This is a genomic window from Terriglobus sp. 2YAB30_2 (assembly GCF_052114765.1).
In the GTDB taxonomy this organism is placed as follows: domain Bacteria; phylum Acidobacteriota; class Terriglobia; order Terriglobales; family Acidobacteriaceae; genus Terriglobus.
The window spans coordinates 1-82,992 of the sequence record NZ_JBFRFJ010000020.1 but is presented as its reverse complement, the minus strand read 5'-3'; the positions used below and the strand labels follow the sequence as shown (position 1 = coordinate 82,992).

Genomic DNA, 82,992 nt, shown 5'->3' with positions numbered 1-82,992 from the left:
CTCAGAACTTCATCCACTCGAGGCGGCACCAGGTACCCTTGCTCCGGCGAATAGGGCAAATACCGTGACATACTCTCTTCTCGTATAAATAACCCCGAAAAGCAAGTACTCACACAGACTCTGAAGGCCCGCCCTATAAAGCAGCCTTCAATCCACCCGCATCGCTTTTGATGGGGATACAACGGTTCACAACTGTTTCGTTTAGAGACTGTGGCATGCGGCGATTCGGGATTATAGATCGGGCCTTCAGCCCTCTTAGCATTCCCCAACCTCCGTACCTGGGGCGTTGCCCAGGCTGGTATGGAACGCGCCTTCAGCGCTTAGTCTAGTGGCATGACACTCTTTGTTTGTCATTTCGGAGCGTAGCGGAGAAATCTGCTTTTTCTCTCGTTTTCTCTGCCCGGGTGCCCCACCTCGGGGTCCCCAGTGAACTTCGTTCGCTGGGGTGAACCCTCGCAACGCTAGGGTGGGCTAGAAACACCCCAAAATTCCTGACAAACAAAACGAATTGGCCGATCTGTCTTAGTTCGATCCCGGCTTGGCCGCGCCTTCGGTGGCACTGGTAGGCACTTCCATATCCTGTGAGGCGCGGGCGCGATAGAGGTGCTCACGCATGGCATCGCGTGCTCCTTCCGGATTACGCGCGCGGATCGCACGATAGATGGCGCGGTGCATCTCCGCTGACTCCTTGCGGTCGGTTGACTGTGCCACAGTCTTCGAACGGACGTCATACAGGGCCGCAGTGATGGTCTCCATCAGCGTGGCCAGGATGGGGTTTCCCGCGGCCACAGCGATGGTGCGGTGAAATCGTACGTCGTGGATCAGGTACTCCTGCGGCTGCTCCAGAGAGGCGTACATCTCGGCGACCTCTTCGGCGAGGGCCGCGATGTGCTCGTCAGTGGCGCGCTCGGCTGCAAGTGCGGCGAGGTCCGCTTCCAGCACAAGGCGTGCCTCGAACATCTGCCAGGGCAGGAAGCCGTGCAGCGCTCCCAGGACATTGAGTGAGTTGCGGTCCAGGGCTGGAGGGCCGTCGGAGACGAAGGTGCCGGCGCCGTGCCGCGACTTCAACACACCCATAGCCGATAGAAATCCGATGCCGGCACGGAGCGAAGAGCGGGAGATATCCAGCTTCTTCGCCAGTTCGCGCTCAGGCGGCAGGCGATCGCCGGGGCGCAGCTCGCCACGCGCGATCAGGGAACGGACGTGCTCCACCACCTGCATGGTGAGCTGCGAGTGTGGTTTCGCCGCAGTGCGGTTGTTGGATGTCTTCGTCGGCATGGTTCTATTCAAGTCCTTGCGGTCGATCGAAGCATACCACTTTGGTCCGGGGAATGGTCGAACTGGTTCAACCTATTCGGTGGCTTCGAGCGGGCGTCCCATCCGAGGCACCAGCAGATGAATGATCACGAGGGCCAGAAGGTACACAGTGCCGGCCATGGTGAAGATTAGCGTCGGGTGCAGCGAGAGGTTCTTCTTGACCACAGCGGTAAAGACGGCGCCGCCCAGTGCGCCCATCGCGCCTCCGAAGCCGACGACGGTCGAGATAGCGCTCGAAGGGAACATGTCGCCGGTGGTGGAGAAGAGATTGGCGGACCAGCCCTGGTGCGCAGCCGCAGCCAGAGCGAAGAGCGCAGTGGCCGGCCATGGATTGTTGGCGAACAGTGAGCCGGCGTGTGGCACAAAGACGATCGGAATGACGGAGATGGCCATGGAGAGCATGGCCGTCTTTCGGCCGGCGTTGATGGAGAACCCGCGCTTCATCAGAATGCCCGAGAGCGCACCGCCAAAGATGGAGCCCACCGACGAGAACAGATAGACCGTGACCAGGAACCAGTACTGCGCGCGCAGATCGAGCCCATAGTTCCGGTTGAGGAACTGCGGCAGATAGAAGAGATAGAACCACCAGACGCCATCGGTAAGTCCCTTACCGAGAGCAAAGGCCCAGGCGCGCCGCGTGAACAGAATAGAGAGGAAGCCCTGCTTCTCCGCGGGCAGTGCAACATACTGCTGCGTCAGCGTGTCCTGCGAAGGTCGCAGGCGGCCATAGGGGAACAGCAGCCACAGTACAAGCCAGCCCACGCCCATGGATCCGGTAGCGACGAAGGCATAGCGCCAGCCAAAACGCGCGGTCACAGCAGAGACCAACAGCGGGGCAACCAGGGAGGAGAAGTTAGTGCCGGAGTTAAAGATGCCCGTTGCCAGAGCGCGCTCTTCCGAGGGGAACCACTCGGAGGTGGCCTTAATGGCCGCAGGGAAGTTACCGGCTTCGCCCAGACCCAGGCAGACGCGCGCAATGTAGAAACCAACGACCGAGGTCACCAGGGAGTGGCTCATCGAGGCCAGACCCCATACGGCAATCGCTATGGCGTAGCCGGCCTTGGTGCCGAGCCGGTCCACAACGCGTCCGGAGATCAGCAGGCCGATGCCGTAGGCGATCTGAAAGAAGATGACGACATTGCCGAAGTTGTTGTCGAAGACGGGCTGATGGAACTTATCGGCCGCGGGGTTCCAACCCATGAAGGAGACACCGTGCAGGACGGGTTCAATCAACGAAAAGACCGAACGGTCCATGTAGTTGATTGTGGTCGCAAGGAAGAGAAGGAAGCAGACAACCCAACGAAGGTTGGACGAGTTCGATGGGCGAGTCACGGCAGCCATGCGATGGTCTCCAAGAGGATTTTTGGTCAGACCAGTATGGCCCTCCGGTCAGAGCATAGTTGACGGGGATGAGGGGTGGCAAGGAGTTTGGAGCCCGTTTTACGGAAATCGTTCGAAGTTACAACGAAATCTAAGACGGAAGTCGCTGGAAACAGACGGGATTCCCTGAAGTCGACAGTGGGAGGTAGAGCATTTTTCCTGTAGGTGTAGCGCAGGGCCGGTGTATCTAGAGCATTTCTCCTAATACAGTAGCTTTGGAAAAATCTGCGAATGCCGTTTTCTTCGCGGAAAAGGGCACCAACAGCCAAAACTCCGCTCTACTCCATTAGGAGAAATGCTCTAATGGGCGTTTTCTGCAATGAAAACGCCGCTGCACGCTCCTCCCGGGATACCCAGCAACAGGAACAATGCTCTAGAGTCTAGGGATGTTCGCGTAGAGAATCGAACCGAAAAAGGATGAGGTTTAGGGATGGGTGGAGAGGTTGTAGTGAGCAAGGCTGTCTTCGGCACGTTGCCGGACGGATCACAGGTAGAGATCTTCACGCTGAAGAGCGAGCAGGTTGAGGCTCGTGTGATGAGCTGGGGCGGCCGCCTGGTCAGCGTGAAGACGAAGGACCGTAATGGCGAGATGGCTCACATCTCGTTGGGCTACGACACGCTGGAAGAGTGGCTGCACGATACGGCGTTCTTCGGCGCTACGGTTGGACGGGTCGCGAACCGCATCGCCGGCGGCCGGTTTAATCTCGACGGTCAGACATTCCAGATTCCCCAGAACAACGGGCAGAATGCACTCCATGGTGGACCGCAGGGCTTCGACAAGAAGCTGTGGACGGCGAAGGAGGTGCCGCATGGCGTTGAGCTCTCGCTGGTCTCGGCGGATGGCGACATGGGCTTTCCGGGGACGATGACGGTCACGGTGACTTACACCCTGAAGGGAAGCGATCTGCATATCCACTATCGCGCGACCAGCGATAAGACGACCGTGGTCAATCTCACCAATCACGCTTACTGGAATCTGCGTGGCGACGACCGCGGCGACATTACCAACACACGCATCGTCATCAACGCGGATGCGTTTGTACCGACGGATGCGACGTCGATTCCGACGGGCGAACTGGCTCCGGTCGAAGGAACACCAATGGACTTCCGCACCGAGTATGCAATTGCAGACCGCGCCGATGCGGAGTTCGAACAGTTGAAGTTTGCTAAGGGTTACGACCATACCTGGGTGCTGAACGGAACTCCGGGGACGATGCGCGTGGCGGCACAGGCACACGAGCCCGAGAGCGGACGCACGCTCACTGTGACGACGACACAGCCGGGAGTCCAGTTCTATTCGGGCAACAATCTTAAGGGTGTGCTGGTCGGCCGCTTCGGCAAGGTCTATACCTTCCGGACCGGCTTCTGCTTTGAGACACAGCACTTTCCCGATTCGCCAAACCATGCCCACTTCCCATCGGTCGTGCTTCGGTCGGGAGAGGTCTTCGAGTCGGAGACGGTGTATGGGTTTGGGGTGAAGAGTTAAAAGTTGAAAGTTAAAAGTTAAAGCGTTAAGACCGTGCTAACCGAAAGCGCGTAGCTCGCGCGGATTGTCATCCTGAGCCGCAGGCGAAGGACCTGTTTCATCCACTCCTTTGTCGCCGCGAAGCGGCGACAAAGGGGTATCGCGCTACGCGCGATTGTCTTGCTTAAGCGCACGGCTTCAGCCGTGCGAACACATGCTGCGCAAAGCAAGCGGCTTTAGCCGCTGAGGGCTGTCTGTCGGAGAAGCAGACGCTACAAATGACAAACAGGAAATGTGCGGCGAGATGTAGTACTTCGAGGGTGGATGGATCTGACCTCAGCGGCTAAAGCCGCCGTCTCTATGGCTTCGTACGGGACGGCTGAAGCCGTCCCCTTAAGCAAGGCATTCGCACCTGCGGTGCGAAAGGATGTGCGCGTCGCGCACCCAGTTGATCAGTGCAATAAAGCAAGGAGCGCGCTTCGCTACAAAGCAAGGAACCTGATTCGCAACGAAATGACAAACAAAATGTCTGTCTGCTCTAAATCGCCAACTGCTGCGTTACCTTCCCCATCTCTTTCCACGGATCACGCTTAAGCCGCGGCTTCCATGTCTCAAAGTCGACAACCGTAAAGACAGGTCTCTCAGGAAGTTTGAGATCAGTCCATGGAAGCGGGAGAGAGACATGCGCCCCCTCGCGGGCGCGTGGGCTGAACGGAGCCACCGCCGTGGCTCCTCGTTCATTGCGGAGATAGTCCAGGAAGATACGGTTCGCGCGTGCCGCCTTGCTCATCTTGCTGAGATAGAGCCGCGGATTGTCGCGCTCCATCTGCAGCACGAACTCATGCGCCCACTCTTTCACCGCCGCATACTCGTGTTTCGGCTTGATGGGAATGACGACATGCAGCCCTTTACCTCCCGTGGTCTTGAGAAAGGAGGTAAGGCCAAGCTTCTTCAGGCGATCGCGTACGTCTGCGGCAGCATCGCAAAGCGTGCTCCATGAGATTGCCGTGTCGGGATCGAGATCGATGACGATGCGGTCGGGCCGTTCCAGATCGTCGTTCTGTGATCCCCAGGGATGGACCTCGAGCACTCCCATCTGTGCCAGGCCGGCGAGTGCCTCCGGTGTGGAGAGGGTGATGTACTGTTCGATCTTGCCGGTCTTTTTATCAGGTACAGGAGTTCCCGTAATTCCTGGAGGCAGCGTGTGATTCACATGCTTCTGGAAGAAGCAAGGTTTGCCGGAGCCTTCAGGGCATCGCACCAGCGATAGCGGGCGATTGGTGATGTGGGGCAGCATGTACGGTGCGATCGCCCAGTAGTAGTTAGCGAGCTGCTGTTTGGTGAGGTGGCTGGCGGCGTCGAGAATCTTATCGGGATGCGTCAGGCGGACAGGCGCGGAGTCTTCGGTTGTCTTCTTCTTCGTCGCCACTCGGGCTGCAATGGAACTTTGCGTCGTGGGTTTTATAGCTGCTTGTGTCATCGGCATCCTCCCTCTCTCCTGCTTCGCGGAGGGAGCGACCGTTGGCTCTTCGCGGCGCACCTCTTCCGCAGGTTTGTCTTCGCGAAGGCCCTGGAAGGCGGCCTGTCGTATGAGATTGTCGGCGGTCCAGGTAGTGAAGGTGACCTGAGCGACGAGCTCGGGCTTTACCCAGAGCACGCCCTTCTGGGCTTCGCTTGGGACCCGCTGGAAAGCAGGCTTCGCCTGTCGCAACGCATTTAGCTTGTCGCGCAACATCGCATGAGTCTTGGCATCGAAGCCTGTGCCGGTGCGGCCTGCATAGATAAGCTGCTTCTGGTCGTTGTAATAACCAAGTAAGAGTGCACCTACGCCGTGAATGGCATTGGAGGGGAGCGTGAAGCCTCCGACGACAAACTCCTGCTGGCGAATACACTTCAGCTTCAGCCACTCCGGCGAGCGTGTCGCGCGATGGGGTGCATCGCCGCGTTTGGCGACGATGCCTTCAGCATGGAGGCTGCAGGCGTTCTGAAAGATGGCATTCGCGTCGCCCTGCAGATGCTGCGAGATCTGGATCTGTGGATGGTCCAGCTGCGTCAGCAGCTTCTCGACTATGGCCTTGCGTTCGAGCAGTGGCAGCTCGCGCAGGTTGTGACCGTCGAGATGCAGCAGGTCGAAGACGAAGTAGGTGAGCGGCCGTCGCTCGCCATGCTCGAAGGAAGCCTGCAGATCGGCAAAGCTGGTGGTGCCGTCCGGACGTACAGCACAGAGCTCTCCATCGAGAATGGCGGTGGTGACTGGAAGCTTGGCCAGAGCGGTGGCGACAGGACGCATGCGATGTGTCCAGTCGAGTCCGCGCCGGGTGAATAGCTTTACCTTGCCGTGGTCGATGTGGGCCTGGATGCGATAACCGTCGAGTTTGAGCTCATGAATCCAGTTGGCGCCGGTTGGCGGAGTGAAAGCTTCTATGGCGAGCTGCGGCTTCAAAAAATCGGGAAGCTCCTCCTTGGGAAGCTTCCCGAGTGAGACTGCGCTTTTTGCGGCCTTGCCGGGTGGTTTGGGACTGCGAGGAGCCTCCTCAGGCGCCTTCGAGGGCTGCTTGTGCCAGGGCTGGTCGCTGGTGCTGGTCTCCTTGCTGTTCCAGACATGATCTTCGGCGGCGGCGATCTGTTCGAGGGAGCGGCCCGTAACCACCGAGTCCGGCTCAGCTTCAGTTACCGGCGGATCGTCCGGCCCGCGCTCGAAGTCGTCGTGTTCCTTGATGAGCAGCCAGTTGGGCTTGGCGCCAGGTTTGGTGTCGCCGGCGAACCGTCCGCCCTTCATACGGATCAACGCCCACTTTCCCTTCAACTTTTCGCCATGCAGGATGAACTTCAGCGACCCGCTCTTCAGGCCTTCATCGAAACTATGCCCCGGCTGCGGCTCCCAGGTGCCGTGGTCCCATACCATGACGGTGCCTCCGCCGTACTGCCCCTTGGGGATGATGCCCTCGAAGCCTCCGTACTCCATGGGGTGGTCCTCGACTTCGACGGCAAGGCGCTTGTCGGCGACGACATAGCTTGGCCCTTTGGCAACGGCCCAGCTCTTCAGCACGCCGTTCCAGCCGAGTCTGAAGTCATAGTGCAGGCGGGTGGCGGCGTGCTTCTGAATGACGAACGGCAGCTCGCTGGGCTTGGCGGTTTTGTGGCCGCCGGCAGGCTCGTCGGTGACACCGAAGTCGCGCATGGAGCGATACTTCGCAAGCTGCTCGTCGACTACCGAAGAGGCCGTTGGCATACGCTTCGCCGTGGCCTTGGCGGTAGTTTTGCGTGTTCTGGATTGCTTCGCTGCTTTTTTCGTGGCCATGTTGGAATCAGATGCCGCGGTGGGGATGAGGGTAACAGCCCTTTGGATGAGAAAACAGTTTGCCCCTTCTCCGGAGGACGATATGGTGGGTGTCATACCAAACTCCCTCGGAGGCAGAACCTTGTCGCTGCGCATTGAAGGCATCTCCAAGACATATGGAAACGGCGTGCAGGCTCTCAAGAGTCTGAGCCTGACGATCGGAAACAATATGTTCGGCCTGCTGGGGCCGAACGGCGCGGGGAAGTCGACCCTCATGCGTACCATCGCGACGTTGCAGGATCCCGACGAAGGTGCGATCTGGCTGGATGAGCTAAATGTAGTGCAGAACAAGGATGCAGTACGCCGGGTGCTTGGCTATCTGCCGCAGGAGTTTGGTGTCTACCCGAAGATGAGCGCCCTGGACATGCTGCATCACCTGGCGGTGATGAAGGGAATTACCAACGCCGGAGAGCGAAAGGACCAGGTAGAGGCGCTGCTGAAGCAGACCAACCTGTGGGATGTAAGGAAGAAGGCGCTCAGCGGATACTCCGGCGGTATGAAGCAGCGGTTCGGTATCGCGCAGGCGCTGTTAGGTAAGCCGCGGCTGATCATCGTGGACGAGCCGACCGCCGGTCTCGATCCGGCGGAGCGCAACCGCTTTCTCAATCTGCTTAGCTCCATCGGCCAGAACACGGTAGTGATTCTGTCGACGCACATTGTGGACGACGTGAAGGAGCTCTGCCCGCGTATGGCGATCATCGCCGGAGGGCAAGTGCTTCTGGAGGGTTCGCCGAACGAGGCGCTGGAAGTGCTGAGAGGCCGTATCTACAGCCATCTGGTAGGAAGCGAAGAGGAGATGAACGAGGTGCAGGCGCACTTCGACGTGATCTCCACGCAGATGACCGCCGGCCTTCATCAGGTGCGTGTCTATGCGGAGTCGGCGCCGGGGGATGGGTTCACGCCGGTTGAGAGCGATCTTGAGGACGTGTACTTCCTCAATCTGAAGCGCCACCAGAAGGTTGTCTAACCGGGAGAGATGACGATGAGTCTGTTTCTGAGTTTCCTCTCGTTTGAGCTGAAGCTGCGGCTGAAGAGTATTTCCACGTACGTCTACTTCGTTGTCTTCGGCCTGATTGCGTTTCTGTCGATCGCGGCCCCGGACTCGTTCGGCTTTGTCGGTGCCGGTAAGGTCATGCTGAACGGTCCTTATGCCTGCCTGCGCATGATGCTGAACCTGTCGTTCTTTGGCGTGCTGCTGATGGCGGGTATCTTCGGTCCATCGATTCTGCGCGACTTTCAGCAGAACACCTATCAGTTGCTCTTTACCAAGCCGATCTCAAAGTTTGCGTATCTGGGCGGCCGCTGGCTGGGCTCGATGTTGACGACGATCGGCATCTTCTTCGGCCTGGTCGTGGGCGAGGTGCTGGGCTCATTCGCGTGGTGGACAGACACGACGCGTGTCTTGCCGGTGAATGGCCATCTGCTGCTGGTGTACCTGAAGCTCTTTATTGACTATCCGGTGATTCAGGTCCTCTTTATCGGGAGCCTGTTCTTCCTCATCGCGGCGCTCACCCGGAATATCGTGGTCGTCTACCTGCAGGGTGTAGCCCTCTTTGCGGTCTATCTCATCCTGCTGGTTGCCGTGCAGTCGACGCGCAGCCTCGACCTGAACCGGCCCGGCATCTTCGATCCGGTCGGGTTTATCACCATTCGCGCGATTGCACGTTACTGGACGGTGGTTGAGCAGAACACCCTTATTCCCACCTGGAGCGGGGTCTTCCTGTGGAACCGGTTACTGTACACCGGTGTTGGCTTGCTCTGCGTGGCCGCGTCCTATCTGTTCTTCCCGATGCGAGCCGAGGGCCTTGGCGTAAAGGGGCGGAAAAAGAAGCAGAAAGACGACGAAGAAGAGCTGGAAGGTCCGCCGCGGCCGAGGTTCCATATCGTTCTGCCGAAGGTGCAGCAGATTTTCGGCGTCGCGACCAGCGTGGCGCAGGTGGTCAGCCTGACGCGCATCCGCATGAAGAACATCTTCAAGGAGATTCCATTCTGGGGAATCACCGTGGTGATGATCATCAATACGATGGCGAACAGCCACTTCGCCGGCAAGATCGACGATGCCGATGTGTGGCCGGTGACAGCCCTGATGCTGCAGGTGGTCGAGGGCAGTTCATTGCTCTTCCTGTTTATCGTGGCGACCATGTATGCCGGGGAACTGGTGTGGCGCGAGCGGGATACACACTTCCAGCAGATTCACGATGCTCTTCCAACGCATGAGTGGCTGGATTGGGGGAGTCGCTTCTTTGCCATGTGCAGCGTTCAAGTCGTGCTGCTGTTTGTGGTGATGCTTTGTGGTATCTCCAGCCAGATCATCGCGGGCTATTACAACTTTGAGATTGTGCAATATCTACAGGAGCTGTTTATCGTCACTTTTCCCACGGTGGCGCAGTTCTGCCTGTTTGCTCTGCTGGTGCAGAGCCTGGTCAGCAACAAGTATCTCGGCCACGCCATCATCATCGCATTCGCCATCGTACCGAGCTTCATTCAGGGAGGGGGATGGGAAGATCGTCTCTATCTGTTCAACTTCACGACCTCCTATACATACTCCGACATGAACGGCTACGGCCACTTCAAGGCCGGTCTCTTCTGGTCCCTGGCGTACTGGATCTTCTGGACGTTGTTACTGGTCGCAATTGCGATGATGGTTGGGCAGCGTGGTACAGATACCGCGTGGAAACAGAGATTGCAAAATGCGAAGCAGCGCAGGGGCCTTGCTCCATATGCCATTGTCTTTGCCGCGCTTACGGCGGCCAGTGGTGTCTGGTACTTCTACAACACGCATGTACTGAACTGGTATCACACGTCAAAGATGGACCGCCATCTTCAGGCTGAGTACGAGAAACAGTACAAGAAGTATCAGAAGCTGCCGCAACCAAAGATCGTAGCGGTGGATACGAAGGTCGATATCTTTCCCCAGACGCGTACGTTTGATGCGTGGGGGACATTCTGGCTGAAGAACAAGACGGATGCGCCGATTGGCGAGGTCCATCTGACCGACGGGGGGCAGAGCTTTTATGCGGCGAGTTTCGATCGCCTCAGTTCGCTCGCATTGGAAGACAAGAAGCTGGGCTATCGCATCTATAAACTTGCTCAGCCCCTGAAGCCGGGTGAGACGATGCGCATGTTTTTCCATGTGGGCTATGCCTCGCATGGTTTCCGCAATAACGGCGAGGTTGCACAGCTTGCCTATAACGGTACGTTCTTCGATTCAAGCTACATGCCAGGCATCGGTTACAACCGAGGGGCCGAGATTTCAAACCCGGTCTATCGCCGGGAGGAGAAGCTGGGGCCGTTTGAAGAGCTGGCTCCGCGCGGTGATGCCTACTACACCAACGTCAACTTGTTTACGCCTGACTCGGACTGGATCAAGTACCACACCATCGTGAGCACGAGCGGCGACCAGACGGCGATCTCGCCGGGATATCTGCAACGGAAGTGGACACAGGGGGGCCGTAACTATTTTGAGTACTCCATGGGAGACACGGAGACACTGGACTTTTATGACTACAACTCCGGTCGCTATGAGCTGAGGTCGGAGCCGTACAACGATGTGAATGTCGAGGTCTACTACGACAAGAAACATCCTTACGATGTGGACGATATGATCGCGGCATCGAAGGCCGGCCTGGATTACTACGGTAAGAGCTTCGGTCCGTTCCAGTTCAAGCAGTACCGCGTCATCGAGTTTCCCCGCTATCGCAACTTTGCGCAGTCGTTTCCAAATACGATTCCGTTCTCCGAGGGGATCGGATTTATCGGCCGGGTCGAGAAGCCAGATGATATCGACTTCACCTACTTCGTCACGGCGCATGAGCTTGGGCACCAGTGGTGGGCCCACCAGTTGATCGGCGCGCAGGTGAAGGGTTCGAACATGATGTCGGAGAGCCTGGCGGAGTACTCTGCGCTACGCGTCATGGAGAAAAAGTACGGCACGAAGAACATGCGTAAGTTCCTGCGTCATGAACTTGACGGCTACCTCCGTGGACGTGCCGGAGAGGTGCGGCATGAACCGCCTATCACCCTGGTGGAGAACGAGCCGTATGTCTGGTATCAGAAAGGCTCACTGGTCTTCTATGCGCTGAGCGACTACATCGGAGAAGACACGCTGAACTCCGCATTGAAGAGCCTGCTCGACAAGTGGAGGTTCAAAGGACCGCCTTATCCGGACACACGCGATCTGGTGGCGGCACTCCGCGAGAAGACTCCCGCCGACCTGCAGTATCTGGTGACCGATATGTTTGAAAAGATCACGCTTTACGACAACAAGGTCGAGAGAGCGACCGTGACCGAGACGCCCGATCACAAGTGGAAGGTGCACGTAGTAGTCAGCGCGAAGAAGATGTATGCCGACGGTGACGGCAAGGAAACGCCACAGCCGCTGCACGATCTGATCGAAGTCGGCGTGATGTCTGGAGTGAAAGATAAGGAAGAGCCGATCGAGGTGAAGAAGATCTGGCTAACACAGGAGAAGACCCCGGTGGACTTCGTCGTCGACAAGCGCCCGAACCGCGCAGGTATCGATCCATCTAGCAAACTGATAGACCGCAATCCGGAAGATAACCTGATGGACGTGGAGACGAAGTAGAGGCATCGCAAGCACATGTTCTGGACTGTTAGCGTCCTCAGGCGCGAGAGGGCATTCTCTCTACGGCACCGTGCACTTGGACTGCGCGGTGCACACCACCGGCAACTGACAGAGCTTTCCTGTGAAGTGATCCAGCCGGTTGAGCTTGATCGCCCCTTGCAGGAAGCCGGTGTTGGTGCATGCAGCTCCCGCTGCCACATCACGGCAGGCGCGGGTAGTGTACTTGTCGACCAGAGCCATGTCTGGAGCACTCAGGGTTGTTTCGTAATCTTCGATGGAGTTCAACAGCTCCGCAGGCGCCATCAGATCAAGGCGCTTCACCGGGCACTGTTGTTGCAGCAGATCATGAAAGTTCTTCCAAGCCTGCCTGGGTGTTGCATCAGGTGCGGCCAGAGCGGTAGCGGTCAGCAGGAGGGGCAGGAGCTTCTTCATCACCGGGGACTTTATTCAATCATTCCATTCTTCAATGATCAATCTGCTCAGGCTGACTTCTTCTTCGCACCCTTCTTCGCCACGGCCTTGGTCTCTTTCACGATCTCCATGCCATGCTTCGCATCGGACGCGGTCGCCTTCGCCGCGGGCTTCTTGCGGCCTGCCGCTGCAGGGGCTGCTTCCTGCTTGTTGCCGTGAACCGAGGCGCGCAACGCATCCATCAGGTTGATGACCTTGGCCATCGGCCGGTGTTCCTCTTCGACCGGCAGCGGCTGGTGGTCGACCTTGGCCTGCACCATGGCGCGCAACGCCGCTTCATACTCATCGTGCCACTTGGACGGATCGAACTTCTGCGCCTTGCGCTTGATTAGTTCCTGGGCGAGGTCGAGCTGGTCCTTTTCGACGGTGACGTCTTTGATCTCGCTGAAGTATTCCTTCGCATCACGCAGCTCTTCCTGGTAACGCATGGTGTAGGCCATCAGACCCTTGAGCTCTTTGTCCGCAGGTGCGGCAATGGCGACCAGATGCTCGCGGCCACCGAAGGCGATCTTGCCGATGCCGGCCTTCTTCATGCCGCGCAACGCTTCGCGGATGGTGGCGAAGGCTTCTGTCTGCGCGGTGTTTTCCGGGGCCACGAAGTAAGGCTTCTCAAAGAAGGCGGGGTCCAGCTCTTCGAGCGCGATGAACTGTTCCAGCGCGATCGTATTGCGCGAGGGAATGCGGATATTGGCGATCTCCTCCGGCTCGATCTGAATGTATTCGCCTTTGCGGAACTCGTAGCCCTTCACGATGTCGGACTTCTCAACCGTGGAGGCCGGCGTCGACTCGTTTGCCTCAGAAGCGCTGACCTTCTGGTACTTCACCCGTTCGCCGGTGGAACGGCTGATCTGATGAAAACGGATCTCGGACTTGGATTCCGTAGCGACAAAGAGTTTGACAGCGAATGAGACCAGGGAGATTTGAATGTGACCGGACCAGTAAGGACGAGCAGCCATGACGAGCCTTCCTCCAACAACGGCGTGAGAAGCCATTGTAGGCAGGAATGGATGCCTTTTTGCGGTTTTTCTTGGGTTTTCGACGAAATTCGGCGGAGTTTCGCCAGTCCTTCGCCACAAAGATTACCAGTTAGTTCATAGTGTTGGGGAGTGGTTAACCCCTCCTGGACGGCTCCCTGCGTCCTATCGTGGAGGGGCTGAGTTCACAGTGAACCGGTTCTCGATCGTCAGCTTGAGAACGCTTGCGTCGCTCATGATTTGCTTGCGATGCTTTATGCTGCAAACCCTCCTCTTGCCCCTGCCGACCACACGGCGTATTCACCCAACCATCATTAGGGCGTATGTCCCACCGGCCGGCACAATGCGCTGCATAGAATGCAGATGTGCTTATGCCGCTGCATGAGCCGCGATCTTTCTTTCGGAGATGTGTGGATGCTGGTCTCTCGTGCCGGACGTCTGGTTCTGCTCGTTGTCATGCTGTTGGCTGTAAGTCACGTCTGGCCGCAGGCCTCGACGAACCTCGCGAAAGAAGGCTGGTATGCCGATCCTGAGATTCGTATTTTTGCCGGGCAGTACTGGATCTATCCCACATCTTCAGATCCCAATCTGAAGCCGCGTGATGAGGCGAGCTTTAACTCGCAACAACAGAAGCTGCGGAAGGGACCGGTGGTGCACCCACAGTATCGTGCGCAGACTTCGCTGGATGCCTTCTCGTCGCCCGACCTGGTGCATTGGACGAAGCACACCGGTGTGCTGGATGCCCAGAATATTCCGTGGGCGGCTTATTCCATCTGGGCGCCGACCGCAATTCATCTGGATGGAAAGTACTATCTGTTCTTCGCCGCGAACGACATTCAGAAGGATGGCCGCGGAACTCCGGGCGGCATTGGTGTTGCCGTCAGCAATCACCCGGAGGGGCCGTTTGTCGATTTGCTTGGGAAGCCGCTGATCGGTGAGTTCCAGAATGGCGCACAGCCGATCGATCCGTTTGTCTACCAGGACGACGATGGATCGGTGTACCTGTACTACGGCGGGCAGGGCCATTGCAATGTGGCGCGTCTCTCGCGTGATCTCAAGCGTGTGATTCCGATGAAGGATGGAACGATGTTTAAGGAGATTACGCCGGAGCACTACGTCGAGGGACCGTTCGTGATCAAGCGCAACGGCGAGTATTACTTCATGTGGTCTGAGGGCGACTGGGGCAACTCCACCTACGGCGTCGCGTATGCAAAGAGCAAAAGTCCTACGGGACCATTCGAGCGCGCGGGCAAGATTCTGCAGACCGATCCGAAGATCGCGACTGGACCGGGGCATCACTCGGTGCTGCAGCTCCCGGGGAAGGACGAGTGGTTCATCGTCTATCACCGGCATCCGCTGGGTACGACTGACGCCAATCAGCGCGTGATGGCGATCGATGCGATGCATTTCGATGCGGAGGGGAACATCGTTCCGGTGCAGATGACGGTCGAGGGCGTAAGTGAAGTCCCGCTCAAACATGTAATGAAGTAATCTTCGCGGGATTGTGTCGATCTCTTCGAGCTAGAGCATTTCTCCTGTCGGTGTAGTGTAGGGATTCGTTATCTATGGGCGTTTTCCATAATGAAAACGCCGCTGCACTCCACTTCCGGGCTACCCAGCAACAGGAGAAATGCTCTAGCCCATGCACCGGGTGCCCCATGTCCCCTTAGGGACGTGGGCCCGGCTCTCCTGTCCCAGGCGGGTCAATTCTTACTGCACACTGAAGAATGAGTTTCACGAAACTTCGGCGGATCTTCGTTTCTATATGACGAGAATTCTGTTTGCCAGAATCGGAGAATCGATGATTGGGAGAAAGAAAGGCCGGGCCCATGTCCCCGAGGGACACCACCCCAACGAACAAGTTCGTTGGGGACCCCGGACATGGGGCACCGGTGCATGGGCTCCATCGACCTTTCGGCACATCAGGTAGAAACAGAAGAGGCGGCCATCAGGCCGCCTCTCTCTTGCTTGCATCAGAAGTTGTTTAGACCGAAGCTGCTTCGCTGGCCTTCACATTCACCGGCGTGAGCCAGTTGTAGCGATCGGGCTGCAGGCCGTTGACCAGCGCGAAGAACTCGTCGTGAATGGCGGTGGTGATGGGGCCCATCTTGCCGTCGGCGATCATGATCTGGTCGACTGAGCGCAGGTGGGTGACTTCAGCAGCTGTGCCGGTGAAGAAGGCCTCATCTGCGATATAGATCAGCTCGCGGGGCAGCGACTGTTCCACCACCGGAATGCCCAGGTGCTTGGCAATCGTCATGATGGAGTCGCGGGTGATGCCCGACAGCACCGAGTTCGCTAGCGGCGAGGTGTAGATGACGCCGTTGCGGATGAGGAAGAGGTTCTCGCCCGAGCCCTCGGAGAGGTAGCCGTTGCGGTCCAGCGCGATGCCTTCCACGTAGCCGTTGGCCTTGGCCTCCATGTTGATGAGCTGCGAGTTCATGTAGTTGGCGCCGGCCTTGGCCAGCGATGGCATCGTGTTGGGCGCCAGGCGCGACCAGGAGGAGATACAGACATCGGCGCCTTCGCTGGCGGTGATGTACTTGCCCCAGGGGAAATTGGCGATATAGATCTCGACCGGCGACTTGGTGGGGTTGACGCCAATCTCGCCGTAGCCGCGGAAGGCGATCGGACGGATGTAGCAGGGAGCAACGCCGTTGGCCTCTACGACATCAACAACAGCGGCGCATAGCTGGTCGACAGTGTAGGGCAGCGGCATGCGATAGATCTTGGCCGAGTCGATCAGGCGCTGCATGTGCTCCGGCAGGCGGAAGACGCCGGCGGAGCTGCCCTGGGTGTAGGCGCGGATCCCCTCGAATACGGAAGAGCCATAGTGCACCACGTGAGACATGACGTGGATGGTGGCTTTCTCCCAGGGGATGAGCTGTCCGTTGTGCCAGATGTTCTGGGTGGGCGTAATTGGCATGGTACGTCGCTCCAAGCCTCGCGGTTGCGAGGTAAGGGTTAGATTATAGCCCGCAAAAGTGGCGTTTTTCGCGCGTTTTCCCGTTTCGTCCGGGATTCAATACAATCTCCGCACGGAGCCGGCAGGTATGGAGACGGTCATGAAAAAGCAACTGACACGATGGCTGGTAGTGATAGCGATGGCGGCGGCAGCCCGGTGCGAGGCGACGCAAATCCAACTTCCGGTGTGCAAGAACGCCTTCACGGAGCCGGATGAGCAGAAGCAGGGAGAGCAGGTCGCGGCGAAGGTCTACGACGCAATGCCGGTTCTGAAGGATTCCGACCCGGTCGCGGTCTACGTACGCCAATTAGGAGAGAAGCTGGTGAACTACGCTCCCGGATACCCCTGGAGGTACAACTTCCACGTCGTCGCCAGCGATGAGATCAATGCGTTTGCGTTGCCTGGAGGTTCGGTCTTTGTGAACCTGGCGACGATTCAGGCCGCCGAGAGCGAGGCGCAGCTGGCGGGCGTGATGGGCCATGAACTCTCCCATGTGGTCATGCGCCACTCCACCTGCAACATCACCAAGCAGCAGAAGCGGAGCATCTGGTACGGCCTGGGGCAGATCGCCGCGGCGGCAACCATTGGAGGTTCTCTCGGAGATCTGGCTGCGCAGGGGATTGGCACGGCGGCGGGGCTGGACTTCCTGCGCATGGGGCGCGATGCCGAAAAGCAGGCTGACCTGATGGGCACGCATATTCTGTACGACGCGGGATACGATCCGCGCGGCATGCCGCAGTTCTTTGAGATTATCCAGGCGAAGTATGGCGAGGGCGGGGCTCAGTTTCTGAGCGATCACCCCAATCCCGGCAACCGGACCGAGTATGTGAGCGCTGAGATTGCGACTCTTCCGCCCCGGGATAAGCAGGTGCGTACCACCGATGCGTTCCGCAGGATGCACGACATCGCCATGAAGGAGAGGGCATTGAAGGCGGAAGAGGTGAAGGCGGGCGCCTGGAAGAAATCAGGGGAGTACGAGAAGGCGCCCAAAATGGACTAATGTCGCGGGCGAATTCTGCCGCCGGTATTTTCAGCATACAAAGGTTGCACCATAAGCGGTGCAACCTTAACTTTTATAAGTTGTTGAATACAGGAGGGTAGTAAATGGTTTTCAACATCAAGACTCAATTTTCAACAGCGTTAAGCTTGCTTTCCGTTCATCAACGGGTTACATTCAAAAACGTTGCAGCGAACAGCTAGCAACGCTGAGGTTGAAAACGCGAGCCTGAAGGTAAGGCCGCCCTGGTGAAAACTGGGAGAATCTGGAAGATCAGATACTTCGACCCGCAGTCCAAGCGTTTGTATTTGGGACAGAGCGATGGGTAAATGCCCCGCCCCCAGTCAAACCCAAGCCACTGCAAATTGAAATCAAAAGGGCCCTAGAGGCCGCGGTCGCCTGTCGACTGAAGCGATATTTGAGTTTCTGTGCTGTGATGACGCCACTCTAAGTGGATACGTCAAACTCTAAGTAGTACGAGTTGCTCTCTTGAGATTGCAAGATCTGTGCCCGCGGGGCTCGATCGGCCAAACGGACCGACAGCAGATAAGGCAAGAAGAGAAAAGCAACGAAAGAGGTTGACAAGCGAGCGAAAGTTCGATACCTTAGAAAAGTTGGCGCAAGTCGAAAGCGACGACGAAGCGAACCGGCGGTTGAGATCAAGGATCGAAGCCAGCGGGTAAGTGGAAGTCGTACCACCCGGACAAAAACAGCGCACCAAGTTCGAGGACACATGGCAGCATTATGCGCCTGAGTCCTTGATCCAAACGGCCCGCCAAGGCGGTTGTCCGTTACGGATCTTTGACAACATAGTTGAACGTGCCAGTCGTGAGAAGATGCAAGCTTTGGCTTGGTCAATCTCACAAGGTAATGGCCCACCAGGTTTTCGAGCCTTGGTGGGCGGGCAGGATCCACGGACCTCCGTCCTGTGGACTGCCAACAGGTTTCAAACGAGAGTTTGATCCTGGCTCAGAATCAACGCTGGCGGCGTGCCTAACACATGCAAGTCGCACGAGAAAGGGTAGCAATACCTGAGTAAAGTGGCGTACGGGTGAGTAACACGTGACTAACCTACCTCCGAGTGGGGAATAACTTCGGGAAACCGAGGCTAATACCGCATAACACTTACGAGTCAAAGCAGTAATGCGCTTGGAGAGGGGGTCGCGGCAGATTAGCTAGTTGGCGGGGTAATGGCCCACCAAGGCGATGATCTGTATCCGGCCTGAGAGGGCGCACGGACACACTGGAACTGAAACACGGTCCAGACTCCTACGGGAGGCAGCAGTGGGGAATTTTGCGCAATGGGGGAAACCCTGACGCAGCAACGCCGCGTGGAGGATGAAGTCTCTTGGGACGTAAACTCCTTTCGATCGGGACGATTATGACGGTACCGGAAGAAGAAGCCCCGGCTAACTTCGTGCCAGCAGCCGCGGTAATACGAGGGGGGCAAGCGTTGTTCGGAATTATTGGGCGTAAAGGGCGCGTAGGCGGTTTGGCAAGTCTAGTGTGAAATCTTCGGGCTCAACTCGAAGTCTGCACTGGAAACTGCCGGGCTTGAGTATGGGAGAGGTGAGTGGAATTTCCGGTGTAGCGGTGAAATGCGTAGATATCGGAAGGAACACCTGTGGCGAAAGCGGCTCACTGGACCATAACTGACGCTGAGGCGCGAAAGCTAGGGGAGCAAACAGGATTAGATACCCTGGTAGTCCTAGCCCTAAACGATGATTGCTTGGTGTGTCGGGTACCCAATCCCGTCGTGCCGAAGCTAACGCGATAAGCAATCCGCCTGGGGAGTACGGTCGCAAGGCTGAAACTCAAAGGAATTGACGGGGGCCCGCACAAGCGGTGGAGCATGTGGTTTAATTCGACGCAACGCGAAGAACCTTACCTGGGCTCGAAATGTAGAGGAATCCGGTAGAAACATCGGCGCCTAGCAATAGGCCTCTATATAGGTGCTGCATGGCTGTCGTCAGCTCGTGTCGTGAGATGTTGGGTTAAGTCCCGCAACGAGCGCAACCCTTATCTCCAGTTGCTACCATTTAGTTGAGCACTCTGGCGAAACCGCCTCGGATAACGGGGAGGAAGGTGGGGATGACGTCAAGTCCTCATGGCCTTTATGTCCAGGGCTACACACGTGCTACAATGGCCGGTACAAACCGTCGCGAACCCGTGAGGGGGAGCCAATCGGATAAAGCCGGCCTCAGTTCGGATTGAAGTCTGCAACTCGACTTCATGAAGCTGGAATCGCTAGTAATCGCAGATCAGAACGCTGCGGTGAATACGTTCCCGGGCCTTGTACACACCGCCCGTCACATCACGAAAGTGGGTTGCACTAGAAGTCGGTGAGCTAACCGCAAGGGAGCAGCCGCCCAAGGTGTAATTCATGATTGGGGTGAAGTCGTAACAAGGTAGCCGTAGGAGAACCTGCGGCTGGATCACCTCCTTTCTAAAAGAGAAACGTCATGGCACATAAACGCGCTCCGCGGAATGCGGACGATCTTCGGATCGAGCGGTTATGGTGACCATGTCAACCATCGCCTGACTTACCTGCAGGAGTGATGGAATTCTGAATCAAGCCTTCTTTTGGCTTGCTTGTCATCGATATCGATGGTCAGGACTGGCTTAGCTGGTCCGCACGTTCAACTGTGTCCTCGAAAAACTTTTCGAGAGAGCTTCTGGAAGCTCTACCAAAGGGCCTGTAGCTCAGTTGGCTAGAGCGCACCCCTGATAAGGGTGAGGTCGGTAGTTCGAATCTACCCAGGCCCACCATTCTCAGGTAGAAAGCAGCCAGGCTCGGCAATATGGTTTGTCCATGGGGCTGTAGCTCAGCTGGGAGAGCACCTGCTTTGCAAGCAGGGGGTCAGCGGTTCGATCCCGCTCAGCTCCACCAACACTCTCGATGTGGTTTGACGATCCCGCTAAGTGCGGTATACTGAAAAACGTTGCCTCTAACCGAGGTTGAAGTCCTGACTGGTAAGTCAGAGCTTGAACCTTGAGTAGAAGCAACACTCAAGCCGGCCAAGGTCGGTGAGCAGCAATAAGGTTGCTCGAGTGATGTTTGACAACTGAATAGATTGGGTAAATTAAATAACTACAAGGCTGAGCTGTCAGCGGTAAGGGTTGTTTCCTTATGCGGCTGACAATAATCAGTGTTGAGTGTCTTTAGAATAATTCAGCTAGGCGATAGCGATCAGGTAGTTTCTGAGAGCGAGTCGCGCTAGCGAAGGCGGACAACAACATAGAGTTGGACGCTCGCACATTCTGTGTGTGAGTAAATTCTATGGTCAAGCTACTAAGGGCGCACGGTGGATGCCTTGGCAGAAACAGGCGATGAAGGACGTGGCAAGCTGCGATAAGCTTCGGGGAGCCGCACACAGGCGTTATATCCGGAGATTTCCGAATGGGGAAACCCAGCTGGGCAAAACCCAGTTATATCCCGCTGAATTCATAGGCGGAGATAAGCGAACGGAGGGAAGTGAACCATCTCAGTACCTCCAGGAGAAGAAAGAAACCTCGATTCCGATAGTAGTGGCGAGCGAAATCGGAACAGCCCAAACCCGTCGCATTAAGGTGCAACGGGGGTTGTAGGGCCTGCAACAGTAGAGTTACCAATCTGGCTTATAGTCGAATCCTCTGGAAAGTGGATCCATAGAGCGTGACAGGCGCGTAGACGAAATGAGTCCAGACTCGAAGCAGGTACCTGAGTAAGGCGGGGCACGTGAAACCCTGCTTGAATCCACGGAGACCATTCCGTAAGGCTAAATACTCGTTTCTGACCGATAGTGAACCAGTACCGTGAGGGAAAGGCGAAAAGCACCCCAGTGAGGGGAGTGAAAAGTACCTGAAACCGTGTGCCTACAAGCAGTGGGAGGACTATGCCCGTAAGGGAATGTCTGACCGCGTGCCTATTGCATAATGAGCCGGCTAGTTATTCTTGTCAGCAAGGTTAAGCGTGAGCGAGCCGCAGCGAAAGCGAGTCTGAATAGGGCGATTAAGTTGGCAGGAATAGACGCGAAGCGGGATGATCTACCCTTGGCCAGGTTGAAGATGGGGTAACACCCATTGGAGGACCGAACCGGTGTTTGTTGAAAAAAGCTCGGATGAGCTGAGGGTAGGGGTGAAAGGCTAATCAAATTCCGTGATAGCTCGTTCTCTCCGAAATAGCTTTAGGGCTAGCCTCGGATGATTTGCGTTGGTGGTAGAGACATGATTGGACTAGGGGGCTTTCCGGCTTACCGAATCCAGCCAAACTTCGAATGCCAATGACAACCAGTCCGGGAGTCAGACTGTGGGGGCTAAGCTTCACAGTCGAGAGGAAAACAGTCCAGACCGCCTGCTAAGGTCCCCAAATTACAGTTAAGTGGGAAAGGAAGTCGGAACGCTCAGACAGCCAGGAGGTTGGCTTAGAAGCAGCCATCCTTTAAAGAAAGCGTAATAGCTCACTGGTCAAGCGGTCCGGTGCCGACAATACAACGGGGCTAAAACTGTATACCGAAGCAGCGGATGCACACTTTGTGTGCGTGGTAGGAGAGCATTCTCACAGCGATGAAGTCAGACTGAGAAGACTGATGGAGCGTTGAGAAGAGACCCTGCCGGCATAAGTAGCGATAATCAACGTGAGAACCGTTGACGCCGAAAGTCTAAGGTTTCCTGAGGAAGGTTAATCCGCTCAGGGTTAGGCGGTCCCTAAGCTGAGGCCGAGAGGCGTAAGCGATGGACATCCGGTTAATATTCCGGACCTCCCAATATCTCGTTATTACGATGGGGTGACGCAGAAGGATAAGCAGGTCGTCATATGGCTATGGCGGTCGATGTGCGTAAGCTGGATCTGATAGGCAAATCCGTCAGGTCTTAACAGTGAGGCACAAAGCAAGCCCGCATGGGTGTAAGCTGCTGATTCCACGCTGCCAAGAAAAACCTCTAAGGAGAGAGATTGGGAACCGTACCCCAAACCGACACAGGTAGACGAGGAGAATATCCAAAGGCGCTCGAGTGAAGGCTTGTTAAGGAACTCGGCAAATTAGACCCGTAACTTCGGGAGAAGGGTCGCCCACCTCTGGTGGGCCGCAGTGAAACGCGTACGGCGACTGTTTAACAAAAACACAGGTCTCTGCAAAGTCTAAAACGACGTATAGGGGCTGACTCCTGCCCGGTGCTGGAAGGTTAAAGGGAGAGGTTAGAGGTAACTCGAAGCTTTGAACTGAAGCCCCAGTGAACGGCGGCCGTAACTATAACGGTCCTAAGGTAGCGAAATTCCTTGTCGGGTAAGTTCCGACCTGCACGAATGGAGTAACGATCGTACGACTGTCTTAACGAGTTGCTCGGCGAACTTGTAGTACCGGTGAAGATGCCGGTTACCCGCAGCTAGACGAAAAGACCCCGTGCACCTTTACTATACTTTTACAGTGGGTTACGGCAATTGCTGCGCAGGATAGGTGGGAGGCTTTGATTCCGGGATTTCGGTCTCGGAGGAGCCAACGGTGAGATACCACCCTGCGATTGTTGTGATCCTAACCTACTCCCGTGATCCGGGAGAGGGACACTGTAAGACGGGTAGTTTGACTGGGGCGGTCGCCTCCTAAATTGTAACGGAGGCGCGCGAAGCTACACTCAGGTCGTTTGGAAATCGACCGTCGAGTGCAAAGGCATAAGTGTGGTTAACTGCGAGACCTACAAGTCGAGCAGATGCGAAAGCAGGCCTTAGTGATCCGGTGGTTCTGTATGGAAGGGCCATCGCTCAACGGATAAAAGGTACGCCGGGGATAACAGGCTGATCATTGCCAAGAGTTCATATCGACGCAATGGTTTGGCACCTCGATGTCGGCTCATCGCATCCTGGAGCTGTAGAAGGTTCCAAGGGTTAGGCTGTTCGCCTATTAAAGCGGTACGTGAGCTGGGTTCAGAACGTCGCGAGACAGTTCGGTCTCTATCTGCTGTGGGCGTAGGAGATTTGAGGGGGCCTGTCCTTAGTACGAGAGGACCGGGATGGACGAACCTCTTGTGTTCCAGTTGTCTTGCCAAAGGCACGGCTGGGTAGCGAAGTTCGGTTATGATAACCGCTGAATGCATATAAGCGGGAAGCATGCCTCAAGATGAGATCTCCCAACCCAAAAGGGAAATGAAGGGCCCAGGAAGACCACCTGGTTGATAGGCTGGAGGTTGAAGCACAGTAATGTGTGTAGCTTACCAGTACTAATCGCCCGTTCGGCTTGTCCATAGAATTTACTCTGCACAGAGTAGTTGTTGTCAGAGATATTCAACACAAGCCCTGTAGTTATCAAAAGTAGCAAACTCAATCTATTCAGTTGTGAAGTATCGCGCGAGCGACTTCGACAATTTGCCGGTGAGCATATCGCAAGGGTCACACCCGTTCCCATCCCGAACACGGAAGTTAAGCCTTGTCGAGCCGATGGTACTGCACGGGAAACTGTGTGGGAGATTAGGTCATCGCCGGCATATTCTTGAAAATGCCCACTCTTCGGAGTGGGCATTTTGCTTTTAACCTCAACTCTTTCCTTTAACACGACGGTGATTACTTTCGTTCCGGCCCCGCACCGGTTTCCGCTATGATGAGATTAAGAGCGCGTGCATCCGCAGCAAAGATTGCTAACCTTTCCAACCAAGGGGACAGAATGTCACAAAAGAAAGTGCTTGTCGGCGGCGCCGGCGGGTTTATCGGCGGCCACCTGGTTCGCAGACTGAAGTCTGAAGGCTATTGGGTTCGGGGCGTGGATATCAAAAGGCACGAGTTCACCGAGTCCTCGGCAGACGAGTTCATCCAGGCCGACCTGCGCGATCCGCAGGTGGTCAAGGCCGTTGTCGACGGTATCGAAGATGTCTATCAGCTTGCAGCCGACATGGGCGGCGCCGGTTACATCTTCACCGGCGAGCACGATGCCAATGTGATGCATAACTCAGCGACTATCAACCTGAACATGGTCGAGTATGGCCGCGAGGCTGGTGTGAAGCGTTTCTTCTACTCCTCCTCCGCCTGCATCTACCCGGCCTACAACCAGGAAGATCCTGATAATCCGAAGTGCTCGGAAGACTCCGCCTATCCCGCGGCTCCTGACTCGGAGTACGGATGGGAGAAGCTCTTCTCGGAGCGCTTGTACCTCTCCTACATGCGCAACTACGGTCTGCACATTCGTGTGGCCCGCTTCCATAACATCTTCGGGCCTGAAGGCACCTGGCGCGGTGGCCGCGAGAAGTCGCCTGCCGCAATGTGCCGTAAGGTAGCTACGACTCCCGAGGGTGGCGCGATCGAAGTGTGGGGAGACGGCAAGCAGACCCGCTCGTTCCTCTACGTCGATGAGTGCGTTGAGGCAATTCGCCGCATGATGGAAGGCCCGTTCGAGGGACCGCTGAATATCGGTTCAGAAGAGATGGTGAGCATCAACCAGCTCGCGAAGCTTGTGATGGACATCGCCGGGAAGCCGCTGGCGATCAAGAATGTCCCCGGTCCCCTCGGCGYCCGTGGACGTAACTCCGACAATCACCTGATCCGCGAGAAGCTGCAGTGGGAACCCAGCCAGCCGCTGCGTATTGGTCTGGAGAAGACCTACGCCTGGATCGCAGATCAGGTCAAGAAGGTTCAGGCCGAAGAGGGCGAGCTCGCCGCCAAGGCATAAACCGGATTTTCAGCCCAGAGAAACGCCACGGAGAATCCGTGGCGTTTTTCTTTTCGCAACGAAGGGGATTGCGAATCAACGTGCGGGGGTGCTTCGACGGCGCGTTGGTAAGAGAAGACGGTTGACCGCTTCGACGGGAAACGATTCCGGTTTGAAGCCGCCGCCAATCCAGTCGCTGAGTTGTCATGTCAGGATGGTTGGGGTGGGTACTTTTGTTTGCCATTTCGGAGCGCAGCGGAGAAATCTGCTTTTCCAAGGCAACGCCCTCAGCGGCTAAAAGCCGCTCCCTTTCAGCACTTGATACGACACGGCTGAAGCCGTGTCCTTAAGCAAGACATTCGCGCGATGCGCGAACGAGATGAGTGCGTCCAAATCCAAGGGAACTCCACAACAGCCATGGAGGGCGATTCCGGTATGCGATACTCAGAGGAGCATGTTTAAACGCGTTCTCCTCAAGGTGAGTGGGGAAGCCCTGGCGGCTGGCCGTGGCTTCGGAATTGACGCAATTTTCATTCACAAGGTAGCGGAAGAGATCGCCCAGGTAGCTCGGAGTGGCGCCCAGGTAGCGATCGTGGTGGGCGGTGGAAACTTCTTCCGCGGCGTCGCCGAGCAGGCCATCGATATGGACCGCGTTGCAGCGGACCATATGGGAATGCTCTCGACGGTGATCAACGCCATTGCGCTGCAGGACGCGATTGAGAAGCAGGGAATAGCGACTCGAGTGATGTCTGCGATCGCGATGCATGAGGTTGCCGAGCCATACATTCGCCGCCGCGCCATCCGTCACCTGGAGAAGGGACGTGTCGTGATCTTTGGCGCCGGCACCGGCAATCCGTACTTCTCTACGGATACGGCAGCGGCGTTGCGCGCCATGGAGATCAAGGCAGATGTCCTGCTGAAGGCGACCTCCGTGGACGGCATCTATACGGCCGACCCCAAGAAGGTTCCCGATGCGGTGAAGTTCCAGACCATTACCTACATGGAGATCCTGAAGCTGGGTTTGAAGGTGATGGATGCGACCGCCGTATCATTGTGCAAAGACAACAGTATGCCGATGATCATCTTTTCCATGCGTGAGGAAGGCAACATCATGCGCGTGGTAAAGGGTGAGACCCTCGGATCGATGGTGACAGCTTAGAGTTATGCCCCCAGCGCTACGCAGCGTGATGAGCGTGATGGTGGGCTTTCTGGCGCTCAATATCGTACTGTCCCTGGAAGGCAGCCTGGTGCGGCTCGTCTTCGCCGGAAAGGCGGAGACCTCCGGCTACCTGGTCGCCAATATTGCCGTCCGGCTGATTGCGGCGATGGTCGGCGGATTTGTCGCCGGGATCATCGCGCCATATAAACCGATCCTGCACGCGGGTGTGATTGCCGCAATTCTATTTGGATTCAGCGTCAATGCCTTCTTCAAGCTGCAGGGGGGGCCACAGCCGGTCTGGTATCTGCTGACGCTTACCCTCGCCACGCCGGCGGCCGTAATAGTCGGCGCTGCGCTGGATTTCCCGGAACTCCAGCGGCAGAAATGACGTCTTAACCAACATTGGCTGTGACTGAAACCATCTCTACCCCCGCCGCCGCGGCAACCCCGGCTGCTCCGCGTACCACCCGCAAACCTGCGCTTCCTGCGTTGACGGGAGTACGTACGTTTCTGGCGGCGAACATCATGCTCTTCCACTTCACGCCGCCGCACATTGAGTGGATCACCCCGATCGTGGGGCATGGCTTTGTCTTCGTCGGGTTCTTCCTGCTGATCTCCGGTTTCATCCTGAGCTACAACTACGGCGACCGCATCGGCACCCTCAAGGTGAAGGATTTCTATCTTGCCCGCGTCGCGCGGCTGTATCCCGTCTACCTGATCTCGCTGGTGATTTCGATCCCGGTACTGATGGAAGAGTTCCATGTTCGCACCCGGGGAGAGTTCTTCCGGGGCGCCATTATGACGCCGCTCCTGCTGCAGGGATGGAGTCCATGGCTTGCCACGTTCTGGAATACCGTGGCCTGGACGCTTTCGACCGAGGCATTTCTCTACGTCATCTTCCCGTTTGTCATGCGGTGGCGCTGGCCGGAGAGGGCAAGGAACCTGGTCACTCTCGGTTTTGGCATCTGGATCCTCGGTCTTATTCCGCACGGTATTTACATGCTGGCGAATCCGGATGGTCTGCCTCATCTTGACCGTTACTCGTACGGCTACTACCTGCGCGGACTGAAGTTCACGCCGCTACCGTATGTCTGCACGTTTCTTGTCGGTATTGTCCTGGGCCGCCTGCACGGAGTGCGCGAGATGACCGAGAAGGTTCGTGCTGTTCTGGCATTTGCCGCGGTAGCCGGCATCCTGGGCTTTCTATATCTCGCCGCCGATCACACGCCTTACATCCTGATGCATGGTGGGCTGCTGACGCCTCTGTTCGCGATGCTGATCCTGGGCGTGAGCGGAAGGAATCCCGTTGCTTCGTTCTTCGGCTGGAAGCCGTTTGTGATGATCGGTGAAGCGACGCTCTGCATCTACCTGCTGCACTTCAACGGCCTGCAGATGATGCGCGATTACCACCTCGCGGAGAAGCTGCACTACACAGCTATCGACCCGTGGGCATCGTATGTACTGCTGTGGGCGTTCTCCTATCTGCTGTATGTCTTTTATGAGAATCCGGCACGTAAGTGGGTGCTGGCGACGTTCGGGGCGAAGAAGACGGCGGCTGCGTAGGGTGTTGGGTTTGGGCGACGGGAGCCGCACGTCAAAGTCCGCGACGGATTGACCATCGATCAAAGCGCTGAAGGCGGGGTCCCCAACGAACAAGTTCGTTGGAGTGGAAAGGCGCGTTCTATACCAGCCTGGGGCAACGCCCCAGGAGACGAATAGCGAAGTGGTGTGAGGGCTGAAGGCCCGATCCATAATCCCCAATCGTCGTAATGCTACAAACTCCCGCCTTCCTCACGAGATACGGAATTGCATCCGATGAACGATACGCCTGATTGAAGATCCTTATATAGAGCGGGCCTTCAGCCCTTTAACCACTTGTGGGTGCCTAAACCTGGGGCGTTGCCCCAGGCTGATATAGAGCGCGCCTTCAGCGCTTCTTACCTATCGGGGATAGCTGCGATTCCCCAAGCTCTTATCCCAATGCAAAAGCAAAGGCCCCGCACTTGGCGGGGCCTTTGTGTATGACTTATTTCGTTCTTACGGGTTCACTGTCTGTGTGGCATGCGCGCCGTTGGCGACAGCGACCGCTGCGCTCGGGCGGCTGGAGGTTGCGAACGGAGTGTTCTGAATGCTCTTCAGGCTGCCGTTATGCGAGTCCAGTTGCAGGCCGCTGGTGGTGTTGTCGAGGAAGTTCGCCGTGAACATGTACTTGCCCAGAGCCGGCTCGACGGTGATGCTCTGGGGGCCGGTGCCAACCGAGGTGGAGCTGGAGGCTGCCGATCCGGTCAGAGCGCCGGTCGCCTGGTCGATGACGAAGGCCGAGACGTTATTGGCGCTGTAGTTGGCGACGTACAGATAGAAACCGCGAGGATCGACCGTGGCCGCCAGAGGACGCAGGCCCGTGGACCAGGGGCTGGAGGAGATCAGGGCCGGTATGCCGGTGGAACCCAGCGTATAGCCGATCACCTGGCTGGAGTCACGATCCGTCACGTACAGGAAGCGGGAGCGCGGATCTTCCACCACGGCGCTTGCCGTCACACCGGAGTAGTAGCCGGAGGTGAAGGAGGTAGCGGTGCCGGCGCCCAGTGTCGTGCCGGCGAGTGTCGTAAGTGCTCCGTTTGCGTCGTGCGAGAAGCCGAGCAGATTCTTGCTGCCCGCATTGGAGTCCTGCTCTACGACGTAGACGAAGTTGTTATACGTGCTGCTCACAACACCGACCGGGTTGAAACCGATCTTGACGGTCAGCGAGGGCTGCGCCGTGAGCGAACCATCCGTATCCGAAGCGATCTTGAAGACCGAGATGCTGCCCGGGCCAACGCTGGCCGGCGAGAAGCCGCTCTGGTAGGTGTTCAGGACATAGACGAACTTGTTGTCGGGCGTAACGCTCAACGCCACCGGATAGGTTCCGCCGACAGCGTCATAGGAGTTCTGTCCGTAGAGCTTACCGTCTGTACCAACCGCGTACTCCACGATCTTGGAGTCGTCACGGTGTACGACATAGACGAACTTACCGTTCGACGTAGCGCTGATGGCGACCGGGTTGCGGAAGCCGGTGTCGACCGGCGAGGTCGCCATCTGCACCAGAGCGCCGACCTGATAGTCGACCTCGTAGGCATTGATGAGGCCCGTGCTTGATCCGGAAGAGGCAACGTAAAGGAACGCGACGACGTAGTCGCGGCTGCAGGCGGTGATGCCCAGGCCCATGCCTAGAGATACGACAGTGGCCAGCGCGTTGCGGCCGAACTTACTCCACTTCATGCGTTTTCCCATCTTCCGGGAGCCGTTGGAGCTCCCGTCCTGCCCTTCCTGAAATTGCGTGCTGTAAGAAGAAATATTCTGCATGGCCAGATCGATTACCTCACGTTGCCGCTAGCGACGAGGCAGGTCGGATTACCAACGGTCGGGAACGTCGAACCGCGGGTAAGACCTGACAACTGGCCTGTGTTCTGGTTGATGATAAAGCCCGAAACCGTGGAGTCGTTACGGTTCGACGTGTACACATACTGGTTCGACGGATCCTGCAGCATGCAGACCGGACCAGAGCCTACCGGATACGGGTTGCTGGTATCGGCCAGGCGGGCCAGACGGCCCTGCGTGTCGATGGTGAAGGCCGAGATGGTGCTGGAGACGTTCTGCACGTTCGAGGTGCCCTGGTTCAGGACGTAGAGGAACTTGCCCTTGTTATCGACCAGCGTCCAGACCGGCGTGGTTGCCGGCGACAGGTTGGCGAAGGGGCTGCCGGTGACCGGCTGCAAGGCTCCGCTGCTGACCGTGTAGGCATAGATCTGGTTATTGGTGACGTCGGTCAGGTAGACGTAGGTGCCGTTGCTGGTAATGGAGGAGATGTTCGTACCGGCGGCGGCGAGCTGCGTCGTGCTGTTGGCAACCAGGGTGAGCTGACCGTTCGTGCTGTTCTGCTGGTAGGTGGTGATGCTGGGACCAATTGACGTCGAGTCGCCGGCGTTCAGCGTGAAGAGGTAACCCGAGGAGAAGAACTTCATCATCGTCGGATTCTTGCCGACCGGGAAGTAGGTAAGCTGCTGGCCATTGCAGGCGCTTGTCGTGCACTTCGTCTGCTGGTTCTGTATCAGGGTAAGACGGCCCGTGTCGGCGGCAATGCTGAATACCGTGATAGCGCCTACCGGATTCGCATTCGTCGAGCTGACCACATACTGGCTGCTGTCGTTCTGGTTGGAGAGAGCATCGAGGACGTAGAGGTAGTTTCCAGACGAATCCATCTGCGCCCAGATGGGGTTCGTTCCCTGGCTCGACTGGCTGAGCTGATAGCTCAGTACGCCGTCTCCTCCAACGGAATAGATCGAGATGGTACCGGCTGTACCCGAGTTGGGCACCGGCGCGCCATACTTGTCGTAGGTCGGGGCAACGCCCTTATTCACGACGTAGACCCAACGTCCACCGGGGCGAACCACGATGGAGACCGGATTGGTACCACCGGAGCTAAACGGGGCGTGCACGACCTTCGTCAGGTTTCCGGTGAAGTTATCGATCTTGAAACCGTCAACCTGGTTATACTGCGTGCCCAGAACCCACATAAAACCTACGGTGCCACCGCCGCAGGCGGTCATACCGCTGATCAGTGCCAGTGACACTACACAAGCCAGCGTTAGCCGGCCAGACAGACTCAACTTCATGCGCTTCCTTTTACCTCAAGAGCCTACCGGCGGAGTGTGCTGCCGTTCAGGCCGTCCAATCTGTGGGTTCTTTTCCTCGCTCCATTGTAAAAGGGTGAGGAGACTTTGTGCCACCGGGAGTGGCTCGTTTGACGGAAAGAAAAAGCCCGGCGTTAGCCGGGCTTTTGTTGTTTCAGGCAAGCTACCAGACGCGACAGGCATTGACTGGCACCATGGGCTGACCCTTTCTGCACCCGAATGCCTTTCCGAATTCCTCAAAGTTCTGGACGCTGCCGTTGACGCGCCACTGGCCGCTGGAGTGCGGGTCGGTCTTTGCCCGCAGGCGAGCAGTCGCTTCGCGGGTGTTTTCACACCATACCTGGGCAAAACCGATGAAGTAACGCTGCTGGGGCGTGTAGCCGTCGACCTGCTTTGACCCCGCATCGCTGCCCTGCTGCGCCAGAACGCTCATCAGCGCGGCATACGCAATCCGCAGGCCGCCGTTGTCAGCCGTGTTCTCGCCCAGCGTCAGTTTGCCGTTCAGGTTCTGTCCGGAAGCGACCTCGAAGCCGTCATACTCTTTGACCTCGCAGTCGGTGCGGGCCTCGAATTTCTTGCGATCTTCATCGGTCCACCAGGAACGCACATTGCCCTGTGCATCGAACTGGCTGCCTTGGTCGTCGAAGCCGTGCGTCATCTCGTGACCGATCACGACGCCGATTCCGCCGAAGTTCACGGCCGGATCGATCTTCGCGTCGAAGAACGGCGGCTGCAGGATGCCGGCAGGGAAGTTGATGTCGTTCTGCGCCGGGTTGTAGTAGGCGTTGACCGTCGGCGGCGTCATTAGCCATTCACGCTCGTCGACGGGCTTACCGATCTTGTCCAGATCGCGGCGATCGGTAAACGCCGCCGAACGGGCGAGGTTGCCGATCAGATCGTTCCGTTTGGTCTCCAGCTTCGAATAGTCGCGCCAGTTCTCGGGATAGCCGATCTTGCGGCGGAAGGCGTCGAGCTTCTTTTGCGCCTCGACCTTGGTCGTGTCGCTCATCCAGTCCAGACCCTTGATGTCGTCTCCGAGAGACTTGTCCAGCGCATCGACCAGCTTCTCCATGCTGTCTTTGGAGGAGGGCGGGAAGTACTGCTTCACCCAGTCCTGTCCGACAGCTTCTCCAAGCGCGCGGTCGGTCATCGAGGTGCAGCGCTTCCAGCGCGGTGTCTGTTCCTTCTGACCGGTAAGGGTCGCGCCGAAGAAGTTGAAGTTCTCCGCCGCGATGGACTCGTCAAGATTGGCGGCATAGCGGTGCAGCACATGCCAGCGCATGTAGCTCTTCAGCGCGGCGAGCTTCTCGGCGGAGAGCTGCATGTTCATGGACTTGAAGAAGTCCGGCGTCGCCACATTCAGGCTCGGGAGCACCGACTCCTTCTTGGCGGCCAGGTAGACCTTCCAGTCGAAGCCCGGGGTCAGATCCTGGAGCTGCGCGATGGTCATGATGTGGTAAACGTTGTTCGGATTGCGGCGATCGACGCGTGACATGGAGCCCTGCGCCAACTCCGTCTCTACCGCAAGCACGGCCTTTGCTTCGGTGGCGGCCTGCTCGGGCGTGTCGCCGATGAGCGCGAACATCTTCTTCATGTGCTCCAGGTACTGCTCCCGGATCTTGGTCATGCGCTCATCGTTCTGCAGATAGTAGTCGCGGTCCGGCAGCCCGAGACCGGCCTGGTCAACTTCGCCGATGACCTTTGAGGCGTCTTTCTGGTCCTGATCGGAGCCGAAACCGAAGAAGAAGCCCTGCGCGTACTTGTCCTCCATCATGCCCACGAAAGTGGCGAACTTCTTCGGGTCGTTGAAGGCGGCAATGGCCTTGAACTGGGCGTCGAGAGGGGTATAGCCGAGCTTATCGGCCAGCGGCTTGTCCATGCAGGCCGCGAAGAAATCGCCATACTTCTTTGCGAGCGGCGTCTTCGGAGAGTCGGCTGCAGCTTTCAACTGCTGATAGAGCAAATAATTGTTGCGCTCTGCTAGCTCGTTGAAGCGGCCCCAGCGAGTCTGGTCGGCCGGAATGGGATTGTTCTTCTTCCAGTTACCGCAGGCGTACTGATAGAAGTCCGTGCATGGATCGGCCGTCTTGTCGATTCCGGAAAGATCGAAGCTGACAGGTTGTTTAGGCTCAGCGGTGGGGGCAGAAACCTGCGCGATAGCCGGCAGGCTGCCAAGCAGCAGCGCCGGCGCCAGAAGGGAAAGACGCATGGGGACTCCTCTAGAAAAACTGGTTCCTAGAGAATACGCCTGAGTGGTGGCGCGGGTTCCGGGGAAAAGCGAAGGAAGACAGCTACGCGAATGCAGTGGACCGACGTTCCGATGTGGGAGATGGGTGGGAGCCGAAGGCGTCAACCATTGGTTTACAAACGTCCTAAGAAAATGGGCTTTGAGCCTGCTGATAAAGCGCTGAAGGCGCGTTCTATACCAGCCTGGGGCAACGCCCCAGGTCTGTTGACCATTGAACGACAAAGGGCTGAAGGCCCGCTCTATAACTCTGCAGTAAAGGCAGATTCGCGCGAGAGCATTTCTCCTGTAGGTGTAGTGCAGGGTCTCTGCATTTATGGGCGTTTTCCTCACTGAAAACGCCGCTGCACGCTCCTCCCAGGCTACCCATCAACAGGGAAAATGCCCTAATGCGCGACGGGTGGGAGCCGTGAACTTTAGTCCACGGTTACGGTCCAAAGAAGTGGGGCTTTCCTTTTCAGATGGGCTTCTTCAGCCATTTGGCATGAGGATTATAGATCGGGCCTTCAGCCCTCAGACCTCTTAACTATTCGAAACCTGGGGCGTTGCCCCAGGCTGGTATAGAACGCGCCTTCAGCGCTTATAAAGCCTGCCCGAATGCCCGCTGAACACCCCCCAGCCAGCAAAGGTGGCCAGGAACCCCGCTGCTCCCACGGATTCGAGCGAGGCCCGAATATTCCACGCATTCAGAATGTCCGCAAGCAGATGCCTTTTAGAACACCCGCAAGTGGATGGTCAGGTACTTCTTCGGGTCGCTGCGGATGGTATTGACCAGGCTGTTGGAGCTGGTCAGCAGGGTGTTCAGGTTGTTATACATCGCGTCATCCTTCACGAACTTGCCTGCCGTTCCCTTGCCTTCATCGATGCCGGTGATCAGGTCATCCAGTCGGGTTACGGTGTTATTCAGCTTGGTCGCAAAGGCGGGGTCTTTCAGCAGGAGTCCCAGACCGCCCTTACCCGCGTCCGCTTCAGCGAGGATGGAGTTCGCGTGCGCCAGGGTGGAGTTCAGGTTGTTGTACAGAGCATCGTCTTTCAGCAGCTTGCCTGCGCTACCCTTGCCGGCGTCGAGCTCTGAAGCGATGTGGTCGATCTTTGCCGTAGTGGAGTTGAGGCGGTTGTACACCTCGTCATCCTTCAGCAGCTTGCCGATCGAACCCTGTCCGTTGTTCAGGTTCTCCGACAGACGCTGCAGCTCGGCGACGGTCTTGTTCGCCCTGACATAGAGCGAGTCGTCATAGATGAGCTGGCCGATAGCGCCTTTACCGCTGGCGATGGTATCGACGATGCGGTCGAGCTTGGCAAGAATGACGTTCAGGCTCTCGATCGTGCCCTGGCTGGATTTGACGACATCCTGCAGGTTAGGCGTATCGAGGGTCTTCAGGATATCTCCGTCCTGCAACAGCGGTCCGGTTGCAACCTGGCTGTTGAGATCGATGACTGTGTCGCCGAGAACGCCGACGGTGGAGAGCGCGGCAGTGGTGTCCTTGTGCAGCAGGGACTGGTACTTGGCGTCGAGCCTCAGGCTGGCTTCCACAGGCATGAGCTTGCGTGCGAGATCGTCCACGACCCGCACTCCGGTCACATTCCCGATGGTTACGCCCTGCAAGGTTACCGGCGCCCCGACCTTCAGACCGGCGGAGTTATCGAAGTAGACGCGTACCATGAGCTTTTTGGAGAAGAGGCTGGCACCCTGGGAACTGGTGAGCAGGAAGATGAGGACGATCAACAGCGTGAGCGAGATCAAAACAATCACGCCGACTTTTAACTGCGACCAACGCACTTCCTGGGTGCTGGGCATATCTCTCCTTTAATAACGACGCGTCTTTCTAGTGCTTCAGGAAGCATTAGACCATGCGGGGATCAGGGTTCCTTTTATGCGATGCCACTCAGGTGCTAAAGGTTTCAAAATCAGCAACCTGGACCTTCCACGATAACCGTGGCAAGCGCCATCCCGCGGGTGTGCGTCAGTGAAAGATGGGCTGCGGCGATTCCCATAGCGGCAGCGCGCTCGGCGGCCCGGCCTGTGAAATGGATCGTGGGCCGCTCGCCCGGTTGCCGGCGGACCTCGATCTCCTGCCAACTGATGCCGCGGCTGATTCCCGTGCCCAGAGCCTTTGCTGCCGCTTCTTTGGCCGCAAAACGGGCAGCAAAGCTCTCTTCCGAGGCTTTTTTGCGGAGGCAGTAGGCGATTTCGCCTGAAGTGAAGATCCGGTGAAGGAAGCGGTCACCAAATCGGGCGATGCTGTCCCGTATTCGGTCAATCTCTGTCATATCCGTGCCAATTCCCAGAATCACCCTTCCATTGTGACATCGGGTAACCAAGAGTAACTATTTCATCCTCCGGTGGTGTGATGACTTCTCCATGGAGGCCGATGAACCGGCAAGAGGTTAATTGCTTTCCATGCGAGCGATTCATAGCTACACATACGAAGACCAGGGGCGTTTGGTGGTGAACCTGGCGCGCGCAATTCGAAAGAGCGGCGGCCAGCTGTTGCGGGAAGAACCATTGAGCGAACATGCCTTTGGTATGGAGCTGGAACTGCCGTTGAATTGCATCATTGACCTGTACGGCGAACTAGTGCGTTCAGGCTTGGAGTTTTCACGCTCTGGACAGTCAGCGCTCGCCGAACTGTGCACGGTGCAGCGCCATGTCCGTCCCCGGCAGGCTCGTGACCTGGTACACCTCCGTCTCGAGGTAAGCCTGCTGCAAGGCATCAGCCTGGAATCGCTGCTTGCTACCAGCGGTCCTGCTGCCTGACACCACAGGCCGGGGTGTGCCATTCAACTCCCGGCGCTGACGGCAGGAGTTGGATGGCACACCCTGGAGCCTGTACACTGACCGAGGTGCCGCCCATCATTCAAGCGCAGAACCTCGGCAAAACGTACCGCTCTGGCAAACTGGAAGTCCCGGCTCTTCGGAATGTGAACTTCTCAGTAGAGCGGGGTGAGTTCGTTGCCATCGTGGGACCTTCCGGATCCGGAAAAAGCACGTTGTTCTATCTGCTGGGGGGATTGACGCAGGCGACGCATGGCTCCATCAAGATTGATGGAGTCGACTTCGCCCAGCTTTCCGACTCAGAGCGCACCAGGCTTCGGCGGTCACATATCGGGTTTATCTTTCAGCGGTTCAACCTGCTGCCGACACTCTCCGCGCTCGGCAACATCGAACTGGCCTACGAGATCTCGGGAGTGAAAGCCCCGATGGATCGTCATCTGCTCGATCATCTCTCGGAGATGCTGAATATCAAGGGGCGCCTTGAGCATCGTCCGAATGAACTCTCGGGCGGCGAACAACAGCGTGTTGCCATTGCTCGTGCTCTGATCACGCGGCCCTCCATCGTGCTGGCCGATGAGCCGACCGGCAATCTGGACACGAAGAACTCCGATGCCGTGCTGGCTATGCTGCGCCAGTCGTCGAAGGAGATGAACCAGACCGTGATGATGATTACCCACAATCCTGAAGCTGCCCAGATCGCCGACCGGGTGATCACGGTGCGCGATGGTGAAGTGGTGGCAATCGATCTTGGCCACAGCTCAATGGATATTGTGCATAACGCCTATTAGTTGAATTGTTGAATAGTTGAATGGTGTTTAGGACTATTCAACAATTCAACCATTCAACCATTCAACTATTCAACCAATGAACTGCTTCTGCTTTACCAAAGCACCCCGTCGATCGGCCGTTCCAGGGCTGGGATCTCTTTTTCGGCCAGCATCTGACGGAGGTTCACCTCGATGGTGCGGCAGATGGCTGTGAGCGGGATGTCGAAGATGCTGTTGTTGAAGGGGTCTTCGAGATCGGTTCCGATCTGGTTCAGCGCCAGGAAAATGAGGCCCACACCGGTGGAGCCGAGGGGTGTCCACCAACCCAGGTTCCCCACCATGGCGAGGGGCAGCAACAAACAATAGAGATGCACGAAGATCCGCGGGAAGTAGTCGTACTGGCGCGGCATGGGCGTGTTCTTGATGCGCTCTGATCCGCCCTGGGCATCGCACAGGCGGCTGAGCGTGTCGTCCATGTTGGCCCACTGGCGCTCGTTGATCCAGCCATTTTCATAGGCCTCGGTGACCAGCAGGCCGATGCGCTTCTGAATCTCGAGCGCGACATTCTTCTCGTTCTTCAGCAGCATGATCTCTTCCTGGGGAAGAATGTCCTTCAACTCCCACCACGGTTCCAGACCACGCAGTTGCTGACGCAGACAGTTGACCCATGCGATCTGCAGCAGCACAATGCGCTGCTGCAGATACTGCACGTTCTGTACATCCTCTTCAGTCGTGGGGCGCATGGCGGTAACAGCCTGCCGTGCGAGCGTGCGGGAGTTGTTCACAATCGCGCCCCAGAGCGTCCGCGCCTCCCACCATCGTCCATAGGAGGAGTTGTTGCGGAAGCCGACGATCACGCCGATGGCTGAGCCGAGCAGGCTAAGGGGGATCGCCGGTTGCGCGATCCAACGCAGATGCAGGACCTTGAAGGCCACCACCACAATGACATCGAAGCCGAAGAGCAGCGCCAGAGGCAGGCCGACGTACTTCGCCATCTGGCGCAGCGGTGGATGATTGATCGTGATCAAGCGCCGGCTCCCACCGTCGATTCAAACTTGTTCTTCTGGTCGTTGTAGATACGGACGTCGCCTTTGGCAATGTCATAGACCCAGCCGCCGACCGTCAGTTCGCCGCGCGCCATGGCGCCGGCTACCGAGGGATGGGTCTTTGCGTGGGTCATCTGCATCAGTACGTTCTGTTCCGTGAGGTTGAAGAGCATGTCGGGTCCCGCAGCAATCTCGCGGGTTACGCTCAGCGCCGCTTCGGCATTGCGCAGCCAACGGCGAACGGTCGGCATCTTTTCGGTCGAATCCGGTTTGAGCAGGGCCTTCATGGCGCCGCAATCGGAGTGGCCGCAGATAACCAGGTGCTTCACCTTCAGCGCCGAAACCGCATACTCAATCACAGAGGAGACGCCGCCAATCATCTCGCCATAAGGAGGCACAAGATTGCCGATATTGCGTGTGACAAAGATCTCGCCCGGTCCTGACTGCGTGATCAGCTCCGGATCGATACGCGAGTCCGCGCAGGTAATGATGAGCGTATGCGGCTCCTGCGGCTTGCTGACGGCTTCCAGATAAGCCTCGCGACGCTCAGGGTAGATCTCGGTCTGAAAACGGTGGATGCCTTGCTTCAGATGCTCGCGGACGTCCATGAACACTCCTTGGAAAATTAGGGTCTCTTTGGGCTTCGATCATCTTAGCTGATGGGTGCGGTTCCGCACTGTGACACAATGCGATGCCGGGTGCCCCATATCTGCGAAGCAGATGTGGGAGTATGGGTCCCCAGCGAACTTGTTCGCTGGGGTGATTTATCGAGCGAAGCTCGATCTGTTTTTGTTTTAGCGGATAATCTCCACCGTTATCGGAAAACGATTCGCGCACAGCGCGAATGCCCACATCTGCTTCGCAGATATGGGGCACCCGGATCTCTCTGCCTCAAGATTGGTGACCATCCATCGCAGGTCGGGGCGACATCGCGATGGGTGGGGAACAGGAGATCCCTATGGAGTGCGCTTGCGGTAGTAGGTGCCTGCCGCAAAGAAGGTGGCGGAGAGCAGAAGGCTGACCAGGGCGTGCAGCCGCGAGCCGCTGTAGATCGCCAGCCAGGCGTTCCCCAGCCATACTGCGCAACCGATATACCAGATGCTCACCATCCACGGCCTCATAGTAGTGAGACGCAGGTGCAGTGCGCCGCGTTTTCGGACCTTGTTTTACACTTGATTAGGACTATTTCCAAGAAAAATCGCACATTTGCGAGGGAGCCCGAGCAGTTCATGTCACAGCGCACGTTCAGCATCATCAAGCCCGACGCCGTCCGTAAGGGGTACGCAGGCGCCATCCTGGCCGAAATCGAGAAGGCCGGGTTCAAGATTGTTTCCATCAAGAAGATTTCCATTTCGAAGACACAGGCCGAGGGCTTCTACTACGTCCACAAGGAGCGCCCGTTCTTCGGCTCTCTGACTGACTTCATGAGCTCTGGCTCCATCATCCCGATGGTGCTGGAAAAGGACAACGCGATCGCCGACCTGCGCAAGCTGATGGGAGCCACCAACCCGGCAAATGCCGAAGAGGGCACCATCCGCAAGAAGTTCGCCGGTTCGATCGAAGAAAACGCGATCCACGGATCGGATGCAGAAGAGACGGCCGCTTTCGAGATCGGCTACTTCTTCGCCGGTCTCGAACTCGTCTAGAGCATTTTCCCTGTAGGTGTCTTGTAGGGCTTCGGCATTTATGGGCGTTTTCCGCAATGAAAACGCCGCACACCCCTTTCGGGATACCCAGCGACAGGGAAAATGCGCTCTAAACGGATTCTTTAGAAGGACCTGCCAGAAAAGGGGCGCTCCCGGAAGGGAAGCGCCCCTTTTGGCGCTTGAGTAAAAGTTTTCGGATTCCCCGATTACGGATTGACATTCGGTGCGTATTAAAAAATACCTACTAGTAGGTATTTTCTTTGAATGAGGTATTTCCCCTTATGTTCTGGCGCTCCGGAGCTTCTTTGTTTGTCCTGATACAGGCAATTCTTTTTCTTCCGCATCAGGCCTTCGCGTCTGCTGCCATTCAGCCGCAACGGCCTGTTATATCGTCCCCTAAGCCATCGTCCGAAGACTCATGGACGATCTCACACGCACTGCACGCATACGGTCTGCCCGAGGTGAAGGCGAAACAGAAGGGAACGCTCGTCCTGGACAGCCAGAACATCACCTTTACCGGCAAGGTTGTCTATCGCATTCCGCGCGCTTCGGTGATTGCCATCAGCGATGGCTCGGAACGTGTGGAGATGTGGGGCATAAAGGGGCGCCTGTTGCGGATGGCGATTCCCAATGGCGGCGGGCTGGCGGCCGCCGGATTCATGCATCACAAAGAAAGCTCACTGACCGTCGAGTTCCGCGACTCACGCGGCGGATACCACGCGGCCGTCTTTGTCGTGCCGCCGGCCGACGCCACGCTGGCAATGGCCACCTTCGCTCCGCGCACAGACGACGCAGCATCCGCAACGGAGCCCGTGGACATCACCGCGCCTGTTGCCAATGTATGCGACGGCGCCTCTGTAAAGCCGGGCAGCGTTCTAGTTGCTGCTCCTGCCTGGGAGCAGGTGGAGGTGCCGGCGTCCTATCGCGCGCTTGTGTATGAACACCTGGTGGATCGTATGCGGCGCGTGCAGGGCGTAAGTCAGATCTATCGCGAAGGAGAACCGGGAGCGCAGCGCGGCTGCCCGCAATCGATGGTGCGCATCGCAATTGCCGGTTTCAGGCCGGGAAACCAGGTCAAACGGGCGATGATGGGCCCGGCAGGATTCTTCGCTGGGACAACGCAGATGACCTTTCATGTCACGATGAGCGATCAGGCAGGAGCGTGGCAGGTGAATGACGATGTGAAGGCAACCGTGCGCGGCGAGTCTGAGAGCAAGAACATTGCCGACAGCGTGGCCAAAAATATTGCCAAGCGCTATGCGGCGGAGCGCACGAAGTTCGAGAAGAGCCAGATCGTATTTAGCCCAGCCGGGAAAGCCGGTTCGCACACCCAGCTATCGGCGGCACAGCGCCGCTGAGCATTTTCCCTGTAGGTGTAGAGTAGGGTTTCTGCATCTATGGGCGTTTTCCGCAATGAAAACGCCGCTGTACGTCCTTCACGGGATACCCAGCAACAGGTGAAATGCTCTAACAGCAAGAGAGAATCGCCGCTTCTTCCAGGGAGGCCACCCTGGCGGCGAAGAACGGCTAGAGCATTTTCCCTGTGGGTGTAATGTAGGGATTCTGCATGTTATGGGCGTTTTCCGCAATGAAAACGCCACAGCACGCCCCTTCCGGGATAACCAGCAACAGGGAAAACGCTCTAGCATAGATGACGATGACGGCAGTTAAACCGAATAAACACGAACAAAGAACGAAAGAGACACGCGAGCTGCTACTACGCTCTGCCGAGACCATCTTTGCCCGCGACGGTTATGAGGCAGCTGATCTTTCAGAGATCGCAGCCTTGGCGGGGCGCACCAAGGGCGCGATCTACGCTCACTTCAAGAGTAAGGAAGATATCTTCCTTGCTTTGTGGGAACACCATGCGTTGCGCTATCGCACTCAGATGGAAGAGCGGCTCGCCCACTCCACCGGCGTTGAACAAAACCGCGAGACACTGCGACAGTTCTATCTCGGCTTATTGAAAGACCGAGTCTGGGGCCAACTCATGCTGGAGTTCAAGCTCTTCTCACTGCGTCATCCGGAGGCAAAAGAGAGACTGCGGCAGCGGCTGGCAAATCTGCATCCTGGCAGCCGTGAGCAGCAACTGTCCTCAATCCTGGGCTCGGCAGGAAGAAAGAAAGATGCGATCAGCAGAGCATCTGCCGTCATGATGATTCAGCCGATAGTCTCAGCGCTCATTGTCGAATCGAGCCTTGACCAGTCCTTTCTTACGGAAGAGATTCTGACGAAGGCTGTCGATCGAATCTTTGAGGCGTTACTGCCGCCGGGGGCGTAGTGCGATCCTCTTGAAACCGGGTGGGAGCCGAGGGCTTCAGCTCACGATTTATAAACCAACCACGGATGTGCGTTAAGCCCGCTAACAAAAGCGCTGAAGGCGCGCTCTATATCAGCCTGGGGCAACGCCCCAGGTCTCGGATAGTTAAAGAGTCTGAGGGCTGAAGGCCCGATCTATAATCCTCATGCCAAATGGCTGAAGGAGCCCTCTGGGAAAGGTAAACCGTGGACTAAAGTCCACCGCCGTTCGCGCATTGGCGCGAATCTGCCTTAGCTGCAGAGTTATAGAGCGGGCCTTCAGCCCTTTAACATCGTGTGGGCGTTGAGACCTGGGGCGTTGCCCCAGGCTGATATAGAGCGCGCCTTCAGCGCTTATAGTGCCTGCCCGGAAGCCCGTCGAACACCCAGCCAGCAAAGCTGACCGGGTAACCCCGTCGCAAGGCATTCACACCTTCAGTGCGAAACGGTTGTGCAAAGTACTACTGAAACATCCGCAGATCAATACCGTCGGCCATCATCTGGTACCCGGTATCACCGGGATGCAGATGATCGCCGCTGTCGGCCTTCTTCGAGAACTTCGAAGGCGCCGCCGAATCGCGGACGATCTTATCGAAGTCGATGACACCATCGAAGACCTTGCTGGTGCGGATCCATTCGTTGACCGTCTGGCGGTCTTTCTCGCCTTCGGCATTGAAATACGCTGCGCCTTCGTACGGCGTGAGCGTAGCTCCGTAAACCTTGATCTGTTTGGCGTGGGCGCGATCGACCAGCGTCTTCAGGCCGTCGATGATCTGCTGTGTCGTCACGGCCTCTTCGCCCGGCTGGGTGCCGGGGCGCGCGAAGTACGTACGGCCGATATCGTTGATGCTCTCCAGGATCACGAGGTACTTCACTCCTGGTGCGGAGAGAACGTCGCGGTCGAAGCGGTCGAGCGCTTTAGGACCTGCGGCGTCGTGCAGAATGCGATTTCCGCTGATGCCCTCATTGACGATGCTGAGGTATTGCGTCTTCTTATTCGTCGTTAACCGCGCCGCCAGAAGATCGGGCCAGCGGTGATTGCTGTTCAACGACATACGCGCGCCGTCGGTGATGGAATCGCCGAAGGTGACAATCGCGGCGGACCGCTTGCTGGTCGCGGGCACCAGGAGGTTCTTGAGGAAGATCCAGTTACGGATCTCCTTCGGCTCAGGAAGATCGACGACTGTGCCCTGGTCTCCAGGGACCAGATACGCGCTCTGGTTCGCCAGCGGATGCTCGGTCAAGATCGTAATCGTCTGGGCCGGTACCTGCAGGCTGATGGAGAGATCCGAGAAGATGGGCAGGTTGATCTTGATGCTGTCGCTGGTGACGAACTGGCCGGGTGCCATGGTGATGCTGGGCGAGCCGGAGAAGGTGACGGGATGCGCCGAGCCGTCGACGATGGTATCGCCGCTTGCGAAGAAGCCCACCGATGCTGCGGAGATGGTCAACGGCTCTGTGCCGAACTCATTGGTTAAGGAGAGACGCAACGTCTCACCGCCCTGGCTGATGTGAACCGTCTGACGGATCGTCATCGGAGCGGAGCCCAGCGCGGTTTCATTCTTCACGGAGACAGGAGAGGCCGCCCAGGTGCCGATCCAGCGGTCTTCAGCTTGTGCCACACCTGCGGTGCACCCAAGCGCCAAGGCAAGCAGCCAGAGGAGAGAGGTCTTGAAACTCATTGGCATAAACTATATCGAGTTTGCGTGAATCCTATGCCTTCCCTGAATCCATTCCGCTTGAAGCCGTCGCTTGTGGCCCGCATTTGGGGTCGTACCAACCTCACGCCGTGGTATGCAGATCGGCCCGCAGAAAAGATCGGCGAATCGTGGTTGACCGGTGAACAGTGCACCGTGGAGGGTGGTCCGTTTTCGGGCCAGACACTGCGCGAGCTCAGCGCTTCACATCCGGATGAGCTTTTGGGAGAGAGCAAAGCTCTCGGTGAGTTCCCATTACTGCTGAAGCTGCTGTTTCCCGATGACAAGCTCAGCGTGCAGGTGCATCCGAACGACGAGCAGGCCGCGAAGAGGAACAGCCAGGGAAAGACCGAATGTTGGTACGTTCTTGCCGCAGAGCCGGGAGCGGCCGTCGCTCTGGGCTTCAAGGATCCGAAGGTCTCTGTTGAGCAAGTGCGTGAGGCCATCGAACAGGAAAGGCTGGAAGACCTGTTGCACTTTGAGCCGGTGAGCGCCGGTGACCTGGTGTACGTGGATGCCAACACCGTTCACGCCATCTGGCCGGGAGTCACCTTGCTGGAGGTCCAGCAGACCTCAGACATTACCTATCGCTTGTATGACTACGGCCGTCCGCGTGAGCTTCATCTCGAAGAGGGACTGGCGGTGATGAAGGCAACGACGGCGGCGGGGAAGCGTGCTCCCGTTCGAAAAGACGGCTTCACTCGATTGGTCGAAGAGCGCTACTTCAGTGTCGATCGCGTTGAACTTGCTGCCGGAGCAACGCTGGATCTAGCGGCGCCCGGGAAGCCGCAGTGCCTGGTCCTGCTGTCAGGAGAAGCCACACTGACGTCTGAAGGCGGCGATACGCTTGAACTGACACCGGCTGCGGCGGTCGTCATACCCGCTGCCGCGAAGCAGGCCGTACTTAAGGCAGGCAGCGATTGCGTGGTTGTGCGCGCGATCGTCTAGCGAACCGGTTCCGTCGCGAACGACAATAGTACGTCTCGATAAATTCGGGCACCCATACACTGGGTGCCCCATCCATCGCATCGCGATGGGTGGGATATTCGGCCCCCGCGGACTGGTTTACTAGTGTGAACTATTCGAGCAAAGCTCGAACCGGTGGGAGCAGAGGCCTTGCTGGATGGGGTGTTCTGCGGGCTTTTAGCTCGCTTATAGTGCCTGCTCGGAGGCCCTCGCTTTTATGCCATCCAGCAATGCTGGTTGAAGCCCTCGGCTCCCACCCGGTTCGAGCTTTCATCCTCTCGATAAATGCCAATTGACACGTGCGTTTTTTCGCGCGTAGGATGCCGTCCGTTTCGTGGTATCGGCTGCATTGTGATTGTTTCGGCTTAAAAGGTGCAGAACCAGGCCTTGTGGCCGAAGGGCGTGCAGGCTGCGTTATCCGCATTTCAGAGCCAACATTGGCTCGCAGAGCGTTTCCGGGGACCTCCAGAACACCGTTTATCGCGTGTTCCGGAGGCTCCTGAGGAAACTGTATGGTAAACCCCAAGGTGCGCCGACAACGTTCGGCGCACCTCCTTTTTCACACTCCATGTAAATGCGGTATTGACACCCGATTTGCGGCATGCGTAGGATGCCGTTCGCCTCCGAAAAGAGGAGGTAAGCGGTTGTGAATTGATTCGTCTCAATGAGCGGTTCGCTCCGCTGGAATGGTTTTACGCGGCAGACAGCCGCATTTCGGAAGATGGGGGTGCCATGCAGCGATATCAAGTGAACCGGCTTCGTAGGTGTTCCAGGCGAAGTCCGCTCTCGTGGTGAGTGGCTGGCAGCGCCAAAAACACCAGGAAAAGTAAAAAGAAAAACGCTTCACAACGATTTTTTGGTTGTGATATAAGCCCGCAGTCAAAACGGACCGCAATTTTTCTGCAGCGAAGGAATCGGCTTTGTAAGTAAAGCCGGAAGAAGAATTCTCGATTCGGGGCGACGACAACAAGGAAGCAGGCGCTCTTTTTGAGGCGTCTCAATTTGCACTACCAGGGTCTTCTGGCCCGATGTAAGAAATGATTTTGGAGGCTAACCATGATCAAACACAGCAAGCTAACAGCTTCTGCTGACAGCGGAACAAACGCTGTCCTGCGGATGCCGTTCTTATCTTCCAGGGGTATTACCAGCGCCGCCGGGCGATCGCTGCTCGGTGTAATGCTCGCCGCAGCTCCTCTCTTCGTTCTCAACATTGCTTCGCCGGCCGCTTTCGGTCAGGCCAGCTCCAGCTCCGATGCCGTCGGTAAGGTAATGGATGCGACCGGCGCAGCCATTCCGGGTGCGACGATCCACCTGATCAATAACGGTACGGGTGCCGAGCGTATCGCGACCAGCAACAACGATGGCGACTGGTCCATCCCCAACGTTCCGCCCTCCAACTACAAGATTCGCGTTGAGAAGCAGGGCTTTAAGGCCGCCCAGATTCCCTCGCTCGACATTGAAATCGGCAAGACGGCCAATGGCTCAGTCACGCTGAGCGTCGGTGAAGTGACGGACACGGTCGAAGTCAGCACACTGCCTCCGCAGTTGCAGACGCAGGAAGCCACCGTCGGCCAGGTCATCGACCAGAAGCAGATCACCGACCTGCCGCTGAACGGACGTAACGTGCTACAGCTTGCCACTCTGGCTCCGGGCGTTTCGCCGCCGCAGAGCGGCCAGACTGGTACACCGGCCCAGACGGGTACGCAGACGACCAGCCGCCAGTTGTACATCTCAGTGGACGGTGGACGCGCTTCGTCGACGAACTACGTACTGGATGGTACCTATGTTCGTTCGGTGCGTTTCAACAACATGTCGCTGCAGCCGAACGCTGACACAATTCAGGAGTTCAACCTGCTGCGTTCGACCTTCTCGACCGAGTATGGCCAGGGACAGGCTGTTGTCTCCATGGTCACGAAGTCGGGTACGAATACGATTCACGGCTCGGGCTATGAGTTCGCTCGTAATGCGATTTTTGATGCTCGTAACTACTTCACGACCGTTGCAGCCAATCCGGTGAAGCCGAACTTTACGCGTCACCAGTATGGCGGCACAGTTGGTTTTCCGGTCATCAAAGATAAGCTGTTTGTGTTCGGCGGCTTTGAAGGTTTGAAGCTGACGCGCGATAACCCGACCTTCGCTCTCTTCCCAACGCAGGCAGAATTGGCTGGCGATGCCGCGAGTGCTGATCCCCGTGTTGCCGGCAACAACACGGTCAAACCAGCAACGACCTGCCAGCAAGACAAATCCAATACCAACAACTGCGTTGGCATCAACATGCCGGCCAATTGGAATCCGGCGGCCCTGGGATCGAATCAGGCATCCAGTGTATTGGCGGGTACCTACCCTGTCCTGACAAGCGACAGCTATGTCAGTGGATACGGCACCAATAACTATGCTCTGACCCGTTCGTTTACTGAGAGCTACAACCAGTACACCATTCGTGGTGACTGGGTGGTTTCCACGAAGAATTCTCTCTTCGGGCGCTATGTCAACTTCGACTCATCGCAGCAGACGCCTCAAGCGAGTGGCAGCTTCACATCCAATCCGCTACTTGGCCGTAATGCTGTGGTTGGTAACACCTATCTGATTTCGTCGAACATTGTGAACGAAGTCCGTGTGGGCTGGAATGAGTTTTACAACATCACCCTGGGTGTTCTGCAGGACCCCAGCAAGAACTGGGCTGCAGTTTCGGGTCTGAAGAATGTTACGGCCTTGACCAGCACTCGCCAGAATGGCCGTGCGGGCTTCACAATCAACGGGTACGGCAACGTTGGTGATGGCTCAGGTGACCAGGGTGGTCACGAAAATATCATCAGCCTTGGTGATTCGCTTTCGATCGTGCATGGCAAGCACACCTTCAAGACCGGTTTCCAGTATCAGAACCGTCGTCTGTGGCAGATTGCCGATAACAATTCGCGCGGTGCAGCTACCTTTGACAATTGCACCAAGACAGTATTTCCTGCGGCGACTCCGACTAATCCCACTCCACTCCCTACAGGTAACTGCGTCTACACGTATGGGAACAATCAGTACATTGACTACAGTTCCTACACCGATCCGGCCACCGGTAATCCGGTCCTCTACAACAAGTTCCAGAACTACGCTCGTGGCTTCTGCACATCGAGCTGCAATGGCAATGCCGGAACGACGATGGGCCACTATCGTGACAACACGTATGGCGCGTTCTTCAATGACACCTGGCAGTTCGGTCACGGCCTGACCCTCACTCTTGGCTTCCGCTGGGAGTACAACAGCCCGTTTGTTGAGCAGAACGGTCTGGAAGGTACGCTCGATCCGTCTACCCAGAAGGTTACGTTCAGCAAGGTTCCGTCGGGCATCCCGGCGTTCTACCTGGCGTCTGGAGCGTACGAAGTCAACAAGACTTTCCGTCCTGGCATCATCGAGCCGAACTATAAGGGCTTTATGCCGCGTGTTGGCCTGGCGTGGGAAGCTCGTTCTGGAACGGTTCTTCGTGCCGGCTACGGTATCTATCTCGACAACCTGAATACGAACGAGCTTCAGTTCACTCGCTATGCCGCACCGCTGTACTACCAGCAGGCATTCAGTGCTTATCCGGTGGCGCAACTCTGGCCTGATCCGGTTGCAGCTGTGGGCGTAACCCAGGTGCCTTCGCCGTTCTCCATTCTTCCGAAGAACAGCCGTCCTTACACGGAAGAGTACAACCTGAGCCTGCAGCAGGATCTAGGCAAGGGGTTGGTCATGGAACTGGCTTACACCGGCAGCCAGACTCACAAGTCCTGGAAGCGTTATGACCAGAACATGTGCGTTCAATATCCGTTCGTGGCGCCTTCGTGGGCACTTTCGGGTCAGTGCGTAAACTCGCTTCGTCCAAACCCGGCGTTCGGCCAGGGCATCCTGACCAGCAGCACCCGGGGTGATGCTAACTTCCACGGCGGGTCGATCAAGATCGAGAAGCGTGCCAAAAACGGTCTCTTCTATCTGGGCAGCTACCAGTTCTCGAAGAACCTCGACAACTTCTCCGGCGAAGCGGCTGCAAACGATTCGTCGTTCGCTACCGATATGCGTTTCGACCGCTCGTACTCAAACTTTGATAACCGCAACAAGGCCGTTATCTCGGGCGGTTACGAGCTTCCGTTCGGTAAGGGTAAGAAGTGGGCTCAGAGTGGCGTGGCCAATGCCATTGCGGGTGGCTGGTCGTTACAGCCTGCCGTTCAGCTTCGTGGAGGTTATGCCTTCAACGTCTCCCGCTCTGGTTGCAACTTCGCCGCCTACAATGGCTGCCGTGTCTTCCTGGTTGCGGGTAAGAAGGTTTCGGATGCATATCGTTCGAGCCCCTCGCCCTTCAATTGGTTTGATCCTTCCGCTTTCACCACTCGTTACGATGGTGTTGCGAGCACTGCCAGCACCGCCAACCCTGGAATTCAGGGCTGGGTAACACGTAATGCACTGCGTGGACCCGGTACTGCCAACGTCGATCTTTCGGGAATCAAGAACTTCGTGATTCACGAACGGTTCCGTGCGCAGTTCCGTGCCGAGGCCTACAACATCCTGAACCGGGCGATCTTCTCCAATCCGGCCGCAAACATCACTGTTCCGACCGCTGTCGGGAAGGTGACGTCGACCTCGCTGGATAACCGCAGCATTCAGTTGGCGGTGAAGGTGACCTGGTAAACAGAACCGGAGGCTTCGTTCGAAGCTTCTATCAACCGAGGGGCGAGCCGGATGGCTCGCCCCTTCTTTATTTAATCGAGAAGAGTTGGCTGAACCACTTGGCAACCATGCTTGCCGGGGAGCAGTATTTCACGTGAAAAAGGAAGCTTCCGCCTTCACCCGGGAGCAGGAAAGGTAGGAAAACACTGTGGCTACTTCACCAGCCGTTCAGCTTGATCCAATGCATTACGGACATCCGGTTCCGTTCCGCAAACGCTATGGCAACTATATCGGCGGAGAATGGGTAGAACCCGTCTCCGGACAGTACTTTGAAAACATCACCCCGGTAACCGGCAAGGTGTTGTGCGAGGTTCCGCGCTCTGGCGCTGCCGATGTGGAAAAAGCTCTGGATGCCGCCCACAAGGCGAAGAAGGCATGGGGCCGAACCTCGACCACCGAACGCTCCAACATCCTTATTAAGATCGCCCAGCGCATTGAAGAAAATGTAGACCTGCTGGCCGCTGCCGAGACCTGGGATAACGGCAAACCGATTCGCGAGACCACGGCTGCTGACGTTCCGCTCACTGCCGATCACTTCCGTTATTTTGCCGGCGCCATTCGCGCGCAGCAGGGCGGCATCTCCGAGATCGATCACGACACGATCGCGTACCACTACCACGAGCCGCTCGGTGTCGTCGGTCAGATCATTCCCTGGAACTTCCCGCTGCTGATGGCGGCATGGAAGCTTGCTCCGGCGCTCGCTGCCGGCAACTGCGTTGTCCTGAAACCTGCGGAGCAAACGCCGGTATCGATCCTGATGTTGCTGGAACTGGTTGGCGATCTTCTGCCTGCCGGTGTGCTAAATGTCGTCAATGGCTTTGGCCGCGAGGTCGGCAAGGAGCTCGCTTCTAATCCGCGCATCAATAAGGTGGCCTTTACCGGATCCACAGTGACAGGGCGCATGATCATRCAATATGCGTCAGAGAACATCATTCCCCTGACTCTGGAGCTTGGCGGCAAATCCCCGAACATCTTCTTCAGCGATGTCATGAACGAAGACGATGACTTTGTCGACAAGGCGCTCGAGGGCCTGGCGCTCTTCGCCTTCAACCAGGGCGAGGTCTGCACCTGCCCGTCGCGTGCTCTGATTCATGAGTCCATCTACGATCGCTTTATGGAGCGCGCGCTGGCTCGCGTGAAAGCCATCAAGCAGGCGAATCCGCTGGACGCCGACACGATGCTCGGCGCACAGGCCTCAAAACAACAGTTCGAGAAGATCATGTCGTATCTCGATCTCGGCAAGAAGGAAGGCGCGGAGATCCTGATCGGCGGCGATGCCGCGAAACTGGATGGCGAGCTCGCCGGCGGTTTCTATATCCAACCAACCATCTTTAAGGGCAACAATAAGATGCGCATCTTCCAGGAGGAGATCTTCGGTCCAGTGCTCTCTGTGACTACCTTCAAGAACGATGATGAAGCTCTGGAGATCGCAAACGACACGCTCTATGGACTGGGCGCCGGCGTGTGGACGCGTGATCTGAATCGCGCCTATCGCTTCGGCCGCGAGATCGAAGCAGGACGCGTGTGGACCAACTGCTACCACCTCTATCCAGCACACGCTGCCTTCGGCGGATACAAGCAGAGCGGTATCGGGCGCGAAAATCACCTCATGATGCTGGAGCACTACCAGCAGACAAAGAACCAGCTTGTGAGTTACAGCACGAAGAAACTCGGGTTGTTTTAGAGCAGTTCTCCTAATACCGTAGCTTTGGATAAATCTGCGAATGCCGTTTTCTTCGCCGGAAAACGGCGCAAACAGCCCACGCTCCGCTCTATATTTTTAGGAGAATTGCTCCGATGTCTGATCTGCCAGAACAGGTAACGGCTACCCCGGCGGCCTTGAGCTTGATCGATGAGCTCAAGGCCGCACACGGGCCGTTGATGTTCTATCAGTCGGGCGGCTGCTGTGAGGGCAGCGCGCCGATGTGCTTCCCCGAGGGAGAGTTCCGCATCGGCAGCCGCGACGTAAAGGTGGGCGAGATCGGTGGATCTCCCTTCTATATCTCCCCGCAACAGTTCGAGTACTGGAAGCACACGCAGATCATCATTGATGTGGTTCCAGGTTTCGGTGCAGCCTTCTCATTGGAAGGTCCGGGAGGGTTGCAGTTCCTCACCCGGTCACGCGTTTTTACCGACGACGAGATCGGCGCGCTCCGCAATGCTGGGCGGATATAAAGGCGAGCTGTCTGTAGCTTAGCCGAGCCATCTGTAGCTTGTCAGTTTGATGGTTATCGATATACGTGGGTACGCTGACTCTGGGGATATTCGAGCGAAGCTCGAACCGCCTTGCTTGAGCGTACGCTTCAGTCGTGCGCTCAAAAACGCTGAGGTCAATCCCGCAGTAACCGCATAATCGTATCCTCAGCGTCTTTGATGGCTTTCACCTTCGTAAGCCCATAAGCGCGAGGATGCGCGATCAGTAGCGCTGCCGTGCCATGCAGGCAGGTCAGCACCTGCCGCATCCGCATATTCGAGGTCGCCACGGTCGTGTCCTGCGGAAGCACCTTACGGATGAGCTCATGAATCGTCTGCAGAAACTCTTCGCCCAGACGTTCACGCTCCGCGATCACATCCTCATCCGCATGCCGGATCAGGAAGACCAAAGAATAATGATCCGGATACGACACGGCAAAGTTCACCAGCGCAGAAATGAAGATGCGGATCTGCTCCCAGGGCTCGTTTGCGGCTTCCATCTGGCGGAACATGCGGCTGCTGAAGTCGGTATAGAGCTGGGCGCACAAATGCTGTGTCAGCGCCTCTTTATTCGCGAAGTGTCGATAGGCAGCCATCTGCGAACACCCAACAACCTGGGCAACACGCCGCATCGAAAGGTGCTCGTATCCCTCCTCGACAAAGATCCGGCTGGCGGCATCGATGATGCGCTGGCGAAGGCCGGGGGACTCGTTTTCTGTCGGTGTCCGGGGTGACATAAAAATACTCTAGCATTTTTATGTATACGGCGTATACTTGACTTGTGTACGGCGTAAACAAAATCGAAAACAACGCGCCAGGCAATATCTTTCATGCGGGCATTGTCGTGGTCGCACTTCTCTGCAGTGGTTCGCAGCTTCTTCCTGCGCAGCAGGCAACATCGGGTTGCGAACAGGTCATTACTGCACGGCAGGCCGGGCGTTGTATCGGCGTGGCCTCGAGCTTACGTCCGATTCCAAAGCTCGATGACTCCCACAGCTATAGCCTCGTAGAGCTGATTGATATTGCTGAAAGTGCCAGCCCCGAATCACGAATCGCATGGGCGCAGGCAAAGCGAGCCATGGAAGAGGCGGGCGTGCAGCGCGCGGAGTATCTGCCACTGCTGACCTTTGTTGCACAGGGAAGTGATCTACGTGCGATCAATCCGTTTCCTAAACCGCTGGCGCCGCGCGGATATGTAACTGTTGAGGTGCCCACTGCCGTTGCACAAATGGAGCTGCAGTACCAGCTTCTGGATTTTGCACGCGGACCTCGCGTGGAGGGCAGCAAGGCGTTTGAAGTTGCCTCGGCCCTCCGCTTCGGCCGCGTTCAGCAGACCATCGCGTATCGCACCGCAACGCAGTTCTATCGTGTGCAGCAGGCGGCAGGCCAGCTTGCTGCGGCCAGGCAGATTCTGCAGACGGCGCAGACACTGCTTGCCAATGCACAGTCGCAGTTCGACAACGGGCGTGCGACGCTGCCGGACCTGCAGAACGCGCAGGCTGGCGCTGCCGGGGCACAGTATGATCTCGCCAGCGCCGAAGGTGAAGTGCAGAAGGCAAAACTGGCGTTGACCGAAGCTATTGGTGTTGAGCCGACCGCCACGATCGAGATCGTAGCAATGACCTCCGCATCTCCGGAAGCCTTCGATACGCCTGTGGAGGAGTTGATCGATAAGGCCTGGAAGAATCGGCCCGATCTGCTGGCGCGTATGCAGGATCTCAAGCGGTCCAACGATGCCGCCAAATCGGCACGCGCGAAATATCTCCCGAGCGTAGGCCTGGTTGCAACCGGCGGACAGACCAACATGTGGCCTACTGCGGACTACGGGCAGCTCGGTCCGGCGAGTGTGTCCACCTGGTCGGCTGCGGTGCAGCTTCGCTGGGAGGTCTTCAACGGAGCGCGTCGACATGAGGTAGCCGCCGCACTGGCTGAACAGAAGGCCGCTGCCGAAGAACAACGTGCAACGCAGGATGCGGTCACACGCCAGGTGTGGGAGTCGTATGTGGACTACAGGACGGCCATCGAGCAGGAGCGCTCCTCACAGAGCTTTCTTACGTCTTCTACGGTCTCCTACGAATCATCGCTTGATGCCTTCCGATACGGCGTGCGGTCACTGGTCGACGTTGTGCAGGCGGAACGGCAACTGGCGCAGGCGCGGCTTGAGGATGTGCGCGCCCGTGCCCGCGTGCAGCAAAGCGCCGCGGCACTGAGTTATGCAATTGGCAATCTGCCTTCGGGCAATGCTTCTACAACAGGATGGAAACCGTGAACGCGTTCTTCAGGTCCTTACTCATGCCCCTGACTCTCGTGCTGACAGCCGGCTGTGCACGTAATCCCAATGTGGAGATCGTCGGTTCGTACTTTCCCGGCTGGATGATCTCGCTCGCGCTCGGTGTTGCGCTTACAGCGTTGGTGCACCTGCTGCTGCGGCGCAGGGGTCTGCTGCACTCGGTCGGGCATCCAGCCATCATTCACCCGGCATTGGTGGTGTTGTTTACTTGTCTGCTGTGGCTTTCCTTCTTCGCTTAGAGCCTTTTCCTGTGGGTGTAATGCGGGGCTTCCACATCTATGGGCGTTTTCCGCAATGAAACGCCGCTGTACAACCCTTCCGGGATACCCAGCAACAGGGAAAGGGCTAGAACTCAAGGACTCGATCATGAATCTCAACGAAAGACAAACTCTCGGTCGCAGGATCGGCATCGGCATCGTGGCGGTAGCTGTTATTGCGCTTGCGATAGCTTTGCTGCAGGTTGACCGTCATCCCCGCACCGACGATGCCACGGTACGGGCGAACGCCATCGCCTTCGCTCCGGAAGTAGAAGGCCGTCTGACAAAGCTGCTGGTCAAAGACAACCAGGTGGTGCATAAGGGCGACCTGCTCTTCGAGATTGATCCGCGCCCCTATGAGTATGCCCTGGAGCAGGCGCGTGCTGACCAGGCGATGCTGGAAGGGCAGATCAACGACGAGCGCCGCCGCATTGCTACAGAGCAGAGTGGGGTTGTTGCCGCACGTGCGGGCATCCTCAATTCGCAGAGCGGTATCAGTGCAGCCCAGGCAAATCACGAGGCGGCAACAGCCGCGGTGGAACGTGCCCGCGCGGCACAGGCTGCCGCCGATGCGCAGATGAAGTTCGCACAGAACGACTACGACCGCATCGCTCCGCTCCTGGCCAAGCACTATGTCACCACCCAGCAGGTCGACCAGGCGGAGACAGCTCTGCGGGTGGCGAGGGAGTCGGCGCATCAAGCTTCGTCGCAGCTTCTGCAGGCACAGGCGCAGGAGTCGATGGCAATGGCTTCGAAGCAGGCAGCACAGGCGGGTCTGCAGGTCTCGCAGGCAAAGCTTGGCGAGGCCGTTCATACCGTCGATACGCTGGAGACGCTGGAGGCGCAACGCCCTAGCCGTGCTGCCAAAGTGCATCAGGCCGAGCTGAACCTGGAGTGGTGCCAGGTGCGTGCCCCTTTCGATGGCTATGTCGTCAACATGAACATCTCCGAGGGCGCATATGCGCATCCCGGAACATCTATGTTCACGCTGGTCGATACCGGCAACTGGTGGGTGTTGGCCAACTATCGCGAATCGAAACTGAAACACATTCGTCCCGGCGATCATGTTGAGGTCTACCTGATGGAGCATCCCAGCCAGCGTTTTGATGGTGTTGTCGACAGCGTCGGCCGTGGGGTCTTTCCGGAAGATGGTGCCGTTACGAACGGATTCCCGAACGTGGATCGTACCTTGAACTGGGTTCATCTGTCGGCCCGTTTCCCAGTCCGCATACGCGTGACGAATCCAAATCCTGATCTCTTCCGCGTGGGCGCGACCGCGATCACCGTGGTGCGGTAAACATGTCGAGACGTTTCCATCGCGGCACCATGCTGGAGTTGTTGCAGGAAGAGCTCTCGCCGTATCCCGGTAGAACGGCGGGCGCTCTGCGCGACACGCTGGGAATTGTGCTCGCTGTAGTTATCGCCATGACACTGCAGCTTCCCGGCTTCTCGCTCTCGGCGGCGCTGCTGTTACTGATGCAACGCGAACGCCCTGGGCTGACATTGCGGACAGGGTTACAGATTCTTGCCGGCTGTGCGTTGGCGGCGATTGCGTCGTTGGTGTGGGTGCAGTTGACCGATGGTAACGAAGTGGCCCGCTTCCTTGGTGTTGCGCTCTGTGTCTTCGCCTCCGCCTTCTGCATGGTGGCCAGTACCTTGCCAATGTTGTGGACGATCTTCGGTTTCTACGGATTTGTCGATCTCGCTTACTGGGACGGTCATCACTCCGCAAGCGCCGGTGTGTCGTATAGCTTGTACCAGGTAGCTTCGCTCGCTCTGGTGCTGGCATGCGCCACTGCGGTGGAGTATCTATTCGCCTCGCGTCACCCTGCCGAAGAGCTCAACCGCGAACTGCATCGCAGGCTGTCCTCGCTAGCCCGCTTCTTTGCCGCCCTCGCGCAGGATGACCTTGATACACGGCCGCAGGAGCTCCGTCGTGCGCATCGGGATCTGTTGCAGCTTGAGCATGCTGGTGACTTCCGCCTGCACGAACTGTACGACCGTTTGCAGGGATCGGAACAGGCGGTGCGGATGCCGGTTGGTCTGCAGTACCGCATCGGTATTCTGACGCGTGTGATTCGTAAGAGCGTGATCTTCGGATTTACATCGTTTACAGCGGATGGCAACGAAGAACTGAAGGCCGGCGCCCGCACACTGGCGGCACTGTGCGATCAACTCGCAGCCGGGCAGCATCTCGATCATGTAGCTCTCGCAGATGTGTCGCGCGGCCCCTTCGAAGAGATCTTCCGCGAATTGCGACAATATCGCGAGGTCTCAGTGGCTGCGGTGGATGTCGCCGGTCGTCAGTCTGCGGGGCGTCGCCGCCTGCGCCATTTTCGATTCTTCCAACCCGGAGCCTTCGAGCAGAGCGAGCCGGTGCTCTATGCTCTCAAGCTCACCCTCTCTGTACTCATCTGCTATATCCTCTACAACGCCGTGGCATGGCCGGGAATCACGACGTGTGTCGTGACGGTGCTTTTTACGGGTCTGAGCTCAACCGGAGCGATGAAGCAGAAGCAGCTTTACCGTTTTGCTGGTGCGGTGGTTGGCGGGGTCCTTGGCATCCTCACGGTCTCACTGTTGTTTCCAAATATGGACTCCGTGACGTCATTGGTGGTGGTGCTTGCGCCGGTAGTCTTTCTCTCCGGCTGGGTAATGCGTAGCCCTCGTATCGGGTATGTTGGCGTACAGATCGGCTTTGCTTTTTTTCTCTCAACGCTGCAGGGCTTCGGACCACCGACTCAGCTCAACCCTGCGCGCGACCGCGTAATCGGCATTGCTTTAGGTATCGGTGTGATGTGGTTTGTCTTTGACCAGCTCTGGCCGGTACGAACCAGTGATGCACTCGGCAGCATGCTCCGGAAGATCAAGGGGGCAACATCGCGGCTGCGTGCCCTGGTACTGCAGGCTGATGCCGCTGAGCTTGCTGCAGGCGAGTTTCAACGCTTGCGCAGCATAGTCTCTGTCGAGCTGACCAATATGCAGCAGATGGATTTCGCTGCGCAGTTCGAGATTGGCCGCCACCGCAAGCGCGAGTTGGTGCGATCCCGGCGGCTGCTGCGTGAGATCGAAGGAGCAGCCGCCGAATTCTATCGTGAAGCCAGCCGTATCTCGGCCTGAGTCTGCATCTTTCTTTCTTGCCAGGGTGGGGCACCCAGGCGATATAAGCGCTGAAGGCCGGCTCTATAGCTCTTCAATAGAGGCGAATTTGTCGATACACATTAGAGCATTTCTCCTGTTGCTGGGTAGCCCGGAAGGGGAGTGCAGCGGCGTTTTCATTGCGGAAAACGCCCATAGATACGGAATCCCTACACTACACCTACAGGAGAAATGCTCTAGCTGTTGGGCGCCGTTAATCGGGTCGGGTTCGGCATAAGGCTCTCGATGCTCGCCGGTGTAATGGGCGTACCGGAGGCGGCAGCATACGCTGTCAGCGCTTTGGCAACGAGCGCCGCTAGTATCGTCAGAATCCTTTCAGCGACAGCCGCTTCATCCGAAACCTGCGGATAGGTATCCTTGATGATCTCAAGCACGATCGCCGCATCGCGTTGGATCTCCTCGGTTGTACTGATGATTGCTGCCGCAGTTGTGTCGTTGCTCATTTACTGTCCTCCGACATAGATCTGCTTGACGCTCACTACCGCCGGCCCCAGGTTGGACAGTGCGCTATTCAACGCAGCTATCTGCGCCGTCACATCGCTGTCCTGATCCACGGTCAGCTTTGCCGCCTCGTACATCTGGAAGGCCCGGACCGCTGCGGTTTGCGCGTCCTTTGCTTTGTTAACCGCGTCGTAGGACGCTTGCGTGTGAGGCAGCGTACCTGTCTCATAGTCGATCTGGGCCTGATCGATAAGGGTTTTGGAGGCGGACAGTGTTTGAAATGTCTTGCGCTCAAAGTCGTTGCAGCCTGTCAATCCGAATGAGCCCAGCAGCAGGGAAGCGACAAGGAACGCAGCAAGTTTCGAGCCTGCCGTTCGGCTCTCCTCGACGGGAGGAAGTGGGCTCTGCTTCAGATATCCGGCGGCACTGACGATACCGGCAACAATGGCGACAACTGCAAGGTGCTGTAGTCCCAGGAGTGTATCGATATTGAATTTTTCAGAGTCCACGAGGATTGTGGCGAGAGAAGTGGCAGCGCCGCCGATAAAGGCAGCACCAAGGCCGTGCAGCCAAAGCCGCGTGTTTGGTGACATAGATTCTCCTTTGTTATCCGGCCCGCATGAGGTCGGAGTCTCGCTTCGCCCGCTTGGGAACCTCTTTCGCCCATGCGGAATCGAGCATTTCGTCTGCAGCCGCATTGAAGTCGCCGGCAGCGAGCAGCGCTAGCGTCTTCGTGAATCCCGCTAGGCGCTTGTGGCCGAGGTTGAAGGACATGTCGACCAGGACGGCCTGACGTGTCGGGCTCAGACCAGAGAAGGGCGGCACAAGCTTCCGCGCATCGCCTTCTGCGATTGCGATCGACTTGTCCCGCCGCGCATCGATCTGCGCATCTGTGAGCAGCGGGCAGCCGGGATACCAGTACCGGCTGGCAACCATGCCTTTTGGCATCGCAGCCACGTGGTCATAGTCGGCCGTCACATTGCGTCCGAAGAAAGCACAGGCCTCGTCCGCAGTCTCCAGGCATTCGCCTACTCCCGCGGTCACGAGGCCCTCTGTGTCGAGGTACATCCAGCGGATGCGGCCCTCGACGGGCTCGATTAGTTCTATCGCTGTCATTTCCAAAAGTGATTGGCGAGAATGACCGCAGCCGTGCCGAGCACGCCGATCATCCACCAGGCGCCCTTCGCGCTCTGCAGATGGTCCCAGAGGATGCCCACCTTCCGTCCAAGTTCGTCGAGCGTCGCCTGGCTGCTAGCCTGCGCCGCGTTTTCACGGGGAATGATGACTGTCTGGTCGTACTTCTGAATTGCAGCGGCGGCGCGGGCTTCGATCATGTCTCCAAGTACCTCTCGATCTATCTCCATGTGGTCCCTCTGATTGACAGTGAAAAGGCCCCGCGAACGGGGCCAAAAAGGTAATCCAGCAGTGGTAGTTCTATGGACAAGTGACTGACCATGTGTAGGTGACACTGGCCGTCGGAGCCGATGCAGGAAATGCAATGGTGTATTGATTGGCCGCGTTTCCGACAATGATGGACTTTGAATAATCCGTTGCGGCTGCGACGGTTGAGGGGCTATGGCTGCAAACAGCAAGGGTTGGTCTTGGCCTGTTCGTGGCGAGAGTTATCGTGACAAGGTTTCCCGTTGTTGTCGCGCCGCTGCCCATAGTCACGGTGACAATATGCGCAGCATCCACTCCGACGGCAGTACATGATGTCCCACTCCCAGCGGCGGATCCAAGCGTGCAGCTATCGACATTGACCGTTCCGCCGAGACTATAAAGGCTGGAGGTTGCAACTCCGCTGTCTACTGCGTTGTTGCTTGCATCGAAGGCGGCGAGGTTTCCGTTGTTGAGGTTGCCGATGGAGCGTAGCAGGTTCACTCCCGTACCTGGAACGGCTGTGATCGGGTAGAGCGTGTTGCCGAAGAACTCAAGTCCAGAGGGCTTGATGCCGAACTTCCGTGCGCCGTTGAAGTCGAATAGTGCCAGGTATCCGGCAAAGGCTCCGTCTGAGCTCACAAACAGACCGCATCCGCCAGAGGGGCAGGCTCCAGCGCTGCTGTTTGCTCTTATTCTGAACATCGGCACGGTGCCAGTCATAAACCCTGTTGCTGTGGCAATGTCTATATTTGGTGCTGTTGTACTTCCTGGATTGATGTAAATAGGATTGAGAAAGTTGAAAGGCGCGTTTGTATAGGTGCCAGCGCATCCTAGAGCTCCGGCCCAACTCGTACTAACGCCAAGAGAGAAGCGGCAGAAGTTATTGACATTTGCTACTGTACGCATCGCAATGCCGAAACCGCCTATTTGACCAGCGTTGGTTCCTTCTCCAAATTGGAGGTCATACAAGCTGTCTGCCGTACGGACTGACGCCCAACCACCAAAATCAACCGGAGCATTTGGCGAGTTTATACGCAAATATCCGGAAGGATTCCATTGAGATGCGGTATAGGTCGAACCAGCCTGGCCAGTGTCGTTCATGCAAGGCGGGGTATTGGCATTCGTATACAAAACGGTGTTGTAAACAACGATTGGGCCGCTGTAACCCGCGGTGCGGATTAGCGCATAATAAGCAGCTCCCAAAATCGGGCGCGCCAGGCAAACCTGAACATAGTTGGTTGAACTCAGGGTTGTTGGTCCAGTGGTAATGGACACTGCCGGAGTGCACCCAATAGGCTGAAGATTCGTAGCCCCAGCTGCACAGATCATGTATGTCGCAGACGCTGAGCCGGTCACCGGAATATAGGTCGAGGGGTTGGCATAAGTTCCGGGTGTAATGGTGATGGATCCTTCGCCGACGAGTCCGCCGAGCGCCATAATCTGTCGGTACCCACTGTTATAGATAAAGCCCTCTCCACCCGTTCGAATAAAGGAAACACTCGGGGTCGTCACAGAGCCTTGTCCGACGTGAACCGCAGTGAATGCTTTACTCGCATAGAGATCCTGCTGCGGTATCCCGCCTATCTGCTGCGTGATCGAGTTCTGTAGGGCGCGACCACCGGGCGTTTGGTGAGTTGTGTCGGCTTGACCAAACATCACACGGCGGAAGCTGTCTTGACCGTTCGGTTGAGAGTTAGTGTCATCGACATAAATAGCATTTCCTCCCGCCCGATTGATCTTAGTGACTTGATTCATCACGGCGAGATCACCACCGGCCCCCGTGCCAGTGCCAACGATGGCTGTATTTCCACCCGGATAACCGCTGACCCAAACAAGGTCCGGGGTGTAGGGGTTGCAAAGCGTATCCCATCCATAGCCGGCGGCGTTGCAAGCCGAGAGAGTTCCGAAGGTTGCCGCCTTTGCCGCATGTTGAGCAACGGTGCGGTCGTAGTCTTTTTGAAACCAGGTTTCGAGGGGATTTCCAGCTTCGTTCCTGTTATCGAGATATTGCGTGTAGATCGTATCCGGTACCGGCATTCCGTTATACCAGGGTGTCGTGTAAGAGTCCGGAGCCGCAAACAAGCTGTCATAGCTGCTGCCACCAAAACCCATGTCTTCAAATACCATGCCGCTCTGGTTGGGGTTGTAGAGTCCCCAGCCGAGAAGCTTTACGGCATCCCCGGAATTTGTGATCTTCACGATGCCGATGCCATCATGCGAAATGACTGCCTGCTGGATGCTGATATTGGAAGTGAGTATGTTCCCCCAGGAAGGAAGGGTTGTGCAGGAACCAGACGTTACGGTGATGGTCGATGTGTATGGGTTATAGCCGCTGCCGGCGCTGTTCACTAAAACATGATCGATTGCACCTGAAGAATTGGGCTCTGCGGTTCCGACAAACCCCGTTCCTCCAGTAGCTCCGAGCGTCAGCGTATTGCATCCCTGTCCGCTGCCCACGCCCTGCACTCCCACAGCGACAACACCACCCGTGGCGGCGCAGGCATTGGGCTGCGCCGAGCCGATGGTTTCATTGAAGAAATTAATCCCGTCCGGGGAGCTCTGCACATTGATGGTTGCTGGCTTACCGTCGCAAAGATAGAAGATTGAAGCCTGCTGCATGTTGCGGAAGCGGGTTTCAGTGCCCTGCTGAGAAGCAACCAAATAGAACGTTAGGGTTCCCGTCGTGCTAGAGCTCCCCAGAATGGTTGAGGAACCATTCACGGTGGTTGGGTCTGCGCTTCCGTTCGGGGAGTTAGTCACAGTCCCGCTCGTTAGCGAAGTGAGATTGATTGAACCTTGTCCAAGCCCATAAAAGCCTTCGTTGTTACCGGTTCCTACATGCGCCGCACTGCTATAAAAACCCGCGACACCCAATCCGAAGGACGACTGCATGAGGGTGTAGAAGGTTGCAAAACCGCTCACCGAGTCGCCGTGAAATGCGACTGGCCACTGCACGATAGAAGGAATGCCGGTGTTAGCGGGAGTAACTCCGTTATTGAGAAGATCGATCCAATGCGACTTGAGCGTGCCTTCGCGCGGGAAATAATCCCTGCGAGGGGTCTGCGCCAGAAACACATTGCTGCCCCTGCTGCTGTAGGTGCTTCCCGATCGATCGTCTGTAACCTGGGATGTGCAGGTCGAAATCATGTAGTTGGGCGTCGAATAAACTCCATCCGTTACGGTGGAACTCGCCGGCACGTAAACATTCAGGTTCGGGACCGCGCCGCAGGCCGCAGTGTAGGCAGCCTGGATGGTCGTATAGGTCACGCCGTCAGCAATGACCAGGCCGAGAGCAGCGGTGCTGCTACCGTTCGCGGAGATGACGTTATAGTTCGTGCCGTCTGAGAACGCCACGCCGCTCTGTCCATTGGCGAAAGTTGCGGCTCCGCCAGTGGATCCCTTGACGCATACTTGCTTCCCGCCGGTCGTCGAGTTCTTTACGTATACCGCGCGTCCAGGTGACAGCGGCAGAATCAGGCAGCGATCCGCCGTCAATGAGACGGAGCTCGTGACCATGAAGGTTCCGCGATAGGGACCGGTTCCGCTCGGGACGGTGCAGCCGCTGGGGGATGTGACATTGCAGTTGGCATCACCGATAACGACAGAGGAAAGACCGTGGTCCGAGTCAGTAGTCGAAGGGACCACAGAGTGACCGGTCAGGTTGATCTGGCCGTGAGCAGCACAAAAAGCGCCCAGCAGGGCGCATAACGCAAACAGCTTACGCATTGCGAGGGGTCTCCTTAGTTGGCTACCTTCGGACTGAAAGTGCCGTTGAGCAGGTTTGTGGACTCGTAGAGATACATCGTCACGCCGGCGCCGTTCTGGTTGATGAAGGTCACCGCGATGGGCGTGTTGAACGGCATCGCAAAACCCGTGAGGTTGTCGACGATGTTCGTATGAGCGTTGCCAAGGATGAGCAGGTAGATCTTCTGGTTGGCCGGCGAGTAGGGGCCGAATATCTGATTAACCTGGCTATTGGAGATGCCGGCGCCTGAGAGTGTTCCACTTCCGCCGCCGCCGAGAACTGCGTTCGTTCCGGATGCCGTTGCCGAGGTCGCCCCGGCCGAGCCCACTCCACCGAACACGCGCGGTGACCAGTTGATCGTCTGCGTCGCGGTCTTGGTCGTTGCTCCGATCGCGTTCAGCGTGAAGGTCGTCGATGCCTGGGAAGTTTTTGTGAAGGTGCCCGTTACTGTGCCGCTCGTGAATGGAGGAAGCAGATTTGTCGGTGAGCTGATGCCGTCAGTGTTCGTGATAGTCGCGCTCGCCGGTGCGACCGTATAACTTGCGCCGAAGCTTGGGTTTGTCACCGATGCGCCAATCTCTATCGTCTGGCCACCGGTGAAAGTGCTGATGGCGAAGGTGGGTCCCTGAGAGATGGTGACTGTGCCGCCGCTTTCAGAAAAATTGATCCCGTCGCCCTGGGTAAGGTTATAGAGAGTCTGTGAACCGTTGGGGTTCCCGTTGGTCTTGAACGTCACCGGTGGCGCTCCTCCGCCCGCAACCCAACGATGCCCATCCCACAGACGCAAGCCGGCCAGTGTGGGGTCAGTGCTGGTATTGAAGTAGCTCACACCGACTACGCTCGGCGCGCGTACTTCTCCGTCGCGATAACCAAAGGCGCCGGCTCCGGCGGGGAAGCGCGGTGCAACGACGGCGTTCAGATATGCCGTCAGATCTACGGTTGCCCCAACAATCGGCCGCGGCGCGAGGACTGCGCATCCGGTCTCACCATACGGAGTAACGCTGGCATTGGGGCAGACCGTGATCTGCCATTGCACGCCGCTCTGGTCGAGTGAGTTCGTGTCCGTGAGAACCGCAGTCATGCCGCCGGTCGCGTCGAGAGTGCCGCTTGCCGTCGATGGCACGATGACTCCACCGATCGTGGGTCTGGTGCCGGCGAAGATGCCGCCGGGCATGAGGATCTGCGCCGACCAGCTTCCATTCGTCCATCGCTGACCATCGGTATCCGATACGGTAGCTGTCACCGTCGACGTCGATGCGATTGCACAGGCCGGCAGAAGGCCGATAGCGACCCAGTAGAGAAGTCTCTTGATCATGTTGTCGTCCTTAGAGCATTTTTCCTGTTGCTGGGTATCCCGAAAGGGGCGTGAAGCGGCGTTTTCATTGAGGAAAACGCCCATAGATGCACAAGCCCTGCACTACACCTACAGGAAAAATGCTCTAGTGGAAGGTGGTTTCAACCCATGAATCCGGCGTGGAATTTACAAGGTTCGTGACGTCGCACCGGTAATAGTTGTTCTTGATCACAGGGAAAGAGAAACCGAGGGGCATCCCGGCAATCGTTGAGGTTGTGGTCATGGCGTAGACGACGGTAGACGGCGATGATGATGCGTCCGAGTAGCAGGTGATCTTGCTGTCTCCAGATCCGGAGTGCAGGCTTCCTTGACCGCTAACAAAGATGTTGTCAGCGGTTGCCTGGTAGGGCGAGCCGAATGACCGGGACCCGGTTACAACCGTTTGTGTTGAGCTCGGTGTCGAAGAGCTGTTCGTGAACGTGCAGTCCGTCGAATTTGCCCCTGAGTTATCTGCACATGCGACCCCGGTATTTGTTCCGGCGATCAGGTTCAGCTTTGCACGTTGTGTCAGATCGGTACCGCCGGCGCGGATGGTCTGGTAGTAGATCGTCGGTATCGAGCAGACGGCGCCGGTGATCTGGGAGCAGGTGTAGTCTCCCGCTACGGCGACTACATTTCCTTTGCGGCCGAAGACACTGGTGACGTCAGACTGTGGTGGAGCTCCGGTGATGTTATCCACGATCCACTGCTGCACACCGTTCGAATCCTGAAGAACAAATTTGTAGTTCTGAGGGGCGAGGAAGATCTTTGCTGAGCCGGTGGAGTCGAGGATGACTGGATTGGTGTTGGGACTTGTGCCGCCGGCATCGGCGTAGGTGGACTGCGGTGTACTGGAGCCGGCGACGTAGGTGTAGAGTTTGCCGCCGGAGAGTGGTTTGCCGTTGGCATCGAGCGCGCGAAAGACAGGCGTGTTGATAGGGGGATAGATGGTTTGCGCGCAAGCCGGCCATCCCGCGAGAAGCAGGAGTGCCAGCCCGAAGGCTGTGCGTCGAAGCATGAGTTGTCCTTTCGGGGATTATCCGGGAGGGTTAGAGCATTTCTCCTGTTGCTGGGCATCCCGTGAGTAGTGTGCGGCGGCGTTTTCATTGGGGAAAACGACCATAGATGCATAAGCCCTGCACTACACCTACAGGAGAAATGCTCCACAGATCATCGAACGTGTGAGGAGGTTCTCTGGCTCGACTGCAAAGGCGCGAGACTCAGTATCTCGGAGATGCATGGTGCAAGATGCGCCAGTTCCGTCAGCTTGTGGTGCACAGGCACGCCAAGCTAGAAGCTGGGAATATCCTGAGGGCGGATCTGCAAAAGTGCTCTTCTGACCCTGAAGTCGACGATGCTGCTCGAGAGAAGGCCATGAACGCTATTCCCCGCAGCCTGTATTCGCTGACTTGTTGCGAGAGCCTCGTACTGAATGACTCGCGGCCAGGAGAGTAACGCTCTCAGGTTGGCTAAATCCGTGGCTGGACGATTCAGTCTGAAAGCAACCTCTTTATCCAGGAGATCTCCAAGAAGATCTCGCTCTTTCCGTAACATCGCCTTATCTTCTTCTGTAATGACTGGATAACGTTGATTACCGGAATGCAGCCAGTCCATGAGCTTTAGATAGTGCTGATAGATCTCTGCCAGGGTTGCTTCCGATGCTTCATTGATCTTAAGCCAGGCATTGGCGGGTTCGGAGACCGGAATGTACGCATTGCCACAGATATGGAGAAACTCTCCGCGATACCACGATTCGAAGGCATCTGCCATCAACATTGCCTGGTCCCGCAGGTCGACCACGCCAGCGATTGCGACGTTATCTTTTACAGCGATGGCCTGAAGCATGGGAAGGCCATACGTGGCTGCTTCCAGAAAGTCTTTCTCATTTGCTTGCGATACGCCGAGTACACGACTCATTGTCTTAGCAACCGTGGAAGCTGAACGAAATCGAAGAAGGTGCAGCAGCTTGGTGATAAGCCAACCCACGAGGCGGATCGTGAACGTAATTGCGTAAATGCATGCCGCTACCATCAAGATGGCATAGGCCGCTTTTTGCCTGGAGGAAGGCAGGAGCAAGCCAAAGAGGCTCAATGGAATCGCTGTTCCAAGGCTCCATAACCTCCAACGGTCACTAACTTGTGGGAAGAACTGCATGCGACGCAATTCTACTATCCCATCGCCGGTAACAAGGAGCAGGGTTTACGGCGTCTGCGCACTCTTCCTAAGGTTGGGGACCATAGCCAAGCTGCTGGAGGATCGCTACCAGGCGGCGTGAGCCAAGTGACAGATTTCCTGCCTCAATGACAAGCTGCTGTCCATTTGGAGTTGAGAGCAGTTGATTAATCACCGGATCGCCGACACCTGCCGCAATAAGAACCTTCGAGCCCCGATCAATCCAGGCGCCGGTGCCCTTCATGCTGGAGGAGGCTTTTTGGATACTGGACCGAACGGCGCGGTTTCCTTCAGACTCGGGACCGCCGCCGAGCCATTTCAGCCCTCCCTGGACTATAGGCCCCACGCCCTTATCGAGAGGGACGTCGGAAGCTCGCGGTCGCGGGGAGTGCTCATTACGTCTCGCCGATTCCGTTGATTGGTCTGCGATGATCTTTAGATTGCCGACTCTTTCTTGAAGCTTGGCGGCCTCTTCCGGGGAAAGATTCGGATTTCGCGCCAGAGCCTCCTGAGCTGCCAAATCCGAAACTTTGGCTAAGTCCCTCATGGAGTTGATCGAGAGTTTGTGTCGTTGCATGAAGTTCAGAATGGTGGAAGTCTCTGCGATTGCGGCCTTCTCAAACGCTGCTCTTTCGTTTTCCGGAACCTTCAGGGCCTTGCTGAGATCGATTGCCGCTTTTTCCTGAGGGGACAGTGACTCGGATTCTGGGCGCACAAGGTCTTCTACTGTGCTCAGCGGATGCGCTGGAGCCCGCAGTGCGAGAGCTCCGCCCGTGATCATAGCCCCATCACCCGCAAGGCGTTGTAGATCATCCATGGTGCGGAATTTTGGAGCATCCTTATAGAAGTTGTAGCCACCCTGTCCTGCATAGATACCTCCGCTTGCTCGAAGGGCCGTTCGAACAACTGGAGCGAGATCGGGAAGTTCGCTGGCCAGAACCGGTACTGCGCCCGCAGCTCTCAAATAAGCGCCACCGGCCGCAGCCAAAAGACCCATGGGAGTCGCCAGCATGCGAGCGGCGTCCGCGGTGAATCCCTTCGCAAACAACTTTGCAGCTTCCAGATTGGGATGCTCCTGCCAATTCTCCGCTTCCTGGTAAGTGGGAGCGTCATTCAGACCGTGTTTGTGTTCCTGTTTCTGTATGAAGGTTTCCGCAGCCGGAATGGTGGTGTTGAACCATCCCCACAGTCCTTTGGCTGATTTATCGATTCCTTCAGGTTGTAGCGCAAAGTCGCGGTTTCCCAGATAGCGGTCATGCTCCTGATTGTTCAGGAAGCGATATCCGCGGCTGGCGGCGGAACCGACCATGCTGTACGGGACATCCATGACGCTCCCAGGGCGTTCGTTGCCTGCCATGCGATAGGTTGCTTCGTGGCTGGGATTGTAAAAGTAAGACAAGCTCCTGCCAGGGATCGGTGGCGACTGCCGGGCAGCGGTATCGTTCGTTTGCTCATTCTCAACATCTTCGTAAGCCTGCATGTTGGCAACCTCTAAGGAGCGAATGTTATGTGTGATGGTCTAGGAGTTTGATGACACACTCCTGGCAAGAAGAGAAGCGGTCGGAAATACTCCGAAGTGATACACTGCCCACCGTATGCGTTCGCTTTTTCTTCTCGTCCTTAGCATTTTGGTAACGATCTATCTTGCACATGACTTTCCTCACGCGGCGTGGGTGCCGGTGATTGCCGGCATGTTCGGCGGTTGTTGGTACTACGAGTCTGTGGGACGCAACCGGTTTGAGCCGTTTGCAGTGAGTTTCCGCATCGAGTTCTTCTACGTTTTAACCGGGATCGGAATTATCACAGAGGATGAGTTTCGGGCGTATAACGGGCAAGCCATAGGAATCAATCGACTGGAGCCCCTGCAGCAGATGGTCGAAAAGGGGGTCAAGGCGATTGTCGTTGGCCTCTGTGATCGCAACCGAAGGACTCTCGTCCATTGGACTCAAGAGGGTATTTATTCCTCAGGCTTCAGCTTCCGAAAGCGTCTCGATATGATTCCTTCCCGTAAGGAGTTCGGTGCATGGCATCCTGGCTTCTTTATCCGTTCGGCTTCTACGAGATATGTTGTAGGAATCAGTGTTCCAACCCCATGGTGGCAGGCAAACAAAGATGGTGAAGGAATCAAGAAGTTTGTGATTGCTGTCGAGGATGGGGATTGGGAGACGAATCTTATCCTCGCGACCATACCGGACGCGGTGTTCGCGCCATATTATGGCGATCGGGGAAGCTTCTTCTGGGAAAAGCGTGTGGAGCGTGCAGATCGCGTTGCTGAAGCGAGCGGGCTGCGAAAGAGCGCCCACTGGTACTCCACCTATTCGAACGAGTGCTTCACTGTGGCGATTCAGTTTGTTTCCACTTAAGACAAGAACTTCTGAGACACGACACTAGTAACCAACGGAATTCGCACAGCTTATTTCTGCTGTTTCCCCTGTAGCAGGCCATTGACGATCGATGCAAGCCGCCGGGAGCCAAATGAAACATCGCCTGCGTCCTTCAGCGTTTGTTGACCTTTGTCCGTCGATCGCAGTTTGCTGATGGTATCGTCATCGACTCCAGAGAGGGAGAGATTTCGCGCTCCATTGTCCATCCATCGCTGAGGTCCCCGGACTGTGGCGAGTGTGGCGCCCGCAGCTGCGCGCATAGCAACCGGCAGTGAGGAGCTGGCGGCGGTGCGGGCGGCAGGCAGCAGGACATGAGATTCCGGAATAAGTTTTGGGAGAATTGCGCCGGCAGCACCGGCGGCAAGGTGAGATAGGGGACCCGCATGGAGTGCATCGGCAAGTTGTGAACCACCAACGTAGCCAACGCCGCTTTTGACAAGATCAAGCAGGTTATCGGCAAACTGCTTCTTGATGTTGTTAGAGGGACTATCGATTCCCGGTGCCTCTGCTATAGACCGCAGTGCCGAGATTCGCTGTTGTATCGCATCGAATCCAGGTAGTGCAGCCACGAGCCTGTTATGAAGCTCGTCCTGAACTGCCTTGAGTGCATGGTGTTGTACTTCTTTCCCGTCTCCCCATTGTCGGGATAGGCCATCAAGACCGTCTTTGAAACCTAACGCTTCGCTTGCCGGAATCTTGTTGGGAATGGGAGCTCCGGACCCATGATATGAGGAAAGCTGTTCGCGGATGGTATTCAGATCATTAAGCTCGCTCGCTTGATTTCCAGGGACGGCCTGAGCGAAAAAAGGCTTCAGCCTGCCTCTGACTGCATCCAGGTCAATGAACGCCGGCGAATCCTTTGCGGCGCTGTCGAGCGCGCCCTGGTAGTGGGTCAGCAGTGCTTTGGCTTGGTCCACAACCTTACCTGGGTCGATACCGGTTGTCTCTTTCAGGATTGCTTCACCGATATCTTTCGCGTTGGCTGCTTTATCACGAGCGCTCTCGAAGAGTTTTGAACCGATAGCCTTTGCCGCCAGATAAGGCGCGGCTTTCTTAATCGCATCTGAGGCAATATGGCCGCCTGCGCCCCAGAGTGCGCCCTCTCCAAAAGATTGTCCCTGATATTTATTGACGAGGCCCGAGCCAAGAGCTGAGGCGGCGATGCCGGCGATTGGAGCTGCCCTGGGAATAAGCCTGGCGACTTCACCTGCCAGCGCGGCTTCTCCGCCTGCGGGGATGAGGAACTCTGCAGTCTGTTCGATGCCTTTGCCGACGCGCTGCGCGGTATTGTGTGCGGTCTTCATCTCGTCGAGCTTGTCGAGATCCGCTGGATGACCGAAGCCGAGGTTTGAATTGGTGAAGAAGGGTGGAAGGTGTTCCCGTGCCCATCGGTCACCGACCGAGACACCAGTGAGTGCGCCCTTTCCGATTCCTTTCACAACGTCCAGTGCGATCTGACCGCCCGTGTGCAAAGGATGAGAGGCATGGGCTGCTTCAAAGTCCCCTTGGTAGCGATGGATCTCTCCGTCATCTAAAACGAAGCCTCGTTGCTGCAATGAGGGGACGTTGCCGTAGGGAACCATGATGTAGTTTCCCTTTGTGCCCGGAGTGAGCATCCGATACGTGCCTTCTCGTTGTGGATTGTTCAATAGCGATGCGATGTCGGTATTTGCCATGCGTCAGATGCTCCATCTTGTTGTGCGTTTGTTAGGTAAGCGATTGGCAGCTACCGATCAGGGATGGCCGGGATCTTCGGCATGAGAATCAAACTCCTGTGGGCGGAAGGAATGCTCTACTGCCAACGCCTGTCGGGAAGATAGTCGCCGAGGTTGATGCCGGGTTGTGGCGTGGACGGTGCTTGAGGCGCCGGTGCACGGCTAGAGCCGCGACGGGTAGCGAGCATCCCATTGTGGTAACGCTGCATTTCGGCCAGCTGATTCGCCTGATTTTGTTCGAGCCACTTGTGATGACGAGTGTTTTCGGAGGCTTGATCCTGTTCCCGTTGTTGCCGTATCTGCTCCAAGGCGGAGGATCCGAGGTTGCCGTAGTATTGTGCCGCCTCGGGAGAGTAGAGGTCGCTGAGATGATTCTCAAGATCGAAACCCTTTTCGCGGGCTTTTTTCACGAAGGCGGTCCATGCGGTCTGCTCCATACCTTTAGGAGCGTGCATGGCTGAGGCAGCGAGCGAGGAGACCTCCTCGATGTCGTGGTCGTGGATCCTCTGCTGTTGCTGCTGGAGCAGGTACTGTTGCTGCTGCCGCCCGAACTCGGCCTGCTCCATCGCGTCAGCCTGTTTCCTGGCTGCCGGTGTTCCGAGCCCTCGTAGATTTGCAATCCGGCCGGCAGCTTCGGAGGGCTGCGGCTTGCCTTCTGCATTCATCTGAGGACGAAGGGCGCGACGGATCTCCTGGTTATCGTGGAAGTCCTGTTGCTGCTGCCGAAGATCCAGATCGCGCTGCTGCATTTCCTGCCCGCGGGCCTGCATAAGCTGCTGCTGGGCGCGGTTCTGGTATGCCTGGCCGAGTGTCTCGAACCATCCCGGTTCGCGGCTTTGTTGAATCGGTACGTAAGCTCCCATTCATGGCTCCTTAGACGTAAATGCGGTTTTGACCATAGGTTCGTCCGTTGCGAGCCAGATCGTTCTTGTATCGGTCGGTCTGGCTGTAATACTGCGCGAGCGTGCCCTGTGCTCCTTCTCCCAGACCGCTGGTCATTCCATAGAGACCCTGGGCCTGCGCATTGCCGGCTCCGGTCAAGGCGTTGAAGGTGTTCTGCGCCTGCTGCATACCGGTACTCAGACCGGCGTTGCTCACCTGGTTGGTTGCATTCGCACCGAGGTTCGCGCCTCCCATGATCTCGCTGTAAGTCTGCTGCCGATTTCCCATCCAGCGGTTATAGGCATCCCCATAGGTCTGATTCGCCAGACCCGTCGTGTAGTTCGTCAGCCCTTTGGCCGCGGATCCACTTAGGAGCCCTCCCCGGGCGGCTGCCGAGTTATTCACCGCATTCTGTCCCTGCTGCAGCGTGAACTGGTAGCCCGGGTCACTATAGAAGTCGGACATTTTGAATGTCTGCGGAGTATTGAGGTAGGTGTTGAGCTTATTCGCTGCGTTCGTGCCGACTGAGGTATAAGGTGTGTAGTCGGTGCGGATCTGGTTATAGGTATCGGTGAGTTTGTTATTTGCCTGATTGGCTGCGTCGCGGTAGGCATCCGCCTGGGAGTTGCCGGCGATCAGCGAGCCAATCCCTTTGGTGACGCCGCCGATGCCAGCGCCGATGAGGCTTGATGCAAAGGACATGGATCAAAGCTCCTTGATAAAGACTTTTTCTTCGAGCCGCCATCCCAGGCGCTCGAATAAGGCTGCGTAGTTGCGTGAGACTTTGCAGGTGATGGTGGCGAGCTCAACGCCCATCGCGCGCCAGGCTTGTTCCACCTCGCGAAAGATGCGGATACCGGCGTGACCGCGATGATCAGGATGAAGGAAGTACATGTCGCTGACGGCGGCGAGGCGTTTGCGGTTATGCAGATTGGGCATGACGATACCGACGAAGTAGCCGACGAGTTTGCCGTCGTAGCGAGCAGTGAGAAGGAAGAGCATGCCGGCCTGCTCCATGGCGAAGTACTGTTCCCATGCCATGTCGATGCCACCCTCCAGCTCGCCCGTTTCGGCGTAGTGCAAGGGGAAGAGCGGCTCCATCTCGTGACAGCAATCGGCGAGGCGTTCGGTCTGAAAGGTAATCACTTCACATACCGTCCGCTGAAAATTGCTTTGGCAGAGGTCAGGGTGAAGTTGGGCAGGTAAGCTGTGTTGCCGGCGACCATGCCGTTGCCGTAGTCGGCGTAGGCGCTGGTGTTGACTGCGGCGAAGGCGCCTGGACGGGTGGTGGGTTGGGGCATGTTGGTGATCTGCGCTGCCGTGAAAGTGACGGTGCCTACGGTGGCATCGATCTCAACCTCCCAGAAGAGCTCTTCGCCAATCGACTTCCACCAGCCCGCATAGTTCACGGCACCGGTTTCGGCTGCGCCAATCAGGGTTGGTGCCCATGTACCGCTGTCAGCGCCGACTGTTGTTTGCAGTGTGTTGATGTCTGCACGGTCCGCGAGCTCGCGAGTGTTGAGGTCGGCAACGCCGGTTTGCAGTGCAGTGATGTTTGTTTCCGCGGTTGCTACATGGGTCTGGAGCGCGGCAACATCCGAGCTGATCTGACTGAGAGGCGTACTGCTGCCGCCGCCGACGCGGTAGACGAGCTTCTGGAACCAGAGTGCCCATTGCTGTGAGACCAGGCCGTCGGCGCTGAAGAGAGGCGTAGAGATAGGGGCACCGGAGAGGCTGTCGGGATTCTGCGGCATTGGAGCATTTCTCCTGTAGGTGTAGTGCGGGGCTTATGTATCTATGGGCGTTTTCCGCAATGAAAATGCCGCTGCACGCTCCTTCCGGGATACCCGGCAAGAGGAGAAATGCTCTAGCTGACGCCTCCTTTCATCTCGATGAAGGCATCGTTGATGGCAACGAGCACATCATCGGTGATCTTGATCTCGAAGACGCGTTGGCGGGTTCTGCCGAGTCTCCACCACATCACACGTTTATAGGTATCGCCGCGTGCTCCGAGTCCGCGCCAGTATTCGCCGGACCATTTGTGGCCGCCGTCATCGGACCACCGCAGCATCAGCTGCGGCTCGGGCGTACCGATGGGAACGCCATCGGCTCCGAGTCCAACTTCCATGTCCAGCCAGAACTTCGAGAAGAAGATGTTCTTCAGCTCATCGCTCACAAACGGTGTGCTACGGATGCGAGTGATCCGCGTGCCTGCATCGTTCAACGAGAAGCGGTCGAGGATGTAGAGCTTGCCGGTGGCGTAGTCCGAGAGGATGTGTTTTCCGAAGGCTTCAACATGCATCTCTCCGCGATGACGCTCCAGGCTGCGTGCGCCGGTATAGGCACGTTCATGCCAGAGCTGCGTGCTGACGTCATAGGCCCAGGTCTTATTGCCGGAGGGGAAGTTCAGGACATAGAACTCGTGGCCTTCCTGCTGATAGCTGTAGCCGGTGGCGTCGGCGATGGTGCTGTAGGTGGCGAGGTCTTGTTCTATTGCGTGTGTGGAGATGCGTTGCGGCGCCAAGCCATTTGCCATGTAGACGATGCCCTGGCCCTGCTCATTCTTGCCGAGCCAGGCGATGGTGTTTGCAAGGCGTACTGGAGTTCTGGCAGCGGCGAGACCGAACTGGATGACGCCGCCCTGCGTGCGCTGGAAGGGGAAGGTGGCGTCGCCGGAGTCGTACCAGACCTCGACGCTGCTGGTGCCGAAGAGCCAGAGGAGCTCTTTGTCGGCGAGTGCAACGAGCAGGCCGTCGGGCGAGCTTTCGGCAGAGGCAAACATCGTCCAGTCGATGTCGGTCGAGTAGGGCTGCGTGATGACGAAGACCTGCGACCTGGGCCGGGTGAAGAGGAAGTAGCCATCGAGAAAGGTGACGGTGCTGCCGCCGCCGTTCGCTTCGAAGTCCGCGAGCGATGTCAGCGTGTTGGCTGCGAGGTCGTAGGTGTAGCCGTTCGGTCCATCGACCAGCATCAACTGTCCGCCGTTGTCCGCAATGCCGACAAAGCCGGCGGAGGAGTTCAACGTGCCGCGGCTGATGCTGGTTCCGTCGCTCATCACCTCCCACAATGTGGTGCTGGTAACGGCAAAGAGGCGGCCATCTTTGGATGTGGTGAGCATGCCGCGCACCGGATGTTCGCCCGCATCGAGTGTGGCGAAGGTCTTCAGCCCGGGCGTGCCGAGCAGGGAAGCAACGTTTTTGCCGGTGCCGGATTCATCGAGCTGGGGATAGAGGTTTACGCATCGCTGACAGTTGATGTTGGTGCTCTGCAGCTTGTAGGCGCCGCTGACGAATCCTTTGAGCTGCATCAGTTCCCTTGATTGCCGGAGTCACCGGTCAGGTAGTTGAAACCGTTGGGCGCGCCGGTGACGGCAGCATCGCTCTTCAACAACGGAACGTAGGTGTTGTTGAGCGCCATGACGGAGGCCTTGGCGTCGACCGAACGTTGAATGACGGTCGGCAGTGGATCGATGCCGTACTCCGGTGCGAGATCGACGGCGAGTCCGTAGCGAAGAGCGCGATCGTAGCCGTCGGGCAGCGTGATGTCGTCGTCGAGTGTGGCGATCTGCGTCAGCTGTTCCCAGGTGTAGAGGTTGAGTGCGTTGACGAGGCTGGGAATGGGATAAAGGAAGAGGTTGCGCAGCGGGTATTCGTTGTCGATGTAGACGAACTGCGGAAGGGTGCTGGTGGTATCAGGAACGCTGAAGGCGTTGTACTGATCGATGTTGAGGATCGGCACGGGCAGATTGAGCGGCGGATTGCTGCCCTGGTTGTAGATGAGTGTCACCTTCTCGATGCGCGTGGGGCGAACGGTATCGAAGTCTCCGCCTGGGCCCATGGTGTAGGTCTTCTTGCCTGCCACGAGCGGGAAGCTGTGCGGCATGATGGCGAAGACCATCAGGCGTTCCGTGCGCCAGGTGCTGATCAGGCTGTTCAGGCTTACGAGGGCGTCGGCGGCTTCGGAGGCGGAAGGCTCCTGCCCGCTGCCGATGACACCGATCAGACGCAGGGCTCCTTTAATGAGATCGCGGGCGGTCATCTTCTACTCCTGTGTTGTGCGGCGTTTGCGGCGTTGTGGTGTGAAGTTGGCGATTGGCGGCGTCACAGTTGCGTCGATCTGTTCGGCGGATGGGCAGGTGATGATGCCGTGGTCAGCAGGAGAATTCGTCCATGCATTGCCGAGCGCGGATTCTTCTTCGCGGGTGTGAACCACGATGGGAGGTTCGGTCGCGTGGTACTTGTACTTGGGATAGGTCAAAGGGGGTTCCTGGGAATATCGGTGAGAGAAGGAGCAAACGGCGGTTCGAGCTTCGCTCGAATACTCACGTCCCAAACGCGGGACATGGGGCACCCAGAGCCGTACCTCGGATAAGAGGTGATGAAGACGCTCTTTGAAAAAAGTGGGGCGGAGATTGCTCCCCGCCCCTGCCGGATTAAGCCTGGATGCGGCATGACCACTCGGGATACAGAGCCGCGATGCCGTAGAGGATGTCGAGGCGAAGCGGGAACTGATCCGTGGTGATGTTGTAGGCGCGCACCGCGCGAACGGAGAGACCGGTCTGCGGATCGCTCTTACGTGCGGCCATGTCGACACCGCCGGGAAGCGGAAGGTCGGCACAGGCCAACGTGAAGGCGTCACGATGGAAGGCTACGTTCTGTTCCGTCACGGCGCCGGAAGTACCGACGATCGTAAGGGCCGCGTTGTCCGCTGGACCAACGGTCACGTTCTGAAACTGGCCGGTGGGCGTGATGGCTGGAGCAATGGGGATGGTGGCATTGCCCGCGGCATCGGAGTTCACGTCCGCGACGACGACGAACTGCTGCAACTGGGTCGTCGTCTGACGGCTGACCGGATTGACCGCGAAGACGCCGGCGATGGTGAAGACATCTCCCTTCTTCAGACGGTTGGCCGCGGCAGCGGTCCAGCCATCGGTGGTGAGTGAGTTGCCGGTCTGGTTGGCTCCGTTGACCAGCGGTGTGCCACCGAGAGGACCGACGATGTGTTTGATCACGTTCTGGTCCATGCTGGTCTTGAAGCCGTACAGAGGCCCAAGGTTGCCGGTGTTGTACTGGTCGCTGATGCGCTTGCCGTCGTTGAAGATCGACTTCAAGCCCTTGATGACGTTGGCGGAGCTGCGTGCGCCGAAGACGGCTGAACGCAGGTCGCCGCGCGGAGTTGCGTTGTCATCGAGCAGCGCACCGGCATCGAGCAGAATATCGCCGCTGGTGAGTGCGGTGCCGGGGACGCCGACGGAGTTCCAGGTCGTGTTCTTCATCAGGATGAGCACGTCGAGGTCGATGGCGTTGGCCACCTGCACCATGGCGGGCTTGATGAAGCGCTCAGAGAACTGGTCGATACGCAGCGCCAGATCCGAAGAGCTGAACTGGATATCGACACCGCGCTGCGTGGTCAGGGCCAAGGGCACCGAGGTCTCGACCGAGTCTTCAATGCTGATGGCCTGGCCGGTGCGGCCGATGTAACGCGGAGGCTTGCGGATGTTCAGCGTGTCGCCGATCTTCGCGTCGGAGCGGCCGAAGGAGTCGTCGTACTGGCGGTTGATGTACTTGGCTGCGGTGAGCTGGTTCTCGAGAACCGCGAGGGCCTCATTGGTGATCATGTTGATGGTGAGAAGCTGATTCGCCACGTTGGTCTATCTCTCCTGTTCCGTTACGTGCGTTTAGCGGTATCTACATGGGGAGTTGTTTCCCTACCTGGGTGCCCCGCCCTCGCAACGCTAGGGTGGGTAAGGTTGGGGAAAAATTCTGACAACACCGATATGTCGATACGTGCTCTAGCGCAGGTTGGGGAACTGTTTGGCCCGGTAAGTTCTCCACTCTTCGGGGGACATGTCGTCGGAGAAGGGATCCTTCTCGGAGGTGCGTGTCGACCTGCCTACTAAGGAGGGAGGTTTGGGGGCCCTGGTCACGGGTGCCGCCGCGCGTTGCTGCCGCGGCGTATCGGCTGAGGGAACGAACCGCGCTTCGAGTCGTCCGATTTCACGCGCCACCTGATTGGAGCTCATCGCGGCGAGTCGTTCGGCGTCGGCAGGATTTTGCGCGAGGTAGTAGAGAAGTGCAGGGCCGTGTTCGTGGTCCTGCACTTCAGTCCACAGTGCGGGCGACATGGGGGTGTCGCTCGCGATGGCCTGCGCGATGACGGCGTCGTAGTCTGGCGCTGCATCGCGAAAGCCGTCTTCGCGCGCGAGGAAGTTGTCCTGCTGTGCCTGCCGGCGATGAACCTCCTGCTGTTGCTGATGACGGGCTTCGTGGGCTCGTTCACGCTGCTCGACCTTCCAGTCGGTCAGCGCTTCGAGGTACCCGGCCTGGGTCTCGAAGTGATCGGGAGAGGGTTTGCCGTCGTTCACGGCTGCGGGGTCTTGCCTGGTTCGCAGCGCTTCAGTGCGCCAGAACTCGGCTGCGCGTTCCGCATCGGACTTCTCACGGGTGAGCTTGTCGATGCGGCGCTGGAATCCGCCTTTGTGAGGACGAGGTGTCTCTTCCGGGGGTTGCGGTTCGTTGTCTCCAGCCGCCGACTCTGGAGCGATTTCACCCGAGATGTCTTCGGGCGCGGCGAGTTGTTCCTGCGGTTGCAGGTCTTCTGACATGGGTTGGTCTCCAAGGATTGAAAGGGCCGGACTGAGGAAGCCGTCCGTGGGCTTTGGGGAAAACTTGGGGAAGACGGATCGCGCGTTGCGCGATTGCCCACATCTGGCGACAAGGCCGCCAGATATGGGGCACCCAGTGATGATGCCCGCTCTATGACTGCATTGATTGGGCCTGGGCTTTGAAGGCTTCGATCTGGATGCGTTCGGCTTCGAGGGATAGTTCGAGTTCGCGGATCCGTTGTTCGCCGGCGGCGATGCGTTCTTTGGAGTCGGTCTCCAGTTTCGTGATCGATAGACCTTTGTTCAGGTCTTCCTGCGTGGCCTGCAGTTGCTGTGTCAGCTTCTGGATGGTTTCGGTCTGCTGCGCTAACGTCTGCTGGATCTGTGGAGGCAGTTGTGGGTTTCCGTTGCTCTCCTGTTGGATCTGCGGGGGGAGCATCGTGTGCAGACGTTTGGCGATCTCCTGCGCTCCGGGCCAGTCCATGTTTTTTACCAGGATGTCGCCGGCCATGTTCATCAGCGGCGGGTAGGACTTGGTGAGGTCGATGATCGATGAGACTGCTTCCTGACGGCGGGAGTGATAGCTGGGGCCGGTGGAGATGGTGACGTCATACGTGCCCAGGCCGAGGTCGTAGATGCGTTCGTAGCCCTGCCACTGGGCTGTTTGTTCTGGTGAGAGTTGCTGCTGTTGTCCGATGGCAGCCATCGACGGTGCGCCATCTTCGCCGAGGATGCGGATGATGCGCGGGGTGTCGTAGATCTTCGGGATCAGGTCGAGAAGGATACGGCCGCAGTGACGCATCGCTCGGGTGAGGTTGTCGATGTAGTGGAAGTTCGCTCCCTGTGCCTGTTGCTGGCGCGCGAGGATGGCCTTGCCGCTGGTCTCGTTGCCCTGCGCTCCGAGAGAGGCGTCGTAGATACCGGTCACGGCTTTGAGATCATCGGTCGACTCCATCATGGCCATATTGATGGCCTGGATCGCCGGCTCTGCATTCATTCGCTGCGGTGGAGGAGCAGGCTGACCGCCGACTGTCGTTGGCTTGTACTGCAGATAAGCGAAGCTCTTGGTGTTGGCCTGTGCCCACTGACGTTCGTAGCCTTCGAGTTGGCCTTCGGCGATCACAAAAGGCGCCTTGGGAGCGAGTGCGATGGCTTCGGTTGCGGCTGACTTCATGAAGTTGAACTGGCGTTGCGGTTCCTTGGCGTCACGCACGATGCCTTTGAGTAGAAGCTTGCCGTCGATGTCGAGCTCGTCGCCGACGACCTTCACGATGGGAATCCAGCGGCCGGCCCATTCGGTCTCTTCCAGGACTTCGAGGCCGTTGAGCTTGGCCCAGCGGACACGTTCGACCTCGGTCTGACGTTCGGCGATGATGAGGCTTTGCTTCTGTTCGTCGCTGATGCCCAGCTCTTCTGCGAGTGCATCGAAGTCATGACGAAGCATGGCGCTGCCATCGCTGAGCTGCACGAGAGGATGCGTCTCACGCTCGCGCCAGAAGTATTCAGCGATGCGGCATCCGTCTTGTTGAATCCAGCCGGTGTCGCCGATCGACTGCCAGTCTTCCATATGCGAGAGCTCGGAGTCAGGCCACGCCTTGCGATAGGCATCTTTGCTCATCGTCTCGACGACGAAGGCCCAGTCAGCATCAGAGAAGTCGGCTTCCTTGGCATGGGGATCGTAGTAGACGGTGAAGGGATTGCGGATGCGCTTGATGCGGATCTCCTGCTCGAAGGAGAGAGGGCCGCTGTAGTCCGTCGTGATGCGGAAGTAGCCGAAGCTGAAAGCTGCTGCGCCGAAGAAGGCAGTATCATACGCGGCGTCGGCGCCGGAGTCGTACTCGATGTGGCGGATGAGGCCCTGCAGGATGCGCGCGGTCTCGACGTCGGCTCCATCATCGACGGGATTGACCTGAATGCTGGGCCGGTTCTGACGCTGTTCGTTGGTGACCTGGCGGACGAACTGCGGCAGACGATTGATGGTCAGGCAGGGACGGCCATCCATCTGGCGCTGACGTTGAATGGTGTCGTCCCACTGCTTGCCGGAGAAGAACTCCAGATCTTCGAGAGCTTCTTTGCGGCCCGACGATTCGGCTTCGGCTGCGAGTTGGAAGCGGCGTCTGGCAACGTCGAGGAGTTTCTCTTCTTTAGTCTTCTTCTGCTGCGGGGCGTCCTCGCTGCGTGGCTTCGAGGGAACGTTGGCTTCAGGAGCGGTATAGAGTTTCGCGCGTTTGACGTTCTGCCCGGCGATGGAGGTGAAGACATTGAAGTCCGCGGGCTTCATCCCCTGGGTGTTGCCGTAGCTTGGCGGAACGACGGTACCAACGCGGCGAGTGCCGTTGTCTCCGTGACGCATCGTGACGGGCTGGTTGGCGATGCGGCGGAGCGCCGGGTTTTCAGTTACATCTTTCTTCATGCCATCCACCCCTGTGCTCCGGCGAGTGTGCCGGTGTATTCGTCATGCTGCTGTTGCTGGTTCACAGTGGCTACCTTTACGGCGAAGGTCATGGCGAGGTTGTCACCTTTGTCAGGAGAGGCGAGGCCGCGTGCCTTCATCTCGTCTTTGCCTTCGAGCTGGATCTGGTTCTTCGCGGTGAAGAAGTATTCAGGCGAGGTGATGTCCTCGCCGAGCTCTGGATCGTCGGGAATCTCGGCGCCGGCGGCGAGCCATTCACGCATCTGTCCCCAGGATTCGGCGCGTTTGTTGGCGTAGCGAGCTGTGTCTTCGGGAGAGTGGCTTGAGTTGTACTCATGTAGCTTGCGACCGTAGCCGCGCGAACGAAGCACATCGATGACGCCACCACCGACACCGCCGCCATCGACGACGGTCATGGCCGGGTGTTCGCTCTCAATGTATTCAGAGACGCGGCCTGCGACCTGATCGACGGGGAGACCGCGATAGGTATTCAGGATGGTGTAGCGGCGGCCCTGGCGAAGACCGATGACGGTCTGGTCGTTGCCGAAGCGGGCGACGTCGACGGAGAGGATCTTCGGCAGAGCGCTGTAACCTTCTGCTTTGAAGCGGCGGGCGTTGGCGACGATGTCGCTGGCGATGAACTGCCGTGAGCTGGCGCGAGGAAACTCGCCGCGGGCACGAACGCGGAAGAAGTCAGAGTCTTCGCCCCAGTCCTCTTCCCACTTTTTCAACTGCTGCAGGTTGGTGCCTTCGACAGAGCGCGAGTCGATCTGGCTAATAAGCCAGCGATGTTTGAACTTGCCAAAGCACTCGCGGAAGCGGCCGGTGTTCTTGGTGGGGTTGCCGAAGGCGATCCACAGGATCTCGGTGTCGGCATCGGTGAGCGCGCCTTCAGTGACCTCCCAGATACGGTCGGCGATGGCCGAGGCTTCGTCGTAGATGACGATGATGCGTTTGCCCTGATTGTGCAGGCCGGCGAAGGCTTCGGTGTTGTGTTCGGACCAGGCAAGCGCGTCGGCACGCCACTGGCGGGCGTGCTGCTTATCTTTAGCGTTGATGGTGGTGGCGGTGATCTCCCACCAGTGGGCGTTGATGGAGAGACGTGTCCACTTGCTGATCTCAGGCCAGGTCTTGGTGCGGAGCTGGTTTTCGGTGTTGGCGGTGACGACGATGCGGCAGTCTTCAAAGGTGGAGATGCCCCAGTTGACGATCATGCCGATGAGCGCGCTTTTGCCTATTCCGTGACCTGATGCGACGGCGAGCTGGATAGGATCGGTGCGATTCGTACGAAGATGTTCGCCGATCTGCTGCAGCTTCTCGCGCTGCCAGCGGCGCGGGCCGTGATGTTGCTCCAGCTCGCCTGTGCCCCAGGGGAAGGCGTAGGAGACGTAACCAAGAGGATCGTGAGTGAAGCTGCCGATGTCGGCGGCAAGGGCTGCGTCAGCGGGATTGTTTGTCTGCGCGCGCACGTGCCTCCTTCACCATCTCGGCGAGCGAGATCTCACCGGTTACGTTCATGTCGATGCGGTCGCCGTATTTGCGTGGAAGCAATTTCGAGGCGACCCACTTGCGCGTATCGATCTTCAACTTGGAGCGTTGTACGGCGACGCGATTGGGCTGGCCTTCTCCGTAGAAGTCCTCGGTTGCATCGTCGGCGAGTTCGAGCAGTTCGTCTGCCATGAATTCGGCCTGTACTTCACGGGCCTGTTTGTATCGCTGTTGGAAGTCAGGTTTGGCCGCGAGCCAGCGTGCGACGGTCTGGCGTGAAGGCATGTTGTCGAGTGAGCAGATGTGGACGAGGCTCTGGCCTTCCATCAGGAGAGCGCAGATGGTCTCGACCAGCTCGTCACTGTACTTGGATGGACGTCCGGGCTTTGCCATTCGAGGAACTCCTGTTGGCGCCGGAGGGAAGAAGACCGGCCTGTTGCATCTCGGCCGTGACACGGTCAGAGAAGGTGGGCGGTGGTGTAGGTGTGTGAGCGACGTAGGGCCGGACCGTTCGGTTCTGGCAGCGATGTATCTGCTCGGCCTCTTCGGCGAAGCGTGCATTCAGTTCCGGGTCGACGGCCACGGGGCGGGGAATCTCAATCACCTGCCGGCAGCGTTTGCAGCGCAGTGCCTGCAGGGTGTCCATGCGTTCCAGCATTTGATGGGTTTGCTCCAATCGGTGTGGGTTGCCAGGCCTCCACCAGGGCTGCGTGATAGCGGGAGCCGGCTGCATTGAGGAAGGTCACGCTGGGTCCCATCACGGAGGAGAGGTCGTGCAGTTTGGCCTTCTCCGGTTCCACCAGCAGAAGGATGCTCTTGTAACGGTTGTTCACCCAGCGGGCGGCGCCGCAGTCGATCATCCATTTGGCCTGCTCGCGCGGGATGTGGGTGGAAGGAAGCGAGTTGGTTCTTTGACCGCGACGAAATACGGCCACGTCGCACGAGGGCGATGAGGAGACGGAGGTATTCATAAGAGTGTTGGTCGTCAAACCGAAGACTGGCGGTGACTTCCAGGTTGCCGGTGCGGTGTATCGCTCTCGGCTACCTCTTCAACATAAGACGGTTGTGGAGTGGGGACAAGCGGTTTCTGGTGGGTTACTAGCGGTGGTAGTAGGTGTGGTTTTGGGGGTGTTAAGAGGTGGATTTGTTGGGTCTTATGAGAATGAATTGTTTGGTTGAACGCGGGTGGGAGCAGCGGGGTCCCCGGCCAGCTTGCTGGCTGGGGTATTCAGCGGGCTTCAGCCCGCTGAATGGGCTACAAAGATGTCTGGCTTTAGCCCTAGGCCTTCTCTATGATTAAGGCGAAGAGCCCAGGGCTAAAGAGTCTGTGTGAGTGAGGGATCTTCTCTTTGTTGAGTGGGCCTTAGTTGCTGGATTTCTTTGTGGCGTCTGGAAGGAGTTGTTTTATCGGGTTTTCTGCGGGACATTTTCTTTGTTGTATCGGAAGGAGTTGTTTTAGCGGGGCTTCTC

Annotated in this window: 63 protein-coding genes, 2 tRNA genes and 3 rRNA genes; 28 read left to right on the top strand and 40 right to left on the bottom strand. The window is 57.5% G+C overall.

The annotated features are described in order from the left end of the window. Positions 1-522: 522 nt before the first annotated feature. A complete protein-coding gene (locus tag AB4Y89_RS21895; RefSeq protein WP_442303068.1) occupies positions 523-1,278 on the bottom strand; it encodes a FadR/GntR family transcriptional regulator in 756 nt (251 codons plus the stop codon). 72 nt (positions 1,279-1,350) lie between these two features. Next, the gene (locus AB4Y89_RS21890) at positions 1,351-2,658 is read right to left on the bottom strand and encodes an MFS transporter (RefSeq protein WP_442303067.1); all 1,308 of its coding nucleotides are present in this window, start codon (positions 2,656-2,658) and stop codon (positions 1,351-1,353) included. A gap of 487 nt (positions 2,659-3,145) precedes the next feature. On the opposite strand from AB4Y89_RS21890, the gene AB4Y89_RS21885 reads away from it, so the two are divergent. Further along, positions 3,146-4,183 carry an aldose epimerase family protein gene (locus AB4Y89_RS21885; protein WP_442303066.1) on the top strand — a complete coding sequence of 346 codons (1,038 nt, stop codon included), beginning with the start codon at positions 3,146-3,148 and terminating at the stop codon, positions 4,181-4,183. Positions 4,184-4,700: 517 nt separating this feature from the next. On the opposite strand, the gene ligD is transcribed toward AB4Y89_RS21885, so the two are convergent. Continuing rightward, a complete protein-coding gene (gene ligD, locus AB4Y89_RS21880; RefSeq protein WP_442303065.1) occupies positions 4,701-7,463 on the bottom strand; it encodes a DNA ligase D in 2,763 nt (920 codons plus the stop codon). A gap of 82 nt (positions 7,464-7,545) precedes the next feature. Between ligD and AB4Y89_RS21875 the strand changes: the two genes are divergently transcribed. Together AB4Y89_RS21875 and AB4Y89_RS21870 are read left to right on the top strand one after the other, a co-directional pair. Beyond that, complete coding sequence (locus AB4Y89_RS21875) at positions 7,546-8,469, top strand: ABC transporter ATP-binding protein (protein ID WP_442303064.1); 924 nt, start codon at positions 7,546-7,548, stop codon at positions 8,467-8,469. A 15-nt stretch (positions 8,470-8,484) separates the two neighbouring features. Then, a complete protein-coding gene (locus AB4Y89_RS21870; RefSeq protein ID WP_442303063.1) occupies positions 8,485-12,087 on the top strand; it encodes a M1 family aminopeptidase in 3,603 nt (1,200 codons plus the stop codon). Between the two features lie 60 nt (positions 12,088-12,147). On the opposite strand, the gene AB4Y89_RS21865 is transcribed toward AB4Y89_RS21870, so the two are convergent. Both AB4Y89_RS21865 and ku read right to left on the bottom strand, forming a co-directional pair. After that, positions 12,148-12,519, bottom strand: coding sequence for a hypothetical protein (locus tag AB4Y89_RS21865; protein WP_442303062.1), 372 nt, complete (start codon positions 12,517-12,519; stop codon positions 12,148-12,150). 47 nt (positions 12,520-12,566) lie between these two features. Then, complete coding sequence (gene ku, locus AB4Y89_RS21860) at positions 12,567-13,514, bottom strand: non-homologous end joining protein Ku (RefSeq protein WP_442303061.1); 948 nt, start codon at positions 13,512-13,514, stop codon at positions 12,567-12,569. Between the two features lie 432 nt (positions 13,515-13,946). Between ku and AB4Y89_RS21855 the strand changes: the two genes are divergently transcribed. Then, positions 13,947-15,023: a glycoside hydrolase family 43 protein gene (locus AB4Y89_RS21855; RefSeq protein ID WP_442303060.1), complete on the top strand. Its 1,077-nt coding sequence runs from the start codon at positions 13,947-13,949 to the stop codon at positions 15,021-15,023. A 493-nt stretch (positions 15,024-15,516) separates the two neighbouring features. Here the strand turns inward: AB4Y89_RS21855 and AB4Y89_RS21850 are convergent, their stop codons facing one another. Then, positions 15,517-16,458, bottom strand: a complete 942-nt coding sequence (locus tag AB4Y89_RS21850) for a branched-chain amino acid transaminase (RefSeq protein ID WP_442303059.1) — start codon at positions 16,456-16,458, stop codon at positions 15,517-15,519. A 139-nt stretch (positions 16,459-16,597) separates the two neighbouring features. Between AB4Y89_RS21850 and AB4Y89_RS21845 the strand changes: the two genes are divergently transcribed. The 10 genes from AB4Y89_RS21845 to AB4Y89_RS21800 all read left to right on the top strand — a co-directional run bounded on the left by AB4Y89_RS21845 (position 16,598) and on the right by AB4Y89_RS21800 (position 27,826). Then, positions 16,598-17,497 carry a M48 family metalloprotease gene (locus AB4Y89_RS21845; RefSeq protein WP_442303058.1) on the top strand — a complete coding sequence of 300 codons (900 nt, stop codon included), beginning with the start codon at positions 16,598-16,600 and terminating at the stop codon, positions 17,495-17,497. 943 nt (positions 17,498-18,440) lie between these two features. Beyond that, positions 18,441-19,940: ribosomal RNA gene (locus AB4Y89_RS21840) — 16S ribosomal RNA — on the top strand. A 246-nt stretch (positions 19,941-20,186) separates the two neighbouring features. Further along, a tRNA-Ile gene (locus AB4Y89_RS21835) sits at positions 20,187-20,263 on the top strand. Between the two features lie 45 nt (positions 20,264-20,308). After that, positions 20,309-20,384 (top strand) — tRNA-Ala (locus AB4Y89_RS21830). A 392-nt stretch (positions 20,385-20,776) separates the two neighbouring features. After that, positions 20,777-23,711: ribosomal RNA gene (locus AB4Y89_RS21825) — 23S ribosomal RNA — on the top strand. 122 nt (positions 23,712-23,833) lie between these two features. Further along, positions 23,834-23,950 (top strand): 5S ribosomal RNA (rrf, locus tag AB4Y89_RS21820). The 16S, 23S and 5S rRNA genes sit together here with 2 tRNA genes alongside, the layout of an rRNA operon. A gap of 176 nt (positions 23,951-24,126) precedes the next feature. Further along, positions 24,127-25,125: an NAD-dependent epimerase/dehydratase family protein gene (locus AB4Y89_RS21815; protein ID WP_442303057.1), complete on the top strand. Its 999-nt coding sequence runs from the start codon at positions 24,127-24,129 to the stop codon at positions 25,123-25,125. 433 nt (positions 25,126-25,558) lie between these two features. Beyond that, positions 25,559-26,263 carry a UMP kinase gene (gene pyrH, locus AB4Y89_RS21810; RefSeq protein ID WP_442303056.1) on the top strand — a complete coding sequence of 235 codons (705 nt, stop codon included), beginning with the start codon at positions 25,559-25,561 and terminating at the stop codon, positions 26,261-26,263. Between the two features lie 4 nt (positions 26,264-26,267). Beyond that, positions 26,268-26,651, top strand: coding sequence for a hypothetical protein (locus AB4Y89_RS21805; RefSeq protein ID WP_442303055.1), 384 nt, complete (start codon positions 26,268-26,270; stop codon positions 26,649-26,651). A gap of 20 nt (positions 26,652-26,671) precedes the next feature. Beyond that, positions 26,672-27,826, top strand: a complete 1,155-nt coding sequence (locus AB4Y89_RS21800; RefSeq protein ID WP_442303069.1) for an acyltransferase family protein — start codon at positions 26,672-26,674, stop codon at positions 27,824-27,826. Positions 27,827-28,300: 474 nt separating this feature from the next. On the opposite strand, the gene AB4Y89_RS21795 is transcribed toward AB4Y89_RS21800, so the two are convergent. The 5 genes from AB4Y89_RS21795 to acpS all read right to left on the bottom strand — a co-directional run bounded on the left by AB4Y89_RS21795 (position 28,301) and on the right by acpS (position 35,473). Beyond that, positions 28,301-29,521, bottom strand: coding sequence for a lactonase family protein (locus tag AB4Y89_RS21795; protein WP_442303054.1), 1,221 nt, complete (start codon positions 29,519-29,521; stop codon positions 28,301-28,303). Positions 29,522-29,616: 95 nt separating this feature from the next. After that, on the bottom strand, positions 29,617-30,915 hold the full coding sequence (locus AB4Y89_RS21790) for a lactonase family protein (protein WP_442303053.1): 1,299 nt from the start codon (positions 30,913-30,915) through the stop codon (positions 29,617-29,619). A 181-nt stretch (positions 30,916-31,096) separates the two neighbouring features. Then, complete coding sequence (locus tag AB4Y89_RS21785; protein WP_442303052.1) at positions 31,097-33,142, bottom strand: M13 family metallopeptidase; 2,046 nt, start codon at positions 33,140-33,142, stop codon at positions 31,097-31,099. Positions 33,143-33,890: 748 nt separating this feature from the next. Continuing rightward, on the bottom strand, positions 33,891-34,976 hold the full coding sequence (locus AB4Y89_RS21780; protein WP_442303051.1) for an MlaD family protein: 1,086 nt from the start codon (positions 34,974-34,976) through the stop codon (positions 33,891-33,893). 110 nt (positions 34,977-35,086) lie between these two features. Beyond that, positions 35,087-35,473, bottom strand: a complete 387-nt coding sequence (gene acpS / locus AB4Y89_RS21775) for a holo-ACP synthase (RefSeq protein ID WP_442303050.1) — start codon at positions 35,471-35,473, stop codon at positions 35,087-35,089. Between the two features lie 106 nt (positions 35,474-35,579). On the opposite strand from acpS, the gene AB4Y89_RS21770 reads away from it, so the two are divergent. Both AB4Y89_RS21770 and AB4Y89_RS21765 read left to right on the top strand, forming a co-directional pair. Beyond that, a complete protein-coding gene (locus AB4Y89_RS21770; protein WP_263415337.1) occupies positions 35,580-35,936 on the top strand; it encodes a hypothetical protein in 357 nt (118 codons plus the stop codon). Between the two features lie 53 nt (positions 35,937-35,989). Continuing rightward, entirely contained in the window at positions 35,990-36,742 is a 753-nt protein-coding gene (locus AB4Y89_RS21765; RefSeq protein WP_442303049.1) for an ABC transporter ATP-binding protein, read from the top strand. Positions 36,743-36,834: 92 nt separating this feature from the next. Here AB4Y89_RS21765 and AB4Y89_RS21760 read toward each other — a convergent pair whose 3' ends face one another. The 3 genes from AB4Y89_RS21760 to AB4Y89_RS21750 all read right to left on the bottom strand — a co-directional run bounded on the left by AB4Y89_RS21760 (position 36,835) and on the right by AB4Y89_RS21750 (position 38,876). Next, complete coding sequence (locus AB4Y89_RS21760; RefSeq protein WP_442303048.1) at positions 36,835-37,749, bottom strand: bestrophin family protein; 915 nt, start codon at positions 37,747-37,749, stop codon at positions 36,835-36,837. Next, positions 37,746-38,375 carry a carbonic anhydrase gene (locus AB4Y89_RS21755; protein ID WP_442303047.1) on the bottom strand — a complete coding sequence of 210 codons (630 nt, stop codon included), beginning with the start codon at positions 38,373-38,375 and terminating at the stop codon, positions 37,746-37,748. Before AB4Y89_RS21755 ends, AB4Y89_RS21760 begins: the two co-directional genes overlap by 4 nt. Positions 38,376-38,723: 348 nt before the next feature. Then, complete coding sequence (locus AB4Y89_RS21750) at positions 38,724-38,876, bottom strand: hypothetical protein (RefSeq protein WP_442303046.1); 153 nt, start codon at positions 38,874-38,876, stop codon at positions 38,724-38,726. 120 nt (positions 38,877-38,996) lie between these two features. Between AB4Y89_RS21750 and ndk the strand changes: the two genes are divergently transcribed. From ndk to AB4Y89_RS21735, 3 genes are all read left to right on the top strand, one after another. Then, entirely contained in the window at positions 38,997-39,413 is a 417-nt protein-coding gene (ndk, locus tag AB4Y89_RS21745) for a nucleoside-diphosphate kinase (RefSeq protein ID WP_147650104.1), read from the top strand. A gap of 305 nt (positions 39,414-39,718) precedes the next feature. After that, the gene (locus tag AB4Y89_RS21740; RefSeq protein ID WP_442303045.1) at positions 39,719-40,771 is read left to right on the top strand and encodes a hypothetical protein; all 1,053 of its coding nucleotides are present in this window, start codon (positions 39,719-39,721) and stop codon (positions 40,769-40,771) included. A 299-nt stretch (positions 40,772-41,070) separates the two neighbouring features. Further along, positions 41,071-41,694, top strand: a complete 624-nt coding sequence (locus tag AB4Y89_RS21735; protein WP_442303044.1) for a TetR/AcrR family transcriptional regulator — start codon at positions 41,071-41,073, stop codon at positions 41,692-41,694. 478 nt (positions 41,695-42,172) lie between these two features. Here the strand turns inward: AB4Y89_RS21735 and AB4Y89_RS21730 are convergent, their stop codons facing one another. Beyond that, a complete protein-coding gene (locus AB4Y89_RS21730) occupies positions 42,173-43,393 on the bottom strand; it encodes an SGNH/GDSL hydrolase family protein (RefSeq protein ID WP_442303043.1) in 1,221 nt (406 codons plus the stop codon). 33 nt (positions 43,394-43,426) lie between these two features. On the opposite strand from AB4Y89_RS21730, the gene AB4Y89_RS21725 reads away from it, so the two are divergent. The 4 genes from AB4Y89_RS21725 to AB4Y89_RS21710 all read left to right on the top strand — a co-directional run bounded on the left by AB4Y89_RS21725 (position 43,427) and on the right by AB4Y89_RS21710 (position 51,241). Then, the gene (locus tag AB4Y89_RS21725; protein WP_442303042.1) at positions 43,427-44,356 is read left to right on the top strand and encodes a type I phosphomannose isomerase catalytic subunit; all 930 of its coding nucleotides are present in this window, start codon (positions 43,427-43,429) and stop codon (positions 44,354-44,356) included. A gap of 1,074 nt (positions 44,357-45,430) precedes the next feature. Next, a complete protein-coding gene (locus tag AB4Y89_RS21720; RefSeq protein ID WP_442303041.1) occupies positions 45,431-49,027 on the top strand; it encodes a carboxypeptidase regulatory-like domain-containing protein in 3,597 nt (1,198 codons plus the stop codon). 187 nt (positions 49,028-49,214) lie between these two features. Then, the gene (gene exaC, locus AB4Y89_RS21715) at positions 49,215-50,750 is read left to right on the top strand and encodes an acetaldehyde dehydrogenase ExaC (RefSeq protein WP_442303040.1); all 1,536 of its coding nucleotides are present in this window, start codon (positions 49,215-49,217) and stop codon (positions 50,748-50,750) included. 113 nt (positions 50,751-50,863) lie between these two features. After that, a complete protein-coding gene (locus tag AB4Y89_RS21710) occupies positions 50,864-51,241 on the top strand; it encodes a DUF779 domain-containing protein (RefSeq protein WP_442303039.1) in 378 nt (125 codons plus the stop codon). Between the two features lie 155 nt (positions 51,242-51,396). Here AB4Y89_RS21710 and AB4Y89_RS21705 read toward each other — a convergent pair whose 3' ends face one another. Further along, the gene (locus AB4Y89_RS21705; RefSeq protein ID WP_442303038.1) at positions 51,397-51,996 is read right to left on the bottom strand and encodes a TetR/AcrR family transcriptional regulator; all 600 of its coding nucleotides are present in this window, start codon (positions 51,994-51,996) and stop codon (positions 51,397-51,399) included. 44 nt (positions 51,997-52,040) lie between these two features. On the opposite strand from AB4Y89_RS21705, the gene AB4Y89_RS21700 reads away from it, so the two are divergent. The 4 genes from AB4Y89_RS21700 (at position 52,041) to AB4Y89_RS21685 (ending at position 56,926) form a co-directional block, all read left to right on the top strand. Beyond that, complete coding sequence (locus AB4Y89_RS21700) at positions 52,041-53,528, top strand: TolC family protein (RefSeq protein ID WP_442303037.1); 1,488 nt, start codon at positions 52,041-52,043, stop codon at positions 53,526-53,528. A 23-nt stretch (positions 53,529-53,551) separates the two neighbouring features. Further along, positions 53,552-53,788, top strand: coding sequence for a YtcA family lipoprotein (locus tag AB4Y89_RS21695; protein WP_442303036.1), 237 nt, complete (start codon positions 53,552-53,554; stop codon positions 53,786-53,788). A gap of 127 nt (positions 53,789-53,915) precedes the next feature. Further along, on the top strand, positions 53,916-55,103 hold the full coding sequence (locus AB4Y89_RS21690) for an efflux RND transporter periplasmic adaptor subunit (protein ID WP_442303035.1): 1,188 nt from the start codon (positions 53,916-53,918) through the stop codon (positions 55,101-55,103). 2 nt (positions 55,104-55,105) lie between these two features. Continuing rightward, the gene (locus AB4Y89_RS21685) at positions 55,106-56,926 is read left to right on the top strand and encodes an FUSC family protein (protein ID WP_442303034.1); all 1,821 of its coding nucleotides are present in this window, start codon (positions 55,106-55,108) and stop codon (positions 56,924-56,926) included. Positions 56,927-57,141: 215 nt separating this feature from the next. Here AB4Y89_RS21685 and AB4Y89_RS21680 read toward each other — a convergent pair whose 3' ends face one another. The 9 genes from AB4Y89_RS21680 to AB4Y89_RS21640 all read right to left on the bottom strand — a co-directional run bounded on the left by AB4Y89_RS21680 (position 57,142) and on the right by AB4Y89_RS21640 (position 67,516). Then, entirely contained in the window at positions 57,142-57,408 is a 267-nt protein-coding gene (locus AB4Y89_RS21680; RefSeq protein WP_442303033.1) for a hypothetical protein, read from the bottom strand. Next, on the bottom strand, positions 57,409-57,999 hold the full coding sequence (locus AB4Y89_RS21675) for a hypothetical protein (RefSeq protein WP_442303032.1): 591 nt from the start codon (positions 57,997-57,999) through the stop codon (positions 57,409-57,411). A gap of 13 nt (positions 58,000-58,012) precedes the next feature. Beyond that, positions 58,013-58,522 carry a glycoside hydrolase family protein gene (locus AB4Y89_RS21670; protein WP_442303031.1) on the bottom strand — a complete coding sequence of 170 codons (510 nt, stop codon included), beginning with the start codon at positions 58,520-58,522 and terminating at the stop codon, positions 58,013-58,015. Next, positions 58,519-58,770 (bottom strand): hypothetical protein, encoded by a 252-nt coding sequence (locus AB4Y89_RS21665; RefSeq protein ID WP_442303030.1) that lies wholly within the window; start codon positions 58,768-58,770, stop codon positions 58,519-58,521. The genes AB4Y89_RS21670 and AB4Y89_RS21665 overlap by 4 nt, the downstream gene beginning before the upstream one ends. 70 nt (positions 58,771-58,840) lie before the next feature. After that, the gene (locus AB4Y89_RS21660) at positions 58,841-62,512 is read right to left on the bottom strand and encodes a hypothetical protein (protein WP_442303029.1); all 3,672 of its coding nucleotides are present in this window, start codon (positions 62,510-62,512) and stop codon (positions 58,841-58,843) included. 14 nt (positions 62,513-62,526) lie between these two features. Further along, positions 62,527-63,846 (bottom strand): hypothetical protein, encoded by a 1,320-nt coding sequence (locus AB4Y89_RS21655; protein WP_442303028.1) that lies wholly within the window; start codon positions 63,844-63,846, stop codon positions 62,527-62,529. A gap of 124 nt (positions 63,847-63,970) precedes the next feature. Next, positions 63,971-64,882, bottom strand: a complete 912-nt coding sequence (locus tag AB4Y89_RS21650) for a hypothetical protein (RefSeq protein ID WP_442303027.1) — start codon at positions 64,880-64,882, stop codon at positions 63,971-63,973. Positions 64,883-65,154: 272 nt separating this feature from the next. After that, positions 65,155-66,018 (bottom strand): hypothetical protein, encoded by an 864-nt coding sequence (locus AB4Y89_RS21645; RefSeq protein WP_442303026.1) that lies wholly within the window; start codon positions 66,016-66,018, stop codon positions 65,155-65,157. A gap of 67 nt (positions 66,019-66,085) precedes the next feature. Beyond that, a complete protein-coding gene (locus AB4Y89_RS21640; RefSeq protein WP_442303025.1) occupies positions 66,086-67,516 on the bottom strand; it encodes a hypothetical protein in 1,431 nt (476 codons plus the stop codon). Positions 67,517-67,631: 115 nt separating this feature from the next. Here AB4Y89_RS21640 and AB4Y89_RS21635 point away from each other — a divergent pair, with 115 nt between their 5' ends. Continuing rightward, entirely contained in the window at positions 67,632-68,399 is a 768-nt protein-coding gene (locus tag AB4Y89_RS21635; protein ID WP_442303024.1) for a hypothetical protein, read from the top strand. Between the two features lie 50 nt (positions 68,400-68,449). Here AB4Y89_RS21635 and AB4Y89_RS21630 read toward each other — a convergent pair whose 3' ends face one another. The 15 genes from AB4Y89_RS21630 to AB4Y89_RS21560 all read right to left on the bottom strand — a co-directional run bounded on the left by AB4Y89_RS21630 (position 68,450) and on the right by AB4Y89_RS21560 (position 82,493). Continuing rightward, entirely contained in the window at positions 68,450-70,096 is a 1,647-nt protein-coding gene (locus AB4Y89_RS21630) for a hypothetical protein (RefSeq protein ID WP_442303023.1), read from the bottom strand. 116 nt (positions 70,097-70,212) lie between these two features. After that, positions 70,213-70,998 (bottom strand): hypothetical protein, encoded by a 786-nt coding sequence (locus tag AB4Y89_RS21625; RefSeq protein WP_442303022.1) that lies wholly within the window; start codon positions 70,996-70,998, stop codon positions 70,213-70,215. Positions 70,999-71,008: 10 nt separating this feature from the next. Continuing rightward, positions 71,009-71,719, bottom strand: a complete 711-nt coding sequence (locus AB4Y89_RS21620) for a hypothetical protein (RefSeq protein ID WP_442303021.1) — start codon at positions 71,717-71,719, stop codon at positions 71,009-71,011. 3 nt (positions 71,720-71,722) lie between these two features. Next, complete coding sequence (locus AB4Y89_RS21615; protein WP_442303020.1) at positions 71,723-72,163, bottom strand: GNAT family N-acetyltransferase; 441 nt, start codon at positions 72,161-72,163, stop codon at positions 71,723-71,725. Then, positions 72,160-72,771: a hypothetical protein gene (locus AB4Y89_RS21610; protein ID WP_442303019.1), complete on the bottom strand. Its 612-nt coding sequence runs from the start codon at positions 72,769-72,771 to the stop codon at positions 72,160-72,162. The genes AB4Y89_RS21615 and AB4Y89_RS21610 overlap by 4 nt, the downstream gene beginning before the upstream one ends. A gap of 113 nt (positions 72,772-72,884) precedes the next feature. Next, positions 72,885-74,324, bottom strand: a complete 1,440-nt coding sequence (locus tag AB4Y89_RS21605; RefSeq protein WP_442303018.1) for a hypothetical protein — start codon at positions 74,322-74,324, stop codon at positions 72,885-72,887. Beyond that, the gene (locus AB4Y89_RS21600) at positions 74,324-75,055 is read right to left on the bottom strand and encodes a hypothetical protein (protein ID WP_442303017.1); all 732 of its coding nucleotides are present in this window, start codon (positions 75,053-75,055) and stop codon (positions 74,324-74,326) included. Before AB4Y89_RS21600 ends, AB4Y89_RS21605 begins: the two co-directional genes overlap by 1 nt. A gap of 3 nt (positions 75,056-75,058) precedes the next feature. Continuing rightward, positions 75,059-75,274, bottom strand: a complete 216-nt coding sequence (locus AB4Y89_RS21595; RefSeq protein ID WP_442303016.1) for a hypothetical protein — start codon at positions 75,272-75,274, stop codon at positions 75,059-75,061. A 175-nt stretch (positions 75,275-75,449) separates the two neighbouring features. Then, the gene (locus tag AB4Y89_RS21590) at positions 75,450-76,661 is read right to left on the bottom strand and encodes a P22 phage major capsid protein family protein (protein ID WP_442303015.1); all 1,212 of its coding nucleotides are present in this window, start codon (positions 76,659-76,661) and stop codon (positions 75,450-75,452) included. A 147-nt stretch (positions 76,662-76,808) separates the two neighbouring features. Beyond that, complete coding sequence (locus AB4Y89_RS21585; protein ID WP_442303014.1) at positions 76,809-77,621, bottom strand: hypothetical protein; 813 nt, start codon at positions 77,619-77,621, stop codon at positions 76,809-76,811. A gap of 151 nt (positions 77,622-77,772) precedes the next feature. Continuing rightward, complete coding sequence (locus AB4Y89_RS21580; protein WP_442303013.1) at positions 77,773-80,034, bottom strand: portal protein; 2,262 nt, start codon at positions 80,032-80,034, stop codon at positions 77,773-77,775. Further along, positions 80,031-81,503: a hypothetical protein gene (locus AB4Y89_RS21575; protein WP_442303012.1), complete on the bottom strand. Its 1,473-nt coding sequence runs from the start codon at positions 81,501-81,503 to the stop codon at positions 80,031-80,033. Before AB4Y89_RS21575 ends, AB4Y89_RS21580 begins: the two co-directional genes overlap by 4 nt. Beyond that, on the bottom strand, positions 81,475-81,915 hold the full coding sequence (locus tag AB4Y89_RS21570; protein WP_442303011.1) for a hypothetical protein: 441 nt from the start codon (positions 81,913-81,915) through the stop codon (positions 81,475-81,477). The genes AB4Y89_RS21575 and AB4Y89_RS21570 overlap by 29 nt, the downstream gene beginning before the upstream one ends. Then, positions 81,881-82,126, bottom strand: a complete 246-nt coding sequence (locus tag AB4Y89_RS21565) for a hypothetical protein (RefSeq protein ID WP_442303010.1) — start codon at positions 82,124-82,126, stop codon at positions 81,881-81,883. The genes AB4Y89_RS21570 and AB4Y89_RS21565 overlap by 35 nt, the downstream gene beginning before the upstream one ends. Further along, complete coding sequence (locus AB4Y89_RS21560; RefSeq protein WP_442303009.1) at positions 82,119-82,493, bottom strand: hypothetical protein; 375 nt, start codon at positions 82,491-82,493, stop codon at positions 82,119-82,121. Before AB4Y89_RS21560 ends, AB4Y89_RS21565 begins: the two co-directional genes overlap by 8 nt. Positions 82,494-82,992: the final 499 nt, after the last annotated feature.

Excerpts from the sequence above, each read along its gene's own strand:
- AB4Y89_RS21650 (WP_442303027.1), bottom strand. The coding sequence starts at position 64,882 with ATGCTTCGACGCACAGCCTTCGGGCTGGCACTCCTGCTTCTCGCGGGA.
- AB4Y89_RS21755 (WP_442303047.1), bottom strand. The coding sequence starts at position 38,375 with ATGGACGTCCGCGAGCATCTGAAGCAAGGCATCCACCGTTTTCAGACC.
- AB4Y89_RS21640 (WP_442303025.1), bottom strand. The coding sequence starts at position 67,516 with ATGCAGGCTTACGAAGATGTTGAGAATGAGCAAACGAACGATACCGCT.
- AB4Y89_RS21770 (WP_263415337.1), top strand. The coding sequence starts at position 35,580 with ATGCGAGCGATTCATAGCTACACATACGAAGACCAGGGGCGTTTGGTG.
- AB4Y89_RS21870 (WP_442303063.1), top strand. The coding sequence starts at position 8,485 with ATGAGTCTGTTTCTGAGTTTCCTCTCGTTTGAGCTGAAGCTGCGGCTG.
- ku (WP_442303061.1), bottom strand. The coding sequence starts at position 13,514 with ATGGCTGCTCGTCCTTACTGGTCCGGTCACATTCAAATCTCCCTGGTC.
- AB4Y89_RS21675 (WP_442303032.1), bottom strand. The coding sequence starts at position 57,999 with ATGTCACCAAACACGCGGCTTTGGCTGCACGGCCTTGGTGCTGCCTTT.
- AB4Y89_RS21625 (WP_442303022.1), bottom strand. The coding sequence starts at position 70,998 with ATGGGAGCTTACGTACCGATTCAACAAAGCCGCGAACCGGGATGGTTC.
- AB4Y89_RS21720 (WP_442303041.1), top strand. The coding sequence starts at position 45,431 with ATGATCAAACACAGCAAGCTAACAGCTTCTGCTGACAGCGGAACAAAC.
- AB4Y89_RS21875 (WP_442303064.1), top strand. The coding sequence starts at position 7,546 with ATGGTGGGTGTCATACCAAACTCCCTCGGAGGCAGAACCTTGTCGCTG.
- AB4Y89_RS21660 (WP_442303029.1), bottom strand. The coding sequence starts at position 62,512 with ATGCGTAAGCTGTTTGCGTTATGCGCCCTGCTGGGCGCTTTTTGTGCT.
- AB4Y89_RS21605 (WP_442303018.1), bottom strand. The coding sequence starts at position 74,324 with ATGCAGCTCAAAGGATTCGTCAGCGGCGCCTACAAGCTGCAGAGCACC.
- AB4Y89_RS21655 (WP_442303028.1), bottom strand. The coding sequence starts at position 63,846 with ATGATCAAGAGACTTCTCTACTGGGTCGCTATCGGCCTTCTGCCGGCC.
- pyrH (WP_442303056.1), top strand. The coding sequence starts at position 25,559 with ATGTTTAAACGCGTTCTCCTCAAGGTGAGTGGGGAAGCCCTGGCGGCT.
- AB4Y89_RS21665 (WP_442303030.1), bottom strand. The coding sequence starts at position 58,770 with ATGGAGATAGATCGAGAGGTACTTGGAGACATGATCGAAGCCCGCGCC.
- AB4Y89_RS21795 (WP_442303054.1), bottom strand. The coding sequence starts at position 29,521 with ATGAAGTGGAGTAAGTTCGGCCGCAACGCGCTGGCCACTGTCGTATCT.
- AB4Y89_RS21680 (WP_442303033.1), bottom strand. The coding sequence starts at position 57,408 with ATGAGCAACGACACAACTGCGGCAGCAATCATCAGTACAACCGAGGAG.
- AB4Y89_RS21685 (WP_442303034.1), top strand. The coding sequence starts at position 55,106 with ATGTCGAGACGTTTCCATCGCGGCACCATGCTGGAGTTGTTGCAGGAA.
- AB4Y89_RS21890 (WP_442303067.1), bottom strand. The coding sequence starts at position 2,658 with ATGGCTGCCGTGACTCGCCCATCGAACTCGTCCAACCTTCGTTGGGTT.
- AB4Y89_RS21620 (WP_442303021.1), bottom strand. The coding sequence starts at position 71,719 with ATGTCCTTTGCATCAAGCCTCATCGGCGCTGGCATCGGCGGCGTCACC.
- AB4Y89_RS21780 (WP_442303051.1), bottom strand. The coding sequence starts at position 34,976 with ATGCCCAGCACCCAGGAAGTGCGTTGGTCGCAGTTAAAAGTCGGCGTG.
- AB4Y89_RS21805 (WP_442303055.1), top strand. The coding sequence starts at position 26,268 with ATGCCCCCAGCGCTACGCAGCGTGATGAGCGTGATGGTGGGCTTTCTG.
- AB4Y89_RS21705 (WP_442303038.1), bottom strand. The coding sequence starts at position 51,996 with ATGTCACCCCGGACACCGACAGAAAACGAGTCCCCCGGCCTTCGCCAG.
- AB4Y89_RS21635 (WP_442303024.1), top strand. The coding sequence starts at position 67,632 with ATGCGTTCGCTTTTTCTTCTCGTCCTTAGCATTTTGGTAACGATCTAT.
- AB4Y89_RS21845 (WP_442303058.1), top strand. The coding sequence starts at position 16,598 with ATGAAAAAGCAACTGACACGATGGCTGGTAGTGATAGCGATGGCGGCG.
- AB4Y89_RS21610 (WP_442303019.1), bottom strand. The coding sequence starts at position 72,771 with ATGCCGCAGAATCCCGACAGCCTCTCCGGTGCCCCTATCTCTACGCCT.
- AB4Y89_RS21690 (WP_442303035.1), top strand. The coding sequence starts at position 53,916 with ATGAATCTCAACGAAAGACAAACTCTCGGTCGCAGGATCGGCATCGGC.
- AB4Y89_RS21850 (WP_442303059.1), bottom strand. The coding sequence starts at position 16,458 with ATGCCAATTACGCCCACCCAGAACATCTGGCACAACGGACAGCTCATC.
- AB4Y89_RS21645 (WP_442303026.1), bottom strand. The coding sequence starts at position 66,018 with ATGCAGTTCTTCCCACAAGTTAGTGACCGTTGGAGGTTATGGAGCCTT.
- AB4Y89_RS21785 (WP_442303052.1), bottom strand. The coding sequence starts at position 33,142 with ATGCGTCTTTCCCTTCTGGCGCCGGCGCTGCTGCTTGGCAGCCTGCCG.
- AB4Y89_RS21750 (WP_442303046.1), bottom strand. The coding sequence starts at position 38,876 with ATGGTGAGCATCTGGTATATCGGTTGCGCAGTATGGCTGGGGAACGCC.
- AB4Y89_RS21735 (WP_442303044.1), top strand. The coding sequence starts at position 41,071 with ATGACGGCAGTTAAACCGAATAAACACGAACAAAGAACGAAAGAGACA.
- AB4Y89_RS21585 (WP_442303014.1), bottom strand. The coding sequence starts at position 77,621 with ATGTCAGAAGACCTGCAACCGCAGGAACAACTCGCCGCGCCCGAAGAC.
- ligD (WP_442303065.1), bottom strand. The coding sequence starts at position 7,463 with ATGGCCACGAAAAAAGCAGCGAAGCAATCCAGAACACGCAAAACTACC.
- AB4Y89_RS21765 (WP_442303049.1), top strand. The coding sequence starts at position 35,990 with ATGGCACACCCTGGAGCCTGTACACTGACCGAGGTGCCGCCCATCATT.
- AB4Y89_RS21600 (WP_442303017.1), bottom strand. The coding sequence starts at position 75,055 with ATGACCGCCCGCGATCTCATTAAAGGAGCCCTGCGTCTGATCGGTGTC.
- AB4Y89_RS21580 (WP_442303013.1), bottom strand. The coding sequence starts at position 80,034 with ATGAAGAAAGATGTAACTGAAAACCCGGCGCTCCGCCGCATCGCCAAC.
- AB4Y89_RS21630 (WP_442303023.1), bottom strand. The coding sequence starts at position 70,096 with ATGGCAAATACCGACATCGCATCGCTATTGAACAATCCACAACGAGAA.
- AB4Y89_RS21730 (WP_442303043.1), bottom strand. The coding sequence starts at position 43,393 with ATGAGTTTCAAGACCTCTCTCCTCTGGCTGCTTGCCTTGGCGCTTGGG.
- AB4Y89_RS21865 (WP_442303062.1), bottom strand. The coding sequence starts at position 12,519 with ATGAAGAAGCTCCTGCCCCTCCTGCTGACCGCTACCGCTCTGGCCGCA.
- AB4Y89_RS21725 (WP_442303042.1), top strand. The coding sequence starts at position 43,427 with ATGCCTTCCCTGAATCCATTCCGCTTGAAGCCGTCGCTTGTGGCCCGC.
- AB4Y89_RS21570 (WP_442303011.1), bottom strand. The coding sequence starts at position 81,915 with ATGGCAAAGCCCGGACGTCCATCCAAGTACAGTGACGAGCTGGTCGAG.
- AB4Y89_RS21695 (WP_442303036.1), top strand. The coding sequence starts at position 53,552 with ATGCCCCTGACTCTCGTGCTGACAGCCGGCTGTGCACGTAATCCCAAT.
- AB4Y89_RS21670 (WP_442303031.1), bottom strand. The coding sequence starts at position 58,522 with ATGACAGCGATAGAACTAATCGAGCCCGTCGAGGGCCGCATCCGCTGG.
- AB4Y89_RS21710 (WP_442303039.1), top strand. The coding sequence starts at position 50,864 with ATGTCTGATCTGCCAGAACAGGTAACGGCTACCCCGGCGGCCTTGAGC.
- ndk (WP_147650104.1), top strand. The coding sequence starts at position 38,997 with ATGTCACAGCGCACGTTCAGCATCATCAAGCCCGACGCCGTCCGTAAG.
- AB4Y89_RS21895 (WP_442303068.1), bottom strand. The coding sequence starts at position 1,278 with ATGCCGACGAAGACATCCAACAACCGCACTGCGGCGAAACCACACTCG.
- AB4Y89_RS21560 (WP_442303009.1), bottom strand. The coding sequence starts at position 82,493 with ATGAATACCTCCGTCTCCTCATCGCCCTCGTGCGACGTGGCCGTATTT.
- AB4Y89_RS21790 (WP_442303053.1), bottom strand. The coding sequence starts at position 30,915 with ATGAAGTTGAGTCTGTCTGGCCGGCTAACGCTGGCTTGTGTAGTGTCA.
- AB4Y89_RS21855 (WP_442303060.1), top strand. The coding sequence starts at position 13,947 with ATGCTGGTCTCTCGTGCCGGACGTCTGGTTCTGCTCGTTGTCATGCTG.